Consider the following 115343-nt stretch of genomic DNA (forward strand, 5'->3'; position numbering starts at 1 on the left):
AACCGATCTTCCATATGAACACCAATACCTTCCGTAAACGAATCGCCCAAAGCAACGACACGTTTGGTGGTTGTGTTTTCTTTGCGTTCTACATCACGAAATCCTTTCGAATTGGATTCATACACCACATCAAAGCAATATTTTTTCTGTCGATATTCATCATTGGGCAAGTGTAACGTACCAAAATCTTCATTCAAATCATACCAAAAGCCAAACGTATTTTGAAACGTATACGTTGGTAATTCAATTTTAATTTCCGCAGTTCTGATATAAATTGCCAAAATGACTTCAAGCAAAATAAAGGTAATCCCGAAAATGATAATCAGGTTTTTTAATAGTGTAAAGAGATACTTTTTTAGCAAAATAATTCTTTTGGTCGTTGGTGTGATTTCAACAAATATACAGTCTCTCTGAAAAGATTGTATATGAAATATGAAAAAATAGCCTCTATTTGGACTTACTTTCGCTCCGAATAAAATTTTATACCTAAATTTATGTATATATGTAAAAGATCAGTATCATGAAAGTCACTGCAAAACACAATGAAAGAGTCGCAAACATGAAGTTTAGCTCCGTATATCCACACTACGTTACCAAAGTGGAGAAAAAAGACAGAACCGTTGAGGAATTACACCAAGTAATGACGTGGCTCACAGGTTTTGATGAAGCCAAAATACAAGAGTTTATAGGAAATGAAGCTACGTTTGAAGAATTTTTTCAACAAGCAAAACTACATCCAAATGCACACCTAATAACAGGCGTTATTTGCGGATATCGTATTGAAGAAATTGACAATACATTAACACGACAAGTACGCTACTTGGATAAATTGATAGACGAGTTGGCAAAAGGTCGGAAAATGGAGAAAATTTTACGTAAAAAAAGTTAACTATTGCTATTATATATATTGAATATGCCTATTATTTAGACTTGCTCCAGATAGATATTATATTTTGTCAATTTAAAATGTAAATTTGAACACAAATTTTGCTATTTGATTTGTAGCTTTACAAAATTCTAGAAAAAGAACACATCATGAGTGTTACTACATTAAAAAAAATTAATAAAAAATTGCTCCCAAACAAGTATTTGTTTCCACCTGAGTGGATCATTTTGGGTGTTAATAATGTCTGTAATTTACATTGTAAAATGTGTGATGTGGGTACAAAAAGCTTAGACACAAATTTTGCGCAAAATTTAGTTGGAACACATCCAATTAATATGCCGTTACCGTTAATTGAACAAATTATTGATCAAATGGTGGAACACTATCCTACTTCAAAATTAGGATATGCATTTACAGAACCTTTGGTGTATCCACATTTGGAAGCTTCGTTAACCTATGCCGCTAAAAAAGGTATCCAAACTTCTGTAACAACAAACGCACTTACCTTACGACAAAAGGCTAAAATTGTAGCACATAGCGATATTTACATCTCGTTAGATGGACCGCAAGATATTCACAATGAAATTAGAGGACACAAAAAATCATTTCAGAAAGCGGTAGAAGGTATTGAAGCTGTTCTTGCCATCAATCCAAATGCTACGATTGGTATTTTTTGTGTTATTACAGAGTGGAATATTGGGTATTTGTTAGAGTTTTTAGATTTTTTTAAAGACTATCCGTTGCAACAAATCGGTTTTATGCATTCAAATTTTACGGAACAGCGCATTGCTGACATGCATAATGAAGTTTGGGCAAATTCGTATCCTGCAACAGCTTCTAATGTTGATGAAGTAAATATAAATAACTTTGATTTGGAAGCACTTTGGGATGAAATTGCTGCGATAAAATCTAAGCAGTGTAAATTTCCTGTGAGTTTTTCTCCTGAAATTGCATCAAAAGAAAAGCTTTACGAATTTTATCATCAACCTGAAAAAAAGATTGGTACAATGTGTAATGACGTGTTTACAAATATCATGATTAAATCTGACGGAAGTGTAATTCCCGCACATGGAAGATGTTATAATTTAGAATTAGGGAATATGTACGAAGAAAACCTAAAGCAAATCTGGAATGGGCGCGTATTGGCAAAATTCCGTTCTACACTTTCCAAAAACGGCGGTTTACTACCTGCATGCAGTCGCTGTTGTAGTGCTTTTTAGATTTAAATTGTTATAAGATATTACAAATAATGGAAAATAAAATTATCATATTCAATCCAAGAAGTGCCAATGCAAAACATCGTTTGCCAAACACCATCATTCAAGTTGGTGCGGCTATTCATGGAAAATATGACTATGTTTTTGTAGATGGAAACATGGAAAACGATCCTTGGGAAAAAATTTCTGGTTATTTCGCTACAGGCGAATACAAGTATTTCTGCCTTACAGTAATGCCCGGACCGCAATTGAAACAAGCAATTCCGTACGCGAGAAAAATAAAAGAAATGTATCCCGAAGCAATTAATATTTGGGGCGGATATTTTGCTTCAAACCAGTACAAAGTGTGTTTAAATTCTGGGTATGTTGATTATATTATTAACGGACCTGGCGATACTACTTTTCCTAAGTTATTAGCTGTTTTGGAAGGAAAAAGTGATGAAAAACTTATGTTGATTCGCAACTTAATTTTCAAAAATGAAGAAGGCAAAATTATCCAAACGGTAAAAGAAGCATTGCTCGATCAAGATACATTGCCACCATATCCATACGAATATTTTAATACGTTTTATCCGCTAGAAAATTATTTAGCAAAAACCTTTATGGGACGCAGAACGTTTGCGTATCACTCAAGTATGGGTTGTCCGTTTAGTTGTTCTTTTTGTGCAGTTGTGCCAATTTACAATGCAAAATGGAAAGCAAAAGCTGCTGGCACTATTTATAAAGATTTAAAATACTTTAAAGAGAAGTATCAAATTGATGCCGTAGAGTTTCACGATAATAACTTTTTTACATCCAGAAAACGTGTGATGGAATTTTCCAAACTCGTTATGGATGACAATATTGAATGGTGGGGCGAAGGACGCATTGATACGATAAATAAATATTCGGACGAAGAATTGCATTATATGCGAAAAGCTGGTTGCCGCATGATGTTTTTAGGTGCTGAAACTGGAAATGATGAAGTGTTGAAGCAGATGAACAAAGGTGGAACACAATCGGGTCAAATGATCAAGGATTTTGTGAAACGCATGAAAGATGTTGATATTATTCCTGAATTGTCATTTGTTTTAGGCTTGCCTGGACCTGACGAAAAGAAAGTATACGAGCAGATTTTATGGGATATTAATTTTATTCGCGAAATTAAATCGATCAATGCTGACGCAGAAATTATTATTTACTTATACAGTCCTGTACCAACGGAAGGTTCAGAGTTGTATCAGCAAATTGTAGATGCAGGATTTTCGTTTCCTTCCAAATTAGAAGAATGGATTGAACCAAGTTGGGAAAAATTCGATTTGCGAAGAAATCCGTTGACACCTTGGTTAAAACCGTATATGATTGATAAAATTCAAAATTTTGAAACTGTATTGAATGGATATTATCCAACAGCTTCCGATTTCAGAATTAAAGGATATAAAAAAGCATTATTAAAATTAGTTTCTGGATATCGCTTTAAATATGGTTGGTATAAATTTCCGTATGAAATTAAGGTTTTACACAAAATTTGGAAATACCGTCAGCCAGAAATTGAAGGTTTCTATTCTGAATAATTCATAGAAATATGGTCAAGAAACTTAAAAAACACCTATTTCCAATTGCGAAATTTTTCTTTGATAAGTACTCGCGTAAAGAACGAAAATACACGTATGAAGATATTACTGTAGACATTAGTGCTGAAATTTTTCCACCACATTTTACAATAAGTACCAAGATTTTACTAGACTATATAAAACCTTTACACTTAACAGATAAAACCTTTTTAGAACTCGGTTGTGGCTCCGGAATCATCTCGTTGTTTGCCGCTTCTAAAGGTGCAAACGTAACGGCTTCTGACATTAACCAAATTGCCATTGATACACTAAAAGAAGCTGCTGTTAAAAATGAAATTCTTTTGAATGTTGTCTATTCTGATTTGTTTAAAAATCTTTCCGATCAACAATTTGACTATATTATTATCAATCCGCCATACTATCCAAAAGCACCGCAAAACGATAAAGAACGTGCTTGGTTTTGTGGTGAAGATTTTGAATATTTTAAAAAGCTATTTTCACAACTTCCAAAACACATTGCGCCAAATACATGGATGATTTTATCGGAAGATTGTGAAATTGAACACATCAAACAGTTAGCCGCTAAAAACGGACTTTCGTTTGAATTGATTTTAGAAAAAAGTGTTTTAAAAGAGAAAAACTATATCTTTAGTCTTCAAAAATCATAACCGATTTGCAAACAACTTCGCGAAACATATTGCTCGATATTCTAAAAATTGTAGCTGCTATATTAATCATTTCGGTACATTGTGGGTTTTTATTTGACTACAATAAAATAGCGTATCATGTAACTTGTAATGGTTTATTTCGAATTCCGATTCCGTTCTTTTTTACAATTAATGGTTTCTTTTTATATACCGTTTTTCAAAATGATCGGATAAAAAATTGGATAAAACGTGTTGGAATTTTATATCTTATTTGGATGTTGATTTTTATCTACTTTTGGAGTATTCCTGTATATGAAAATCCTATCAAAATTATACCAATCGTACTTTTTGGGTTCAATCATCTTTGGTACTTGGCAGCACTTTTTCTGGGCGGATTGTTAGTTTATACCTTTCGAAAATTTTCAAATACCACTTTATTAATACTTGCAGTAGGATTATATTTAATAGGCTACACAATTCAAACACTCAGAAATATTTCTTTTTTTGAAGGAACTAGTGTTATTGACAAACTACTTAATTTTCCACCAACACATCGTAATTTTTTATTCTTTGCATTTCCCTTTTTAAGTATAGGCTATGTCATTCGCCGTTCCAATTTTCATTTGAAAACACAAAAGAAACAAGCTATTATATTTTTAGTTGTGAGCTTTTTATTGCTTGTCGCAGAAAGTTTGACAAACTACCATATAAACTCGAAAGCATCTTTTAACATGAGTCTTTCATTTTTACTTTTAGGTCCAATATTATTAATCACTGCGTTTTCATATACCATCAATTCAAGCATAAATAGTAAAGTTTTATCATCCTTTTCAATTGCTCTTTATTTAATACATCCGTTAATTATTATTTTGATTACTAGTTTTTTTAAATTAGAATCAACACCTTTAACCTTTGCAACTATTATATTGTCGGGAATTGCGAGTTATTTCCTAATTCAACTCAACAAGAAATTAAAATACATTATATAAATTATTCCATTCGTGAAAAGTAAACTTAAATACATATATATAATATTCAGAAATATACTCATCATTCTTCTTTTGTGTGAAATTGGTTTGGGCATTTTTTATAATTACGATAAAAGTAATGTTGATGAAAACACTGAACGTATTATTGCTTCTGGCGTATATGAAGGTGACGATATCGATGACGAATCTATCAAAGAAATTTTTAGAGAACTTCGTCTGCAAGATATGATATGGGAACCTTATTTGCATTATCGTTTTAAACCTATGAACGGGAAACACAATACGATTTATGAAAATGGACTCCGAAAAACAGTAAATCCAAGTTTGAAAGATTCGGCTACAGCGTTAAAAATATTCTGCTTTGGCGGTTCTACAATATTCAGTGCGGGCGCACGTGACGAACACTCAATTCCCTCAGAATTATCAAAATTGATTGCTACAAATTTTCCCAATCAAAATGTAGAAGTTACTAATTTTGGTTGCCACGGATACACGCGTGCCTCAGAGAACATTCAGCTACAGCGAGAACTCGTTAAAAATAACATTCCGGATATTGTTATATTTTATGATGGTGTAAATGAAGTGATTTCTGGACATCAAAATAATGAAGCTGGCGCACCAACAAATGCGTTTAACAGACGAAAAGAATTTAAAATTGCACATAGTTATAAGAAGCGCATTGCATTAATGGTGTATTCAAGTAATTTATACCGATTTGTAACAACCATGCAACGAAAACTCTTTACAAAATCTGCATACAAACAACTCAGTTCACGCCCAGATGCATTGGCATATGATATTGCAGAAACGTATATTGGATTGGTTAAAATTTCGAAAAGTTTTGAAAATGATTATGGTTTTAAAGTGTTCAATTTTATGCAACCAAATGTTTATTCAAAGAAAAATTTGACAACAGTAGAACAAGATTATTTTAAAAACAAACAGTATTACGAAAATTTATACAAACTGTCATATGAAACGATTCGAAAAGATTCATTAATGATCAACGATTCAACTTTTGTAGATATTAGTGACGCTTTTGACACTGCAGAAAAAACGATTTATACCGATTTTTGCCATACTGGCGAATTTGGAAATCGATTGATTGCCAACAGAATGTTTGCACATATAAAGCCATTGCTTACACCAAAAGTAACAGAAACTGTAACAATACCAGAAACCGAACAACTAACAGAAATCAATAAATAATTATATTAAAAACATGGAACAACTTTTAACCTTAGATAGTCTTTTTACCTTATTTATGCTTGTACTTTTACAAGCTGTTTTAGGATTTGACAACCTATTATATATTTCGTTAGAATCGCAAAAAGCTCCAAAAGACAAACAATCATTTGTTCGAAAAATGGGTGTTGGCTTGGCGATAATTTTAAGAATTGTATTATTATTTGTTTTAGTAAAATTGATTTCTTATTTCCAATCTCCTTTTTTCTCCATGCATAGCAATTCGTTCCTCGAATTTGATTTTAACGGACATAGCATAATTGTATTGGCTGGTGGCGTTTTTATCATTTACACAGCTATAAAAGAAATCTGGCACATGATGCTCATGAAAGAACATGCCGAAAATGAGGAAGTAAAAAGTAAAAAATCTGTCAATAGTGTTGTTACATGGATTGTAATTATGAATCTTGTATTTTCATTTGATTCTATTTTGAGCGCAATGGCATTGACAAATGAAATGGATGAAACGCCACAATTAATTTTAATGACAATTGCCGTAATATTAGGTGGATTGTTAATGATTGTGATGGCTGATAAAGTATCTAACTTTTTACAAAAGAATAAAATGTATGAAGTGCTCGGATTATTTATTCTTTTCATTGTCGGAATCATGCTGTTATCAGAAGGCGGGCATTTAGCACATCTTGAACTATTTGGAAACAAAGTAGAACCAATGAGTAAAGCAACTTTTTATTTTGTCATCATTACCTTAGTGATTATTGATATTGTACAAGGTCGTTATCAAAAGAATTTATTGGCAAAGAAAGAAATGACGGATAAAGCTACGGAAGATAAAAAGGGTTAGATTTAAATCCGCCAAATCGAGTGATATTCGACAGGAAATTGTATCGAGATTTGCTTTAAAAACTCAAGTTGTTCTCAATACAATTTTTCTTCATTTCATTTCGAAAAACTACTCGAACTGACGTGTATTGAATCTAAAATTGGAACAAGGAATTACTAAAAAGGAATTTCAGACTGTAAAAAATCGCTCAACACTTCATTCCCTTTATTATTAATATGTGGATCGTTGGCAAAATACAAACGATAATCATTTTTATCATTTGCTTGAAAAGTCTTTAAAGGATTTAATTGTGTAACATTTGTATACATTTTTAAATCCTTTTTTGCTTGCGCGAAGAATGGATAATCAGCTTGTTGTATGGTAACTTTCTCATCGAAAGTAGCACCTAAAGCTTTCAAATTGCCCATATAATAATCATTTACTTGTGCACAATGTGGAATCCAAACCAAGTACACAGGAACATCGTTTGGAATCGTTTCGAGGAAAGTCTTCATATATATTAACCAAGCGTCATATCGTTCTTTAAAAGGCTTTTTTAATAGCAATGTATTCGTAAAGTATGCTCGATCAAAGTTTAAAAAGCGTTTCGTTCGCAAATCGTAATAGTCTGGTTTAAAAATATCAGTTGCCATTGTGTACGTTCTGTTATTTACACTCGGACTAAAAACACTTGCTTTATGATTCAGATACGATACACTCATAAAATAATCGGAAGTTTCCCAATACAAATTTCGAACTAACGAAAACTTCTCTAAACTCCACAAATGATCAACATCAGTCAAATCGTTTCCAACATAAATTTGATATATAATTGCTTTTGGTTGGTGTTTTTTAATTTTTGCTTTCGCGAAGGTATTCACTTGCCGAATTCCAATACCTGGCACACTCACATTTACAATGGAAACTGTTGGATGCGCTTGTTTTATTTTTTCTATATAATTAATGTCTTTCGCTGTAGCAGAAAACGAATCGCCAAACACCAAAAAATCTACAGAAGGTTTTCCCAAGTCAGTCTCAGAATTCAAATGAGAAGTTTCTATTTTATAAAAATCAATAATAGAATTTCGATACAAAATTTCAAACAGCACAAAAGTTACCAACATGATAATGATGGTATTGATAAAAAACTTCTTTATTTTTGTCACTAATTTCATATCTAAAATCTGTGCTAAAGATAGTTTTTAAATTATGTTTTTTAATCATTTTTTATTAGTTTGAAATACGCTTCTACAACCTAGTTATCATGCAGTCATTATTTTATTAGCAAAACACAGCTGACATAATTACGGAAATAAAAAGTAAGCAGATGAAAACCAATACATTTAACTATTTTCAGTATTCTTCTCATTGTATTTGTTATCTACAGAATTAATCTTACCTTTGCAGACTCTTTTTAAGAGATAGGAATGTTTAATTATTAAAAAAAATTAGTGTGGACACATTAAGCTACAAAACAATTTCAGCGAACAAAGCGACTGCAGATAAGCAGTGGGTTTTGGTTGATGCTGAAGGACAAACGCTAGGGCGTATGGCTTCTAAGGTAGCAAAAATACTTAGAGGTAAGTACAAGCCTAGCTTTACACCACATGCTGATTGCGGAGATAATGTCGTAATTATCAATGCGGAAAAAATCAACTTAACTGGAAACAAGTGGACGGACAAATCGTATATTCGTCACACAGGATATCCAGGTGGTCAAAGATCACTAACTGCTTCGGAACTTTTTGAAAAAGATCCTGCAAAATTAGTAGAGAAATCAGTGAAAGGAATGTTACCAAAAAACAAATTAGGTAGCGCTTTATTCCGTAACCTAAAAGTTTATGTTGGTACAGAGCACGGACAAGAAGCTCAAAAACCAACAACTATTAACTTAAATGATTTAATGTAACATGGAAGTTATTCACAAAATTGGTCGTAGAAAGACGGCTGTTGCTCGTGTATATGTTACTCCAGGAACTGGAAACATTACCGTAAACAAAAAAGCGTTTGAAACGTATTTCCCAACGCCAACATTACAGTACAAAGTAAAGCAACCATTTGCTTTAACAGAAACTGTTGACACGTATGATGTAAACGTAAATGTATATGGTGGTGGAGCTACAGGACAAGCAGAAGCTGTTCGTTTAGCAATCTCAAGAGTATTATGTGAGATCGATGCTGAAAACAGATTAGCACTTAAACCAGAAGGATTACTAACAAGAGATCCAAGAATGGTTGAACGTAAGAAATTTGGACAGAAGAAAGCTCGTAAGAAATTCCAATTCTCGAAACGTTAATTTTTATTCGTTTTTTAATAAAACGTATAGTTCATTTAATATTGAAATTAAAAACATGTTGTCGTTGTTTCGCACAGCGAAAATTAGTTTAGCATCTAAATAGATAAGACCAATTACAAATTAAAATTGCTACTTACCTATTGCTAATTCAACGGAACGTAAACTATTTACAAAAATGGCAAATAACATAGAAGTAAAAGACTTACTTGATGCAGGTGTACACTTTGGTCACTTGACAAGAAAATGGGATCCAAACATGGCGCCGTATATCTACATGGAGCGTAATGGAATCCACATCATAAACTTATACAAGACTGCAGCTAAAATCAGTGAAGCGAATGAAGCTTTAAAGAAAATTGCAGCATCTGGTAGAAAAATACTATTCGTAGCTACCAAAAAACAAGCAAAAGATATTGTTGCTGAAAAAGCGGGGAATGCTAACATGCCGTACATCACTGAAAGATGGCCAGGTGGAATGTTAACAAACTTTGTAACGATCAGAAAAGCTGTTAAAAAAATGGCTTCTATTGATAGAATGAAAAAAGATGGAACGTTCTTAACGTTGTCTAAGAAAGAGCGTTTACAAGTTGATCGTTTAAGAGCTAAATTAGAGAAAAACTTAGGTTCTATCTCTGACATGACTCGTCTTCCAGGTGCATTATTCGTAGTTGACATCAAGCGTGAACATATCGCGATTAAAGAAGCTCAAAAATTAAACATTCCAATTTTTGCAATGGTTGATACAAATTCTGACCCAAGAGAGGTTGATTATGTAATTCCTGCAAATGATGATGCTTCTAAATCAATCGAGAATATCTTAACACACGTTACAGATGCAGTAATCGACGGATTATCTGAAAGAAAAGCTGAAAAAGAAGCTAAAAAAGCTGAAAAAGAAGCTGTTGTTGCTCCAAAAGCAGCGGCGAAAGCTGAAGTAAAAGCCGAAGCTCCTGCAAAAACTGAAGCTCCAGCAAAAGAAGAAACAAAATAATTATTATTTAACGTTGATACGTTAATTCACCAAAAGGAGATCAATAACTTTGTTGCTGATTTTTAAAAATGTTGCATTAACGTATAAACATTAAACCAAAAATAAAATGGCAAAAATTACAGCCGCAGAAGTAGGTAAATTAAGAAAAGCTACAGGTGCAGGAATGATGGACTGCAAAAAAGCATTAGTAGAAGCTGAAGGTGACTTCGATAAAGCTATTGATATTCTTCGTAAAAAAGGACAAAAGATCGCTGATAAAAGAGCAGATCGTGAATCTTCAGAAGGTGTTGCCGCTGCTAAAGTAAATGCAGACAATACTGCTGGTGTTGCAATTGTTTTAGGATGTGAAACTGATTTCGTTGGTAAAAACGCAAGTTTTGTTGCCTTAGCAAAAGAATTTGCAGACTTGGCTATCGGATTCAATACAAAAGAAGAATTTTTAACTGCTGATTTCGGTGGAATTACAGTTGCTGAAAAATTAATTGAGCAGACTGGTGTAATCGGTGAGAAAATTGACGTAACAGCTTTTGACAAAATAGAAGCTCCTTATGTTGGTTCTTATGTACACATCAATAAGATTGCCGCTGTTGTAGGTTTATCTGCAAAAGTTGAAAACGTTGATGTTTTAGCGAAAGATTTAGCTATGCAAATTGCTTCTATGGGAGCAACAACTTTATCGTACAAAGATTTTGATCCAGCATATGTTGCCTCTGAAACAGAAGCAAGAATTGCCGCTATTGAAAAAGACAACGAAGAATTAGGACGTTTAGGAAAAACATTAAAAAATGTTCCTAAGTACATTTCTATGTCTCAGTTAAGTGAAGAAGTTTTAGCACAAGCAGAAGCAGATGCAAAAGCTGAATTAGCTGCAGAAGGAAAGCCTGAGAAAATTTGGGATCGTATCTTACCAGGAAAAATGGACAGATTTATCTCTGATAATACTACATTAGACAAAGAAAAATGTTTATTAGACCAAGACTTCATTAAAGATGAAAAGTCTACAGTTGCTAAATATGTTTCTTCTTACGGAGACGTTGAAGTAACAGGTTTCAAACGTGTATCTTTAGGATAAATCATCTTATACGAGAAGATAAAAATAAAGAGGTCATTTGAAAAAATGACCTCTTTTTGTTTTAAAAAACTTTACCACACGATTAACATCCAATCCCAACAACTGTAATTGTTAGTGTACAATGTAAAGTTGGTCCATCATCGTCACAACCTGGATGTCTTGAACCTGTGTTTTTTGTTGTTTCACAAACCTCGCCTGTACCAAATACTGGACAACAAACATCAACAAAATTTCTACTTATTGTAGCTACACAGCCATTAGCATCACTTTGATTTGCAATTCCTCCTATTCCGCCTTTAATAGTAGATAAATTTGAAACGTTGATCTTGTTTAAGCCTAATTTTAATTTTTGTTTTTTCATAATTTTAATTTTAAAAGATTAATACCCTGAAAAATTGTGCACCTTTTTCATACACCAAAACTATTGAAAACAGTTTTTAAAAACACTATAGAATTTATAAGCGTCGAACATTCTTCATAGGCGTTGATTTTTTTCTTAATTTTTTAACTTCTGTAAGTTTTATAAACCTAAATAGTGTCAACTGTTCTTATAAAATAAAAAAATAGCTGCATATAATACAGCTATTTCTCCTTTGTACATAAAAGCACTTCTTATTCTGAATTGTCGTTATTAGTAGACTACATATTTCAACTTATTTTCTTTTTCATAGCAATAATTGAATGAAATATGAAAGTATAAACTTATTACAGTACTAATGTTTCACAATAAAAAGTTTTTAGCACACTTTTATTGATTTAGTATAAGATAATTAGTCTGTAAGAAAACAAACACATGTATCTTCGTGTGTCAAACAATTTCCTGTTGGATCACCACCACATCCTGGATGTCCTGAATGACATGTAGTGTCTTGTGTATTAGGACATTCATCTGATCCAAATACTGGACAACAAACGTCAATGAAATTTCTACTCAATGTAGCTCTACATCCAACTGCATTACTTCCATTTCCACCTCTTACTGTAGATAGGTTTGAAATATTAATTTTTCTTAATCCTAATTTTAAATTTTTCTTTTTCATGATAGTTTGTGTTTGGTAATTTTTACAAAACAAAGATATTCACACTTTTTCCCACAAGTTGTTAATATTTTCATAAGAAATTACGTATAAATATTTAAAGATTTAATAGAATCCATAAAAAGAATTTATACTTTAACTTGAAGATCATTTATAAATCATTTCAACATTTGATAAAATATGTCTTCTCTCATAAAAACATTTTCACACACTTCTTTATTTATTATATTTGCACAACTCATCACAACAAGCAATGCAATACAAAAGAATTTTACTAAAATTATCGGGCGAAGCGCTCATGGGCGAAAGACAATATGGAATTGATCCGAAACGCTTAGCTGAATATGCCGAAGAAATTAAAAAAGTAGTCAACCTAGGAATTGAAGTTGCCATCGTTATCGGTGGAGGAAATATTTTTAGAGGTGTTGCCGGCGCTAGTAACGGAATGGACCGCGTACAAGGTGATCATATGGGAATGTTAGCAACTGTTATTAATGGGTTAGCATTACAAAGTGCTTTGGAAGATGCCGATGTTCATACGCGTTTATTAACCGCTTTAGAAATTAAAGAAGTTGCCGAACCTTATATCAAACGAAAAGCAATTCGCCATTTAGAAAAAGGACGTGTTGTTATTTTTGGTGCAGGAACAGGAAATCCATACTTTACTACAGATTCTGCCGCAGTATTGCGTGCCATTGAAGTACAAGCAGATGTAATTTTAAAAGGAACTCGTGTAGATGGAATTTACAATGAAGATCCTGAAAAAAATACTTCCGCTATAAAATTTGATCATATTTCGTTTGATGAAGTTTTAAAACAAGGATTGAAAGTAATGGATACAACTGCTTTTACCTTAAGTCAAGAAAACGAATTGCCTATTATTGTGTTTGATATGAATACACAAGGAAATTTACTCAGAGTAGTTTCAGGTGAAAATATTGGAACAAAAGTGAACTTGTAAGATAAAATCTGGCGTAGTTTTTGATTTTATACAAGCAATAACAAAAAAATATTTTAAATTAGTAATGATATAGAAAGTATTACAACTGCTTTCATTAATAATTTTAACAGTATGAACGAAGACATTAAATTTATTATAGATACCACAAAAGAAGCAATGGAAAACGCTATTGCCCATTTAAGCAAACAATTATTAGCTATTAGAGCTGGAAAAGCTTCTCCTGCAATGCTATCTAGCGTAATGGTTGATTATTATGGTTCACAAACGCCTTTATCACAAGTTGCGAATGTAAACAGTACGGATGCGCGCACAATTACAATTCAACCTTGGGAAAAAAGCATGATTCAAGAAATTGAAAAAGGAATAATGATTGCCAATCTTGGATTTAATCCAATGAATAATGGTGAATCTGTAATTATAAATGTACCAGCACTAACGGAAGAACGTCGTAGAGAATTGGCAAAACAATCAAAAGGTGAAGCCGAAGATGGAAAAGTAGGTATTAGAAATGCGCGTCAAGAAGCAAATAAAGAAATTAAAAATCTTGATATTTCTGATGATGCTAAGAAAAATGCAGAAATTGATGTGCAATCATTAACAGATAGTTACATCAAAAAGATTGATGAAATATATGCACTAAAAGAAAAAGAAATTATGACGGTTTAAAAAACGTTAAACTTATAATAAACTAACTATAAAGCGACCTGTGGTCGCTTTATTTTTTGTAACATTATGCCATATTATTCGTTATACTTAAAAGCTTTGAGGAAATATGTAATAATTAAGAAGTTACAACTACTAACACACTAATTAATATGTTTCCATCCGACATCTAAAATAACTTAACAGATGAAAAAATCTTTACTGATTTTTATTTTATTGTTCGCTTCTATTGGTGCATTTGCACAACAAACAATATCAGGAGTTGTAACTGACAAAAAAACAAAAGAATCACTTCCTTTTGCCAATATACTTCTATCCGAATCTAAAGGTACAATTACCGATGCAGAAGGAAAGTTTGTGCTAAATTTAAAAAAAGAAATTACGTCTATTCGTGTTTCCTATATTGGTTATAAAACGCTTACAGTTCCTATTACCAAAAACACTACATATCTTACCATAGCGCTAGAGCCTTCACAAGAATCTTTGGATGCAGTTGTGTTGTACAACAAAGAAAATCCTGCATTACAAATTATTCGTGATGCCATCAAACGCAAAAAAGAAAACGATCCTGAACGCAAACTTAATTCATTCAAAATCAGCTCATACAATAAGCTTTTAGTAACTGCGAATCCTGATTCCATCAATGGAAAAATAGATTCTATTTTTACAAAAAAAGATGGAAAACTTGTGTTTAAAGAAGTTGATTCATCTAATTATAGCTTCAAAAAAGATATGACACGAAGCCACATTTACTTAACGGAAAAAGTAAGTGAAGTGTCTTTTAGTTCATCCAAAGGAAAACGCGAAAAAATTCTAGCAACACGAATGGCTGGTTTTAAAGAACCAATTTATGAAGTATTAGGATTAAAAATTCAGTCGTTTTCATTCTATAAAAATGAATACGATCTTTTTGGAACTTCGTATGCAGGTCCATTAGCAAACAATGCACTATCAACCTATAATTATAAAATTTTAGATACGGTTACCAATAACAATCGTGATGCATATATGATTTACTATAGCCCAAAAAAGAAAGGGCAAACTTCTGGATTGGAAGGTATTTTATATGTTGATCAAAAATCATTCGCGCTACAAAAAGCGATTGCAGAAATAAAAGGTGTAATTGATATTAAAGCGATTCAAAATTTTGAATACAATCAAACATTTGAAGTGTGGTTTCCAAGTGATAAAGAAATTAATATCCGCAAAGGAAAAACCGACGATTCTGTTTCCCTTTTAGGAACAACTATAAATGTACAACGTGGAACAACACCGCAAGACAGCACAAAAACAGTTCGCACAAACGAGCAAGATGAAAGTGACTATGTATACCTAAGCTCAAAAACGAAAAACTTTGACTTAGCAATTAACAAAGAAGTATCAATTCGTGGTCGTGGTTTGGCAATTGAAATTGATGAACTTGCACACAACAGAAGCGAAGAATTTTGGAATCAATACAGAACGGATAGCATTACAAAACGTGGTAGAGAAACCTATGTCGTTTTAGATAGTGTCGTTGCAGAAGAAGGTGTAGAGAAAGATATTTACTTAGCCAGAAAACTACTTAAAGGATATTATCCAACAAAATACGTCGATTTAGATTTACGCTACTTATTAAAATACAACAACTACGAAGCTTTCCGTTTGGGACTTGGTGGTGTGACCAATGCAAATTTTTCTACCAAATATAGATTGAATGGTTACGGAGTGTATGGAACACGTGATAAAGATTTTAAATTTGGTTTTGGTGGCGCGGCACGATTGGACAAACGAACAAACACTTGGTTTGGCATGTCGTACACAGATGATTTAGTAGAAACTGGAAGCTCTACATTTATTACAGATAGACGCGCATTTTCATTATTTGAACCACGCTTGTTCAACATTGATTTATTTTACGAAACCAAACGTATCACAGCAAATATAGAACATCAAATTACAGCAAAAACGCATGCAAATTTTATGATTTCTAAAAGCAATATAGAATCTACGTATGACTATGGTTTTGTAAATGATGGTGAAATTTTTAACGCGTATGATATTACGGAAGCTATCTTTTCTGTACAATGGAATCCATTTAGCGAATACATGCAAACGCGTCATGGACGTACGGAAATCAAAAAGGCATTTCCACAATTTGCATTTCAAGTAACGCAAAGTGTTGATAATTTTCTTGGTAGTGACTTTGACTATACAAAGTTTGATGCCAGAATTGTTCACGAAATTAGACCAATTAATAAAGGGATCACATCATTTTTAGTAAAAGGTGGACTGGGAATTGGAGACATTCCAATCTCACATTTATATCACACTTCACCAAACAATCCTAACAAAGATGTGTTGTTACAACGTTTTTCTATTGCTGGAAGAAACAGTTTTGAAACTATGTATTTCAATGAGTTTTTCTCTGACAAATATGCTATGTTTCAGGCGAAGCATCAATTTAAACCATTTAAAATTACAAAAGGTTTCCGTCCAGAATTAACCTTAATTACGCGTTTTGCTATTGGTGATGCTGAAAACATAGAACGTCATTTAGGACAAGAATTCAATTCGTTAAAACACGGATACTCCGAATCTGGTTTTGAAATCAACAAACTATTTGCTGGTTTTGGACTTAGTTTTATGTACAGATATGGTGCGTATCATTTACCAGAGTTGCAGGACAACTTATCATTTAAATTCACCTATTATTTTAGTTTAGGATTTTAAGCCTGTCTTCAATCGTTTTTCATAAATTTGCACGAGCAAAGGTGATACAATGATTAAATGGATAAATACGCAGTTTTGGGCAAGTGTAGCTAGAATAATTCTCAGAAACAGAATTATTATTTTAACACTTATAGTTTCCATGACTATCTTTTTAGCAATGCAATGGGAAAACATGCGATTTTCCTATACAGAAGCTAATTTACTTCCTGACAATCATCCTGTTAATGTTGAATACAACAAATTTCTTGATATTTTTGGTGAAGAAGGAAACCTTATTATTCTTGCCGTAAAAGATTCATCTCTTTTCACTCCTAAAAATTTTAATGCTTGGAATCGACTCAGTAAACAATTCAATGCAAAACCTGAAGTTTCAGCAGTTATTTCTACAGAAAATCTTAAAAAACTGATCAAAGATGATGAAAATCAAAGTTTTACATTAAAAGATTTAGTTTCTGGAGAAGTAAAAACACAAGCCGAAGTTGACGAAATTAAAAACGAACTTTTTAACAATCTTCCATTTTACAAAAGTTTATTATTTAATGATGAACAAACCATTCGTACAGCCGTTTATCTTGACAAAGAAATTGTAAATACAATCGTTCGGAAAGATTTTATTTATGACGAAGTACTTCCACTTATTGAAAACTTTGAAAAAGAAACAGGGCTCGATTTGCGCGTTTCAGGAATGCCATACATTCGTACGCTCAATTCGCAAAACATTGTAGACGAAATTGGCTTGTTTATTGGTGCTGCATTGCTAATTACAAGTTTAATATTCTTCTTCTTCTTCCGCTCATTCCGTGCAACATTCATATCTATGATCGTGGTAATTATTGGTGTCATGTGGGCTTTCGGAATCTTAGGATTATTGCATTATGAAATTACCGTGTTAACCGCATTAATTCCTCCGTTAATCATCGTAATAGGAATTCCAAACTGTATATTTTTTATCAATAAATACCAGCAAGAAATAAAAAAACATGGTAATCAGGCAAAATCATTACAACGTGTAATTTCTAAAATTGGAAATGCTACGTTAATGACCAACGTAACAACGGCGGCAGGTTTTGCAACTTTTATTATTACGGAAAGTAAGTTATTAAAGGAATTTGGTATTGTCGCTTCTATCAACATTATCGCCATTTTTATACTATCACTCTTAATCATTCCGATTATCTATAGTTTTATGGCGTTGCCAAAAGAAAAGCACCTAAACCACTTAAACAAACGTTGGATTAGTGGTTTTGTTGGTTGGATGGAAAATACAGTACGTCATCATAGAGTTGCAGTGTATATCACTTCTGTATTCCTATTAGCATTGAGTATTATTGGAATTTATCAAATACGAATTTCTGGTAGTTTAATTGAAGATATGCCGCAACGTGCAGACTTTTTTCAAGACATTCGCTTTTTTGAAAAAGAATTTGACGGAATTATGCCATTAGAAATTATGATTGATACCGATCGTAAAAATGGTGTCACTAAACTTCCGACATTAAAACGCATGGAAAAGCTTGAAGAAATCATCTTAGAAACTCCCGAATTGTCAAAACCGATGTCTATAGTAAGTTTGGCAAAATATTCACGTCAAGCATTTTTTGGAGGTTTGCCTAAAAATTACACCTTACCATCATCTAACGAAAACACGTTGATTTCAGCGTATGCTGTAAAATCAAAATCGAATACAAACTTACTCAACAGTTTTGTAGATTCTACAGGTCAATATGCTCGTATCACCACGTTTATGAAAGACATTGGAACGGATAAAATGGAGCGTATTGAAGAAAATTTACAAACACAAATAGACAAAATATTTAAAGGAAAGTACAAAGTCACCATGACAGGAAAAGCACTTGTTTTTCTAAAAGGGACAAAATATTTAGTCGATAACTTAATCATGTCGTTATCACTGGCAATTTTCTTGATTTCGTTATTTATGGCGTATTTATTCCGTTCATTCCGAATGATTTTAATTTCGTTAGTACCAAACTTACTTCCATTGCTCATTACAGCTGGAATGATGGGTTTTTTGGGCGTTCCTATTAAACCATCAACCATTTTGGTGTTTAGTATTGCATTTGGTATTTCTGTGGATGATACCATACATTTCTTAGCAAAATACAGACAAGAATTACGAAGCAACAATTGGAAAATTCGCAAATCGGTATATGCAGCCTTACGTGAAACTGGCGTAAGTATGTTTTACACATCCATCGTTTTATTCTTTGGATTTTCGGTATTTATGATTTCAAGTTTTGGTGGAACGGTTGCTTTAGGCGGATTGGTTTCTGCAACACTACTCTTTGCTATGTTAGCAAACTTACTACTATTACCTTCTTTATTGCTTTCGCTAGAACGAAGCATTGCAAACAAACGTGTATTAAAAGAACCTAACTTCAGAATTCTTCCTGAAAAAGCAAATCGAAAATTATCAGAGCTTACGCGAAAAAATGATGAAGATGACGATGATGAAGCTACATCTCACAAAGAAAAGTATACAAAAAAATAAAGCCTGAAGCTGTTGTTACAGCATTCAGACTCTATTAGGTTCCCCCAAACCTACCTTAATTTACTTAATCATTGAAGACAAATTAAGATTACAATTGATTAATAGCCATGACAAATATATGTCAAGTTTGAGCGTTCAGACAAGGGGAAAATTCCCCTTTTTGCTGGGTAAATCCCTTTTATTTTCAAGTATTTTTACGCTTCTGCGAATTATTCCACAAAAAGAACATACACTTCTTACAAAACACATCTATATTTTTATCAACTCTCCTTTCATTAGTTTTCACTAATAAACTATATTTGTCGCCTAAATTATTATTGAAATGAAATCATACACAGTAGCTGAGTTATTAAGCTCAGAAACATTAGTACAAGAAGTTATTGTAAAAGGTTGGGTACGAACGTTTAGAGCAAATCGATTTATTGCTTTAAATGATGGTTCAACAATTCATAATATTCAATGTGTTGTTGATTTTGAAAATACCAATGAAGATATTTTAAAACGCATCAGTACAGGTGCCGCAGTTTCTATTAAAGGAGAATTAATAGAAAGTCAAGGTAAAGGACAAAAAGTAGAAGTTGTTGTAACTGACATTACTATTTTGGGAGATGCTGATCCGGAAGAAGTATCAAAAACGATACTGCAACAAAAAAGACACACATTAGAAAAATTAAGAGAACAAGCACATTTACGTACACGTACAAATACATTTAGTGCGGTAATGCGTTTGCGTTCGTCATTATCATTTGCAGTTCATAAATATTTTAATGATAACGGTTTCTATTACATGCACGCACCAATTGTTACCGGAAGTGATGCAGAAGGCGCTGGAGAAATGTTTAGAGTAACCACATTAGACCCTAAAAATCCACCATTGGATGAAGAGGGAAATGTAGATTACACAAAAGATTTCTTTGGAAAGGAAACCAACTTAACAGTTTCTGGACAATTGGAAGCGGAAACGTATGCCATGTCTTTAGGAAAAGTATATACGTTTGGACCAACATTTAGAGCTGAAAACTCCAATACATCACGTCACTTGGCCGAATTTTGGATGATTGAGCCAGAAGTTGCATTTATGGACTTAAGTGGAAATATGGACTTAGCAGAAGATTTTATGAAATCGGTGCTTTCGTATGTATTAGAACACAATGCGGATGATTTAGCCTTTTTAGAACAACGTTTAATTCAAGAAGACAAGTCGAAACCACAAGCTGAACGTAGCGAAATGACGTTGACAGAAAAGTTGCGTTTTGTAATTGACAACAACTTTAAACGTGTAAGCTATACGGAAGCTATTGATATTTTACGTAATTCAAAACCAAATAAGAAGAAGAAATTTAAATATATAATCAACGAATGGGGCGCTGATTTACAAAGTGAACACGAACGTTTCTTGGTAGAAAAGCATTTTAAATGTCCTGTAATTTTATTTGATTATCCAGCAAATATTAAAGCATTTTACATGCGATTGAACGAAGACGAAAAAACAGTTCGTGCCATGGATATTTTATTCCCTGGTATTGGAGAAATTGTTGGTGGATCGCAACGTGAAGAACGTTTGGATGTGTTGAAAGAAAAAATGGCCGCTTTAGGAATTCCTGAAGAAGAACTTTGGTGGTATTTAGACCTTCGCAAATACGGAACGGCTGTACATTCAGGTTTCGGATTAGGTTTTGAACGTTTGGTTATGTTTGCAACAGGAATGGGGAATATTAGAGACGTAATTCCGTATCCAAGAACACCGTTAAATGCAGAGTTTTAAGAAAATTAAACCACATATAAAAGCAGTTAAGAAATCCTTAACTGCTTTTTTTTTAGCCAACAATAATTAAAATTTAAAAAACACCTACTTTACCAAGAATAAAAGAGTGAAAATCTTCTAAAGCGCACCTATTTTATTTGAAGTTGACACGTATTTAGTATTGATTTTCACTTTTTTGAATCATTTTCATGTGAAATACGCTATTATTTTTTCCTTTTGAGATACCAATACCATAGGAGGTTTTTTATATTTGTGTAGAACTAAAGACAATTCATGATAAAAAAAACACTTCTTGCTGTCATTCTGGTATTATTTTTGACAAGTTGTAGTAACAAAAGTACCGATCAAGTTAGTCCATATCTAAATTTTGAAAAAGGCTTCTCGCAAACATTAGTGGTTGAAACCAAAACAAGTGCTACTAAAGACATGTCTTTTCAAGAATCAAGAGAAATTCAATTCCAATTAGATACTGTCACAAAAGACAGTTCTTTTGTATTTACAGGAAAAATAATTCGCATGATTTATAAGTCTGATATGTTTGGTGAAAAAGAAGGTTTTGATACGCAAGTAGTAAAAGCCATTAATAACACAAGCAAAATGAGCGCAAGTGAATTAGAGATTTATAATGAAATAAAGAATACGTTAGATAAGGAATTTACAATTATCTTAGACAAAAGAGGTAATTTACTAAAAACAGCTACTTTTAAAGATGGAACGTATATAGATCCTGAAATTGCAAAATCGTATACAGTTGCTCCAATTATTTTTCCTGATGAAAAATTAGCGGTTGGGTATTCATGGGAATTTAATACAGAAAACCCAATAATTCCAACACAAAAAATAAAACATATTTATACTGTTGACAATATTACAGCCGATAAAATCATACTTGATGTAAAAGTAGAAATTAACGCTTTAAGTACTTTATTAGAGAGTAATGTAGCAACAGGAGTTTATGAAATAGATCGAAAAACCAAACGATTTATAAAAGGGCAACGAGAAATGAAATTACAAATAGGTGGCGGAAAAGCAATTTACAAAATTTACGAACAGTAAAATTTACTGTATTTAAAAAATACCCGCAACGTGTTTTACACAATATAATATGCTAAGACAACAACTAAATTTTAGATTATCCCAAAAATTATCACCACAACAAATTCAGTTAATGAAGTTGATTCAATTGCCTACACAAGCTTTTGAGCAACGTTTGAAACAAGAATTGGAAGAAAATCCTGCGCTAGATAACGGAAAGGAACAACTTGACGAGTATGATGCTGATTTGTCTAACGAATATGATGACGATTACGGAAATGATACTATTGCCGCTGAAGATATTAATGTGGACGATTATTTGAGTGATGATGAAATTCCTAATTACCGCTTACAAGCAAATAATTATAGTGTAGATGATGAAGAAAAAAATGTTCCGTATGCTTCTGGAACATCTTTTAATCAGCATTTAAAAACACAGTTAAACACCTTCAGACTTTCTGAAGAAGATAGAGAAATTGCCGAATTTTTGATTGGTAGTGTGGACGAAAGTGGTTATATCCGAAGACCTTTGGAAGATATTGTTGACGATTTAGCGTTTACACAAAACATATTTACATCGGATGAAAATGTGCAAAAAATTCTAACTATTGTACATGAACTCGATCCCGCTGGAGTTGGCGCGCGGAATTTACAAGAATGTTTATTGATTCAGTTGCGCAGAAAAGAACCAACACCATCTATTGAACTTGCCATTGCAATTTTAGACAAATCGTTTGAGCATTTCACAAAGAAGCATTACAAGAAATTATTACAAAAATTTGATATTGTTGAAGAAGATTTACGCGATGCCATTTTAGAAATTGAACGTTTAAATCCAAAACCTGGCGGATCGTATGCTGGAAACACAAAAATTATTGAGCATATTGTTCCCGATTTTGCCATTCGCATCACAGAAGGTATTTTAGAATTGACTTTAAACGGGCGAAATGCACCAGAATTGCATGTTTCTAGAGAATATAACGATATGCTGAAAGGGTATAAAGATACACGTCAGAAAACAAAATCTCAGAAAGATGCTGTGATGTTTATCAAACAGAAATTAGATGCCGCAAAATGGTTTATAGACGCTATTAAACAACGGCAGCAGACACTTTTGGTAACTATGAACGCAATTCTTCATTATCAAGAGGAATATTTCCTTACGGGAGATGAACGCAAGTTGAAACCAATGATTTTAAAGGACATTGCCGATATGATTAACATGGATGTTTCTACGGTTTCACGTGTGGCAAATAGTAAATATGTAGATACTCCTTACGGAACAAAGTTGATTAAGGAATTTTTCTCTGAATCGATGAAAAATGAACAAGGAGAAGATGTTTCAACACGAGAAATTAAGAAGATTTTAGAAACTGTTATTGAAGATGAAAGCAAGAAAAAACCGTTAACGGACGAAAAATTAGCTTCTATTTTGAAAGAAAAAGGATATCCTATTGCACGTAGAACGGTTGCAAAATATAGAGAACAACTTGATATTCCTGTTGCTCGTTTACGAAAGAAGATATAATAAATGCGCACTTTTTTAAAGGTAATATCATACCTCTTCCACCCTATTTTTATTCCAATTATGGCTACGATTGGCTATTTTTTAGTCACGCCCAGAATGTACGAATTGGTTTTTAAGATTGATGTTTCTATTACAATTACCATTTTCACGATTTGTATTCCAATGTTGATTTTTATTTTGCTGAAACGTTTTAAAATGATTGATTCTATTTTTTTAAAAGCTGTTTCGGAACGTAAAATTCCGTTATATATTTATGTTTTAATTCTGTTTTTAATCATCACGAAAGTGATTACTAAATCAATTTTTGCAGAGTTGTATGACTTCTTTTTAGCTACTTTAATTTCTGCTGTTATCTGTCTTTCACTTGTGTTTTTTCGTGTAAAAGCGAGCATGCACATGATGGGGATTTCAGGTTTGGTGATGTTTTTAGTTGTGTTGAGTATTACATATCAGGTAAATATCACATTTGCCTTGAGCATTTTAATTTTTATAATTGGATTGGTAGCAACTTCGCGCTTGTTCTTAAAAGCACATACATTTCCTGAACTTATTTTTGGTTTTTTTATCGGCTGGATTCCGCAACTATTGGTCGCTGGTTGGTAATTGGGTTTTAGTTGCTAGTTAGTTTATTTATTTTAGAGCTAAACTAATTCGTCAACTTCAAAATTTTCAGCGCTGCATTTTTATTTAAAATAATGAAGTGCGCAACACCACGTATCATAATTTTTTGAATGGCTTTTGCTTCTGAGTGATTTAAATAGCTAATATCTTTCTGATATTGATACGTTCCTTGTTCATTACCTAATAGTACATACCCTCTAGAGGCATCATAACGAATGGTTTCTATTTCCGCATCATAGATATTTCCAACACCGAAGATGTCTGTATAACCATCAGTATTGAAGTCGTGAGTAGCAATACTTAATGTTGGTCCAAATTGTGCTTGATTTGGCAATGTTTGTATGTCAAAACTCCCGTTTCCATTATTTTTTAGACTAAAAGATTTAAAATTTGTGACTTTGAAATGCGTAGCGTTTGCTAAATTTTCTTGTCCGTATATTTCAGGTAGTGTAGATGCTGCAAAATCTTTGTACGTTTTTATTTTACTGTTTAACATTGGGGTTTGCTCAGAAGAACATTGCTTTCCTCGTACAGGAAGTAATTGGCCAGTTTTTGATACTTTACTCAATGCCATATCAAAAGAAGCATTTTGATCTAAATTTCCAGCGTAGATATGCAACGGTTTTTCTTCTGTTGGATGAAATTTATTGTTCGTTCCCCAATTTCCTATGATGTAATCGTTATCACCGTCATTGTCTATATCTGCTTCCCTAATAGATTGATACCAACCTGTTGCGTTAGCAAGCTCAGAAAGGTTCTTTTTGTCAAATTTCCCATTGTTGTTTTCAAAGATGGTAATTGGCATCCATTCACCAACAACTAGTAAATCTAAATCGCCATCAGCATCATAATCAGAAAAAATAGCATCATTTACCAGTTTCAATTCTGAGATTTCAGAAATAACCTCATCCTTTGTATTTGTAAATTTTCCGTTTTCATTTTTTAATAGATATGATGTTTCTGCTAATGGATATTTCCCATGTTTGGTATTTGCTCCAATAAAAATATCAATGTCACCATCGTTGTCATAATCTGCTGCAGCAATCGCTTTTGTATTGATATGTATCTTTGGCAAACGATTGGATTTTGTATAGTTTCCTTTCCCATCATTTATATACAATCGATCTTGTAAAAGCAAGCTGTTTTCTTCATTTTCATAACCTCCAGAAGTTACATATAAGTCTAGATCTTTATCATTGTCTACATCAATAAATTGAGCATTTGTATCTTCGTATTTTTTTTCAGCTTCAAATAGTTTTTGATTGTTTTCAGAGAAAGTTCCATCACTTTTTTGAAGGTATAATTTTGAAATACTTCCTTTTGCATTTCCCACAAAGAAATCATCTAAACCATCATTGTTTACATCAGCTACAGCTAAAGGATTTCCTTTTTCAGATTGCTTTTGCGGTAAGAGCACTTGCAATTCAAAATCGTTAAATTTATTTTCTTTTTGAGTAAATTCAATTCCTAAATCAGTAGGATTTATAGTTTCAAATAAAGCTACTGAGTTTGAACTTTCTACTTTTTCTTGTGTTGCATTTTTATAATTTATTGTAATTGCTTTGTTTATTTTTATATTAGAGAGCAATTGTTTTTTACCATCTTGCCAATAGATTTTAACACTATCAACTTTTGTAATTTCGCCTAAACCAAAATGTAATTTATTCGTTACTGAAGATTGATAGCCTCTACTTAGTTGTACTGTTTTAGCCTGTTGCAATCCGTTGGCATACACATGAATTGTGGTTCCGATTCCATTTTTATTTTGATCAGTTCCGACAAGTGAAAAGGTAATGGAGTTTCCTTCTGAATAGTTTTTGTAAACCTGTGCTTCTTCATCTTGGTTATTTGTCACAAGGTCTAAATCACCATCATTATCAAGATCAACATATACAGCACCACTAGAATTGACCTTCGTTGTAAATCCCCAATCTTTTGTTTTGTTAGAAAAACTTATGTCTTTATTATTTTGAAATATATAATTGCTCAAGGTGTTTGAAGGCATCATATTGATCGCTTCTTGCAAAGATACTTTCTTTCGATTTTGAATGTTGGTCTTCATCTTGTTTCGAAAATCCTGATTGGAAAGATCGTGCTCAATTCCATTGGTCACAAACACATCATTGTACCCGTCATTGTTAAAATCGGCAATTAATGGTGCCCAACTCCAATCGGTTTTGGCAATACCTGACAACTGCGCTATTTCACTATACGTTCCATCACCATTATTGAGTTGCAACATGTTAGACATATACTGATGATGATAGCCTGCATTGACAACAGCATTGAAGTTTTCTGTACTCATGTTTGCCATATTTTCTTTGCTTCGGATATGATCTTCCGCTAGCATATCTAATACTAGTAAATCTGGTAGTAAGTCGTTGTTGATGTCTGCAAAATCTGATCCCATACTGTTTGCAGAAATATGTTTGAAACGTGTTAAGATTTCATCTTTAAACGTTCCGTTACCTTGATTGATGTATAGAAAATCAGGTTCTAAAAAGTCATTTGCTACGTAAATATCAGGAAGACTATCATTATTAAAATCTCCAATAGACGCACTTAATCCCCAAGCTTTGTTTTCAATTCCTGCGGCGCGTGTTACATTGGTAAAATGGTTTCCATCATTTCTAAATAATTGATCAGAGTTATACGGTTCTTTTTGTTGTTGAATTCGCGCATCAATATTGGTATTGTTTTGAAAATCAAAACGATGATTTACCAAGTATACATCTAAATCGCCATCCGTATCATAGTCAAAAAAATAGGCTTGTGTAGAAAACCCAAAATGATCAATGCCATACGTAGCCGCATTTTCTTTAAATGTATTGTCTTTTTGATTGATGTATAATTTGTTTTTTCGAAGTTCATGATTTTTCAACGATCCAGATTTGCATACATAGATATCTAACCAACCATCATTGTTAATATCAATCATACTTACGCCGGTTGTCCAGCCATTTTCATCAGAAACGTTGGCTTTTTTTGTAATATCTTCAAACTTAAAATCTCCTTTGTTTATATACAATGCATTGCTCCCTTGATTGGAGGAAAAATACAAATCGTCCAGTCCATCATTGTTAATATCTCCGACGGCAATTCCGCCACCGTTGTATATGTAAGAGTAGTTTAGGAAATTAAAATAGAGGTTTTCTTGTACTTCATTTTTGAAATGAATGTTTGTATGATCGTTATTGATCACACTAAATAATGTATCACTTTTTTCTGCTGTTTTTTTAGCACAACCAACACCGAAAAAAAGTATAGCGAAGTAAAAGATTTTATGTTGTTTTAAAAATATCATTTCAGAGGATTTATTTAGTATTAATTGCGGTCATTCCAGTCTAAGGTTTTGTGATGCTTAGCTAGGTATTTTTTTACAATAGAAATATCTTCTTTCGCTGTTAAATCAGGAACATGTTCAGAAAATGGAATGCCTTCAACTGTATTAGGATGCTTTTTAATCATGTTTAATAAAGCGGTTGGCAGTTCTTTTTCATTTCTAACAGGATGAATAGGGCAATTTTCGAGGTATTTTAAAAATACTTCTCCTTTAAATTTAAAAATGTTCATGCTTACTCTTAGTGTGCCTGAAGCATCTTTGTAATTTTCTACTTCCTTTAAATCTGGTTTTTCTATAATGTCTACTAATTGGTTTTTAGTATTTAATTTAGCCAAAGCAAAGCGCGCAACTCTTTCCATAGAAAATTCCAAAGCATCTCTATCATATCCTATAAAGGCAGTATCACTCGTTGTCTTCCTCAATGCTAAAAACGCTTCCGCAGTATATAAATTATCACTGTTGCAAACGGTGTAATACTCAGAATTCAATGCTGGATATTGCATCACGGCTTGGTAAACTGCATCTGCAGTACCCAAAGGTTTGATTCTTTCTTTTGGAATATGTTGTGTAGCAAAAGAGATATTGAGTCCATGAAAGTCATTATTTTTTTCTTTAGTTCCATAAAATTCTTTGAACAGTTCACTTTGCGTTCCTACAACAATATAGATGTTTTTATAGCCTGCTGATTTTGCATTGTATAATAAATAATCTAGTATTGGTCTTCCATCAGGATTTACACTGATAAGGCTTTTGCTTCGCTGATTTGCTGCAGTAATTTCTTGTGCACTTAGGTTGTTACCTGTGGTTTGCTTCTTCATTCGTGAAGAAGCGCCTCCTGCCAATATGATTAAGTTTGTATGCATTTTTTGGTTGTATGCTCGTTATATAATTCTAGCTCCAGTATCTATAGATACTAAATACGCATTAACAGCGCCTGCATTTTTGATGCTGTCAATTACTTCTTGTTCTTTTCCTTCAGGAGCTATTGCTACGATGCTTCCACCTTTTCCTGACCCTACAATTTTTGCTCCTAATGCACCAACATTCATAGCTGCATCAATCATGTTGTCAATTCTTGGAACTGTGATATGCAACAAGTCTCTCAATATTTCATGATGCTGATACATTAAACCGCCTATTTTTTTATAATCTAATGCTACTTTTTGAAATTCGAGTAATGCTTCTTGAGTAATCAAATAATTTAAAACAGCTGTACGAAAATACGGTTGTAACTCTGTCGTTAAATAGTTTTCATAGGTTTCTATATCATTCTTTTTGACGTTTCTTATAGTAAAACTTGCTTCAAATTCTTTTACCTTTTCAATAGATAGTATCGCATTTTCTTTTAATTCTTTGAGCGTTCCTAATGTGTCTTTGGGAATACCTGATTCACCAATAATTAGTCCTAGTAATTTTTTGGGAATGGTTTGATATGCTGCACTTTCGTCTGTTTCCAGATATATAATATTACCTAAGCTAATACTGTATTGATCCATTTTTCCACCAGATGATTTTTGCTCTACAACTTCTGCTTCGTACGCGATTTGCGCTATCAATTCTTGCGTCACTTTTTGATCACAACCAAAAGCTTCAAGTAAAAACTGTACCCAAGCGACTACAACAGCAGATGAGCTTGAAAGTCCCGCGTTTATAGGAATTGTTCCTGTGATGGTAATGTCGTATCCTTTTGTTGGAATACAATTGTACTTTTTTAAAACTTTTAAAACCGCCAAAAAATGATCTCCAATAACATTTGTATTTTCATTTACAGCATCAATTTGTATTGTTCTTTGTTTGTCAATATCTGGTTTTGATATGTTGAAATATCTTGAATAGTTTTCTACCGCTACTAATTTTATGAATTTATCAATGGCACAAGCAATAACTGGCAAACCTAAATAGTCTTGATGATCTCCAAAAAGACAGGTTCTACCAGAAGCTAATGATATTATTTTTTTCATTAGTACGTGTTTTTAATCCAATTGTATGGTTTGCGTTTTACCCACATTCCCCTTGTGAAATCTGGAAAATCTTGCGGAGCGCCATTGTTTTCAATCGAAGCTTCAGAAAGTGGTGTAATTGCACTCCAAGCTGCGGCATCATACGCATCTAATGGTGGCGCAATGTTTTCTTTAGCCGATTCTACAAAAGCATTTAACACAAAAAAGTCCATGCCGCCATGACCAGAACCTGCGGCATATTCTCCGTATTTTTGCCATAATGGATGATCATATTTTTTGAGCCATTCGTCAGCAGCATCCCAACGATGCGGATCAGATTTTCCTTCTATGTAAATTCTGTTTCCATCTACTTCCCATAAGCCATTTGCACCTTGCACTCTAAAACCTAATGAATACGGTCTTGGTAAGTTGCAATCGTGCGTTACAATAATAGTTTCTCCTTTTGCAGTTTCTATCGTTGTGGTAATGACATCACCTTGCTTAAATTTTACTTTTGCATTCGGATGCTCTTCTCCTCCATGTTTTACAATATAATTATGAAGTCCAATAGCTTTTGAAGCATTGGATGTTAAGGATATAAAGCGATTTCCTCTATTTACATCACACATGGTTGCAATGGGTCCAACACCGTGCGTAGGATATACATCTCCATTTCTTAGTACAGAATGTTGTGTACGCCATTTTGATTCTGAGATTCCTTTTTCGCCAAATTCAACACCTTTTCCGTACGGCGTTTTTCCATCATTTAGTTTTACAAAACGCAAATCATGTTGGTAACCGCATCTAAAATGCACCAATTCTCCAAACACATTTTGTCGTACCATATTAAGTACAGCCATTACATCTCGGCGATAGTTTACATTTTCCAGAATCATGAGATGAGAACCTGTAGCTTCATGTGTGTTTACTAAATCCCAACATTCTTCTAGTGTGTTTGCTGCAGAGACTTCTAAACCTGTATATTTTCCAGCTTTCATCGCAGCAACAGCCATTTTCGTATGCCATAACCAAGGTGTTGATATGATCACTGCATCTATTTCTTTTAAGTCTAATAGATGTTTATAATCATCATCAGATTTCCCAAATACCTTTGGTTTTTTATAACCAGCTTCTTCTATATTTTTTAAGGCAATTTCTATTCGTTTTGGATCTATATCGCAGATGGCAGTCACTTCAATATCTTTTCGCTGTAAAGAGTTATTTAAATGATTGGTTCCTCTGAGCCCAACTCCAATAAAGGCTAGTTTTAATTTTTGCTTGTTTGTATTTAGTATAGCCCCAAAAGCAATATTAGGAATTATAGAAATACCTACTCCAGCGGTAGCTATTTTTTTTATGAAATTTCTTCTCGATTTCATACTGTTTTTTGGTTTGGTTAAGATATCTATAAAACTAGGAAATAATAAATTGGTATAGAAATGATGTTTTACTATTTGGGCAAATTACAATTCGATATGAAAATTATCTTCACGTAAGTGATGAATTAAGTTTTCCATAGGTCGTCTCACAAAACTAGTTGCTAGCAATCCTTTTTTGCTGAGTTCACTATTTATAACATCTTTTCCGTGATAGGCAATAGAACCTACAAAATGTAATGGTACTGTTTTGAGTTCTTCACGATATTGTAAAACGTGATTTTCTATAAATTTTGCCATGCCTTTAGCGAGCAACTTCGCAATGTATGGATGTTCTTCGTTTTCAAACATGAATTTTGCAAATTCGGCTAGGTACTTATTGGGCGTAGCAGATTTATATAATTTATCAACTACTTTTTTTTCTTTTACGTTAAATGTTGCACCAAATGAAAGACGTAATTCTTTAGGCATTTTTTTATAGAAATAACCTCTTAAAAGCCTTTTTCCAAAGTAATTTCCACTGCCTTCATCCATGACTACATATCCTAATGAAGGTATTTTTGAGTGTGTTTTTTCGCCATCAAAATAGCAACAATTTGAACCTGTACCAAGAATACAAACTACAGCGGGTTCGTTTGTTGTTGCCCAGACTGCTGCCATGATATCTTCCCGTACTATAGATTTAGAGTTTTCAAAGAATGCGTTTAAAATATGCTTGATTTTATCTTGATTTTTTTTAGTACCACAACCAGCGCCAAAGAAGCAAACTGAAGTAATTTTGTCTTTATGTTTAGAGAGTTTTGAGTTCTCAGTGATAATTTTTTGTAGTGCCTTTTTTGATAAAATAGCTGGATTTAATCCTTTCGTTCTAATTCGTAAAGGTTGTTTTTCCTTGTTTTCATATACTATCCAATCACATTTTGTTGAACCACTATCTGCTATTAATACCATTTTTTACGTTTAAATTTTTGCTAATAGATTGTATACAGACATGATTTCATCAATCATATCAATCCCTTTTTGAAGCACTTTACTTTTTAAATGAATTTCGGCAGTAACGGTATTGCCCTTTTCATCTCCGTTTTTAATATGAAACGTTCCTTCTGGAAAAAACACATGCAATCCATTTGATTCATCTTGTAGATACAAATCAAATTCGCCACTTACCCAATTTAGAAACTTGTCATAACGCTTTGAAGATGAAAACGTAGTTTTTCGAATTAATTCATGATAAGGGCTTGTATATGATATGTTGGTTTTGTTATCCACTTTTAGCTGTTTTAAGCACTTAAATTTAATTGCTCATTTTCAATTTTCCTCAATAGTTTCTGTACACAGTTTTGCCCTGTTTTAAATCCATCTTTCTCCGAAAAAGCATTGTTTTTAGGGACTTCATTTGAAGAAAATTTAATATTATTTTTTATGTACACTACTGGCAATCCCTTTTCTGTAATGCTTCTAATATGTGCTCCTTTTTTAGGTGTTGCAGTTTCTTTGATAGGAGAAAAAATCAATCCGTCAATAATATTACTTTCAGATAATAATTTGATATATGCAATTTCTTTTTTGTAATCATTACACGATTGGTATACCATAATTTTATAATCGTTTTTAGATGATTCTTCCGTAATTCCAATCAAAGAGTCTAGAAAGAAAGCATCTTTTAAATCTGGTAAAATCACGCCTAATATCAAACTTTTTCTATTGCGTAACGCAGACGCAATAATATTAGGTTTGTAGTTCAGAGACTTTGCTACTTGATGCACTTTGTCTTTGGTAGCATCACTTATTTCTGGACTATTGTGCAAGGCTTTTGAAACGGTAGAAATTGACAACTCTAAGATTGTTGCCATATCTTTTAGTGTAACACTTGTATGTTTTTTACTTGAGTTGTACATCATTTTTATTGTTTAATAAGATATTTTGCTTCACAATAAAACAATAGCTTTTGTAATGCATCAACAATGACTAACTCTGTATCAGCAAAAGGTTTTGTGAGTTGTTTGATATCATTTTTACATTGATCAACTTCTTCTTGCGTAATTTTTTTAGTTTGAAGTGAAGTATGTAACAACTCAGAAACTGCCGCTAAGTTTTTAGACAATGGTTTTAAAGGTTGTAGTATTGGATTTTTTGAGATTTCCAGGAATGCTTCATGATTCTCAGTCCATCTTACTAAATACGCATTAATTATTGAATAACTTTTAATGTCATTGGTGTCTGTAAATTTTGCTGTGTTTTTATTAAAAATTACAGCATCTTTTGCATCTACTACGCAAGCATCTGCAAATAGCGTAAAAGGAGAAAAAGATTTGTATTCTGTACCACCTTTGTTACGTGAATATACTTTTAACGGTTCGCAAATATTTGATAAGGTAGTTAACGAACTGATGTCTTTACCCTTGGTCATGTTTCGCAAAATGACATCTTTGTTGCGAATGTGTGTGATTCCTAATTCTTCTAAGTATAGGCTTACTTTTTCAAGTCTGCGCAACATATCATCGATATTGTTTACTTCTTTTGCTGACCAGTACCGTTCTGCAATTGCTGCAGTTCTTGGCCAAATTCTTGAATCTATAGTCAACGGAGTTACCAATTCGCTCCACATCGTAGCTTCGGCTCCTAAAATTCGTGTGCGTTCTTCTTTTGTTAATACGGCATCACCAATTGGATCTACCGTATAATGATGTTTTACAGATAGCAATCGGTCAATATAATATCCATTTGAAAGTACTGTGTTATATCCTTTTTTGGCTGCTTCAATTAAGGTACTACTTTGTAAGCCTTCGTTAGTTCCTCTCCAAGAATGAATTACGGCTGTTGTAGGCATGGTTGGTGTCATAATTTCATCCCAACCCATCAACTTTTTACCTAACTTTTTCAAGATTTTTTCAAGTCTGATATTAAAAAAGGTTTGTAAATCATGATTTGTTTTTAGCTGTTGCTGCTTTTTAAATTTTTCAATCTCTTTATTTTCTGTCCAATGTTTTCCCTCGTTTTCATCACCACCTATATGAAAATATGCATCTGGGAATAAAGGTGCAATTTCGGTAAATAGATTTTCCAAGAACACATAGGTTTCTTCTTTAATTGGATTTAAAGTTGGATTAAAAACTCCCGCATATCTTTCAATGCTATATTTGTAATTGTCTTTACTTCCCAATTCAGGATACGCAGTTAATAGTGCAGAAGCGTGACCAGGAACATCAAATTCAGGAATGACTCTTATGCCTAAATCTGATGCATATTTCACTATATCTTTTATTTGTGCTTGTGTATAATACAATCCGTCTGATGCTAATTCTTGTAGTTTTGGATATGTATTAGATTCGACTCTAAATCCCTGATCGTCTGTTAAATGCCAATGAAAAACATTTAGTTTTACGGAAGCCATGGCATCCAAATTTCGTTTTATTACTGCTATGGGTTGAAAATGTCTAGCAACGTCAATCATTAAACCTCTCCAAACAAATCTAGGAGTATCTTGAACGGTAACTCCTGGAAAGTAGTTTTCAGAATTGGTATGCATTGCTAGTTGTAATAAGGTTTCCAAAGCCCTTAAAGCACCAACATCCGTTTTTGCTTGTATCAAAACCTCATCATTTTTAATGTTTAACCTATACGATTCGTCTTGATGTATTGTTAAGTCTGATACTGTTTGAAAGTCAATTTTAATAGCAGCTTTTGGGTTTTTAACAGGAAAACCAGTATCTATAAAAACTCCTGTTCTTTCGGCTAGTCTTCTTAGGAACTTAGTGGCTGCTTTTTGTACTCTTCCTTCCGAATCTTTTCCAAGAATGACTAATGTAAGAGTTTCTTTTATCTTGAATTTAGAATTATTTTCCTGAATTTCTTGTGGCCAAGGCATTAAGTTATACTTCTTTGACAGTGTATGTTGAGAAGTTGCTAATTGACTAAAAAGTCCAATTATTATGATGAAAATAATTCTATTCATTTTTTTAGTTTGATGTATTTTTCTATAATATATCTGTCAATATTAGCATCTTCAACTTTTTCAATTCCAGCTTGGATTAAGGTGTCTCCTTTAAGTTCAATAGTAAAAGAGAATTCCTGTCTTTTAAGTGCTTCAACAGCTGTAAAATTTAATATTTCTGTATAGTTTTTTCCTTTTAAAGTATACGTGCCTGCTCCACCATAAAAGTTTGTATTGCTATTATTTTCTTGATTGAAAAACGCAAAATGACTTTTATTTATAATCTTTACAAACGTTGTATTCGATAGGTCTTTTAGCTTGATAGTATCATTTTCTATAGTTTCTGCATACACCATTTTCCAAGTACCTTCTATATTTGTTGAAGCTTCTTTTTCAACACAACTATAAAGACTGCATAGTAGTAAAAAAAGAAGTGTAATTTTCTTCATTTTTTAAAAATGATATCGTTTAAAAGCTTCTATTGCCGCATAATCAGCCAACCCTAAATCATTGTATTTTTTAGCAGTGAGTCTGTTTCTATCTTCAGCTCTCACCCAAAATTCTCTGGAATCGCCACCTTGAAACATGACTCCATCTTTTTGTGATTGATGATAAAATATGGCATGTCGTTTTTTAAGTATTTGATCAGGACTCATCGGAACAGCCATTTCTATTTCATACGATTCCCATTCGTGCCAAGCACCACGATACAACCAAACCCAACAATCATTCATATAATCATTTGTTTTTAATTGCTCTATGGCTATAAAAAGAGCATCTAAACATATTTTATGCGTTCCGTGCGGATCTGCTAAATCTCCAGCTGCATAAATTTGATGTGGTTTTATTTCGTCAATGATATCTTTCATTATTTGAATATCATTTTCTGTAAGATTACCTTTCTTTATAGTTCCTGTTTCATAAAATGGAAGGTTTAAAAAGTGTACGTTTTTATCTTTTAGCCCTAGATATCTGGTTGCTGCAAGTGATTCACTTTTTCGAATAGCTCCTTTTAACTTGCGGACATCTAATGAATCCATTAGGTCATTGTCTTTTTTGTTCTTTAAAAAGTTAATTATACCATTTACGTTTAAAGAAGTTGGTTCTAAATTTCTAGCGATTTCAGCAAATTTTAGTGCTTCTTCATCAGATACCGCTATATTTCCAGATGTCTGATACGCAACATGAACATCGTGTCCTTGCTCTACCAATCGGTCAAATGTTCCACCCATAGAAATCACATCATCGTCAGGATGTGGACTAAATATGATGATTCTTTTTTTAGCAGGAAATGCACGTTCTGGTCTTTTGGAGTCATCTGCATTTGGTTTTCCTCCAGGCCAACCTGTAATGGTATGTTGTAACTTATTAAACATTTTTATATTCATGTCATAAGCAGAACCTTCTTCTGTTAAAAGGCCTGACATTCCATTGTCGTTGTAATCTTTGTCTGTTAGTTTTAGAAAAGGTTTTTCTAAAAGTTGACTTAACCAAACAACGGCTTTTAGTTTTAAGTTTTCTGTCCAAACACACGAAGTTACCAACCAAGGCGTTTTTACGCGTGTTAATTCGGCAGAAGCTTCTTTGTCTAATATAAATGTTGTGTTTTCGTGTTTTTGTAAGTAGGTAGCAGGCACATTGGCACTTATTTGACCTTCTATTGTTTCTTTAATAATACCACTTTTGTTAATTCCCCAAGCTAGAAGAACGATTCTCTTCGCACTTAAAACAGTTCCAATTCCCATTGTAATGGCTTTTCTCGGCACATTGTCAATTCCTAAAAAAGAAGGCGCAGCATCAACTCGTGTTAAGTGATCTAAGGTAATGATTCGTGTTCCTGAATTTAAGTGTGAACCTGGTTCGTTGAATCCAATATGTCCTGTTCTACCAATTCCAAGCAATTGAAAATCCAATCCGCCAATATCTTTTATTTTGAGTTCATAATCAATACAATATTGGTATAAATCTTCTGTGCTTATTTTGCCATCTGGAATGTTAATATTCTCAGGTAAAATATCTACATGATTAAAAAGATGTTCATGCATAAAGTAATAATAGCTTTGAATATTACTTTTATCCATAGGATAATATTCGTCTAGATTGAATGTAACTACATTTGCAAAACTTAGGTTTTCCTCTTTGTGCATTCGCACTAATTCTTCATATACTTTTATAGGTGAAGAACCTGTAGCTAATCCTAAAACACAGGGTTTGTTTAAGAGTTCTCTTTCTCTTATCAAAGAAGCCATTTCTTGTGCAACAAGAATAGACGCTTCATTTGAGGTTTCAAAAATAACGTTGTGAATTTTTTCAAAACGTGTTTCTTCAAATTTTCCCGCTTTGGTGTACGAAATGTTTTTATAATTTGCGAAATCAACTTCCATTAGTATGGCCTTTCTTTTTTTAAAATTAACTTGTAGGGTTATACAACGAGAACCTAGATTCTCGTTGTATAATACCATATATGGTATAAACTAATTAAACATGAAATATATGAGAGCGTTTTTTTAAAAATTAGGTCCTCCAGTGTCCCACCATAAACGTGTTCCTCCAGTATCAGGACCATTTAAAAGTCCTACTGCAGTTTGCACATTTTCGCTATTGGTGTTTCTTTCATTTTCTACAAAATTAATTCTCCTAATTTGAGTGTTTGTATCTATGGTTCCACCACTGTTATTTACAACCACAGGAAAGATTCTTGGATATCCTGTACGTCTAAATTCGCTCCAAGCTTCTTGCCCGTCAGGAAACATAGCAATCCATTTTTGCGTAATAATTTGTTCTAGTTGTTCTTCATTTGTACCACCAGTATTGTATGCTATTTTAACATCACTTGCGTAAGGAACATTGTTGGTAGCGAATAGAGCATCTACAAAATCGTTAGGTGTACTTGTGTTATCCGTTAAGTAATCTGATATGCCAGAAACACCGTGCTGTGTAAATGATGCTGTAACACCAGCTTCGTAATTTGATTGTGCGCTACCTGCTCCAGCCCAACCTCTTAAAGCTGCTTCTGCTTTTAAGAAGTGTACTTCAGATGCGGTCATCCAAGTGATTGTTTCGCCATCTATAACACTTCCTATAGAAGCATGATCAAGGTATTGTGCTTTTGACTCAATATCGATTCCCATTCGGATTCCTTTGTAATCACCAGTAAGAGTTTCATCTACAGATGGATTGAAATATTTTTCTATTCTCCCATCATTGTATCCTGTTAGTATAGATTCCATTTCTGCTCCCATTCTGATATCTCCCCAAGAACCACTTATCACTGTAATAGGATGTGGAAAACCAGTATTGACAACCATGTCTTCAGTTTCTAATAATCCTGCATTACTAGCTAAGGCTAATTCTCCTTGTGTTTTTGCTAGTGTTGGATTTACTTTTGAAATACGCATTGCTATTCGTAAACGCATACTATTTGCAAACTGTCTCCACTTTGCAATATCACCTGCAAATGTAGATTTATCAAAAGGGATAAACTGAACATCACCAATATAAGGCTCTAAACCGTCAATAGCAGTGCCTAAGTCGTCAAAGAATGCTTGGTATGCTATTTCTTGAGAGTCATATTCTCCTGTTGTTGCAAAATCATCAAATTTGGTATAACGTATTGGACCATATATATCCGACACACGATGCATTGCCGTTACTTTTATGATGTTTGCTAAGTACACAAACTTTATGGCATTAGCATCTCCTGATAATTCTACAGCATTTTTTATGTTTAGTGTTTGTGGCATCACATTTTCATATGCATCAGCCCATGGAAACCCGTTCCATCCATCAACTAACGCATAGGTCATGTTATTTACATTTCCTGCAAATGGTGTTGGAGGCGTCATGTAACCAGAATACACATCTCCTATAAGACCTTGTTGTAGTTGGTAGTTCCAAGCTGGAGTTGCATTAAATACGTTTAAGAACATCGGTTGAAATTCGTTCCCTACGTTATTGTTCATTTGGGTTAAACTTTCTTCAGTAATCCCATTTGGATCAGTATTGATGTCTTGAAAGTCATCAGTACAATTTGACAGGCTCATTGCCGTTAAAATGACAAGTGCGTATTTTATAAATATTTTCTTCATTTTCTTAGAAATTTACATTAATGTTTAAACCGATGCTTCTTGTTGAAGGTTGACCATATATATCAACACCTTGTAATCCTATTCCAGTACTTGAAGCAATATTTGGATCAAATGGAGCATCTTTGTATATAAAGAAAAGGTTGTTTGCAATTACTGACAGGTTCATAGATTCAATGAATTCACTCTTTACAGGAATTTTATAGCTTAAAGACAATTCTCTTAAGTTAACATTTGTAGCATCGTATACATATTCTCCTAATAAACCAGCTCTACCACCTGTTTTTGTGTAATAGTCTTGCGCAGTCATTTGAAGTTGATTTCCGTTGGTATCTACAACATTGATCATACCTCCATTGTTATTTCTAGCATCAGCAGAAGCTTGTGATACTCCGTAAAAATCATTTACAGCTTCCGTAACACTTACTACGTCTCCTCCAAATTTACCATCAATTAAGAAGTTTAAGGTAAAAGCTTTATACGTAAACGTATTGCTCCATCCTAAAGTGAAGTCTGGTTGTGCATGTGCTATAGTTTCAAAGTCAGTAGCTTCAATAGTTAGGTTTCCACTACCGTCATCAGTAACTACGGGTAAACCGTTGGCATCTCTTACAACTGAACGCCCACGGATGCTACCAAAGTCTTCTCCTTCAACTAACGAATATCCATATCCATTTACGCCAGGTCCTGTTAAGATTGCTTCTCCATTATCAAGTGATGGATGTACTGATACAACTTTGTTTTCATTTGAAGCATAGTTTATGGTTGTGTTCCAATTAAAGTTATCACTTACGTATGGTTTTGCATTGATAATTAATTCAATTCCTTTATTGGTAATTTCACCTGCGTTCACGATGTTTTGTGTATATCCTTGTATGTTTGGTTGTGCGGCAATGAAGAATATTTGATTTTCTGTAGTAGAACTATAATATGTGAAATCTACTCCTAATCTGTTTCCAAAAAATCTCCATTCTGTACCGATTTCAAAAGATTTTTGATTTTCAGGTTCCAACGTTTCACCTTCTCTAGGTGCAAATGTTGCTTGATCAGCAGATCCGGTATTACCAATTGTTCGTAAAGGAACTGTTGCATATGCTGGAATGTCTTTACCAACCTCAGCATAAGAAGCTCTAATTTTTGCAAAAGAAATAGATTCTGGCAATTCAAACATTTTTGATAGTATACCTGTTACACCAACTGATGGATAAAAGAATGAATTTGATGCTGTATTTACTAACGTTGAAGACCAGTCAGTTCTACCAGTAACATCTACATATACCATTTCTTTATATCCAAAATTTGCAGCTCCGAATATTGATTGTACTTCTCTATTCGTGACGCTTTGCGATATATTATTCGTCTGTACAAAGTTTGCAATGGTAAATTCGTTTGGAAATCTTAATCCACCATTGGTTCCTGAGTCTAATGTTATTCTGTCACCGATAGAATATTTCGTAAGACTTGTTCCTAAGGTTAATCCGAAATCAAAGTCTTCTGAAAATTGTTTTGTATAGTTCGCTATTAAATCAACATATTGTTGTGTGTTTTCTGTTTTTTCAAGAATGTATCTTCCAGTGTCAGGAACAAAAGTTAAGTCGCTACCAGCATACAATCTTTTATCGAATGTGAAAAATGATTTATCAAAACTCCCTCTAGATTGCAATGAGAAGTTATCATTTACTTGATATTTTACACTAACACTAGCCAACACTCTTTGCGCAATATCTTTACTAGGGTTACGATTTATTAACCAATACGGGTTTTGCTGAATGTTTTCATCAAATGATGTTGCATACTGATCCAGCATATTTGTCGCAGTATTGAAATATTCAAATTGATTTTTGTAGTTATTTAAATCGATCCCTACTGGATTCAAATATAAACCTGTTAAAGGGTTTGAGTATAATCCGTTAGTTGGTCTATTCCAAATTCGCTGATCAGATAAGTTAATGTTGGCTGAAACTTTAATTTTATCATTTAAGAAACTTGCAGTTTCACGTACGTTAATTACGTTTCTGTTAAATCTATTTCCAGGCATTACTCCACCAGCATTTGTATTTGCAAATGAAAAGTACGTTTGTGCTTTTTTATTTCCTGCACTTAAAGAGATTGATTGTATAGAAGTTATTCCTGTATCAAAAAAGTCATCAACAGTATTTGAAAGCCCACCAGTTCTTGCTCCCCAAGATTTAGGGTCAGTAACTCTACCGTTTTCCGCAATTGGTTGTCCTACAGATAATGATTGATATTCAGTTTGTAATTCTGGTAATGAAACCACATTATCAACAGTAAGCGTTGAGCTAAAGTTTACTTTAATCTTACCATCTTTTCCTGTTTTTGTCGTAATAAGAATGACACCATTGGCTCCCTGACTACCATATAATGCAGCGGCAGACGCGCCTTTTAATATCGAAATACTTTCTACGTCATCCGGATTTATTAAAGAAGTAATGTCTCCACCATCTCTATTTCCTGTTTGACTTCCAAAGATATCACCTCCAGGTTGCGCTCCGTTACCATTGTTTAACATTGGCACACCATCTATTACATATAAAGGATCATTATTTGTAGTAGAGGAGTTTCCTCTTAATACAACCTTGGTAGAACCACCAACGCCCGAAGAACTTCTTGTAATTGTTAATCCTGCCGATTTTCCCGATAAACTATTAATAGGGTTTGTTTGTTTAACTGTCGTTAAATCATCTCCTTTGACATCTTGAGCAGCGTACGTAAGTGTTTTTCGTTCCTTTTTGATCCCTAGAGCAGTAACAATAACTGCATCTAATGCTTCTTGGTTATCTTCAAGTTGAACGTTAATGACATTTAAATCGGCTATAGTTACTTGTTTTGTAGTCATTCCTATGAATGAAAATGTCAACACATCTCCGGGAGATGCCAAGATAGAATATTTTCCATCGAAATCTGTTTGTGTTCCTTTTGTGGTTCCTTCTACTGAGATATTTACTCCTGGAATAGGTAGATTATCCGTTTTTGAAGTTACTGTACCTTTAATTTCTGTTTCCTGAGCAAATGAATTTTGCGCTAATAATAGGAAAAAAGAAAACAAAAATAACACTCGTAAATTTTGTTTCATAATGTTGGTTATTTACAATTTTATGATGCCAAAGTATTTCAATCAAAATTTATTAGGAAAAAAAATATATAAACAACATTATTTTACACATAGACGACAATGAACTAAAGACTAACGATTTTTAGAAAATAAAGAATAATCAATTTTATTGTTAATTAATTATTATATCGTTAAAATTGCTGTATAAATTAAAGATTTATTATTAAAAAAACTGACAAACGTGCTTAAATCTATCTTAAAAGAAAGCTCAAACCATACCATACCATACCACGAAAATATCATATTGCTTTTTGGGTAGGATACTTTATGCTTAACTTCATTAGATGGGGAAGTTATTATCAGGATTATTGGTATTCGTTTAAATCAAACTTACTAACCGTTACTATTGGAGCCGTGTTGGTATACGTCAATATTTATTTCTTATTTCCAAAATTCATTTTGAATAAAAAGTACGCGAGTTATATACTATACTTTTTTATAACGCTTAGTATTTTTTATGTGGTACGAACCGAATTAATTTATGCGCTAATTAACGAAAATGTTTGGCCAGAATCTGAAACACCACAAAATGCATACTCTTTTAACCATATCATAGTTGTTTTTATGATAGGGATTTATGATGTGGCACTCGTTACGATGCTAAAATTGACTTCTGATTGGATTTTTGAGCGAAAAAGAACAGAACGATTAAAGGAAGTACAAATGAGAACCGAATTGAACCTTTTAAAATCTCAAATACAACCACACTTTTTCTTTAATACTTTAAATAGTTTGTATGCTTTGGCAATTGATAAATCAGAAGATACTCCTAGAGTTATTTTGAAATTATCAGATATGATGCAGTATGCTTTGTACGAAGTCAAAGGTTCAAAAGTGAGCTTATTAAAAGAAATAAATCATATCAATAATTATATAGATATAGAAAAGATGCGATTTAGTGATCGTATAGAATCTGATATGAATATCACAGGAGATATAGATGATGTCGAAATTCCTCCCTTACTTTTTCTATCATTTGTAGAAAATTGTTTTAAACATGGTTTGAAAGGTGTTGATAAAATACATATTGATATCTGTTTTGAAATTACCAACGACAATTATTTAGAATTTAAACTAGCTAACAATTTTAATTCAAACGATACAGACCAAGAAAAAAATCATGGCATTGGAATTATGAATTCCGAAAGAAGGTTAACATTGTTGTTCGACAATGATTTTGTCCTAAACACTAAAATAGAAGACAACACATACAATTTATTTTTAAAGATTCCAGTACTATGAAAATTAAGTGCGTTATAATAGATGATGAACATTTGGCCATTCAGGTTATAGAAAATCACTTAAAGAGTTTTGACCATATTGAAATCGTAGCCACCTTTAACAATCCGCTAAAGGCCTACCCTGTATTAGAACAGGAAAAAATTGATGTGATATTTTTAGATATCAATATGCCACAAATGACTGGCTTTAAGTTTATAGAAAATCTGAGTTACAAACCGCTAATTGTTATTACAACAGCTTATCGTGAATATGCTGTAAAAAGCTTTGAATTGAATGTATTAGATTATTTAGTAAAGCCAATTCCATTTGACCGATTTTTAAAAACAATCAATAAAATATACCAACAAGTGTATATGAATAATGCAACCACAGATGTAGGATTGCAACAAGAGCCACACATTTTTTTAAAGGTGAATAAAAAGTTAGTGAAAGTAAATTTCAGTGATATTTTATTTATAGAAAGTCTTAAAGATTATATTAAAGTCAATACGACACTTGGCGATTATGTTGTTCATAAATCACTTTCTGCAATTACTGAAGAATTACCACAATCGAGTTTTTTAAGAATTCACCGATCGTATACCATATCTATTAATAAAATAACTGCTTTAGAAGGCAATACCGTTGAAATTTTAAACAAAAAAATTCCAATAGGTAGAAACTATCTTAAAATTACCAAACAGCGTATTTTCAATATTAATGATGATGCCAAAAATTAACTAACTACTAACTTATTATAATGTCTACAACGAACGATACATTAAAAAAATCAACATTAATTCCAATTCTAATCATTGCTGGCTTATTCTTTATTTTTGGCTTTGTAACTTGGATTAATGGAGCTTTAATTCCATATATGAAAACCATTAATGAGTTAACCGATACACAATCATATTTGGTTGCTTCTGCTTCATACATCTCATTTGTTATCATGGCTTTGCCTGCGTCTTATATTATTAAAAAGATAGGATTCAAAAATGGAATGTCACTAGGTTTACTAGTCATGGCAATTGGAGCGTTGATTTTTGTTCCAGCTGCTGGCGCAAGAACCTATTGGATGTTTTTGGTTGCTATTTTTATTCAAGGAATTGGCATGACCTTATTACAAACTGCTTCCAATCCATATATAACTATACTAGGTCCTATAGAAAGTGGTGCCAAACGAATTGCTATTATGGGAATTGCCAATAAAGTAGCTGGAGCGTTGGGTTCGGTTATTTTTGGAGCTATATTATTAACTGGAATTGATGACGTAAAAGAAAAATTAACCACAATTAGTGAGGTCGAAAAAGATCAATTACTAAATACAACTGCAGATAGTGTTGTAATGCCTTATGTAATCATGGCAATTGTATTGGTTATACTTGGCTTGCTAATTAGAAAAGCGCCACTACCTCATGTAGAAGCAGCACCAATAGAAGAATCTAAAGATGGAGAGAAATCAAAAACAAGTATTTTTCAATTTCCTCATTTATGGTTAGGTGTCTTGGCTTTGTTTGTATATGTTGGCGTGGAAGTAATTGCTGGTGATACAATTATTGCGTATGGTATTGCTTTAGACATTCCTACGGAACAAGCTAAATTCTTTACATTATTAACGCTCATGGCTATGGTATTTACATATGCATTAGGAGTTTTCTTAATTCCAAAATATATCAGTCAAGCATTTGCTTTAAAAGCTAGCGCAATACTGGGAATTCTACTATCATTTGCTATTGTTTTTACAAGCGGATTTACCTCAGTTCTTTTTGTCGCCGCCTTAGGTTTTGCCAATGCATTGGTATGGCCAGCAGTTTGGCCTTTAGCCTTAACAGGATTAGGGAAATTTACAAAAACTGCCGCAGCATTATTAATCATGGGAATTTCTGGTGGTGCTATTCTTCCTCTCTTATATGGCGTCTTAGTTGATAACAAAAAAGAACAGCTTATTTCTACTGGCATCAATGAAATATCTGCCACAGCAGCAGCAGCTTCGCACGGATATTGGATATTACTTCCATGTTACATAATCATTTTATACTATGCATTTTTTGGACATACAGTAGGGCTTAAAAAATCTTAATATAGCTGTCTCATGAAGAAAGAAAGAATAGCTTCCGTAGACATTTTAAGAGGAATTACAATTGTAGCAATGATTCTAGTAAATACGCCTGGAACATGGTCTAATGTATATGCGCCACTACTTCATGCGGAATGGCATGGTTTAACACCTACTGACTTAATTTTTCCTTTCTTTTTGTTCATTGTAGGAATCTCTATAGCATTCGCCTACAAGAACAAGACAAAAACATCAAAGACGTATAAAAAGGTTTTTATACGAAGTTTAAAGCTCATTGGTTTAGGCTTATTTCTCAATCTATTTCTACCCTATTTTCCGTTCATTACAGATATGGAAACTTTAAGAATCCCTGGGGTTTTACAACGGATTGGTATTGTATTTTGCATTTCGGCAATATTATATTTGCATTGTAATTGGAAAGTTATATTAGGGCTATCAATAGCTACGTTACTACTCTATTGGGGCTTTTTAGGTTTTTTCCCTTTTCCAGATGGTACATTGCCGACTTTTGACAGAGCACCTAACAATTGGGTTAATTATATCGATCTAAACATTTTAGGAAAACATATGTGGAAACCTGATTATGATCCAGAAGGTATTTTAAGTACAATTCCTTCGGTAATAACATGCTTATTCGGGATATTGATAGGCAAAGTATTGATGAGTTACCAAAATAAAAAAGAAATTATGCTTTTTGTAATAGCAATTGGCTTACTCATTAGTGGATATATTTTTAGTTATTGGTTTCCTATAAACAAAACACTTTGGAGTAGTAGTTTTGTATTAGTGACAAGTGGTTGGGCAGTTTTAATACTCTCAATAGTCTATTTTATTACAGATGTATTAAATATAAAATTTGGCGGAATTTTTAAATACGTTGGCACGAATGCAATTACCATTTATTTCTTGTCTAGCTTTATTTCTAAAGTATTCTATCTAACAAAAGTTGGAGAAAATGAAAATATACATTCATATCTATTTAAAAACATATTTGCACAATCTTTTCTAAGTCCAGAAATGTCTTCCTTGCTGTATGCTTTAGTTGTGGTATTGTTTTACATGTTGCTTGGGTATATCTTATTCAAGAAAAAGATTATTATTAAAGTCTGATAATACCTTGACAAACATTTTCTTGTAAGCAGTTTTTCTCACTCTTTTAAACCAATAAACTTCAAAAAAAGATGCTTTTTTAAGAAGAAATAAAACCCTATTCTAAAACTTAAAACTGTCGCCTAAAGTAATTATTAAAAAATTAACACAACCATTCAAATCTTAAATTCCATATATTTGATTTTAACTGTAACGATAGTATAATTGAAAGCAATTACAAAATACTGGTTTTTGGAAGGTTTCAACCTTTTTAAGAAACTCGGAATGTTCAATATGATGAAGATTTGTGAGATTCTAGAGATGGATACCATTGAAAAAGGAAAATCCATTGAACTCAATGATGAACATAAGAATAGTGTTTTCTTTCTAAAAAAAGGGAGCGTTAAAATTGTAAACACTACAAATGATACCGTAAAATATGTTGTAAAACGTGGTAATATCTTTGGCGAACTTGCGCTTTACAACAAAGAAGCGGCAACCGAAGAAGCGGCTTATGCATTAGAAGACTGCATAATCTGTTACATAGAAGCTGAACAAATGGAACAACTAATGGAAAAGCATCAATCCCTTAAAAATGGAGTGCTTAAAATTTACGGTCTACGGATTCAAAAACTAGAACGACGACTTCACGATTTGTTATATAAAGATAGCTCCACAAGAATTAAAGAGTTTATTACTGATTATTTAGAAGAATTTGGTGAAGTAAACAAAGATGGAAAGTCAATCGCTAAAAACTTACTTTCACATAAAGAAATTGCAAACCTGACCAATACTTCAAGACAAACAGTGAGCAATGTACTAAGTTTAATGAGGAAAGAAGGCATTATAGAGTATAATGGTCAGTTTATTTCAAACACTAAATAGGAGCCTGTAACAGCTTGTAGAATCATACAAATTGATAAAAAATTTTTGATTTAACTAACTCGTTGTTTAGATTTGTTTTTATAAATACATAAATGTCAAGAAAAAAACAATATATTGAAGAAGATGTGGTTGAAAAAGCCATGCATGTATTTTGGATAAAAGGCTATGAACATACTTCAATGCAAATGCTTGAGAAACAAATGGGAATTAATAAATTTTCTATCTATTCAAGCTTTGGAAGTAAAAAAGGTCTTTTTATTGAAAGTTTGAAATTTTATAGAAAAAAAGTAAGTGAAATAACAAAAGAGCTTGAAACATCTACGGCTGGAATTTTAGCTATAAAGCAGTATTTCTATAAGTTTTTAAAACTTTCGGCTGGAAATGGATTTGGTAAAGGTTGTTTAATTACGAATACTTTAAATGAAATGGATATAGAGACTGATACTGAAATAGTAGCACAAGTTGAAGGTTTCCGTAATCAAATAAGGCAATTATTTTATAACAAACTGATGCTTGAAAAGTATAAAGATTCAGCGCTCGTAGAAAATCAAGCAGATTATTTATTAATTTCTATGATTGGTTTATCATCGGCATCAAAAATTTGTGATGCTGCCCAATTAGAAAACTATATAGAGAATACATTTAAGAGTCTATAATTTTTTCGCCTATAACTAAACGCGTAGTTAGAATTATTAGTCTGATTATTAGTGTTTAATAAGAATGTGTTTTTAAATTTATTTAGAACAAATGAAATCTAAACTTGTTAAAATATGGGAGAAATTTAAGGTATTATTTAAACAAGGTTTAACACCTAAACAATTAGCATTGAGTTTAGTAGTTTCAGCATTGGTTTCTATTTACCCGATTTTTGGAATAAGTACCATAGCTTTAACATGTATAGCACTACCATTTAGACTTAATTTACCAATAATGATTGCTTTTAGTTATATAATAGAACCATTAAAAATTATAACACTTATTCCTTTTATAAATATAGGAGCACGTGTTTTTGGTACAAAACATACGTTACTCTCTTTTGAAGCCATAAAAGCAAGTTATGAAATAGGTTTTTGGAGTACAGTAAGAGAATTATCTTATGAATTGCTGTGTGGGACTGTAGGCTGGATATTAACCGCAATTCCTTTAGGTATAGTGTTTTATTTTATTTTGAAAGTAATTTTAACATATTTCGACAAACACAAAACCAACCAATTAATAGCTAAATGAAACTAACTAAAATTTTAGGATATCTAGGTCTTTTCGCATCTATTCTTGTTGGATTAGGTGAGTATTTTCTACACTATTCAAGCTCAATTTTAGAGCATTCTAAGGATTATGAGTTTTTCAAATTTGTATCATTAAACAATTTGACCACAGGACATTTTTTGGCAGTTATTGGCGTACCTTTTTACTATGCTGGATACATACACATATACAGAATGCTCAAATCTGGTAATGAAACTTTAGCCAAGCTAGTTTTGGCAATTGGTTTTATTGCATTTACAGTTGGTGGTATTTGGATTGGCTCACGCGCTTCAATTGGTAATATTGTACATTTAAAAGACACCATGAATGCATCAACGTATCAAAATCTATTGACACATTACACAGATCACATGGAAATATTGGTAAAAGCACTTCGTGTAATAATTGCTTCATTATCCGTTGTATTTGCAATTGCAATTCTAAAAGGTGGTACGTATTATAAAAAATGGATGGCAATTTTTAGCCCAATTGTGATACTCATTTTATTAGTCATTATAGGAAAGCTAATTCCTTCTCTAGGAAAACATATGCTTCCGATTTTAATGAATGTAACCCATTTCATTTTATTTACGCTTTCTCTTATTCAGTTAAAAAACTATACCAAAAACCATCAAAATGCTTAAAAAAATACTTAAAGTAATCGGTGTTATCATTCTTCTGTTAATCATTTTTGTTCTAGGTTTCTTTTGGAGAGATTCAGTTTCGGACAAATACGACATCACAATAGATGATAGTAAAATTCCTTTATTTGAAGAAATTGCACTCGATTTTAAGCATCAATACAACGGAGAAAAATCATTACCATTAGCACCTTCCGCATTAATAGACATTAATAATGACCATGTAGATGAAGTCTTTTTTGGAGGTGGAATGAATCAAGAAGATGCAATTTTTGCCTATCGAAACAATAAATTTGTCAATATTTCTTCGGAAGTCAATTTGCCTAAAAAAGGAAACACAGTAACTACTGTTGGTATAGTTTCTGCCGATTTTGATAACAATGGATTTACGGATATTCTTCTTGGTAGAGAAGATGGATTAACTATTTATTACAATACGGATGGAAAATTTACACCTAAAAAAATTGACACACCCATAAACGAAAACCAACACCTGCAGGACTAACTGTTGGTGATATTGATAAAGATGGTGATTTAGATATTTTCATGGCAACCTATCTTAAAAAGGAGCTTATGGAAGGACAAACCATTTTTGAAGATTATACTTATGGGTCAACAAGTGAATTGCTTTTAAATACAGGAAACGAAAATTTCGTAAGCATCACTAAACAAGCAGGTTTAGACTATGTGCACAATACATTTCAAGGTATTTTTGTAGATATAGATAATGATTCTTGGTTAGATTTGGTGGTGGCGCACGACACAGGAGAAGTTCGTACCTATAAAAACAATGGAGACCTTACCTATACAATGAAACCGAACCCATTAACCAAAAAATTTGCCTATCCAATGGGAATTGCTGTTGGCGATTATAATAATGACGGTTTAGTCGATTTTATGTTCTCAAACACAGGAAGTACCTTACCTCGCTTTTTAGCAAAAGGAGACATAAAAGATGCTTCTCTATTCAATGAAAAATGGATTCTCTTTAGAAATGATGGAGACTTTAAATTTACAGATACTGCCGAAGAAACTAAAATTGCAGACTACGAGTTTTCTTGGGGTTGCACCTTTGCCGATATGAATAATGATGGATTGCAAGACCTTATGGTTGCCGAAAACTATGTGGATTTAGCACCGAATAAACTCTTTAGACTGCCTGGCAGATTCTTAGTTCAAAAAGAAGATGGCACTTTTGCTCCAACCGAAGAAAAAAGTGGAGTTGTTAATCCTTATTTTGGAATCACTTCGTTAGTGAGCGATTTTAATCAAGACGGTTATTTAGACATGATTTGGGTAAACATTGATACACCTTCGTTAGCTTACATAAATAAAGGCGGAAGCAACAACTATCTACAAATAGATTTAGGAGAATCTGTCAATGCACAAGGTGCAAAAGTAACCGTAACTACACCAACAAAAACACTAACTGAATGGCTGGTAACTGGAGAAGGATTGGCGAGTGACCAAACCGCATTGCTTCAATTTGGATTGGGTACAGAAACTACGGTTTCAAGCATTAAAGTATGGTTAGCAAACGATACAGAGATTAGTATTAATAACCCAAAAATCAATAGTATTATTAATTTAAAATCAGCAGTTGAGAAAGACGATACAACTTTAGAGATATCTAAAGAAAATACGCAACAAAATTAAATGACTATAACATAACATCTAAAAATCTAATAAATACGAGCAAAGTGTCGTCTAAAGTAACTATCAAAATTTAAGTATTTTCTAGTTCTTAGAAAAAAGTTTAGCTTGCCTCATACTACTTTAAAAACAGTTTCAAATAGTGTGAATACAATGTTGAAGGTTAACACATTTTTGTTTTTTTAATAAAAAACGAATAGTACAAATTAAAAATAAATGTCAAAAAAAATCACATACTACAGCATTCTTACTATCCTAATTATAGGATTATTTGGTGCTGGCGGATTAGTTTTTGAAGAATTTAAAACAGGTGAAGGTTGTCCTAAAATAATGCACATACCAATATGTTTAGTAGTCCTAATCTGTTTTATCATTCCACTGATAGCACATCTCTTAAACAAATGGAATGTCTTATATTTTCTATTTACAGGAGTAGCAGGAAGCATTGCTTTAATTGCTTCAATCATGCAATTTACGGGAAATGCCGAATGTCCAAAAACAGCTTCTGGCACACCAATGTGTTACTATTCTTTACTGCTTTTTAGCAGTTTAATTATACTTAAAATTATTCTTATCAAAACCTATAAAACCAACCAAAAATGAAAACTCTAGTAATTAACTCAATCCTTTTGCTGTTCTTTGTTTTCACTTGTCATGCCCAACAAGACTCAAACACACTTCCAAACAAGGAAGTCTCGCATACATTTTATGCGACAGGTAATCTTGGAATTAATAATACTAATGAAAACAATACTGTAATCAATGCGCTTAAAAACGGAATGCAAAAAGATGGCAATTCAACATTGCTACTACTAGGAAACAATGCTAGTAAAAATGGCTTTTCAAAAGATGATGCAATTGGCAAACGGACTATTGATTCTTATGCTACGATGCTAAAATCATTTTCTGATAGAATTGTAATAATTCCAGGATATACCGATTGGCAAAACGGATTAAAAAGCTTAAAAGCGCAAGAAGATTATTTAGAAAAAGTTTTTAAAAACAAAAATATATTTCAACCAGAAAAAGGTTGTCCTATTGAAAAAATAGAAATCAATGATGATGTTGATCTATTAATTTTGGACTCTCAATGGGCTTTACAAGATTGGGATAACATTCCTAATATTAACGACCATTGCGACATAAAAAACAAAACAGAATTTTATGTAGAAGTAGAACACGAAATTGTTAAAAGTCAAGGAAAAACAGTTCTAATTGCTGTATATCATCCTATTGCTTCGTATGGAAAATATGGAAATTCGTTTTCTTTTGGTATCAATCCTCAAAAATTAAATAACAAATACTATAAAGAATATAGCGATCGCTTATTAACGATTGCTCAACAATCTAAAAATGTTGTTTTTCTTTCTGGTCATGAGCAAAATATGCAATTTATTGTAGATAAAAATATACCCGTAATTATTAGTGGTGCTGGCGGTGAAATAGAAGATGCAAAAAAAGGCAAAAAGAGTAAAGCCGCAATTAATGAAAACGGATTTACCAAAATAATAGAGTACAAAGATGGTTCCATGTGGATGGCTTTTTATGGTGCATCTAACAATTTTAGTTCGCCTCTATTTGCATCTGAAGTGATTGCTCCTGCGGAAACCGCAACTATTTCAGAATATAACGAAGAAAAAACACCTCAATATGTAAACGCTTCTATTTATAAACCGGAAGAGTTAGATCGTTCAGGTTTCTACAAAATGCTTTGGGGACAACACTTTAGAGAAGATTACAAAACACCTATTCACATAAAAACAGCATTATTAGACACACTGTATGGTGGACTTTCCATCATGAGAAAAGGTGGTGGACACCAAACAAACTCGTTACGTTTGGAAACGAAAGATGGAAGAGAATTTGCCATGCGTTCCGCAAAGAAAAGTGCCCTACGATTTATACAATACTTTATCTTTAAAACCGAATATTTAGAACCTGATGTTGAAGACACTTATTTTATTCAATTGCTTCAAGATTATTGGACAACCGCTAATCCGTATGGTTCGCTTACTATAGGTGATATGGCTGATGCATTAAATATATATCATGCAAATACGGAGCTATATTACATACCAAAACAAAAAGCATTGGGAATACATAACGAAGATTATGGCGATAAAATTTATTTTATTGAAGAACGTATTACAGATGGTCACAAAGATGTAGCAAGCCTTGGTAACACAAATAAAATTGAAAGCACAACAAAACTATTAGAAAAGTTAAGAAAAAAAGATAAAATTGAAATTAATGAAGCTCTTTACATAAGATCGAGATTATTTGACAATATCATTGGTGACTGGGACAGACACGCAGACCAATGGCGTTGGGCAGTTCAAGAACAAAAAAATGGCATAGACCTTTACGAACCAATACCCAGAGATAGAGATCAGGTTTTTTCAGATTTTGATGGTTTCATGCTTGGCGCATTAACAATCTTAAGTCCGCCAATGCGTTTTATGCAACGTTATGATGGCACTTACAATTCTACAAAATGGTTCAATGATGCTGGTGATGATGTAGATTTAGCAGTTTTAACAAACCATACCCAAGAAGATTGGTTGCGGGAAGCTCGTTTTATCAAAGAAAATCTTACCGAAGAAGTTATAAACAAAGCTTTTCGTAATTTCCCAAAAGAAATAGATCAGAAAAAAGTAGAAAGAACTAGAAAGGCATTGTTGGGTCGTTTAGCTAAAGTAGAAGAAAACGCAGTTAATCTCTACGAATATTTACGCTCTTGTGTCTTAATAACAGGAACAGACAAAAAAGATCATTTTGTCATCACACGAAAACCAAATGGTATTACGAATGTATCAGGTTTTAGAATGAAAAAAGGAAAAATGAGCACTAAATTTTGGGATGTAGATTATGACAAATCGGTCACCAATGAATTGTGGATTTACGGATTGGATGATGAAGATATCTTTGAAGTCAATGGTGAAAGTAACAAATACATCAAAATTAAAATAATTGGAGGACAAAATAACGATACTTATATCGTTAACAACAAAAGAAACCTTCGTGTATTTGACCAGAAATCAAAACCAAATACATTTAAAAATGCTGTATCCAAAACACTTACAGATGACTATGACTTAAATACTTATTACTTTAAAAAGAATAGAAGAGACATACAAAATACATTGCCAATCATTGCTTCAAACCCAGATGACGGATTAAAAATTGGAGCCGTTTTCAACTATACAAAAAACTCATTATATCGCAATCCATTTACAGCAAAACATAGTTTAAGCGCTGTTTTTATTACGGAAACTTCTGGTGTTGAAATTGACTATTCTGGTGAGTTCGCAAATATATTCGAAAAAGTAAACTTAGGAATAAATGCTGGCTACACAAGTTCAAGCTATACAAATAACTTCTTTGGTTTTGGAAATGAAACAGTAAACTTGGAAGATGAATTTGACTTAGATTTTAATCGTGTGAGACTACAAACACTCTACTTTTCACCATCATTAATATTTAGAGGCTATTATGGAAGCGAAATAAAAGTAGGAGTAAGCTATGAAAGCATTGAGGCCGAAAACATCGCAGGCAGATTTATAGAAACTGCGGCTGTAAATCCAGAAGTCTTTAACGGACAGGATTTCTTTGGAATTGAAGCATCGTACGAATACAAAAACTTCGATAATGAAGCAATGCCTAAATCGGGAATTGGGTTTAAACTAACCGCTGGTTACAAAGCTAATTTTGATGAAGACAGAAGTTTTCCATATATTATCCCTGAAATTCGTCTTACCAAAAAAATAGACAAGCGTGGTATTTTAGTATTTGCTACAAAAGTTAAGGCACATTTTAATCTAAGCAATGAGTTTGAATTTCATCAAGCAGCATCAATTGGAGATGGTAACGGATTAAGAGGTTTTAGACAAGAACGTTTCAGTGGAAAAAGTTCATTCTATCACAATTCGGATGTAAGACTCTTATGCGGAAAAATACGCAACGCCTTTATTCCAATAGCATATGGCTTCTACGGTGGGTTTGACTATGGTCGCGTTTGGTTAGATACCGATAACTCTAGTAAATGGCACACATCACCAGGTGGTGGAGTATTCTTCAACATTGCTGGCTTTACCACAGCCAACTTCGGATACTTCAGTTCTGATGAAGGCGGTAGATTAAACATACTTTTAAGTCTAGCATTTTAATAATAAAAACAAATAAAAACGAGCATGCTAAAAATATTATCACCCAAGAAAATGATTAATAGCGAACAGCATGTGTCCTTAAAAAAACAATAAGTATAAACACATGAAACAACCAACTAAAATATTCAAAGTAAGTAAACTAGAAAATAAGCAACCAGAACACGCGCTCGTAAACGGATTAGATTTGGTCATTGTAAAATTTGACGAAGATATTTCTGTTCTATACGGCAGATGCCATCATAGAGGAGCATTAATGTCAGACGGTCACGTAGATGGTCAAAATCTAATCTGTGGAGTTCACGGATGGGATTATCGGGTAGATTCAGGCGTTTCTGAATACAATAACTCAGAGGTACTTCATAAATTTTCAACGAAGATCGAAGGTGATGATTTACTTGTAGATGCATTTGAAATAGATGCTTACATAAATAATCATCCACAGCCTTTTAATCGTGATGAATACTTAGGTGCTTATGCAGATACGAATCCAGAAGATACTGAGCCGTACACAGGTCATATAAAAGAACTAGCCAAAAACGGATTAAAAAACCTTGGACATCATGGAGCTTCCGCTTCTATGGGTGTAGATAGAAATACGCTTCCTAAGTGGAATGACATTCAATTTTTGCCAGCGCAATTAGCCACATTACCACTATTAGACGATGTTGATGTTGCCACCAAAGTGATAATTGGTCCAAATGCTAAAAAACCCTTAGCGTTAGACATACCACTTTTTGTAAGTGATATGAGTTTTGGAGCATTATCACGCGAAGCAAAAATAGCGTTGTCAAAAGGAGCAGAACTGGCAGGAACAGGAATTTGCTCTGGAGAAGGCGGAATGTTACCAGAAGAGCAAGCTAATAACTCAAAATATTTTTATGAATTAGCTTCAGCTCAATTTGGTTTCTCTTGGGACAAACTAGACAATGTACAAGCCTTTCATTTCAAAGGTGGACAAGGCGCAAAAACTGGAACAGGCGGTCATTTACCAGGAAACAAAGTAAGTAAAGAAATTGCGGAAGTAAGAGATATTGAAGAAGGTGAAACGGCAATTTCGCCAGCGGCAAATCCAAACTTTCATAACGTGCAAGACTTTAAAGATTTTGCTGAAAAAGTAAGAGAACGCACAGGAGGAATTCCTATCGGATTCAAAATTGCGGCAAGTCATATTGAAAAAGACATTCAATTTGCACTCGATGTAGGTGTAGATTATATCATTCTCGATGGTCGCGGTGGCGGAACAGGTTCTGCACCAACCATTCTAAGAGATCATATCAATGTTCCAACAATTCCAGCATTGGCAAGAGCACGAAAATATATGGACAAAGTTGGCGCAACAAATGTAACTTTAGTAATTACAGGAGGTTTACGTGTTGCCGAAGATTTTTCGAAAGCTTTAATGTTAGGCGCAGATGCAATTGCAGTGTCTAACTCTGCATTGCAAGCAATTGGTTGTTTAGGAATGCGCGCTTGTGGTACGAATAACTGTCCTGTCGGAATTGCGACTCAAAAAGAATCGTTACGCAGTAGAATAATAATTAATTCTTCAGCCAAACAATTGCACAACTTTTTCGATGCCACAAACGATTTAATTAAAGTAGTAGCACGTGCATGTGGTTATGATGATATCTCGAAATTTAATCACGATGACTTGTCAACGTTTAATAAAGAAATGCATCATTTAACAGGAATCAATTACGCAGGAATTGGAGTTAAATAGATAAATAATAAGGGCGTTACCACAACACTTCGACTAAGCTCAGTGCAAGTGGTCAGGCTTTCGGCAGTCGCTCTCTGCGAGGAGCTTCAACAAAGCCTCAATCCTTAACGCAAAAAACAAAACAACCAAAAAGATGAATACAATAGATTTATATGGCGCAGATTGGTGTCCAGATTGCCAAAGAGCAAAAGCCTATTTAAAAGAAAATAATATTGATTTCAATTTCATTGATGTAGATTTAGATAAAGAAGCAACTGCACGAGTAGAAAGCATCAACAATGGGAAACGCATTATCCCAACCATTCTTATCAACGAAAAATCATATACCAATCCAGACAATAGTGTTTTAGCAAACGTATTAGGTATCAATTCGCAAGGGCGCGTTCTTCTATATGGCGCCGACTGGTGTCCAGATTGTCAGCGAGCAAAAAGTTACCTGCAAGATAATAGTATCAATTTTCAATACATAGAAGTTGATAAATACACTTGGGCTACCGAAAAAGTAGAGGAAATTAATAATGGCAAACGTATAATTCCTACCATTTTCATTGGTGATAAAAGTTATACCAATCCAGATAACTCTATCCTAAAAGACGTATTAAACATTGGTGAAGAATCTGAGAAAAAAGTGTACGATAGTATCATTGTTGGTGCTGGAGCAGCAGGATTAACCGCTTCAATTTACATTCAGCGCGATCGTTTCAATTCTTTAATTCTTGAAAAAAAGAATATAGGCGGAAATGCATTTCTAACACAAAAAATTGAAAACTATCCTGGCTTTACAGAAATTTCTGGTCCAAAACTCATGCAACGTATGGCAGAACAAGCCAAAGTATATGGAGCAACAATTGAAACTGGTGTTGAGGTAAAATCCATTTCTAAAAACGGAAACTTATTTCAAATAGATTCTAACATGGGCGAATACCAAAGTAAATCTGTGGTATTGGCATTAGGTTCTACCTATCGAAAATTAGGCATTACCAATGAAGAAGACTTAATAGGAGCTGGCATTCACTTTTGTGCAACCTGTGATGGTGCTTTTTACAGAGACAAAGAAATTCTCGTCATTGGAGGCGGAAACAGTGCTTTAGAAGAAGGCATCTTTTTAGCAGGTTTTTGTAAAAAAGTAACAATTATAAATCGAGGTTCAGCGTTTTCAGCTTCTGAAACCTACATTGAAAAACTACCATCCATAAAAAATATAGAAACACATCTCAACAAAGAATCGTTAGCATTCATCAAAGATGAAAATGATAATTTTAAAGGTTTGGAAGTAAAAGATAAAACCACAGGAGAAACGGAAGAATTAACCGCCGATGGTGCTTTTATCTTTATAGGATTAATTCCTAATACAGATAGTATCAAAGGTTTCATTGAACTTAACAAACAAGGATTTATCACAACAACAGGATTAGGAGAAACAAGTGTTGAAGGCATTTTTGCAGCAGGCGATTGCCGTGAAGGTGCTATTGCACAAGTGGCTGCGGCTACGGGAGAAGGCGTTTTGGCTAGTTATGGAGTAAGACAATATTTTAAATAAAAGTGAAAACAGAGACACTACATACCACATTACATTTTAGCTCTTTTTTCAATATTCTAGAGGATTCTGAAAAGCGTTTGCTGCTATCTATTCTAAAAAGAAGAGAGTTTAAAAAAGGAGACGTAGTATTTTCAGAATCTCAGTGTGCTGCTTCAGTTTATATTTTAGAAAAAGGAAGCGTTACGCTAACCATACCAGGCAGTTACACCATATTTGTTAAACGCGGTGATGTTTTTGGAGAAATTGCGGTTATCAATGATACTGTCAGATTAGGAACAGCAGTATCTAGAACAAATTGTTCCGTTTTAGAATTAAATACAGAGGCACTTTACGATGATAAAATAATTCCTAGTAAAATAGCACTCAAAATAACAAAAGTAATAGCAAAAAAACACAGTTCACTAAAACTCAGACGTTCAGATTTTAGCACGTTAGAGATTATCCAACAAGGTGAATCTGATTTTGTAGAGTTTAAATCTACTCTTCGCTACAATATAATGAGTAAAAAGAAAGACAGTAACATTGAATTAAGTTCATTAAAAACTGTTGCTGCGTTTCTAAATACTTCGGGTGGCACGTTACTTATTGGTGTTGCAGATGATAGTAGTATTCATGGTCTTTCTTTAGACGAATTTGCCAATGATGACAAGCTATTACTGCATTTTACAAATTTATTGAGAGATAAAATAGGTGAAAAAACGTTGGGTCTTGTTCATTATGAAATCGTAACTATCAAAAATGAACAAATCTTACGTGTTGATGTTTCTAAGTCAAATAGTCCTGTGTTTGTTAAATTTCAGAATAACGAATACTTCTATGTGCGTTCAGGACCATCAACCCTAAGTTTAAAGTTTAGTGAGTTCTATAATTATAATTTAAAACACTTTACATAATATGGAGAATTGGTATCTACCTATAACGATTATTCCAGGAATTGGACTCATTATTTTATCGACATCTAATTTAATGGTGGCGTTAACTAATGAACTTGATAAGTTAATTAATACGTGCAAAGACGAAACCATTATAAACCAGAAACTAGCGCAATTAAAATTATTAAATAAAGCTATGGTGTTTTTTTATGTCGCTATTGCTTTATTACTCACTTCAGGAGTAATAGCTGGTATTAATGACATTTACAACGTTTCAACATATTTAGGAATTCTAGCTATCGTTGTATCTACGTTTGGGCTTATTTCATTGATTATATATTCCGTTAGATCTGTGAATATTCATCAAAATCAGTTTAAAAACAGGTCTAATTAAATCAATTAATTTATGAAAAATCAAAAATGGTATAAGGTTTTAGACAATAGAAAAATGCTTCCAGAAGGTCGTGTACAAACGGTAACGGCTGGTCATCAAGGTATTTGTTTAACGCATTATAAAGGAAAATTTTCAGCATTAGATAACAAATGTCCACATCAAGGCGGACCACTTGGAGAAGGTACTATTGAAAACGGAATGTTGCGTTGCCCTTGGCATGGTTGGGATTTTGATCCTTGCAACGGACAATCACCTGGAGGTTTTGATGATGGAATTAAGAATTTTGAAGTAAAGGAAGAAGGCGACGCCATATATGTTGCAATTCCTGAAGAAGCACCACACAAAGAAACGATCTCGGATGTAATGATTGAGACGATGGTTAATTGGGGAATTGATACCGTTTTTGGGATGGTAGGACACAGTAATCTAGCTGTAGCAGATGCTATGAAAAGACAAGAAGAAAAAGGAAAGCTACAATTTTTTGGCATTAGACATGAAGGTGCCGCCGCATTTGCAGCATCAGGTTATGCAAAATTAACGGGGAAACCCGCCGCATGCTTTGGTATTGCTGGTCCAGGTGCGACAAATATGTATACAGGAATGTGGGATGCAAAGGTAGACAGAGCTCCACTTTTAGCACTTTCAGGACAGGTTAATACACAAGTTGTAGGAACAGGCGCTTTTCAAGAAGTAGATTTAGTAAAAGCTTTTGATAGTGTTACCCAATTTAATCATGCAGTACATTTAAACTCTAACCATAGCGAGTTAATGTCTCTAGCAATAAAGACAGCTTTAATAAAAAGAGATGTGGTTCATTTAACCTTTCCAGATGAAGTTGCTTTTACTGAAAAACCAGAAAATGCGAAAGCACAAACGCCAGAAAATAGGCTAACGCCTTTCAATATTTCACCACCAAAAGAAATGGTTGATGAAGCATTGAATTTATTGAATACCGCAAAACGACCAGTTATTATAGTAGGTCATGGCGCGCGTTTTCAAATGGATGCAATTATCGCTTACGCTGAAATATTAAACTGTCCGGTAATTACAACATTTAAAGCAAAAGGATTAATCGCAGATAATCATCCATTAGGTTGTGGCGTGCTAGGAAGAAGTGGCACACCTATAGCTTCTTGGTTTATGAACGAAAGTGATGTATTGTTGGTTTTTGGAGCGTCTTTCTCTAATCATACAGGAATCACACCAAAAAAACCAATCATTCAAGTTGATTTTGATCCAATGGCGTTAAGCAAACATCACAAAGTTGATGTCGCACTTTGGGGAGAAATTTCAGAAACACTCAAACTGATTATTCCACAAACAAAAAATAAGTCAACCAACCAACGAGCTGAAATTGAAAAAAGATGGTCGCTTTGGAAAGAAGAAAAAGAAAGTAGATTAAAAGATTGTGGTGATGGACTCAGCTCAATTTCTGTATTTGATGCAATGAACAAGATTGTACCTGAAGATGCGGTTATCGCTGTTGATGTTGGGAATAACACTTATTCTTTCGGAAGATATTTTGAACCCACAAATCAGTCCGTTTTAATGTCGGGATATTTAGGATCTATTGGTTTTGCTTTACCAGCAGCAATGGGTGCGTGGGCTGCGGAAGGTGATAAAAGACCTATTTGGTCGGTTTCTGGAGATGCTGGTTTGGGTCAGTATTTAGCTGAAATAAATACACTTGTAAAATATAATATGAATATTAAACACATTGTACTTAATAATTCTGAACTAGGGAAAATTTCCAAAGAACAACGTGCTGCGGAAGTTGATGTGTGGCAAACGTCACTAACAAATCCAAGCTTTGCTAAATATGCAGAAAATTGTGGCGCCTTAGGAATTCGAGTTGAAAAACTAGAAGATTTAATTCCAGCTATGAAAAAATTGAATGAATATAACGGACCTGCACTTTTGGAGGTTATAACAGATGTAAACTTAATCTAACACTAAAATAATTAATAACTTAAAAAAACTAAAAATGAAAACATTTAATACAGTAAGTAATTTAATAGCCGCTGGACTTATGCTATTTTTCTCAATTCCAAAATTGATAGGAGTTGAAAAAAGCGTTCAAGGATTTGAACAGTTTCAATCTCTAGTGCCTATAGATCCAACTATTTTTAGAGTATTTACAGGTATTGTGGAACTTACAATAGCAATTCTTCTCATTATTTATACTATCAAAGGCATAAATAATTTAGGGAAATTGGCTTATTTTTTATTATTGGCAACCATGATTGGTGGGTTAACGATGGAATTTTTTGCGAGACCAAAACCAGAAATGATGCTCGTTGTGATCGCAGTACTTCTTTCTGCACTTTCGATATACAAGCTCAAATTATTACTTAAAAAGTAATACAAGTATTCAACGTAAAAGCACAACGCTTTTAAAAATGAAAATATTTTAATTTAAAATTACACATAAAAATGTTACAAAATTTAAAAAACGGAATAGGCGCACAAGGATATGATGTCGTGTCATTTTTTACTGGAAACCCTGAAAAAGGAGACGCGACTTTTGCTTCAAACTATAATGGTGCGAAATATCTTTTTGCTTCATTAAAAAATAAAGAAACATTTGACAAATCTCCTGAATCCTACACTCCAGAATACGGCGGATTTTGTGCTATTGCAATGTCTGAAGGCAAGCAGTTAGATCCTAATCCTAAAAGTTGGGAAGTAAGAGATGGAAAACTATACTTTTTTACTAGAAAACTCTTCGGAATCATTGACGCTAAAAGACAATGGGTTAAAAAACCAGAAGAATTAAGAGCTTTAGCAGATACAGCTTGGGCTAAAATGAATGCATAATGACAAAGCACGATTTTAATCAAGAATCTCTTGAGCTTCACAGAAAACACAAAGGTAAAATTGAAGTAGTTTCAAAAATAGAAGTTACAACAACAGATGACCTTTCCAGAGTATATTCGCCAGGAGTTGCGGCACCATGTTTAGCAATAAAAGAAGATATAAATGAAGCATATAATCTTACCATAAAAGGAAATACCATTGCCGTAGTTTCAGACGGAACAGCGGTACTTGGTCTTGGTAATATTGGTCCAGAAGCAGCAATTCCCGTTATGGAAGGAAAAGCCATGCTTTTTAAGAAATTTGCTAATGTTGATGCATTTCCCATTTGTTTAAATACGACAGTCTCTTCAGAAATTATTGAAACGGTTAAGCGTATTGCGCCAGTTTTTGGAGGCATTAATCTGGAAGATATATCAGCACCTCGAAGTTTTGAAATTGAGTCTGCACTTCAAGATATTGGAATACCTGTATTTCACGATGATCAGCATGGAACAGCAATTGTTGTTCTTGCAGGCATCATAAATAGTTGTAAAGTACTCGGGAAAAATATTTCAGATTTAAAAATCGTCATCAATGGTGCAGGTGCAGCTGGAATAGCTATCTCTCGGTTATTACGATGTATAAGCATTGATCCAGATGTCTGTATGCCTGTTAAGCATGTTTTAGTGTGTGATAGTAAAGGTATTATTCATAAAAACAGAACAAATTTGAATGCTGCTAAAATGGAATTGCTTAACTATTCCAATCCAGAAAATATTGAAGGACATCTAAAAGACGCTGTAAAAGGTGCCGATGTTTTTATTGGTGTAAGCGTTGCAAATATTTTAGCAGCAGAAGATATTGAAGCAATGGCTAAAGATCCTATTATCTTTGCATTGGCAAATCCAAATCCAGAAATAATCCCAGAAGAAGCATTGAAAGGTGGAGCTGCAATAATAGCAACAGGTAGAAGCGACTATCCTAACCAAGTAAATAATGTACTCGTATTTCCTGGTATTTTTCGAGGTGCTCTAGATTGCAGAGCAAAACAAATTACACCAAAAATGAAAATAGCTGCGGCTTACGCTATTGCAGCTTGTGTAAAACATCCAAATAGACAAATGATAATTCCAGAAAGTCTAAATAAAAACATTGCAGCCAAAGTAGCAATTGCAGTACAAAAGGCACATAAAGATTATAAAGAATAAATTATGACTAAAAAAATAAGTTTACGAGATGCTATTTCAATAGGTATTGGTGGTATGGTTGGTGGAGGAATCTTTGCTGTATTGGGACTTGCTGTCTCATTGGCAAAAGGTGGTACTCCAGTTGCGTTTTTATTTGCTGGAATTATTGCTTTACTAACAGCTTATTCGTATGCTAAACTCTCTAAAAAGTATCCAGAAAATGGTGGTACAGTAAAATTTGTACATCACCAATTTGGCAATGGTGTTTTCGCTGGAGGAATCAACAACTTGCTTTGGATAAGTTATATTGTTATGCTGGCACTTTATGCTTCGGCGTTTGGCTCGTATGGCGCAGAACTAATTTCTATTACAGGAGATAAAGGCATTGACGTACACATATTTCAAACGGCAATTCTTATTATTGCTTTACTCATTAATTATTTAAGCGTAAAACTGGTAAGTTCTATTGAATCTGTCTCTGTTATAATTAAACTCACAATTCTTATTGCTTTTATCGGAGTTGGCTTTTATGGGCTTGCTCAGCATCCTGAAAATTTACAACAATTAGCGCCTGAAAATTGGGAAAGCCCTATTTTATTACTTTCAGGAGGTATGGTAATTTTTGTTGCTTATGAAGGTTTTGAGTTGATCGCGAATTCTATTGGCGATTTAAAGGATAAAGAAAAGAATACAGAAAAAGCATATTTTGGTGCTGTAGGTTTTGTTGTAGTTTTATACATTTTGATAGCTATTGTTACCGTTGGAGCATTACCATTTGAACAAATTGCAGATGCTAAGGATTATGTTTTAGCCAAAGCCGCAGAACCTACTTTAGGTCAAATAGGATTTACTATTATTACAATTACTGCGCTTATTTCTACGTTTTCAGCAATAAACGCTACTGTTTTAGGAAGTGGAAGAGTTAACTATGACATTGCAAAAGACAATGAGTTACCACACTATTTTTGTCATAAATTTTGGGGTAAACCTATAGGTTTTTTAGTAACCTCCATCTTTTCTATTGCATTGGTCAATTCATTTAATTTGGAAAGTATTTCAACTGCTGGAAGTGCTGGATTTCTTCTAATTTTTGCTATTGTAAATTATATAGGTTTTAAAAAACATAAAGAATTAAAATCTAAAAAAGTCATTCATTTAATTGCCACCATATTATGTGTTTTAGCATTTGTGACACTAATAGTTCAGCAATCTTCTCAAAATATAGTAGGAGTTAGTGTTGCTTTAGGGATTATAATTGCTTGTTTCTTGCTTGAATTTATATTTCAGAAATTCACTTCTAAGAACGCATAAGCTAATAATTAAGTAGGATATGAAATCAATATTGAATTGGGAGAAAGTTTTAGAGTATAAATATTTAATTGCTCTTTTAAGCGTCTTTAATTTTCTGTTAACACCTATTCATATTGCTCTCAGTGATTTTAATCCTGCGTATGTTGTAGTGATAAACTATACGCTCGTTATTATAAGTAGCTCATTAATCGCTACGATAAAAAGAGCAAAGGTTATTACATATATTCTTGGTTTTCTGATGTTGTTGGTAATATGGTTAGAATTTTCTAATAACTATTCCAAATCAATTTTAATTTGCAGACTGATGTTATCTTTTTTATTATTTGCTTGTTTTTGCATTATACTTATTAGGCAACTTATAGCTATAAAAGAGATTAATCTTCAGTTTATTTTAGGGCCAATTTTAGGCTTTCTCTATTTAGGTATTATTGGAGGTGTATTATTTGAGTTTATTCATTTTTTAGAACCAAGTTCTTTTCAATTAACTAAAGGACATTCTGGCTATAGCTTTTACTATTTTAGTTTCATAAGTATTACCACTGTAGGTTATGGAGATATTACGCCTATAACAGCTCCTGCACAATCTTTAACACTTGTTATGAATGTTATAGGACAATTTTACTTAGCGATAGTTATTGGCGTTTTTGTCGGAAAATATATTAACACAAAATCAAATTAAAATGTTCGAATCTTTCAGTATTATATTTACAATTGCAGCGTTTTTTAATTACATCAATTATAAATGGTTAAAATTGCCAACGACTATTGGTTTAATGATTTTGAGTTTAATCTTAATCATTCCGATTTCCTTTAGTGAAACTGTATTTCCAGAATTATATATATTCTTTTGTGATATCATTGTTAATGCAGATTTCAAAACCCTATTGCTCGATGGTATATTGAGTTTTTTACTCTTCGCAGGTGCATTGCATGTTAACTTGGGTGCACTAGCAAAAGAAAAGAAATCAATTTTTCTATTTGCGACGTTAGGAGTGCTCATTTCTACCTTTATAGTTGGTGGGTTGGTCTTTCTTGGAGCACAATTAATTGGTCTAGATTTACCTTTTCTGCACGCACTTTTGTTTGGTGCTTTAATCTCGCCTACAGATCCAATTGCTGTGATGGCCATTTTAAAACAGGCTAATATTTCTAAAAGTTTGGGTATAAAGATAGAAGGCGAATCTTTATTTAACGATGGTATTGGCGTTGTTGTTTTTTCAGGAATTTTGTTAATTGCTACAGCAACTGGAGAATATAACAATTTAGAAATTGGAGCAGAAATTGGAACACTATTTCTAGAAGAAGCAGTAGGTGGATTACTTTATGGATTAGTGATTGGTTTTATAGGGTTTCAATGCATGCAATCCATAAAAGAGAACCCACAATTGGCAGTAATTATTACTCTTGCTGTAGTTATGGGAGGTACGGCAGGTGCATTTATGCTACATATATCTGCACCATTGGCAATGGTTGTTGCAGGATTACTAATAGGAAACAAAGTGCATGTTGATGAGGATAAAAACCCTTTACAAAAAGCCCTCAATTCATTTTGGGAGATTTTAGATGATGTTTTAAATGGAATTTTATTTGTACTTATTGGGCTTGCAATTCATTTATTAGATTTTAGTACAGGCTATATTTTGTTAGGTATTCTTGCAATTCTAATTGTACTTCTAGCACGATTTATTTCTGTGTTTTTACCATATTCATTATTAAAACACGAAGAAAAAAAACCAATTAAAACAATTGCTATTTTAACTTGGGGAGGATTACGTGGTGGTATTTCTATTGCATTAGCATTAAGCTTAACTCAAGAACTTTCAGGAGATTTAATACTTCATATAACTTACATAACGGTGCTTTTCTCAATAATTGTGCAAGGTTTGAGTATTGGTAAAGTTGTAAAGAAATTATATAAATAAATACAAGAAAAAAAATGAAAAACTTAAAATACGCTTATTTTATAATTGCTGTATTAGTTACAAACTTCTGTTTTGCACAATTGAGCGATTTAGCACGTGTTGACTATACAATTATTCCAAGAAATAATTCAACTATAGAATATAATAGAACAAGAGTTTTATTTAATTACCCCATAAAACTTAAAAAAGAAGGTTCATATTTATTTTTAGGGCTAGATTATAGCAATATTAATTTACAAGCTACAGGAGGTATTGCTGCGGTAGATGATGATATAGATGGATATCAGTTACTCGACCTTAACATAGGCTACACACAACCTTTAAAAAACGATTGGCGATTAGGCGTAAGGCTAACGCCAGGTTTAAGTTCTAATCTAAAAGCCGATGATTTAACTTTGGAAGACATTGTCCTTTCTACTGATATTGTCTTTATTAAAGATAAAACAAAAGATACCTCTGTAAAAACCCCTTGGCGTCTTATTGCAGGTGTATCCTATTCAGGTAATCGAGGATTTCCTTTTCCATTGCCTTTTATAAGTTATTATCGAAGATTTAGTCCAAATTGGTCTTACAATATTGGGGTTCCTAAATCTAATTTACAATATCGTTTTTCTGATAAGCACAGGTTAAAACTATTTGCCCAATTAGATGGCTTTACCTCTAATCTGCAACGTGGCGTACCATTGCTTAACGGAGAAGAAGACGCGCAAAGTATTAATATGTCTCTAATAGTGAGTGGATTGCAATACGAATTTCATATCATAGACCATCTTGAGTTTTATGCAAGAGCCGCTTATATCCTTTCTAGTAATACAGAGTTGAGAAATGAAAATAGAGATACTATATTTGAACTAGATAGCTCCAACACCTTATATATAAGAACAGGTGTAAGGTTCAAAATCTAATAATATGGCATTAAGTACCGAACAATTTTGCAGTAGAGATTTATCTTGCTTATGATTTAATCATTGTGTATTACAAGAGACTGGAGATAGTAGAAATATTTTAAAAAAATAGTTCGTTACTTTCTCAATTCTTAAAAGAGTATTCTATAAAAATTATAAGATGTAAAACATCAGACCAACTTTTATGACACTCATTTCAAACGCTTCACCATCAAGTGTTTTTGTATCATCTTTGAAGAGTTTATTTAAACCATAATACACATGAAAATTCCATGTATTGTAGCCTGCGCTTAAGGTAAGTCCGTATTGCAATCTATTTAAATCGTCGTTGTTAAATTTCAATTTTTCATCATTTCCAACAAATTTAGACGTTCCTGAAAAGATATATCCTACTTTAAATCCACCATAAATACGCCAAAATTCATAGTCTGTTGCCGTTGATGTTCGCCAACGAAATTCAATAGGAAGTTCTATAATATGTGTTCTGAATTTATTTCGCTTGAAACTTTCATCACTGTCAATTGCTTCATAGGTAATTCCGTTATCCGTTTCTGTTGCTTTTAAGTTGTGAAAGTATGAATTGTATGAATATCCGATTCCGATTCCGATAGCTTTGTTTCGCTTTTTATTGATAGGAAAGTCTCTTATGATACCTAAATGCAATCCATTTGACAAGTTATTTTGAGAAATGTCACTAGGTCTATTTTGAAGAATGTTGTATGTAAGACCAATGTAAAACTGATCTTCACGATAGTTGTTATCGGGAAGTGTATCAATTACAACTGCTTTTTCATTTTCTTCTTGTGCAGTAGCATATTGAAATCCCAAAAACGTGAGTAGTATTCCTATGCAGATTTGTTTTGTCATTTCTTTTATGAGTAACGCTAATTTGCGGATATTCTTATCTAAGGTAGTACAAAAAAAGCACTCTTTGCAGAGTGCTTTTTGATATAAAATTTAAGATCTTCTATTATTAATTCTGACTTACATTACCTTTTCTAGTAGTGTAATTGATCTTTAAAGCATTAATTTCACGAAGTTGTTGTTTGATATCTGCTATCAATCCCATATTCGTTTCTTTATCTACTTTTAAAGCAGTAATAGCAACATTTAGATACTCTTGCCCAAGTTCATTATTAATTGTATTGAACCAATAATCTTTGATTTCAGAAACATCAGCAAACTTATCATTTAACTGAATTTTTGCTTGTGTTCCGTATTCTCCTTGGTATCTAGAACTTGGTTTTCCAGCATAAATATAAATTACTTTATCTGTCTTATCAAGCGTTTGTACTTGATTTGCGTATGGTAATTCTTGTTTTACCTTGTAATCGTCTTTCTTAAAGGTTGTTACCGTCATAAAGAAGAACAATAACATAAATACGATATCTGGTAAAGCTGCTGTAGATACTGGTGGCAATTCACCACTTTTTTTCTTTTTAAATTTAGACATAGTAGCTACATTTTTAATTATTAGTTTCTGCTTCAGATATTTTTAAAGGAAACATTTCCTTTATAACTTCCATTTTAGCTTTCAAATCAGATTTTAGCTGTTCGCTAGTTTGTGGATTTGAAGCAATGGAGTCCATAGCTGTATAGTTCATTTTGTACAAGTCTTGCGCTTCTCTATTACGCAAGAAATTGTATGCTCCAACAAGCTCATTTTGTACTGAAATAAACGTACCGTATTCAGTTTCTCTATCATTTCTAACAGAAATAATTGCTTTGTTTGGATGATCCGATGAATCTTCTCTTCTATCTCCTTCACAATAATTACAAGGCTCTCCTTTTTCGTTAGTTCCTCCACCATTATCTAAGAATTTAATAGCGGCTTCACGTAAATCTCCTAAAGCCATTACTTCCTCTTCAACTAGCAAATCATTATTCTTGTTTACTAAAACAGTGAATAAATTTTTCTGCTTAATAATTGGTGGTGTTACTCCTGGAGGTGGCATTGGCGGTAACTTTCTGTTAATACCTGAATCCACTTCAAAAGTTGTAGTTACTAAGAAAAAGATAAGCAGTAAGAATGCGATATCTGCCATAGAACCTGCATTAACTTCTGGTATATTTCTTCTTCCCATAATTATTTATTAAGTGATTTTTTAATTCCAAATCCAACCATTGCTAATATTGCAATTGCGGCTAAAAAGTAAAACATATATATACCCATACCTACAAACTTAGAGGTTTTAGGTGTAATTGAGATGTCTCCCACTTCTAATGGAGTCTCACTAGCTGACACATACGATAGTATTGCAATGATTGCGAATACTGCTAAAGAAATCGCTGACTTCTTTAATGCTTGTGGATTAGTAGCCAAGTTTTTGAGTCCAAAAAATAGTGCTATTGCTGCTGTTACTATAACAAGTATTTCACCAGCTAAGATCATAGTATTTCCTGTATCGCCCGTAAGAATCATGATGTACAGAATAGCACCAATCAACGCTATGACTGCGATTAGGATTGTTAATATTAATTTTAATGATTTCATATTATATAGTATTGTATAAAGTTGACAGTATTATTTCTTGTAACGAACCAATAAATCTATTAAAGAAATAGATGAATCTTCCATATCGTTTACAATACTATCAATCTTAGCAATAATATAGTTGTAGAAAATTTGAAGGATAATACCCACGATAAGACCGAATACAGTCGTTAATAAGGCTACCTGAATAGAACTCGCAATTAACGATGCATCTAATGATCCTACAGCCGCAATTTTATCAAAGGCTTGAATCATACCAATTACCGTTCCCATGAATCCTAACATCGGCGCAATGGCGATGAATAATGAAATCCACGATACGTTTCTTTCTAATTGTCCCATTTGAACACCTCCATAAGCTACAACAGCTTTTTCAGCATTGTCAACTCCTTCATCCATACGGTCTAAACCTTGATAGAAGATAGAGGCAACTGGTCCTTTTGTGTTTCGTGCAACTTCTTTTGCTGCTTCTACACCACCATCTGCTAAAGCGTTCTCAACATTTGCTAATAATTTCTTATTGTTTGTTGATGCCATATTTAAATAAATGATTCTTTCGATACATATTGCCAGTCCTAAAATAAGACATAATAATACAATCCCCATGAATCCTGGTCCACCTTTAATAAAGTAATCCTTTAAAATTTGGTGAAAACCTTGTGAGTCTGCTGCAGTTTGAGATGCATCTTGAGCAGTTGCAACACCTACATTTAAAATCGTTAACATGGCTACAGCCATAATAGAAAATCCTTTTTTCATTTCTCTTGAACTTAAATTTTGTTAGTTAATCGGGTTAAAGATATAAAAAATTTATAATTATTTACGATAAATTTATGCAGAGAGGAAGGGATTCGAACCCTCGATACGGTTATGCCGCATACACACTTTCCAGGCGTGCGCCTTCGACCACTCGGCCACCTCTCTCTATCGTCGAGCAAATAACAAAAAATATTTTAGTTTTTGAAATATATCTTGCTATTTTATGACATTTCGCCTCTTATTGGTGTTTCAAACATAGTTTTAAACACAGAATGGTTTATTTTCCTGCCCAAAAGATACATTAATTTTGTGACTGCGGCTTCAGTTGTGACGTCTTTTCCGCTAATTATTCTCAGTTTTTTTAATGCAACACTCGTTTCGTATTGTCCCATGATCACTTTTCCTCCAGAACATTGTGTTACATTCACAACAATTATGCCTTTTTCTTTGATTTTTCTTAAAAAATCTAAAAACCACGGCTCTGTTGGTGCATTTCCAGCTCCGTAAGTTTCTAAAATGATCGCTTTTAAACTATTTGACGACAGAAATCCTTCCAAACTTGGTAATGTTATGCCTGGAAATAGTTTGATTAATGCAACATTTTCGTCTAGCTTTTTTTGAACTTTAAAGGTTTTTTTCCTCGTTTTTGGCAATAAATTTTCTTTAAAAACTTTTAAATGTACGCCAGATTCTGCTAAAGGAGGATAATTTAAAGAGGCAAATGCTTCAAAATGTTCCGCATTTATTTTAGTAGTTCTGTTTGCTCTGTACAATTTATATTCAAAATAGAGCCCAACTTCAGTAATTTGTGGATTCCCGTTTTTATCTCTCAGAGAAGCAATTTGAATAGACGTAATTAGATTTTCTTTGGCATCTGTTCGCAAATCACCAATTGGCAACTGAGAACCTGTAAAAATTACAGGTTTTGCTAAGTTTTCCAACATAAAACTCAATGCAGAAGCTGTATAACTCATTGTATCACTTCCGTGTAATACCACAAAACCATCAAATGCTTCATAGCGTTCTTCTATTATTTCTGCTAGTTGAATCCAATATCCTGTATTCATATTAGAAGAATCTATCGGATTGTCAAAAGCGACCGTTTCTATGTCACAATCTAAGTGAGAAAGCTCTGGAATACGCTCTAAGAGTTTGTCAAAATCAAAAGCACGCAAAGCTCCCGTTTCGAAATCCTTGATCATTCCGATCGTTCCACCTGTATATATGAGTAAAATAGTTGGTTGTGTCATAGGTTTGGTTAGTTGGTTGTATCAGTTATCAGTTATCAGTTATCAGTTATCAGTTATCAAAAATATTTTAAGTTAGATTCCGAAAACTGCTTTTGAGTTTTCCGTAGTAACACGCGCCACTTCAGTTTTGGTTAGTTGATAGATGGTTGCAACTTTTTCCAGCACATTCATTACATAACTACTTTCGTTTCGTTTGCCTCTGTATGGCGTTGGCGCTAAATATGGCGAATCGGTTTCTAAAACAATATGTTCTAACGGAATTTCGTTTAAAAATTTATCAATTTTACCATTCTTGAAAGTCACGACACCACCAATTCCTAGTTTCATGTTGTAGCCAATTGCTTGTTTTGCCTGTTCTTTTGTGCCAGTAAAGCAATGAAATATTCCGAATAAATCGTCACTTTTTTCTTTTTCTAATACTTCAAAAACCTCATCAAACGCATCTCTACAGTGAATTACAATTGGAAGTTTATATTTTTTAGCTAGTTGAATTTGATATTGAAATGCTTCTTGTTGTTGTGGCAAGAATGTTTTGTCCCAATATAAATCGATTCCAATTTCACCAATTGCATAGAATTTTCGTCTTGCTAATAGTTCGGAAACATGCGCCAATTCTTCTTTGTAATTTTCTTTTACATGTGTTGGATGCAATCCTGACATGAGAAATACTTCATTAGGATAGTCTTTTTCAAGTTGAAACATGCGTTCCGTGTAGGCTGAATCTATTGCTGGTACAAAAAATCGTGTTACACCATTATTGATAGCGCGTTGCATCATATCATTTCTATCTTCATCAAATGCTTCACTATATAAGTGTGTATGTGTATCTGTAATTATCATGCCGTAAAAATAGTATTTCAATGGAAGTATGCATAGCTTCTTTTTAAAAAGTATGACAAATTTTTATCATTTTCATAGCGCTTGTCACTTCTTGCCTGACAATAATAACATTTATAATGTTTAGGCATAGGATTTGATTTGTATTTTAGCACAAATTGATATTACTTTTTATATATGAAAAAGAGTTTGCGAAAGTTTTTACTTGATAAAGGATATCAGCGCATTAAGCTGAATAGAATTAACACAAATCATTATGAAGTGAAAGCAAAGATTAATGGGATTGAAGGAAGTTTTATTTTAGATACTGGTGCTTCTACTTCATGTGTTGGTTTTGAAGCTGTTGAAACATTTAATTTGATTGCGAAAGCTTCAAAAATTAAAGCCGCTGGTGCTGGTGCTATTAATATGGAAACTCAAATTTCTAAAAAGAATACGGTTTCTTTAGGAAAATGGTCTAAACAACGTATTGCGTTGGTGCTTTTTAATTTAGATCATGTAAATACTGCTTTAACACAACATGAAGCGCAACCTGTACACGGAATTATTGGTGCTGATATTTTGAGAAAAGGAAAAGCTGTGATTGATTATGATAAGAATTGTTTGTATTTGAAATAGTGAGTTGTGAGTTGTGAGTTGTGAGTTAAAATGAATTAATTATAGTGAAATACTATCTATTTTGAACTAAAAGCTATCCTTTAATCTTTCAATCTAAAAAATATTGATGTTAGAACATAGAATAGAGAAAATAGAATCTTCTTTGTATTTTACTATTCAAACTGCAAACAAAAAACATCTTTGAGTCTTTGAATTAAGCCACACTGGCTTTGAAAAGTTGAGTTTTTAACTAGAAGATGACATTGAAAAAGACTCCGTTCGGCAACGGAGTTAATTCAACTAACAACTTTACACGCGCCATTCTGGCTTTGAAAAGTTGAGTTTTTAACTAAAAGATGACATTGAAAAAGACTCCGTTCGGCAACGGAGTTAATTCAACTAACAACTTTACACGCACCATTCTGGCTTTGAAAAGTTGAGTTTTTAACTAAAAAGATAACATTGAAAAAGACTCCGTTCGGCAACGGAGTTAATTCAACTAACAACTTTACACGCGCCATTCTGGCTTTGAAAAGTTGAGTTTCATTAAAAAAACAGGTGATTTCACGTATAAATAGCAACTTATTTTTTTGGAATTTTACATCATTCTAATATAAACCCTGTTTTGATATGAATTCCCTAGCTCAAAATAACAGACGAACAATTATTTTATTTATTATCCAAGCTATTTTATTAGTCGCGGGTTTCTGCGTTAACGCGTATGCGCTATTGTAACTGGCTGATATTGAACTTTATCAAGTGTTACTTTTTGTTGTTGCTTATATAGTTTTACAACTTTAACTGAGCACGCTTCATTTGGCTCACCATAATTTCTGTATACAGTATATTTTAAATACGTAGGATTGAATGGTTTTTCATTTTCCAATGTTTTTATGTTCACAACCCATTCGCCTGCATTATTGACGTCGTCTATTATAAATTCTTTCATCTGATAGCCATTTTTCACTTCATCAAGCATTCGTTCTTTGTTTGCGGCTACAGAATGTTCCCATTTGTAAAATTTATTTTTAGGATTTACGAATTGAAATTCAAATTCGGTATCAACTTCATTCCATTCTATTACTATTCGCACATCATATTTAAAGGTTGCTGTAAGCATGTTTGTTGGTATTTCGTCGTACTCAAGATTAACTCGATGTCTGCGTAGCAATTGCTGAATTTCGCTTACAAGCGGCTTATCCAAGCCTGAAAAGTTTATATTTTCATAGGAATTTGTCAACATTTTTACATATAAATTCAACGATTCTTGATAGTTTCCTGTTCGTTTATATATCACTGCTAAGTCACGATACGATTGTGCCGAATTTGGCAAAAGTGTTGCAATTCGCTGATACACATGTTTTGCTTTTTCAAACTGATTCGCTTCTTCCAACTTGTAGGCTAATGTTTTCAACGCTTTCGGATTGTTTCCTGCAATTTTTTCAATGTTTGCGACAATTTCGACTGCTTTTTTAGGATTCCATTTTTTGAAATAATCAGAAACATCTACATAATAAGGTATGTTTTGATGTTTGGCTTTTCGCGATTGTACATTGTAGATTGACAAAGCTTCTTCGTAAGTACTCGCCGTTTGAAGTTCGGCTAAATAATGAGTCGTTTCTTTTTCTGAAATCATAGGAATCGACTCTTTATAATCATTTCCTGTTACTAATACTGAATTGATTGTACTTCCGTTTTCGTCCGTTGAGATGAATCTGTTTTTAGAGGTAATCAACATAGCTGGTCTTCCACCATACAAAACAGTTCTTGACAAAGAGCGTACAACTACAATATTATCAACTGTATTGACATTGATATCATTTATATCGCCATAAAATGGATTTCCGTCATAAAAAACAAGCACTTCTTTTCCTCTTAATCTCATTATTGTTTGTCCTGCACGTAATGGAGTTTTACTTTTTGCTACACCAAAACTATTTCCCGCAAGAACACTCGGGCCAGAATTTCCTTGTATCGAATTAATTTGCAATCCAGCAATGCGTCCACTTAAAACATTTGTAATATTGATACGATGCCAACCAATATCTTCTGATTTTATTACAGATCCTAACCCATAAGAATCAATATCTACCATCCCAAATCCGCTATCAACATAGCGTTTTTTCTTTTTCTCCTTTTTTCCTTCAAGCAAAACTGCATCTAGCAATTCGCCACTTGAAGTTAGTTTTATGTGTATTGGGTTTTCATTTTTTATTACAACCTCATACGGATTCATCCCAATAAAATCTACTTGCAAAATATCACCAATTTCAGCATCAATTATAAACGTTCCATCCACATTAGTTTGTGTTTCCGTAAAGGTGTTTTTTACACGAACTATAGCATTCTGAACCGTTTGTTTTTCTTCATTATAAATGGTTCCTGAAATTGTATTCTGAAATTTTTCTACTTTTTTAGGAGATAGATATATGCTGTTTGTTTTGGAAAGATAGTTACTCAACTTTGACACATCTACCGTAAGGGAATTGTAATTTAATGCTTGAAACTGAAAGGTATCTGCTGAATTTACATACGCATCATCATATATAATTGTAAATTGTCCAAGCGAATTAGTAACACCTTTAATATCCTTGCCAACACAATGAATGTTTGCATGCGGAATAGGTTTTTTGGTTTCGGCATCCAACACAAATGCATCAAGTGTAACGTTGTATTGTGCAAAAATGGTGGTACTGAATAAAAGTGAAATAATAAAGAAGATGTTTTTCATAATCGGTTGGTTTAGTACTTTATTCGCGACAGCTAGAAAGTGGTATTGGTATTACAATTTACGAAAAATCAGTGAGTTTTATGTTAAAGAAAAATCAATATTAACTTCCGAAAAACTGAGTTAAAGAAAAAAGCCGTTACAATAGATGCAACGGCTTTCTGAATATATTTTTTGATTGGATTATAATTCCAATGCTCTTTTTACATTGTTATCCATTAGTAATTCCGTTGGATTTTCTAGTGCTTCTTTTACAGCTACTAAGAATCCTACAGATTCTTTTCCATCAATGATTCTGTGATCATATGACAATGCAACATACATAATTGGAAGAATTACCACTTGTCCATTAACAGCCATTGGTCTTTCTACAATATTGTGCATTCCTAAGATTCCAGATTGTGGCGGATTGATAATTGGTGTTGATAACATACTTCCGAAAACTCCACCATTTGATATGGTAAATGTTCCACCTGTCATTTCATCAACGGTAATTTGTCCGTCACGCGCTCTGATTGCTAATCGCTTTACTTCAGCTTCTACGCCTCTAAACGATAAGTTTTCTGCATTTCTAATTACAGGAACCATGAGTCCTTTTGGTCCAGAAACTGCAATACTAATGTCACAGAAATCATAACTGATCATTTCTTTTCCATCAATCATTGAGTTTACTGCCGGATATAGTTTTAAGGCTCTTACAATAGCTAAAGTAAAGAAAGACATGAATCCTAAACTTACACCATGCTTTGCTTTAAACGTTTCTTTGTATTCTTTACGCAATTCAAAAATTGGCGCCATGTTAACTTCATTGAATGTCGTTAGCATTGCCGTTTCATTTTTAGCAGCTACCAAACGTTCCGCAACTTTTCTACGTAACATTGATAGTTTTTTGCGCTCGCTTCCACGCGTTCCACCAGATGGAGTTCCCATACTTGGTTGTGCGTTTGCGGCGTCATCTTTTGTAACACGTCCGTCTTTTCCTGTTCCTTTTACTTCATTTGCGGCAATTCCTTTTTCAGCTAGTATTTTCTTAGCTGCTGGAGAAGCGCTTCCTGAAGCATATGTTTTTGCAGGTTCGGTAGCTTTTGGCGTTTCTTCCTTTTTAGGCGCTTCTGCTTTTGGTGCTTCCGCTTTCTTTTCTTCTTTTGGAGCGTCTCCACTTGGAGCAGCAGCACTTGTATCAATTAAACAAACTACTTGTCCAACTTCAACGGCATCGCCTTCTTCTGCTTTTAAGGTGATTGTTCCACTAGCTTCTGCTGGCAATTCTAAGGTTGCCTTATCAGAATCAACCTCAGCAATTGCTTGGTCTTTTTCTACGTAATCGCCATCTTGTACTAACCATTCTGCAATTTCTACTTCTGTGATTGATTCTCCTGGCGAAGGAACTTTCATTTCTAAAATCATCGTGTTCTATATTTTAGTTTTTATTTTATTTTTATTGGGGCGTTCACTTCGACTTCGCTCAGTGACCACTGTTATATTACTGGATATTGCTGACTTGCTTTAGTTGAACATTGAGCTAAGTCGAAATGCTATCCTTAACGCATATTATCTTTAGTTTTATCAAAAACGTATGCAATTACTTCTTTATGACGACGGTTTGAACGCACTGCACTTCCAGCCGCTGGCGCGCCATAAAATCTTCTTGAAGCAACTCTGAAAGTTTTAGCTTCGTCTAAATGCATTAATAAATGACTGTACGCGCCCATATTTCTTGGTTCTTCTTGTGCCCAAACAATATCGTCTGCGTTTGTATATTTTGCTATTACTTCTTTTATTTTTGTTTTCGGCAACGGGAATAATTGCTCTAATCGAACTAGCGCCACATCTTCTCTACCTTGATCTTCTCGTTCTTTATGTAAATCGTAATAAAATTTACCTGTACAGAATACGACTGTTTTTACCTTATCAACTTTTACTGCAGCATCATCAATTAACGTTTGGAAACTTCCGTTAGCAAAATCGTCAACAGTTGATACTGCCGCTGGAAGACGTAGTAAACTTTTAGGAGTAAATACAATTAATGGTTTTCTAAAGTTTGCTTTCATCTGACGACGTAACAAGTGATAGAAGTTGGCTGGCGTTGTACAATCGGCAATATACATATTGTCTTTTGCACACATTTGTAAATACCGTTCCATACGCGCTGATGAATGTTCTGCACCTTGTCCTTCGTATCCGTGTGGCAATAGTAATACCAATCCGTTTTGTGTTTTCCATTTATCTTCTGCCGAAGATATGTATTGGTCAATCATAATTTGCGCTCCATTACTGAAATCTCCAAATTGTGCTTCCCAAATTGTTAGTGTATTTGGACTTGCCATGGCGTATCCGTAATCAAATCCTACGACACCATATTCTGACAAGAACGAGTTGTAGATGTAAAAATTGCCTTGATTTTCTCCTACATTGTCTAGCAACTTAATTTCTTCTTCTGACGCTTCAACTTTTACAACTGCATGTCTGTGCGAGAACGTTCCTCTTTCTACATCTTGTCCAGAGATACGTACATCAAAACCTTCTTGTAGTAATGATCCGTATGCTAGCATTTCTCCCATTCCCCAATCGATTGCATTCTTTTCAAAAAACATATCATGTCGGTCAGAAACAATACGATCAATTTTTCGCAAGAACTTTTTATCTTCTGGCAATTTAGAAACAACTTTTGCAATTCCTTCTAGTTTTTCTTTCGGATATGAAGTGTCAATATCTTTTGCCATTTCATGTTCATCAACTCGGTTAAATCCGCTCCAAGTATCTTGCATGAATGGTGTAATGACTGTTTTTTCTTCTTTACGAGAATCTTCAAGTTTTTCTTCTAATTTGTCTTTGTATGCTTTTTCTAATCCTTTTACATAGGAATCATCAATAATCCCTTGCTCAATTAGTTTAGCCGCATAAATATCTCGTGTGTTTTTATGATGCTTGATTGCTTTGTATAACTTCGGTTGTGTAAATCGCGGTTCGTCACCTTCATTGTGTCCGTAACGACGATATCCTAGTAAGTCAATAAATACATCACGCTTAAATGTCATTCTGTATTCTAGTGCAAACAAAGCTGCATGTACAACTGCTTCTGGAGCATCTGCATTTACGTGTAATACTGGCGATAGTGTTACTTTTCCAACATCTGTACAGTATGTTGACGAACGTGCATCTAAGTAGTTTGTAGTAAATCCGACTTGATTGTTTACGACTATATGAATAGTTCCGCCTGTTTTGTAACCATCAAGTTGAGACATTTGTACAATTTCGTATACCAAGCCTTGTCCGGCAATTGCCGCATCACCATGAATTACAATGGGTAATACTTTTGAGAAGTCATCCGCATGAAAACGATCTTGTTTTGCTCTTGCAATTCCTTCTACTACTGCACCAACAGTTTCTAAATGTGAAGGATTTGGCGCAATATTCATGCTTATTTTTTTCCCTGTATCTGTTTCACGATCAGAAGTGAGACCTAAATGATATTTTACATCACCATCAAAGATTGCTTCCGCATAGTCTTTTCCGTCAAACTCACTGAATATATTTTTTGCAGATTTGCCAAAGAGGTTTGTTAATACATTTAAACGACCTCTGTGAGCCATTCCTAAAATGAAATCTTGCACACCTTTTTCTGCTGCTTTTTCAACTACAGCATCCAATGCAGGAATTAGCGATTCGCCACCTTCGAGTGAGAATCGTTTTTGACCTACATATTTTGTGTGTAAGAAACTTTCAAACGAAACAGCTTCGTTTAGCTTTTTGAGAATGTGCTTTTTTTCATCTGCTGAAAAGCTTGGATGATTGTCACTTTCGTTCAGTTTTTGCTGAATCCACTCAATTTGCTCTGGCTTTCTGATATACATATATTCCACACCAATTGATTCGCAATAAATACGAACTAAGTGTGAAACGATGTTTTGCAATGTTGTTTTTCCAAGTCCTAATATTTCGCCAGCTTCAAATGATTTATTCAAATCGGTGTCTGATAAACCAAAGTTTTCCAGTGCTAATGTAGGCTCGTATTTTCTTCGTTCCCGTACTGGGTTTGTTCTTGTAAATAAATGACCACGTGTACGATATGCATCAATAAGTTTTACTACTTGAAACTCTTTTTTTACATTTTCTGGCACCACTATTTGCGGAGCCGCTACAGTTGGAGCGTCTTGCTCTTCTCCATAACTTTCTGTTCCAAAGTCGTATCCTTGAAAGAAAGCACGCCAACTTGGTTCAATGCTATCAGGGTTTTGTAAATATTGATCGTATAATTCAGCAAAGTATGCCGTATGTGCTGCATTTAAAAAGGAAAATCTATCCATGTTTTTTTCTTCCTGTCTTGTTTTGACAAAATTTTATCAAAAATACAACTTTTGTAAAAAACACATCATATCTTTTACATATATTTATATGATAATTATTTAAGATTTTAACAGAAATGAGAGATTCTAATTTTTTCCACCCTAAAAATATTGTATTCGTAATTTTTATGTGTTTGTTTTCATGTTTATGTTTTGGACAATCAAATGTACCATCACAAGGAAGTGATTTTTGGCGCAATGTTCGTTTTGGTGGCGGTGTTGGATTGAGTTTTGGAAATAATATTTTTAGTGCAACTGTAGCTCCGAGTGCTATTTATGATTTTGATGCACAGTTTGCCGCTGGTGTTTCTTTAAGTTACACCTATTTTAAGGATGATGATTTTTTTAAATCGACTATTGTTGGTGGAAGTTTTATAGGCTTGTATAATCCTTTGCGGGAAATTCAACTTTCTACAGAGTTTGAGTATATGAATGTGAGTCGTGATTTTGACGATCCAATTTTTATAGATGATAATTATTGGCAGCCAGCCGTGTTTTTTGGTATTGGATATACTACAAATAATATTACCGTTGGTGTTCGGTATAATGTGCTACACGATGATGATAAGAGCATTTATGCAGATGCGTTGGTACCGTTTTTTAGAGTTTATTTTTAAACCAAACTTTTTGCCATTCGCGTTGCAACAATAGAAAAGCAACTTGTTCTGAAAGTTCTACAACATCCGAACCATCAAGCGCTTTTATTTTAGCTTCCGACACATCCATGATGTATAATAGATTGAGGTATTCCGCAAATTTTTCTTGAATTAACTGATATACAGTTGCATGCAACTCTTTTTTGAGTGTTTCTGGCGAAATTGTAGCTGAGAACGATTCTTCAATGTTAGCTAAAGTAAAGTCTTTGTTTAGTTGTGTAATTAGTTTTTCATACAATTCTTCTTTTGTGGCATCTACTAATAAAGCTTCTATGTGTTCATATTTTTTTAGCATGCAACGAAGGTAACTAATTCTTATATAATTTCGCAATTTGCTTAACTTTACACTCATGAATCATCCAAAGATTTTGATAGCAAAATTTATGCTTCACATACAAGCAAATATAAAAGCTTACATTCGATTCGTTGCTATGCTTTTATTTGTAACCACACTCTTTTCAAAACTTTGGGGCGTATACGATTTAATTGCTTTTAGCATCCTATTTGTTATGCTGATTTTTGATTTGTTACAAAGAAATTATCCAAAAACTCCATTTGAAGCATTTAGCTATTATATATTCTGGATTGTAGCATTTTTTAGTATTATTATTAGTATTTATGTACAGTTTAATTATTTTGAATTTGAGCACGACTTTGCTTTTTTTCATTTTCCAATTAAAGAAGTTTTTGTCATAAAATTGATTGTTTTTATTGTTTCATTCATTAAGTATAAAAGTATTATTGTGACAAATACAATTTTAAGCAAGCTATGGTTGGTTGTTATATTTTTGCATTTTACTTCTATTTTATTGAACTCAACATATGGTTTTGAAACTTGGTTTTACAACTTAGCAATTATTTCCGCTATGGAAACATTAGTGATTATTTTTACTGAAAATAAGTTGTTGATTTACAAATTGACAGTTATTGATTTTCTATGGAAGAAAAAGTGATTGCGCTTAAAAAAACCATCTTTTTATAGTACTGCTTTTCAAATTGTTACTTGCAATCTTTCTTATATTTATGTAAATGAAATTAATTTTCATGATAAAAACTACTGATTATTAGTATCTTTAAAGTACTATCGCGAAAGCAAATATTAACCAATTTTATTACAATGCTCAACCTAAAATACCTTTTTAAACAAGTTAGAGATAGCTTTTGGTTTGTTCCTACATTAATTATAGCCATGAGTGTTTTGGGCGCTGTTTTTTTATTGTATGTTGATAAAACGCATCCTTTTACGCCTGAAGGTATTTTTAAGATTATTTTTTCTGAGAATTCTGAATCGGGTCGAAATGTTTTAACTGTAATTGCAGGTTCTATGGTTGGTATTGCCGGAACTGTGTTTTCTATTACGATTGTAGTATTGCAATTGGCGTCTTCACAATTTGGACCGAGATTGCTTCAGAATTTTATGTATAAACGGCTGAATCAAGTTGTGTTAGGACAATATGTTGGTGTGTTTTTGTACTGTATTATTGTGATTAACGCAATTCGTGATAATGATAGTTATGCTTTTATTCCTAATGTGTCTATCATTTTTGCCATCTTTTTAGCGATATTTAATGTGTTTTTACTTGTAATTTTTATTCATAGTATTAGCATGAGCATTCAGCCAAGTAAGATTATTAATGAATTGCGTGATCGTATTGAGAATAATATTCAAACTATTTATCCGCGACATTTAAAAAAAGATTTGCCTTTTTCCGAAGCAAAAGATGATGCTACAGCCAATTTAACAAAGATTAAAAGTGTTTCCTGCAAGCATAGTGGCTACATACAGTATTTTGATTTGGATGCGTTGGTAGCAATTGCTCGCGATTATGAAGTTGTTATTAAAGCGTTGCACAAACCTGGTGGTTATGTTGTTTCGGAACAATCAATTTTTGAAGTTTTTCAACAGCAATCTTCTGAAAAGAAAGATTTAGATTCTGATTTTTCACTTCAAGAAATGTTTAAAATTGCCACAAAAAAAACATTTTTTCAAGATATTGAATTTGGCATTCATCAGATTGTTGAAATTGCTTCAAAAGCATTGTCGCCAAGTGTTAACAATCCGTATACGGCTGTTGTGTGTATTGATAATTTGACTTCTATTTTGTGTAAACTAGCACAGTCTGAAATTCCAGATTCGACTATTAAAGATGATGATGAGCAAATACGTGTGCTTTTGATTACCGATTCGTTTCAAGGGTTTTTGGAAGCCGCTTTTAATTTGATTCGACAGTATGGAAAAACGAGCCCTTTTATTATTATTAAATTGATGGAAGCACTGACTGTTATTTTAAAATTTGACACTTCCAATTCGCACACAGAAAATCTTAAAGAATATGCCGAAATTGTGATGAAAACTGGGAAAGCTTCTTTTTTGTTAGCAACTGATATTGCTGATTTGGAACAGCGTTATACCCTTTTTAAAACAAGCGCTTGATGCTATTAAATTCCTTGCTTGCCTAACATAGTATTTTGATTATGTTTCATGTGACAAGCAAGAAATTCGTATCTCGTTTTTAAAGATTCGGAACAGTTACATTTCCACCAACCCAACATTTCATTTGTATTTTTTCTCCACCTTTGTATCCTTTTTTAAAGATATCTGTCTTGCTTGGCGCAGCTTGCATGTATGAGTTTATAAGTTCGGTTGCTTCTCCTTTTTTAGAAGCATCAACTTGTCGTGCTTTTTTTGCCATTTCGGCAGCTTTCCAATAGATGGCTCTTTTTGAGAATTCGTCCGTTCCGCATTCATTCGCGCTTGACGCATATAAGCGTGCTATGTTTATGTAAGCAGTTCCTGAAGTAGGATCAAATTTGATGGCTTTTAAAAAATATGTGCGTGCCTTTGATTTTTGCCCTTTTTGAACCGCTTTGTTTCCAAGATTGTTTAGAATTTTTGCTTTTTTGCTTCCGTCAGTTTCATACGCCATGTATTGATCAAAATATTCTTTCGCCTTTTCTTCATCTCCTTTTCGCTTGTATATTGTATGTAAATAATATTTTGAATTTGCAGTTGGTTCTATGTTGTCTATTGCTATGATCAATTCCAAAAACAAAGGACTTTCATTGCATTTTTTTGAATCTAATCGACTCGCCGTTTTGCGCAACCATTGCAGGTCATTTTTATTGATTTCTAACTTTTTTTGATATAGCGGAACCAACGTTTTACAAGTAGCTTCTTTTTCTAACAGTATGACCATGTTTTTTGTAAACTGATCAATTGCCGCTATATTTTTTGTTGCGCCATCTATTTTTTTTTGTTCTTTAGTTGTAAGCGTTTGTTTTTCCTGTTTAGCTAAGAGCTTCGTTTTTATATTTTGCAATCGTTTTTTTTCATAGTCAAATTTCGCATTGACTTCTTCAAATTTCTCTATAAACTTTTCCAGAGAAACACCATCTTCTTTTAAAGTATACATTGTATGGTAGAGTTCAAAATATTTGTAGATGTGTCTTGGGTTTTTGAAGTTTTTTTGATCGGTCGTAAATGCTTCATCAAATACAGTGTATTGCTCTTTTATAGTACCAATTTTATAATCGTGCATGACAGCGCCAATTTTGGATAGCATGAGTCCTTTTTTAGTTTTTGAAGGAACATTTTGGATTCTGTCTTTGTACAACTGAAGTAAAGCTACAGCCGCTTCTTTTTTGTTGCTAGCATTTTTTAACTCATAATTTAGCATAGTTTCTCCATATGCATAGATTGCGGAATTAATTGTTGCACAGTTTTCCCTTAAGTACGCTAGTTGAGGCTTGGCGCTTACAAAGTTTTTAGATTTTACATTTCCTGCGAATAGTGAGAGCGTTTCATTGCACTTTTGTTGAGCATTTGTCTTAAAAACAAAAGCTGCGGTAAAAGTGACAATGAAAACTTTGGTAATTGTTTTCATTTGTTTCAATTTAAATCGGTTTATATGTGGAAAGCATCAAAACATATACCAAAAAAAATGAGCTTAATTTTGGCTTGAAAACATTAAAAAATAATACAAATAACTCAACAAAATGTAAACTTAATACTACTATTCTATTAAGCTATCTTAACCTTAATATTATGCTTTTGTAACCATACCAAAACTAGTCTTTTGCCATACTTCACTTCTTGATTAACTTTCTAGGTTTGGGCAAACACAAAAATCATACTCATGAAAAAAATTAAATTTTTAGTTTGGACATTTATGTCCTTTATTGTTTTCAGTTGTAGCACCGACAATGTAGCTTTTACTGAAGAAGAACAAGCCTCAGAAGTACAAATAGATCAATCTGAACTTGTTATGAAAGAAATTCTAAGTCTTGGGTTTTCTGAGAAAGATATTGTAGACATGGGTTCTTATTATCTTGTGGGAAATGATATTACTTTTTCTAAAACTGGAAGACCACAAATTGCCGATGAAGATATGACAGCTAAGCAACGTAGAACTACGTATTTGGTAGCTGACAATACTATTGGCGTTCGTATTGATCCTTCATTACCATCTAATTGGATTACAGCTACTAGAAATGCTATGGCACATTGGAATGCAAATTCGGGAAGTTCTATCTTTTTGTATGAAACAGATTATTATTGGCCTTATCAAGGTGGATTTTTGTTTAATCCTGAGATTCAGGTAATGAATGATGGTACAGATCCATTACCAAATAATACTATTGCAGCAGCAGAGTTTCCAACTTCTGACGGAATGCCAGGCTATAGAATTCGTATTAATTTGAGTTTTAATGCGTGTTCTGTTTCAAACAATTTGCGATTTTACAATATGATTCATGAAATTGGACATTGTTTAACGTTTGCGCATACAAACTCTTCGTTTGGAACGCATATTGCTGGCACACCAACAAGTGATTCAAATTCTGTGATGAACGGTGGAACCGCGTGTACATTGAGTAGCGGACTTTCTACTGGCGACCGAACTGCCGTTGACACTTTGTATCCGTTAGGAATAACTGCTCCTAGTAACATTCAAGCATATCATGATGGCGATGAAGAGTTAACTATGACATGGAATGCTGTACCAGGCGCAACAAGTTATCGTATTTATAATAATATTAAAGAAACTGGAAAAACAGGTTGGTATCATTATAGAACGCGTACTTCAAACAGTTATAGTAGAGAATTGAAGGTAAAGTACCGAAACGGTTACCGAATGATGGTCAGTGCTATTGATGCCAACGGAAACGAAAGTAAGATGGTGGAAGCAAATTATAATTGGTAATAACACAAACTACTGTAAAATGCAGCAGATTTTTGAAAAGAAAAAAGGTTGTCCTTGTTGGACAACCTTTTTGTGTTTTATGTGAGTTTGATACAAATATTGATTTTTAGCATCATTATAAAAATGATGTCAAATTTTACCAATCTAAATGGTATTGTAACGCTTCTTTTGGAATTTTCTTTTTAACATACTTTGTTATTTTCTCAGCACTCGTTGCGCTTTGAAACGTTTTTATGACTAAAGTATCACGAGATGATTCACGTAATATAATTTGATTTTTTGCAACTTTATAGGTGCCACCAGGAATTTCATATACGTATTCCACAAAAAAACCTTCATCACTGTAATTGTAATATCCCATGGTTGCTTTTTTAGGATTGAATGATGCTGCTTTGTTGAGATCGATTCCTTTGAAATGCCCTACTTTACCTTCTCCATAAAATTTAATTCCACTTTTAAAGTTTTCAAGATTGTATTCTTTAATAAATTCTTCAGAAAACACAGCCATATAAAATACCGTCGTATCAATATGTTTTATGTATTCTTTATTTTGATTCGGTTTTATACTGAATTTAGCTGGCTTAAAACGTGCCATTCCATAATCATTTTTAGTTGTGATACAACTAAAAATGATTACAAAAAAGCTCAGTATAAACATCTTTTTTACCATGATGAAAATGCATTAGGTGTTCTGTATTGTGAATATCCTTTCCAATCCCACGATTGATTTTCAAATCCTCGCTGTCTTTTATCTAATAAAGTTAAGCCAAAAGCTCTAATTCTTAAGTTATGAATTGCGTGGTTTTGAATGGCATGTCTAACTTTTTCAGAATTTACCCCAATTTTATATCCTTTGTATCCAAAAGTTAACGCTCCAAGTCTATGTGGTGTTCCTTCTATAGTTTTTCCGTTTGGCAAGTTTCTTCCAAAAGAATCTGTATAGTTGGTACCAGGAATTCCGTTATATCCACCAGGAAGTGCTTTTTCTCCCTCTAAATCTCTAAATCCTGTGAATAATTGAAAACCTACGGAGTAATCTCCAATAGATAGATTTAGGGAAGCTGTTCTGAAGCTATCTCCTTTATCTCCTGCAGGACCAATTGAACCATCATTTTCATATCGCAATTTAAAATCTCCACTTCTAAATCCTACAACACCTGTTCTTTGTTTAAAATCACTCATGCCGCCTTTACCGCTCCACCAATTTGTTCCATAGGAGAATCCTGTTTTTCCATCGTCATACGCGGCTAAGATAGATTTTCTTATTTCAACTCCATTCCCAAAGCCGTTATAGTTACCATAATTCATATATCCAATACCTGCTGAGAAACTCCAGTTACCATCACTATAGCTAACACTTAAGCTAGCACCTATTCCGGACGCATTCCCAAATGCTACAGACGGGCTTATACTTATGTTCCAATCGCCTATGGGAATATTAAACGACGGTAAAAAAGCACCGACAAAACCTCCTGCCGCAATGGAGAGTAAGGAGCCTGTACTCCAGACCATGGACGGCGCAATTCCGTAGGTTATTCCTCCAATGATAGCTCCTCCTAGTATAGCCATTCCAAAACCGCCCCAACTCCAGTTTCCTGTCTGTATTGCATGACCAATGTACGCCGCAGCACCTGAAATTGCACCAACGATTACACCTACTAAAACTGCTGCCCAAATTATTTCACCACTTGGATCGCTAAATGATAGCGGATTGTTCCATACATAGCCATACCGGTTAAAACTCTGTGTATTGTATGGATCTTGTATAAAATTATCGGGCGATAGGAAACGACCTAGTTTTGCATCGTACATACGACCATTCATATGAATGAGTGATACTTCAAAGAAATGCTCGTGTCCTGTGAAACCTCTACCAAGTAAAGAATCATGATTGAAAACTGTGTCGCCTTGTAGGTTTACAAATTGATTTGTTTCTCCCCATGCTCCAAACTGACGTTTTTCTACAATTTCTGTACTTTCGTTTGAGATTGCTAAAATGCTTCCTAAGTAATCACGGTGTAAGTAATGGTATTCATCTATTGGACTACTTCCTTGTTGTTTTATGTGAACTATTGGCGCGCTGTACGCATTACCTCCAATGTAGTTAAATACTTTTACGGTTCCGGTAGTGTTATCTTTAATAACTTCTACAGGAATGATACTTGAGTATTGTTTATGGTATTGACGCAAGTTTTTGTCTTCTTGCAAACCTCCGTAATACGCATGTGTTCTGTTCATGAACGGTCCGTATTCAAAGTTTACGATTCCATTGTCTTCTTGAAGAATTTTTACAGGTTTTTTGAATGCATTGTACGTTATTTGTTGCAATTCATTTTGCTGATAGTATAAATCTCCTTGCGTGTTTAACTCTACATTTTCTAATCGATACGCATTTGAATTGTTGTAGTTATATTCACCTATGAAAGAGTTTTCAACAATTCTCCCTCGTTGATCATATTCTTGTTGATGGTTGACAGCTCCGCTAATTTGAGTTAATCTATCTAAGTTATCATACGAGAAGTTTTCATTCCAATTTGTGAATGCATAGTTTTTTCTACTGTTAAGAATACCTCGTTGATGATTAAAACTGTAGTCCATTTTTAGCGCTACTATAGGTGTAGGCGGCGGCGTTCCTATTATGTATAGTCCTTGTTTACGATCGTAGATATTTGTTAAAAACCCATATTGATCGTATTGTTTTGTTTTGATGATTCCATTTCCTAAACTTATACTTAAGGATTTTCCTCTGGCAGTTTCGCTATTTATTCGCCATAAACGTAGGTTTGTATTAAAGTCACGTATTTCTCTTAATACACCTGTTGCCGTGTCATATACATTTTTTACAGCAACAGTATTGTTTACTCCTGCGGCATTTGTAATGTATGTTTCTTTATCAATTTGTCCATAACTATCATATGTTAATTGTTTTTCAAAATCGGCCGTTCCATTGTCTTCCGTAATTTTGTTTAATCGCTTATTGCTATCATAGTAATAGTTATAGTCATAGTTTATACTATTTTCATTGTCCGTAGCTAACATTCGCTTTAATAGCTTTGTAGTTGTATCGTACTGATAGTCCGTAACTATGTTTGTTTGATCTCCCACAGTTTCCTTTCGAATTAATTTACCTATTGGACTGTATTGATAACTCGTGGTTCCTTTTGGACTTGTTTCTTGCAACATTTCTCCTATGATGTTGTATTGATACGTAAACGTACCTGCTGAAGGATCTGTTAATGCTGTTTTTCTTCCCCAACCATCAATTGTGATATTTACAATATGACCATCATAGTTGGTAGATTTCATTTTTCCGTTGGCGTAATATGTATAGTTTACAGTTCCACCATCATCTTGAATACTAACTATGTTCCCAAAAGTATCTTTGGTTGATGTTACTGTTTTGGTACCATCATCAACCGTTGCCATTAAACCATTGTACGTTGTAGTTATTACTTTTCCTGTATATAGTTGTTGTGAAATGGGTCTGCCATATTGATCAAAAGCATATTGATTCCATTGTGTAGGAGCTGCTGTACTAAAGTACGGTTCACTTTCTTTTAGTTTTTTCCCTGCTACATCGTATTCAAAGTTTTTAAATATCCATTTGTTATCGAGACTTAATATTCCTTTTTTCATCACCCAACCTACTGGATTGTAATAGATTTTTTCATCTTCACCTTTTTCATGGTTTATGGTTTTTAGCATCCCTCCAGCACCATAGGTTGAACTATTTGCATAGGTAGTGTAAGTATGTTTTCCTAGATAATCCGTTTCTCTAGTTACTCTTCCCCAATCATCATATTGATATAATATTGGCAAGCCATATGCGTTGGTTACACTTGTAGGATTTCCTGTTGCCGCATTGTATTGATAGGTCGTTTCAAGTCCTTCATCATCAATTGATTTTGTCATATACCTACCTGTGGTATCAAACTCAAAGTTTTCTATTCTGTCCGATATACCAACTCCAGTAACTTTCTTTTGCAACACATTCCCAAAGGAATCATATTGATAGTATTCATATAACCAAGCCGTACCATTCCCTTTTCTTCTGACTTGTGTAACTAGATTGTTACTGTAAAAATATTTTTCAGTTGCGCTGAATGAATCTGCCCCTAAAACATTTGTCGTCGTTTTTTCGGATAGTCTTCCAATTGTATATGTTTGATTAAAAGGAGCCGGATTGTTTATATATTGTTGCACAGAAGTTTCTGAACCTCCAGGCACTGTTGTTGTAATTGTTGTTGGATTGTAATACGAATCATAACTAAATGCTTTTGTACTTGTTATACCAGTTAAGGTGTTTTCAGAGACAATTTGAGACTGTACATTGATAAAGATTTTATCCGCTGTTAGTTGTGTTTGATACGTATAATCATTTTTACTTATGAAGCTATTTGGCGTACTGGAAAGGCTTGTAGATACCCAATCTTGTATTGGAGCACCTCTTTTTTGAATATCAAAGTCTGTAATATTCCAAAGTGTTTGAACTCCATTTCCATAGATATTTGATTTTTTAATTTGTTTGAAGCCTAACAGCCCTAATCCTTTTGCATGCGATACAGCTCCAGTATACCTAAAATCTTGGGTTCGCGTTGATCCGCTACCTGTTTCCCGAACTTTACTAACGAGTTTTATAGAAGGTGCAATATTTGCGTTTACATATGGATATACTTCATCATAACTTCCTGTATAAATTTGCTGATAATCATTTCCTTGATTCGTTAAACCTGTATAGTCTATAAGGTGAGAAGTACCATTATTGCTTATTTGTTCTAATGTGACATCTTTTCTATGATCGCCTTCAAATTCATACGCTGCTAAGTGATTTGCACTAACGTAAGCATATTCTATATTATCAGAATTTGTATGAGAATCTAAAAATATAGGCTGACCAAACCGTGTTATACCTGTGTTTGTTTGAAGATAGTTTGACGTGTGTTGAAAAGTAGGTGTTGCATCATTTTCGCCAAGTTTGTTTACATGAATATTCACAACATCTTCAGAATAGTTGTGATTTGTAGAGTATGCACTCGCAATCCAATGTTTTATTAAGTCTGTTTTTCCATCACCATTTACATCTTGCGCAATAAATTTTACTTCTACAAGAGCATTCGTTGTTGGTCCTTGATTGTAGTTGTAGTATTGTACTACTTGACTTTCTACGTACGTGATTAAATCTAAGTATTTAGTATATTTTAAGATGTTACTACCTCTTGATAAAAAGAAGCGCCAGTTTTTACTGTTATTGGCTGTAGGTACTAAAAAGTCAGTTTTCCCATCTCCATTGTAATCTCCTAATAGAATAGGACGACTCATTTTGATATAGCTATCTGTTTCTGTATGAATTAGAGTTAGCTGATTGCTGCTATTTAGCTCATAAACAAAAGCTTTTCCTTCCGTAAAGTGAAATAAATCTGTTTTTCCGTCTCCATTAAAATCTGCACCTAAAACTCTATCATTAGATTTTATTTCTTGCTGCAAGCTTCCTGCCCAATTAGCAAATCCTGATGTTAAATTTCTATCTAAATCAATAAAGTATGCCGATTTGTAGTTGGTTGTATACGTACTACAAGAGCAACAAGTTCCTGAATTGCCACCTCCATCACCTGGATCAATTATATCAATTGGAGCAAGTCGTTCACTCTGTTCAGAGTTTTGCGTTGTTTTTTGCGCTAGTTTTTCTTTTAAGAGTTTCTCTTTTCTGATAGCAAAATCCTCATCATTTTCATCTTTTGGTTGCAGTATATTGTCCCAAGGATCAACGCCACCACCGCCACCAGGACAGTCGTATTCATAACAGTATCTATTTGTATATGGTTTTCCTATGGCTAATACATCTGTTAAACCATCACCATTAAAATCTCCTGAGATATATTCTTTTGGAATTTTCTTTCTTGTAGAGCTATTACACGAACTTTCATATGTATAGGTTGGTGCATTCCATGTTTTTGTGTAGTGATAATATAATCCTACAGCTCCATGATAATAACTTTTGAACTGAACCGAAGATGTGTTTCCACTGATATTTTCTTTTATAAGCGTAATTCCTTGCTGGGCTAGTTTTTTCCCTTGATGATTCAGCATGTTGTTCCCAATGACAGCATCAAAATTTGATACATTGTATGAGCGTCCTATTTCTGTATTGTTATAAGAAGACTCGTAAATATTGTCAAACACATGCAACTCGTTTCTTGTATTTTTGTTGTATAGAATAAAATCTAGTTTTCCGTCTCCATTGAATTCTCCTGATAGGATATTATCGGTTTGATAGTTATAGCCTGGATACAACGTTCCTGCATACGTATCTGGGTTTGGATTTGTAGAAGAGTTATCATAGCTAAAGTTTATCGGCGTTAGACTTTGATTATTTTTATTATGCTCATTTACCGAGGTGAGTCGTTCATAACCCAAAGATGTTTCGTTATGAGTTAATACATATTTTCTATACAATTGATTATCACCTTTTGTTTCGATTCTATCTAAAATTTTACTTCTTCTAAACGTAATTCCTTTTACAAATGATAATTCAGGTCTTTTTCTGTTTTTATAGTAAAATTTGATTTCAACTTTAGGATTTGCACTTCCTCCAAATGTAATTCTATCTATGAGTTTTAATTCTCCATCAGATATGTAATTATAAAAAATTGAATTTCCTTGCGGATCTACTTTTCTTCCTATAGACCATTCTAAACGGCTTCTTGGGTTTGTACTTCCGCTTCCGTACCAAACTCTTGATCCGTCTGGGTAATATACAATAAAATATGATGGTCCGTAAGACGAGCCATATGGTGAACTTCCGAATGCTTTAATTTTTACATTAGAAAATCGTTCTGTTGTATACGTAGAATTAGCGGCTCCGTAGGTTCCTGATTCGAGCAATAGTCGTTGTCCATCTAATGAGAAACGATCACTAGAATCAAAATCAACTCCATCTACAAAACCGTCATGAAATTCTGTAGCGGAAACTCGACTGATAGAAGATAATCCAGAAAATCCCCATCCCCATCCTGCCAAACCATTGGATGCTTGACTGTTAAAATTTAACCCTATATCTGGACTAATGTCTCGTATACCAGGTGGCGTTGCAATAGGAATGTTGTAGGTTGCTCCTCCTGATAAGGATACAGCAAAATCTGCTGGAGTTGTTCCAACTTGTGAGGAAGCTTTGCCTTGTACGCCTGAAACTGTACCTGGCTTAGCATCATTAGATCTATCTTGGATTGTTACTTTTCTATCATCGCTATAAATTGGCTTTGAAGTTATGTTTTTTGAACTTTCTGTTCCTCTGATTAAATTTTCAGGTGTTTTTTGTGCGAAACCAGAAAACCCCATTAAAAGTAATACTAAACTTATATAGTAATTTTTTATATTCATGTCCAACCCTTTTTATTTTTTGATGATTTGTTTTGTGATACTTGTATTGTTACTTAAATGTATATGAACTAAATACATTCCTGAAGATAGATTTGCTAAGTCTATTTCTAATTCATTTTTAGCATTACTTGGTATGGTTTTTACCAATATACCTAGACTGTTATATACGTTGATATCGTGTGCTAGAGACACATCTGAATTGGAATTAAATTTTAACAAAACCAATCCTCTTGTAGGGTTTGGGTAGAGTGAAAGTTCTTTTTCAACTATAATATTATCATCTTCAATTTCTTCTGATTTCTTTATCGCTACAACTTCTTCAGATGCTACTCTTCCTGCTGGAGGAGTAGGCACTGTACAACTAGCAAAAGCGCAGTAGAATCGTTGTTTTTGATTTCCTGCATTATCGTACACAAATAATAATTTAGAATTTGGATTTACCATTAATAATTGCTCTAGCGTAGATTCCGTTCCATCAACTAATTCTAAATGCGGATCGTATAAATATTGTCTGTCCTGCAAGTTGGGATCGTTGTAAAGAAATGATCGTAACATTAAATTTGTAGCTCCCGAAGAGAATTTAAATTCTTTTTGAAGATTTGCAACGACTTCTCCTGTAACTCCATCATATATTTTCCCCAGAATAGGTCCCGAATAGTTATACTTATGCACATATCCTGTAAGCAGATACCAATGATCTAATTTTGGAAGATCTCCATACCAGAAATAAGGATTTGAATTCGCAGTACCATCTAAATTTAAGGTATAATGTGTACTGCCAACTTTACTATGACAACCGAAATATGTTCTTCCATCAGCAGAATTTGTTTTCTTTATCCATATGGATAATCGATACGTTTTTGTTTTATCAATACTCTTATACGCGCCGTATATACCGCCTTCACCATTACTTGATGGATTTGGTATTGCTTTCCACAATACTTCTTCGTCTCCAATATGATTATATCCTAGTTCTCGAATATTGGAACTGGTTGCTCCGTATTGACTGAAGTCCGTAATATTACCCGTACCAACATTCCAGCCAGCTAGAGAGTACATGTTTTGAGCTTCTGATTTATTTACATTTAAGAGAAAACATAAAAGAATTGGTAAAGCTGTAAGTAGTTTTGAATTCATAGAATTTACATTTATGTATTTGTGATAAAACACTTGTTTTCAAATGATTAATAAGATGCAATACAATTACGCTTAAACTATAATTGCAGATATAATTATGATAGAAAAAAAGGTGTATTTTAACTTTTTATTTTGCTCATAATTAGTCACAAAGTAAAGATTAAGCCAATCATACTATTATGGTTAAACCATAAACTAAGTGTAGTTTTTATTACCATTTAATTATGCCATGTCTAAAAACTATACCTCAGAATTACTGATAACAAATATTGACAATAAGAATAGAAAATAAAAGAATTGCTAATCGATATTCATGAATCACGATAATAAAAACAGGAAAATCTGGAAGGTGTTATAGATTTAAAAAAAGCATTACTAACACCTTAAAATATTGTAAATCAAGGAAATTGTATCGAAAGTGTAAAGATGGTGCACAAAAAAAGTAATAAGCTCATTAAACTATAAGATTTTTAACAATACCGTATAGGAATTCATTAAAAAAATAGTGAGAAACGAAAAATTCACACATCTTTCATCTAATAAAGCAAGTGTGCATCATTTCTATTTTTCACTAAAATTGTACTTACCAAAAGAATGTGTTTGAAAACTTTAAAAAAGTCATTTACTAATCTTTGTGAAATGGACTTTTTATTAATTTAGACTAGTCAGCAGGAAAAATACCTAATGAATCAGTAACACTTTTCATTAATTAAATGGTACATCATGTCACTGGTTACATAAACAACTTCACTTCTTTTGAAAACAGTACTACAATTAGCATTGATACTGTCATAACAACAACCTAAAGATTCTCCGTTTGCATCATTTTTAAGAGTATTTAATTGTTCTCTGGAAACTAATATCCATGAATTCTGGTGCCTTATGAAGTTCAACATATAAATTTTATATCCTTTATCGGAAGTTGTATCGTGAAAGCTAATTTTAATTCCAGCAGCAGTTCGATTATTATAGTTTACTGAGCATTCACTTAAATCTATTCTAGTTTCAGGCAAGTTATAGATCAATTTGTTTTTACCACGTAGCTGATCGGGAGATAAAAAAAAGGTTCGCTTCTAACTCAAACTTTATCATATACGTTTTCAGTAGTTTTTATTTTAATAAATGTCTTTAAACTAACATCAAAAGGTTTATTTAATGTGTCTCTCCTTTTTTTTACGCAATTGACTAGCTTCATAAAATGTTTAGGTAAGAATTAAAAAAGGCTTTAACATTTTTGTTAAAGCCTTTGCTGTACATCTTAAAGAATCTAAAATCGTTTTTTTTGTTGAAGATTTCAAATTCTTAGCTATAGCATCATCATAACTGTTTGCAAAAAAGCGAACCTAAATTCGTTCTTAGCATGAAATATTATGAACAATCATTGCATAAATAAATGCCTTTAGTTGTTAACCAACATAAATCAAATTCAGTACACTGGTTTGAGCCTCCTCCGTTAATTGAACTATTATGTAATAGAGAAATAGCTTTCTTGTTAAGCTGTAAGTTCTTTAAATTCTTTTTTTTCATGATAAAATATTTTGATTAAGAATAAAATATATAAAAACAAATTATGAATAACTTACGGTAATACCATCGTTAACATTTAAAACAACAGTTCTTAAAAACAAAAAAATCCCAACATTTCTGCTAGGATTTTGTTTGAAGTACTCGAGGTGGGAATCGAACCCACACTCCCGAAAGAACTGGATTTTGAATCCAGCGCGTCTACCAATTCCGCCACTCGAGCTTTTAAAGGAGTGCAAATTTAGAAAATATTTTTAAATCTCACTTAAAAAAAGAAATAAAAGCTTTTAGAGTTGCAATAAATTTCTAAATTTGCACCTCATTTGACACAACACAACAATTAACTAACTACTAAACAGAATATTAATATGTCCTACACTGTACCAGAACCAAAGATTTTTGCCTGTACACAGAGTGAAGAGCTTGCAGAAAAAATTGCAAATCAGTACGGAACAGAATTAGGAAAAGTAACGTTCTCAACCTATAGTGATGGCGAATTTCAACCTTCTTTTGAAGAATCGGTTCGTGGAGCAAGAGTATTTATCATAGGATCTACGTTTCCAAACTCAGATCATTTGATGCAAATGCTTTTAATGCTTGATGCCGCTAAAAGAGCTTCCGCTCGTCATATTACAGCTGTACTTCCTTACTTCGGTTGGGCAAGACAAGATCGTAAAGACAAGCCAAGAGTTCCAATAGGCGCAAAACTAATAGCAAAAATGCTAGAAGTAGCCGGAGCAACACGCATTATTACTATGGATTTACATGCAGATCAAATTCAAGGTTTCTTTGAAAAACCAGTAGATCATTTATTTGCATCTACCGTGTTTTTGCCATATTTAAGAAAACTTAATTTAGATAAACTAACTGTAGCTTCTCCAGATATGGGAGGATCAAAAAGAGCGTATGCTTATTCTAAATTTTTAGAAAGCGATGTTGTTATTTGTTACAAACAACGTAAAAAAGCCAATGTAATTTCACATATGGAACTCATTGGTGATGTAACAGGAAAAAATGTAGTATTGGTTGATGATATGGTAGACACTGCCGGAACATTAACGAAAGCTGCGGAAGTCATGATGGAAAAAGGAGCATTATCGGTACGAGCAATATGTACACATCCTATTTTATCAGGACAAGCGTATGAACGAATAGAAAACTCAAAATTAGAAGAGTTAATCGTAACAGATTCTATTCCATTACGCCAAGAATCAAGCAAGATAAAAGTAGTAAGTTGTGCACATTTGTTTGCAGATGTAATGCACAGAGTACATAACAATACTTCTATCAGCTCTAAATTTTTAATGTAATTAATTATTAATATAAACACAAAAAATGAAATCAATTACAATTAACGGATCTCAAAGAGAAAGCGTAGGTAAAGTATCAACAAAAGCCTTACGTAATGCTGGAAAGGTTCCTTGCGTATTATACGGAGGAGACAATCCATTACACTTTTCAGCAGAAGAATTATCATTTTCTAAATTAGTGTATACTCCAAATGCGCACACAGTTGTGATTGCATTAGAAGACGGTTCTACACACAATGCAATTTTGCAAGACATTCAATTTCACCCAGTAAGTGATAGAATTTTACACGTAGATTTTTATCGTTCTTATGAAGATAAAGAATTGACAATGGACATTCCTGTAAAAATTATTGGAAAATCTCCAGGTGTTATTGCTGGTGGAGCCTTACGCTTAAACAAACGTAAACTTAGAGTAAAAGCATTGCCAAAGAATTTACCTGATTTTATTGAAGCTGATATTTCTTCATTAGAAATCGGAAACAAAGTATATGTTACTGAGCTAGCAAACGAAAGCTACAAATTGTTACACACAGATAATACTGTAGTGTGTCAAGTAAGAATCTCACGTGCTGCAATGAAAGCTGCTCAAGACGCTGCAAAAGCTGAAAAAGATGCTGAAAAAAGTTAAGAATATGTAATATTCTAATCTAGAAAAAGCATTCCAATATGGAATGCTTTTTTGTTTTAGTAAAATTCGAATTTGAATAATTTTTAAGGTTCAAATTTGCCATAAGACACAATAGGTTTTACTTTTACACAAATTTATACAACATGTTTCAGTTTTTTAGAAAACTACTCCGCACAACAACTCGTGCAAAAACATCATTAATTATAGAAGAAACAGATCCTATGAAAAAATTTCTCGTTGTAGGTTTAGGAAATATTGGAAGTGAATACGAAAACACTCGACACAATATCGGATTTAAAATACTAGATTTTTTTGCTAAAAAAGAAGAAATTAAGTTTGAAACTGATAAATTAGGTGATGTAACTACGTATAAATTTAAAGGAAGAACGTTTATATTGTTAAAACCAAGCACGTACATGAACCTCAGCGGAAAAGCTGTCCGTTATTGGATGACGAAAGAAAAAATTCCTGTTGAAAATGTATTGATTATTACGGATGATTTGAATCTTGAATTTGGAACAATTCGTGTCAAAACAAAAGGAAGTGATGGCGGACACAATGGCTTAAAAAGTATCCAAGCACTTTTAAACACAACAAAATATCCAAGATTCCGATTTGGAATTAGTGCCGAATTTGGAAAAGGTAGACAAGTAAATTATGTATTAGGCGAATGGAATACCGAAGAAAATGATAAACTTCCTGAGCGACTCGAAAAAAGTGTAGAACTCATAAAATCGTTTGGAACTGCCGGAATTTCAAATACGATGAATAATTTTAACGGAAAATAAAAAAAAGAGAGAAGCAAATACACGTCTCTCTTCTCAGTTCACTCAATAAATTGTCGGTTTCCTATTGAATAATTATTTTTTTAACACTTACACGCGCGCCATCATTTACACGAACCTTATACATTCCAGCGGAAGCTGAACTCACATTTAATTTTTGATTGAAGTTTGATGTAAAACTATCATATTGTTTCTCAAAAATTACATTTTTTTTAGGCATTATCATAACTTTTCATTATTTTTTCGATACTTATAAAAGTTGAAGCGGTGAACCATTTATTTTCATCCATGAGAAGATTCTTTTTGTAGATTACAAGATTAAAATAACAATCACTATTTTTTGTGATCGGAATTAAATAGTTTTGTAAAAAAGCAACGAATAGTGAATACCATAGATTTTTTTGAAGCATACAAAGCTGAAAATCCAGCTGCAATAACCATCGGAACGTTTGATGGTGTGCATGTAGGACATAGAAAGATTATTGAAAATCTCATTGAAAAATCTGATGGACTTTCCACAATGCTACTTACTTTTTTTCCGCATCCGCGAATGGTGCTACAACAAGATACAGGCATCAAACTCATAAATACAATTGAAGAACGCATACAACTCCTAAACAAAACAGGGTTAGACAACTTAATTGTATATCCGTTTAGCAAAGAATTTTCAAGATTGACAGCAAAAGATTTTGTGCGCGATTTACTAATCGACAAACTAAATCTAAAGAAAATAATTATTGGATACGACCATCGTTTTGGAAGAAACAGAACCGCTAATATTGATAACTTGCGTGAATTTGGAATTGTATTCGATTTTAAAGTAGAAGAAATTCAAGCAAAAGAAATTGACGACGTTACCATTAGTTCTACCAAAATTAGAAAAGCGCTTAACGAAGGTGATATTGCTACGGCAAACGCCTATCTTGGATATGAATTTATGCTAACAGGAGTTGTTAAATCTGGTAAAGGGTTAGGAAAAACAATCAACTATCCAACAGCAAATATTCACATAAGGGAAAGCTACAAATTAATTCCAAAACAAGGTGTATATGTTGTAAAAAGCATCATTGAAAATAGTACGGTTTTTGGTATGATGAATATTGGCACAAATCCTACCGTTAAAGGAACTGAGCAAACAATTGAAGTTCACTTTTTTGATTTTGATGAAAATATCTACGATAAAAACATTCAAGTATCGTTGATAAGTCGCTTACGCGATGAACGAAAATTTCAGTCCGTAGAAAAACTGCAAGAACAATTGCTAAAAGACAAAACACAATCCTTAGCGTTAATTGAAACTTACAATGCTTACTAAATTTCTTTACAAACAAATAGACAATACCAGCCTCGTTGTATTTCGAGTATTTTTTGGGCTGCTCATTGGTTTGGAAGGATTTGGCGCTATTCTCACAGGCTGGGTAAAACGCACATTTATTCAACCAGATTTTACATTTCCATTTATTGGTTTTGAAGGCGTACTATCGCCAATGCATAAAATTCTAAAACAACCGTTACTAGATTTTCATGTATTCGGACTCAACATGGCTGATTATTCCGCTGGTTTCTACTTTTACTTTGCAATCATGGGAATTTGTGGTTTTATGGTAATGCTAGGCTACAAATATCGTTGGAGCATGGGAGTTTTTACGGTATTATGGACGTGTGTATATCTCATGCAAAAAACATCGTACAACAATCATTACTATCTGTTAATATTATTGTGCGTTTTTATGTGGATTGTTCCTGCGCATCGTTATTTTTCGTTAGATGTGAAACGAAATCCTACGCTTAAAAAGATTTCCATGCCCAATTGGTGCCTGTGGATTTTCATTTTGCAATTATTCATTGTGTATACATATGCTTCTGTTGCCAAAATGTATCCCGATTGGCTCAGTGGCGAAGTTGCTAAAAACTTAATGTCTAGCAAACAAACACTTCCTATTGTTGGTTCATTTTTACAGCAAAACTGGGTTCATTACGTACTAACCTATGTCGGAATTGGCTTTGATTTGCTAGTAATTCCACTGTTACTTTGGAAACGTACACGTGTGTTTATCTTTTTTTGTTCGGTAGTATTTCATTTATTCAACTCGTTTGTATTGCACATAGGAATCTTTCCGTACATGTCATTGGCATTGTGTGTTTTCTTTTTTGAACCTGAAACTGTTCGAAACATTTTTCTCAAAAAGAAAGAAGTGTATAAAGGAAATGAAGTGATTGTATCTTCATACAAAAACATTGTAATTCCAATATTTGCACTATACTTCATTTCACAAATCCTCTTGCCGTTGCGTCATTGGACATTTCAAGATAATGTATTATCAACGGAAGAAGGACATCGGTTAAGTTGGCGTATGATGTTGCGTTCTAAAACTGGCTACCTACAACTCAAAGTTGTCGATAAAGAATCCGGAGTTGTTACGTATGTAAATCCAGCAACGTATACATCACCCAAACAAGCAACAAGAATAGCTGTAAAACCGGATATGTTATGGCAATTTGTGCAATTTCTTAAAAAGAAATATGCCGAAGAAGGAAAAGAAGTTGAAATTTATGCAATTGGTCGCATGCGCGTAAACAATCATCCATATCAGCAACTTTTCGATCCTAAAGTAGATTTAGCCGCTGAAGAATGGTCACACTTTTCTCATCATACGTGGTTATTGCCTTTTAAGAGTAAATACGATAAAAATCCAGAATAAAAATCTAATTATTCGCATTTCATTTTCTTTGCTTCCCCAAAGAATACGGAATCAAGTTCAGCACAGACTTCAAAAATCTTTAACGGAAAACAGAAAACAATTTCTATACTGTGGAAAAAAAGTACTCCACATGAAAAACTTAATTTTCAATGATAACCATTTACGATATCAGTAAAAAAGTTTGAGTTTGACTGGTAAAAAATTCTAAGCTAAAAAATAATACGTCAATTATCTTAATTTGACTATTTTTGCATCTTCAATAATCAGCGCGTTAAGGATTGAAGCGACATCCTTTTTGTTTTAAAAACGTCATTACGAGGAGCAAACGACGAAGTAATCTGTTTCTTTTTAACGGATTGCCACAACAAATTCAAAATTTGTCTCGCAATAACAGTATCAAAAAGATATAGCGGAAAGCCTGACCGAAGGGAACGCCAAAAATAAAACAAAATGTTACAATTACAATTTATTAGAGACAACAAGGCCAACATCATAACGGCTTTGAAAAAAAGAAATTTTGATGCCACTGAAATTGTAAACGAAGTAGTTTCGTTAGACGAAGCACGTAGAAGTTTGCAAGTTGAGTTAGACAACACGTTAGCTTCCTCTAATAAATTATCCAAAGAAATTGGGCAATTATTCAAAAGTGGTGAACCAAAAAAAGCCGCGATTTTACGTGAAAAAAGCACACAATTAAAAGCTACTTCAGAGACGTTGAAAAATGATTTAAAGGAGAAAGAAGAAGCTGTTTCACAACTTTTGTATACAATTCCGAATGTGCCAAACGACTTGGTTCCTGCTGGAAATAGTGAAGATGACAATGAAGAAATTTTCAGTGCTGGTGACATACCAACATTGCATAAAGGCGCGCAACCACACTGGGAATTGGCTAAAAAATACGACATCATCAATTTTGAACTTGGAAATAAAATTACAGGAGCTGGTTTTCCTGTATACAAAGGAAAAGGTGCGCGTTTGCAACGTGCATTAATTCAGTATTTCTTAGATAAAAATACAGATGCAGGGTATACAGAATATCAAGTGCCGCATTTGGTCAATGAAGCATCTGGTTTTGGAACTGGTCAATTGCCAGATAAAGAAGGGCAAATGTATCATGTAACTGAAGATGATTTGTACTTAATTCCGACTGGAGAAGTTCCTATAACGAATATTTTTCGTGGCGATTTGCTTAAAGCAGAAAGCTTACCAATTTGTTGCACAGGATATACACCTTGTTTCCGACGTGAAGCTGGAAGTTATGGCGCGCATGTGCGCGGATTGAATCGTTTGCACCAATTTGACAAAGTAGAAATTGTACGTATTGAACGTCCTGAAAACTCATATGCCGCACTTGACGGAATGGTTGCACATATAAAAGAACTGTTAGAAGAATTAAAACTTCCGTATAGAGTTTTACGCTTATGTGGTGGCGATTTAGGATTTACAGCCGCTTTAACTTATGATTTTGAAGTGTTTTCTACCGCGCAAGATCGTTGGTTGGAAATTAGTTCAGTTTCTAACTTTGAAGCATTTCAAGCAAATCGTTTAAAACTGAGAATCAAAGACAAAGACGGAAACAAGCAATTAGCACATACATTAAATGGAAGTGCATTGGCATTGCCAAGAGTATTAGCGGGAATTTTAGAAAATTATCAAACAGAAAATGGTATTGAAATTCCTGAAGTATTACGTAAATATACAGGTTTTGATATCATATCTTAAGCTAAAAAGTTTATACTAATTTATATTTTTTTAAAGATCGACAATGTATTTTGTCGATCTTTTTTGCTTTTAATCGATAATTAAGGTATGTTTGTCATCCAAATCAGAATCAATATATGTTACGTAATCCATAGATTAATAGCTAGCACGTATCATATTAAGAGCTAAACAGAAAATGCTATACACCCAAACCTAGTTTTAAATAGTTTTTAATCTATGGAATTTATAGCTACTAGAAATGCCTGAGCGATTGCTCAGGCATTTTGTTATTATCATGTTTTATAAATTCACAATATCTAACAGTGCCAGCGGTCTAACCTCTAGCGGCTTTGCTACCTAACTTCTACCAACATTACAATTTATTTAACATACTTTATGTTATCTTTGAACAAAAGCTTTTCTATGCGTTATATTTTATGTTTACTCATCAGTTTGGGAATGTACACAACTACATTTGCACAAAATGATGCGTTGGCGCGCCAATATTATGAAAAAGGAGAATACAAAAAGGCCATTGTTGCTTTTGAAAAACTGTATAAAGAATCGCCGCGTAAAGTCAATTACTTCATTGGAATGATTAATAGTTATCAGCAAATGGAAGATTTTAATACAGCTGAAAAATTATTGCTTGAAGCTATTCAGAAGCCAAAATCGAATCCGATACTATTGGTAGAAACTGGCTTTAATTACGATTTAAAACTAGATTCGCTTAGCGCAAAAAAATACTATGAAACTGCAGTTCAATATACCGAATCTAAAATTTCGGCTTCCTATATTGTTGGACGTGCATTTGAAAAAAAATCATTACTTGATTATGCCTTGCGTGTTTATCAACAAGCACGTGCAGCAAATCCTAATTATAACTTCCTCAATAATATTGCTAGAATTTATGGTGAAAAAGGAGACATTGAAAAAATGTTTGCCAGCTACCTAGATTTAATCAAAAACAGAGTTGAACAAAAAGGATATGCACAACGAATCATTAGTCAATTTTTACGAAATGATCCAAATGACGAAAACAACATTCTATTCCGAAAAATACTGCTCAAACGCAATCAACAAGAGCCTAATTTGTTATGGAATGAACTCTTAAGCTGGTTGTTCATTCAGCAAAAACAATACAAAAGAGCTTTCATACAAGAAAAAGCAATTTACATGCAAGGTGATGCTTCTTTGCAACGTATTTTCGACTTGGCGCGTATGAGTATGGAAGATGATGACAACGAAACTGCACGTGAAGTATTGACGTATATTATTGAAAAATCAAATCAAAACGAAACCATCATTCGTGCATCACAATTGTTAATTCAGCTTGATATTGAAACTGTTACAGACGGAAATTACGATGAAATTCAACAACGATTCGACAACTTATTTATAGCATATCCACGCGATTACCGAACGGTTTTATTACAACGCGATTACGCAAACTTTATGGCTTTTCAGAAAAATAAGCCTGATGCCGCAATAGCATATTTAAAAGAAACCATACAGCAACCGCTAAACAAAAGACAATTGGCAACGGTTAAATTGGCACTTGGTGATATTTTGGTATATCAGGAGCAATTCAATCAAGCATTGATATATTTTTCACAAGTACAAACTACATTAAAAAACGATGTTATTGGACAAGATGCACGGTACCGAGTTGCACGAACAAGTTATTACAAAGGTGATTTTGAATGGGCAGAAACGCAATTGAAAGTATTAAAATCTTCGGTTTCTCAATTAATTGCAAATGATGCTCTAAAGCTCAAATTGATTATTTCGGATAATTCTTTAGAAGATTCTACTCAAACTGCTTTAAAAAAATATGCAAAAGCAGATTTATTAGCGTATCAACTAAAAGAAACAGAAGCTATTGCTAAATTGGAAGAAATTTTGCAAAATCACAAAGGTGAAAAAATTGAAGATGAAGCTTTATTAAAACAAGCTGAACTTTATGAAAAAAGAGGCGAATTTGACAAAGCACGTTTAAACTACAAAAAAATCATTCAATTTTTCAAAGAAGATATCTTAGTAGACGACGCGTATTATGCGATGGCAAAATTATATCTCAATCAATTTGATGATCCTGATACGGCAAAAGATTACTTTGAAGAAATTATATTCAATCATCAAGATAGCATTCATTATGTAGAAGCGCAAAAAGCCTATCGGAAATTGCGTGGCGATACTGTGAATTAAGTAAAGATTACACACATAATTCAGCTTAAAACCGTAATTTTGCACTCTAATTACAAAACAAACGTATGTACATTTATAACGTTACCATCAATGTAGACGATAGCATCCATGCAGCCTTTTTAACTTGGATTGAAACACACATTCCTGAAGTAATAGCTACAGGAAAATTTACAAATGCACGACTCGTTCAAGTATTGGTGAAAGAAGAAATTGGAACTACATATGCCGTTCAATACACAGCAACTTCGCAAGACGCTTTAGAAGCTTATTACAAAGAAGATGCTCCAAAATTACGAGAAGAAGGCTTAAAAAAGTTTGGCGATAAAATGCTCGCTTTCCGTACGGAATTAAAAGTAATCAAGGATTTCTAAGCGTACATATCGAATTTTAGCACATGAAGGAGAAAAAATATTATTCACAGCTTGCATACTTTGTAAAAGCAATTTTAGTAATTGTAGTAATTGGAGTTACATTCTACATTATTACAGCATTTTCAGATGCAATAGCTGAATGGTTCAGTATAAAACTACGTAAAAACTTAGTGGTTATTGAATATGTGATTAATGGCTTTTTCGGATTGATAGCGTTCGTTTCCATAGCGATAATTCTTCTTAGAGGAAAACCACAAATAACGCTTACTAATAAAACACTTCGCACCAATCGTTTCAAAAGAGATTTTTCGAAAATCAAATTGTATCAAAAAGGAAAAGGTGGAAGCGAGCCGTATATTATTACTCATGATAAACAACAATTTGACATTGAACTTTCATGGTTTTCTAAAAGAGATCGGAAAGAAATTGAATCTATAATTCTTCGCCAAATAGAAGTTGCAAACGAATTAAATCCAAAAAATGCATGACAGATAAAGTAAGAGCAAAAAAACACTTAGGACAGCATTTTCTAAAGGATGAAGAAGTTGCAGAACAAATTGCAGATACGCTTACCTTACAAGGATATGAAAATATTTTAGAAATTGGTCCAGGAATGGGCGTATTAACCAAATATTTACTAAAAAAACCTGTTACAACATACGTGTGCGAAATTGATTCTGAATCTGTTACATACTTGCAAGCACACTATTTACAACTCTCAAACAAAATACTAGAAAAAGATTTCCTCAAATATGATGTATCACAAACGTTTAAGCAAGAACCGTTTGCCATTATTGGGAACTTTCCATACAATATTTCAACACAAATAGTATTTAAAACCTTAGAGTTACGCAATCAAATTCCAGAATTTAGTGGTATGTTTCAAAAAGAAGTTGCACAACGTATATGTGCGCCACATGGAAACAAAACCTACGGAATTCTATCTGTGCTAACACAAGCATTTTACAATGCTGAATATCTCTTTACAGTGCCACCAGATGTATTCAATCCGCCACCAAAAGTAGACTCAGGCGTGATGCGACTCATACGAAAAGAAAGTTATACACTTCCATGTGATGAAAAATTATTTTTCAGAGTAGTAAAAACAGCGTTTCAACAGCGTAGAAAAACACTTCGTAATAGTTTAAAAACATTCAATCTTTCCAATAATTTAAAAGAAGATGCTATCTTTGGGCTGCGTCCGGAACAATTACCTGTTCAAGGATTCGTAGATTTAACCATCAAGATAGCAAATGATACCATTTAAACTCAGTGACGAACTCATTGCGCAAGTAACACAGCACATTGAGGAAAAAAAAGACACACTACTTCTAGAGCTTCTAGAAGACGTTCACTATGCGGATGTTGCAGAGATTATTGATGAATTAAATCTGGATGAAGCTACATACATTATCAAACTGCTTGATAGTGAAAAAACATCTGATATTCTTACGGAACTTGATGATGATCTTCGTGAAAAAATTCTTGAAAACCTTTCTGCTAAAGAAATTGCGGAAGAAATTGACGAACTTGATACGGATGATGCAGCAGATATTATTTCTGAACTTCCTGATGAACGAAAACAAGAAGTAATTTCCGAGTTAGAAGACAAGGAACACGCCAAAGAAATTGTTGAATTGCTTCGATATGATGAAGATTCTGCTGGTGGATTAATGGCGAAAGAATTGGTAAAAGTCAACGAAAACTGGAATGTACTTACCTGTGTAAAAGAAATGCGAAAACAAGCAGAAGAAGTAACACGTGTACATTCTATCTATGTTGTGGATGATGACGATATTTTAAAAGGAAGACTGTCATTAAAAGATTTATTAACTACTTCTACACGTACCAATATCAAAGATGTTTACATTCCAAAAGTTGATTATGTAAATGTAGATGACAAAGCGGAAGATGTTGCCAAAGTAATGTCTAAATACGATTTAGAAGCCATTCCGGTTGTTGATGAAATGAAACGATTAGTCGGTCGTATTACCATTGATGATATTGTAGATGTTATTAAAGAAGAAGCTGAAAAAGATTACCAATTAGCAGCAGGTATTACACAAGATGTAGAAGCCGATGATAGCATTTGGGAACTCACACGCGCACGTTTGCCTTGGCTTTTCTTAGGATTAGTTGGTGGTGCTGGTGCGGCGTACATCATGGGGTTTTTTGAAGATTACCTAGAAACTCAAACAACCTTGCTTATGTTTACGCCACTTATTGCGGCAATGGCAGGAAATGTTGGTGTACAATCGAGCGCCATTATCGTGCAAGGTTTAGCTAATGACGATCTTAAAGGAAGTATTTCTAACCGTTTAATTAAAGAAATGCTGTTAGCTATGCTAAACGGAATAATTCTTTCCATACTACTATTTGTATTTGCTTGGGTTTGGAGAGGACAAATGGATGTAGCTATTGCCATCTCTATATCACTTTTTGTAGTAATCATCGTCGCAGGAATTATCGGAACTTTCATTCCGTTATTCTTAGACAAACGCGGCATTGATCCCGCAATTGCAACAGGTCCATTTATCACTACAAGTAATGATATCTTTGGAATTTTACTCTACATTCTTATTGCCAAAATGATTATTGGTGCCTAAAAAAGCGAACCGAAGTTCGCTGATTTTAAAGTTATACTCATATCGAATCTAACAATTAAATACGCTTTCGCAAGAAAAATTTACTGAAGGCTGGCAAATAATGGCGTTAGACGTACACAATGTATCAGCCTGTGTTTTTACGGTCATTCCTCCGTTAATAGCATTTGAATTTTGCACGTTTAATTCTGACACTACTGATTTTTTTAATGATAATGATTTTAAATTTTTTTTCATGATATCTAATTTAATGTACCTACTCTTTTTAATAATTGGCTTTTCGGAATCCGCCTTTACTAGTACGTATTAGTAGTTCAAAAATAGCTTGGAGTTTTGAATTTTCAACAGTATTTTCAGATCAGATTGGTATGATTGTGAACATTCGCACGCCGTTTAACATAAGATTAGGATTAAGGACTACTGAATTCTTTGAAGTTGATCGATGTCAATATTAGGCTTGATTAGATAAAAGGAATAAGCTATAAATTCTTGAACAAGATTGGTGATGAAGTTATCAAAATTTCTACGACTTATATGTTCAATTTGATAAACTCATCATAAGCATTAAAAAAAGTGAACCGAAGTTCACTTTTACAAATTAATTGCTATGCTAGTTGCAATAATTAAATACTAGCAATCAGCTGTACGAGGACAAGCCCATTCAGTTATAGGACATCCCCAACCTGTTAAACATCCTGGCTGATTTGTGTTACAGAATGTTCCAGCTCCAGTTTTTCCTCCTTTTACTTCTCCAGCATTTGAAATACTTAACTCCGATACTACTGATTTGTTTAACTTTAACCCTTTGTTTTGTTTTTTCATAATACTAAATTTATAAATTAATGTGTTATTAATAAACTAGCATACATTTACTGATGGTTCACAAACAACATTTACAGAAATAAACACACAATTGTAGTCATACGGAGTAGTTTTACAAAAAGCTCCTGCTCCTGTTCTTCCTCCAATAATTTCTCCTGCTTTCTCAATGTTTAATTCAGAAATTGTAGATTTTTTTAATTTTAAAACTTTGTTTTGTTTTTTCATAATATTATATTTTTTAAATCGTTAATGATGAAACAAATGAAACACTAAATTTGAAGATAAAAAAGGAAAGCAAACCGTGATTATCGAATTAAAGCCATGAAAATCAAGCTTTTAATTAACAATTAAGTTATACACAACTTTCTGTTTATCAATATTTTAAAATAAAACTAAACCGATAATTATCGAATTTAAGGTTACAAACGAAATGGAAAATCATACAATTAGAAAAGCGGTTCCCGCGGATGCAAAATTTATCTCATTATTAGCAAAAATTACATTTTCTGAAACCTTCGGTAATTTATTTCGTGACAAAAGTGACTTGCGTACTTATTTAGACAAAACATTTTCACTTTCAAAAATGACTTCATCCTTACAAAAAGAAGAAAATGTTTTTTGGATTGCCTATGCTGATGAACTGCCTGTTGGGTATGCAAAACTTAAAAAAGAATCACCTGTACCAAACAGTTCGTATAAAAAAGCCGCTCAATTACAAAAAATCTATGTTTTAAAAGATTACTTAGCACATAAAATTGGCACAAAACTACAAGACGAACTTTTCAAAGAAGTACAAAACCTAGAAGTAGAACGTTTATGGCTTTCCGTATTACACACCAACGAACGCGCCATAGGTTTTTACAACAGACATGATTTTCACAAATACGATTCCTATAGTTTCAGCATTGGAAAAGAAGACTTTGTTTTTAATATTATGATGAAAACAATGTAAATTTTTATAGTTTTCTCATAAAATATACATTTTTAAAAAAGTACTATAAAACCATCAAATTTCAGCAATAATCTATTGATGCAGCTTCAACTAGGAGTCAAACTACGCATTATCAAGTACATATCATATAATTATGTAACAAAAAAAATAATATGTGTAAATTAAAAAAGACATATTTGAGTAATTTTACATTCAACCTTAAACAATAATATATTATGATAAAAATACTAGGATTTATACTAACAATCGGAGCCGCTATTGTATTAGCTTTAGGGGTATTTTCAGTTTTTGGTTCTGTAAATATGGGAAATGCACAATGGCCAATGATTATTCTTGGAATCGTTTTCTTCTTTGCAGGAATTGGACTTTTAAAGTATAGAAAAGATACGGACGTTATAGACGCAGAAACCAATGGAAGTTAATCCATTCAACATATAATCAATAGTTTTACACATATTGATTTGCTGATCAATAAAGTTACACAGTAACAGGCTTAAAAACTCTTCAAGAATTGAGATTTTTTCTTAACATTTTGAAGAGTTACTTGTTTTTATACACCAAATCTTTCATTCTTCCTGTTGATAAACATCTAAAATAGTTTTTTATAAAACGCTAAAATCATACAAAAAAAATCTCGTACTTTAGGGTCATGAAAGCAATCAACATCAAAGAAAAATTTCAACTTGTCAACAAACAATGGCATCCACATCAAGTAGCTGTTGTGGACGACATGCAAGTGATTCTTGCAAAAATTCAAGGCGAATTTGTGTGGCATTCACATGAGAATGAAGACGAATTATTTCAAGTTACTAAAGGAACATTATACATGAAATTTCGCGATAAGACCGTTACAGTAAATGAAGGCGAATTTATTGTCGTACCAAAAGGTGTTGAGCATTGTCCGGCAACAAAAAACGGTGAAGAAGTGCATATTTTACTGTTCGAAAAGCTTTCTACAGCGCATACAGGAACTGTACAGCATGAAAAAACGCAAACTGAATATCCTAAAATTTAATTACTTGTGAAAATATTACATCTCGATGAAAATCATCCATTACTCATTTCGCAATTAGCGGAATTAGGACATACAAATCATGAAGATTACTCATCGTCTAAAACTGAAATTGAAGCAAAAATTCATGAATATGATGGGTTTATCATTCGTAGTCGATTCAAGATTGATGCTGAATTTCTAGCAAAAGCAACCAACCTAAAATTTATTGGTAGAGTTGGTGCAGGTTTAGAAAATATAGATTGTGATTTTGCTACAACACAAGGTATCAAACTCATTTCTGCACCTGAAGGAAACCGAAATGCCGTGGGCGAACATGCACTTGGAATGATTCTCTCATTATTTAATAAATTTAACAAAGCTGCTAAAGAAGTTCGTGAAGGAAAATGGTTGCGAGAAGAAAACAGAGGTTTTGAACTAGACGGACAAACCGTTGGAATTATTGGATATGGAAACATGGGAAAAGCATTCGCAAAAAAACTACGTGGTTTTGATGTAAATGTTCTTTGTTACGATATAAAAAATACTGTTGGCGACGAAAATGCTACACAAGTTTCACTTTCCGAATTACAAGAAAAAAGCACGGTTTTAAGTTTACATACGCCACAAACTTCGCGTACATTACAGATGGTAAATGCAGAATTTATCAACGCATTCAAGCATCCGTTTTGGTTTATAAATACGGCACGAGGAAAAAGTGTTGTTACACAAGATTTGGTAAAAGCATTGGCATCTAGAAAAATATTAGGTGCAGGATTAGATGTATTAGAGTACGAAAAAAGTTCATTTGAAAATTTATTCAATGACGATCAAATGCCAGCCGCTTTTCAATACTTAATTGAAGCAGAAAACGTATTACTTACTCCACATGTGGCAGGTTGGACTAAAGAAAGCAAAGAAAAACTAGCACAAACTATTGTAGATAAATTCAAAATATATTTTCATTAATTGTAGTTTCAGAAAAAAACAGATTTCAATACGATGAAAAAAACCATTTTCATTTTCGCGACTTTAATTATTGCTTTGTTGTTGTTATTTCAACTCAGTAAATTTTCTATCATGCAAGGAAATTCATCGTTAGAATTTATTATAGCCTCGATTGCCATCATTTTTTTATTCATTGGAATCTACATCAATAGAAGAAAAGAAAATCCAAATCAAAAACCGACTGCAGTAGCAATTAATCATGCGCAAATTGAAGCATTAGGCTTAAGCAAACGAGAATATGAAGTTTTATGCAAATTGGCACAAGGACATACAAATAAGGAAATAGCTTCTCTCCTATTTGTTTCAGAAAGCACCATAAAAACACACGTTTCAAATGTCTACACAAAACTCGATGTAAAACGTCGTACACAAGCCATTCAAAAAGCAAAAGAGTTGGAAATACTACCAATTTCCTAAAATTACTACCTTAGTATGATCAAATTGGTACTTTCGTATGAGCCGTAATACATGAGCGAATTATACTTTTGAAGTATTCAACAATAAATTTCTATCACATGAAAAATACTGTACTCAAATATGGATTGTATGGCTTCTTAACAGCTACAATTTTATTCTTTATCGCTTTATACTTTGGACAAGGATTGGCATTCAAAACTCAAGAAATTCTTGGATATTCTACCATGATCGCTTCCTTAAGTTTTGTCTATTTTGGAATTAAACAATATCGAAATCACGAACTTAATGGTGAAATTAGCTTTAAAACAGCTTTCATAATTGGTGCGCTTATCTCTATATTTTCTGCCATTGGTTTTGGATTTATGGATGCAATTTATATCACAAAAATCAATCCTGAATTTGCCGAACAGTACTTGGCATATGAATTTAATTTGTTAGATGCTCGAACTGATTTATCATTAGATGAAATTAAATTTGAAAAACTATCACTTCAAAAACAAAGTGAGGCATTTAGAAATCCATTTACAGTATTTTTTATCATGACCATGATGGTTTTTGTAATTGGCGTCATCATTTCATTACTTTCAGCATTAATTTTACACAAAAAAGAATAACAACAACAATTAAAATAACGAACAGATAAAACGAACATACATTTTCATTATTTCAAATTCACACAAAGAAAATGATCAAAATTTAAGTGTGTTCTTTAACATTTAGAAAACGAAAAAAAAGTAAACAGATGAAAAAAAGAGTAACAGGATTAGGTGGATTTTTCTTTAAAACAGAAGATCCAAAAGGACTCAGAAACTGGTATGGAAAACACTTAGGCTTGCCTGTGGACGATTACGGTTGCACATTTTGGTGGAAAGATAAAGAAGGAAACGATTGCTCAACACAATGGAGTACGTTTGCAAAAGACACAACCTATTTTAAGCCAAGTGAAAAACAATTCATGATGAATTTCAGAGTTGAAAATTTAGTTGAATTGTTAGCCGTTTTAAAAGAAGAAGGTGTCACTGTAGTTGGAGATATTGAAGAGTATGAATATGGTAAATTTGGTTGGATACTTGATCCTGAAGGAAATAAAATAGAATTATGGGAACCAATAGATAAAGCTTTTAAATAATTCTTAGTTAAGGAATAAATATTTTGATTGAACAATGTAACAAATTGCTCCTATTATAAACTAATTATAATAAGACAATGATTACTAACACTCTAGAATCATAAAATTCAAAAAAAAACTTTATTTTTAACTTCAATCAAAAAAAAGCTGAATTATGAGTGATGACAACAAAGAATTAGACAAAAAAATAGAAGGCACTGTAAATGAAGCTTCAAAAAAAGCCGAAAACATCAAAGATACAGTAGAAGAAAAAGCGCATGAAATAAAAGATGAAGCTTCAGAAGCTACTGAAAGTAAAATTGATGAAATAAAAAGCGAAGCGAAAGAAGCATTTTCAGATGCAAAAGAAAAAGCTACTGAATTTGCAAACGAAGCGAAAGAAAAAATTAGTGATTTTTCAGATGTAGCAAAAGAAAAAGCAGCTGACTTTGCAGAAGACGCGAAAGAAGCATTTGGTGATGCAAAAGAAAAAGCTACCGAATTAGCAGGTGAAGCCAAAGAAAAAATTGGTGACTTTTCACATGTGGCAAAAGAAAAAGCGGCTGACTTAGCAGAAGATGCAAAAGAAGCTTATGATGATGCAAAAGAAAAAGCTACTGAATTTGCAGGTGAAGCGAAAGTGAAATTGGGAGAATATGCTGATGTTGCAAAGGAAAAAGCAGGCGAATTTAGCGAAGAAGTAAAAGAAGCATATGAAGATGTCAAAGAAAAAGTAAACGAATTTGCAGAAGAAGCAGGCGAACGTATAGAAGGTTTTACAGAAGAAGCCAAAGAAACCATTGAAGAAACAACCAAAAAGACAAAAAGTTTCTTTCAACGGTTATTCGGAAAATAAAACATTGAAAAGCTGGAAAAATTTC

The 115343-nt window shown here is 33.2% G+C and carries 102 protein-coding genes, 2 tRNA genes and 1 pseudogene (1 of these 105 only partly in view); 67 read left to right on the plus strand and 38 right to left on the minus strand.

The window, feature by feature from the left end:
- Positions 1-362, minus strand: partial view of a hypothetical protein gene (locus ACQ654_RS11130; protein ID WP_430410405.1) — the beginning only. It extends 760 nt beyond the left edge of the window; only the first 362 of its 1122 coding nucleotides appear in the window; the start codon lies at positions 360-362; its stop codon lies beyond the left edge, outside the window.
- A 158-nt stretch (positions 363-520) separates the two neighbouring features.
- Between ACQ654_RS11130 and ACQ654_RS11135 the strand changes: the two genes are divergently transcribed.
- The 7 genes from ACQ654_RS11135 to ACQ654_RS11165 all read left to right on the plus strand — a co-directional run bounded on the left by ACQ654_RS11135 (position 521) and on the right by ACQ654_RS11165 (position 7342).
- Complete coding sequence (locus ACQ654_RS11135; protein WP_430410406.1) at positions 521-889, plus strand: DUF2200 domain-containing protein; 369 nt, start codon at positions 521-523, stop codon at positions 887-889.
- A 146-nt stretch (positions 890-1035) separates the two neighbouring features.
- On the plus strand, positions 1036-2106 hold the full coding sequence (locus ACQ654_RS11140) for a radical SAM protein (protein WP_430410407.1): 1071 nt from the start codon (positions 1036-1038) through the stop codon (positions 2104-2106).
- Positions 2107-2135: 29 nt separating this feature from the next.
- Positions 2136-3656 carry a B12-binding domain-containing radical SAM protein gene (locus tag ACQ654_RS11145; protein WP_430410408.1) on the plus strand — a complete coding sequence of 507 codons (1521 nt, stop codon included), beginning with the start codon at positions 2136-2138 and terminating at the stop codon, positions 3654-3656.
- An 11-nt stretch (positions 3657-3667) separates the two neighbouring features.
- Positions 3668-4324: a methyltransferase gene (locus tag ACQ654_RS11150; RefSeq protein ID WP_430410409.1), complete on the plus strand. Its 657-nt coding sequence runs from the start codon at positions 3668-3670 to the stop codon at positions 4322-4324.
- 5 nt (positions 4325-4329) lie between these two features.
- Positions 4330-5292 carry an acyltransferase family protein gene (locus ACQ654_RS11155; RefSeq protein WP_430410410.1) on the plus strand — a complete coding sequence of 321 codons (963 nt, stop codon included), beginning with the start codon at positions 4330-4332 and terminating at the stop codon, positions 5290-5292.
- Between the two features lie 12 nt (positions 5293-5304).
- Positions 5305-6501, plus strand: coding sequence for a hypothetical protein (locus ACQ654_RS11160; protein WP_430410411.1), 1197 nt, complete (start codon positions 5305-5307; stop codon positions 6499-6501).
- 13 nt (positions 6502-6514) lie between these two features.
- Positions 6515-7342 carry a TerC family protein gene (locus tag ACQ654_RS11165; protein ID WP_430410412.1) on the plus strand — a complete coding sequence of 276 codons (828 nt, stop codon included), beginning with the start codon at positions 6515-6517 and terminating at the stop codon, positions 7340-7342.
- 155 nt (positions 7343-7497) lie between these two features.
- Here the strand turns inward: ACQ654_RS11165 and ACQ654_RS11170 are convergent, their stop codons facing one another.
- Positions 7498-8496, minus strand: coding sequence for a hypothetical protein (locus tag ACQ654_RS11170; protein WP_430410413.1), 999 nt, complete (start codon positions 8494-8496; stop codon positions 7498-7500).
- Positions 8497-8774: 278 nt separating this feature from the next.
- Between ACQ654_RS11170 and rplM the strand changes: the two genes are divergently transcribed.
- The 4 genes from rplM to tsf all read left to right on the plus strand — a co-directional run bounded on the left by rplM (position 8775) and on the right by tsf (position 11681).
- Entirely contained in the window at positions 8775-9230 is a 456-nt protein-coding gene (gene rplM, locus ACQ654_RS11175) for a 50S ribosomal protein L13 (RefSeq protein ID WP_430410414.1), read from the plus strand.
- A gap of 1 nt (position 9231) precedes the next feature.
- Positions 9232-9618 (plus strand): 30S ribosomal protein S9, encoded by a 387-nt coding sequence (gene rpsI, locus ACQ654_RS11180; protein WP_046756417.1) that lies wholly within the window; start codon positions 9232-9234, stop codon positions 9616-9618.
- A gap of 175 nt (positions 9619-9793) precedes the next feature.
- The gene (gene rpsB / locus ACQ654_RS11185; RefSeq protein WP_430410415.1) at positions 9794-10609 is read left to right on the plus strand and encodes a 30S ribosomal protein S2; all 816 of its coding nucleotides are present in this window, start codon (positions 9794-9796) and stop codon (positions 10607-10609) included.
- A 106-nt stretch (positions 10610-10715) separates the two neighbouring features.
- Positions 10716-11681 (plus strand): translation elongation factor Ts, encoded by a 966-nt coding sequence (tsf, locus tag ACQ654_RS11190; RefSeq protein ID WP_430410416.1) that lies wholly within the window; start codon positions 10716-10718, stop codon positions 11679-11681.
- Positions 11682-11763: 82 nt separating this feature from the next.
- Here tsf and ACQ654_RS11195 read toward each other — a convergent pair whose 3' ends face one another.
- A complete protein-coding gene (locus ACQ654_RS11195) occupies positions 11764-12042 on the minus strand; it encodes a hypothetical protein (RefSeq protein WP_430410417.1) in 279 nt (92 codons plus the stop codon).
- A 409-nt stretch (positions 12043-12451) separates the two neighbouring features.
- A complete protein-coding gene (locus ACQ654_RS11200) occupies positions 12452-12721 on the minus strand; it encodes a hypothetical protein (RefSeq protein ID WP_430410418.1) in 270 nt (89 codons plus the stop codon).
- Positions 12722-12971: 250 nt separating this feature from the next.
- Between ACQ654_RS11200 and pyrH the strand changes: the two genes are divergently transcribed.
- From pyrH to ACQ654_RS11240, 8 genes are all read left to right on the plus strand, one after another.
- On the plus strand, positions 12972-13679 hold the full coding sequence (gene pyrH / locus ACQ654_RS11205) for a UMP kinase (protein ID WP_430410419.1): 708 nt from the start codon (positions 12972-12974) through the stop codon (positions 13677-13679).
- 111 nt (positions 13680-13790) lie between these two features.
- Entirely contained in the window at positions 13791-14345 is a 555-nt protein-coding gene (gene frr / locus ACQ654_RS11210; protein WP_430410420.1) for a ribosome recycling factor, read from the plus strand.
- A 183-nt stretch (positions 14346-14528) separates the two neighbouring features.
- Positions 14529-17054 (plus strand): DUF5686 family protein, encoded by a 2526-nt coding sequence (locus ACQ654_RS11215; RefSeq protein ID WP_430410421.1) that lies wholly within the window; start codon positions 14529-14531, stop codon positions 17052-17054.
- A 49-nt stretch (positions 17055-17103) separates the two neighbouring features.
- Positions 17104-19563, plus strand: coding sequence for an efflux RND transporter permease subunit (locus ACQ654_RS11220; protein ID WP_430410422.1), 2460 nt, complete (start codon positions 17104-17106; stop codon positions 19561-19563).
- Positions 19564-19885: 322 nt separating this feature from the next.
- Complete coding sequence (asnS, locus tag ACQ654_RS11225) at positions 19886-21328, plus strand: asparagine--tRNA ligase (protein ID WP_430410423.1); 1443 nt, start codon at positions 19886-19888, stop codon at positions 21326-21328.
- Positions 21329-21601: 273 nt separating this feature from the next.
- Positions 21602-22384 (plus strand): hypothetical protein, encoded by a 783-nt coding sequence (locus ACQ654_RS11230; RefSeq protein WP_430410424.1) that lies wholly within the window; start codon positions 21602-21604, stop codon positions 22382-22384.
- A gap of 49 nt (positions 22385-22433) precedes the next feature.
- Positions 22434-23891 (plus strand): RNA polymerase factor sigma-54, encoded by a 1458-nt coding sequence (gene rpoN, locus ACQ654_RS11235; protein ID WP_430410425.1) that lies wholly within the window; start codon positions 22434-22436, stop codon positions 23889-23891.
- A 195-nt stretch (positions 23892-24086) separates the two neighbouring features.
- Entirely contained in the window at positions 24087-24494 is a 408-nt protein-coding gene (locus tag ACQ654_RS11240) for a hypothetical protein (protein WP_430410426.1), read from the plus strand.
- A gap of 43 nt (positions 24495-24537) precedes the next feature.
- Here the strand turns inward: ACQ654_RS11240 and ACQ654_RS11245 are convergent, their stop codons facing one another.
- The 12 genes from ACQ654_RS11245 to ACQ654_RS11300 form a co-directional block, all read right to left on the minus strand.
- A complete protein-coding gene (locus ACQ654_RS11245) occupies positions 24538-27816 on the minus strand; it encodes a VCBS repeat-containing protein (RefSeq protein ID WP_430410427.1) in 3279 nt (1092 codons plus the stop codon).
- Between the two features lie 20 nt (positions 27817-27836).
- Entirely contained in the window at positions 27837-28718 is an 882-nt protein-coding gene (locus ACQ654_RS11250; RefSeq protein ID WP_430410428.1) for a sugar phosphate nucleotidyltransferase, read from the minus strand.
- Between the two features lie 18 nt (positions 28719-28736).
- Positions 28737-29816, minus strand: coding sequence for a mevalonate kinase family protein (locus ACQ654_RS11255; RefSeq protein WP_430410429.1), 1080 nt, complete (start codon positions 29814-29816; stop codon positions 28737-28739).
- A complete protein-coding gene (locus tag ACQ654_RS11260) occupies positions 29816-31174 on the minus strand; it encodes a Gfo/Idh/MocA family protein (protein ID WP_430410430.1) in 1359 nt (452 codons plus the stop codon). Before ACQ654_RS11260 ends, ACQ654_RS11255 begins: the two co-directional genes overlap by 1 nt.
- A gap of 84 nt (positions 31175-31258) precedes the next feature.
- A complete protein-coding gene (locus ACQ654_RS11265) occupies positions 31259-32122 on the minus strand; it encodes a BadF/BadG/BcrA/BcrD ATPase family protein (protein WP_430410431.1) in 864 nt (287 codons plus the stop codon).
- A 9-nt stretch (positions 32123-32131) separates the two neighbouring features.
- Positions 32132-32440 carry a hypothetical protein gene (locus ACQ654_RS11270; protein ID WP_430410432.1) on the minus strand — a complete coding sequence of 103 codons (309 nt, stop codon included), beginning with the start codon at positions 32438-32440 and terminating at the stop codon, positions 32132-32134.
- An 11-nt stretch (positions 32441-32451) separates the two neighbouring features.
- The gene (locus ACQ654_RS11275; RefSeq protein ID WP_430410433.1) at positions 32452-33072 is read right to left on the minus strand and encodes a LacI family DNA-binding transcriptional regulator; all 621 of its coding nucleotides are present in this window, start codon (positions 33070-33072) and stop codon (positions 32452-32454) included.
- Positions 33073-33074: 2 nt separating this feature from the next.
- Positions 33075-35126: a beta-N-acetylhexosaminidase gene (locus tag ACQ654_RS11280; RefSeq protein WP_430410434.1), complete on the minus strand. Its 2052-nt coding sequence runs from the start codon at positions 35124-35126 to the stop codon at positions 33075-33077.
- On the minus strand, positions 35123-35554 hold the full coding sequence (locus ACQ654_RS11285) for a hypothetical protein (protein ID WP_430410435.1): 432 nt from the start codon (positions 35552-35554) through the stop codon (positions 35123-35125). The genes ACQ654_RS11280 and ACQ654_RS11285 overlap by 4 nt, the downstream gene beginning before the upstream one ends.
- 3 nt (positions 35555-35557) lie before the next feature.
- A complete protein-coding gene (gene nagB / locus ACQ654_RS11290) occupies positions 35558-37489 on the minus strand; it encodes a glucosamine-6-phosphate deaminase (protein ID WP_430410436.1) in 1932 nt (643 codons plus the stop codon).
- Between the two features lie 123 nt (positions 37490-37612).
- The gene (locus ACQ654_RS11295; protein ID WP_430410437.1) at positions 37613-39193 is read right to left on the minus strand and encodes a RagB/SusD family nutrient uptake outer membrane protein; all 1581 of its coding nucleotides are present in this window, start codon (positions 39191-39193) and stop codon (positions 37613-37615) included.
- A gap of 4 nt (positions 39194-39197) precedes the next feature.
- A complete protein-coding gene (locus ACQ654_RS11300; protein WP_430410438.1) occupies positions 39198-42284 on the minus strand; it encodes a SusC/RagA family TonB-linked outer membrane protein in 3087 nt (1028 codons plus the stop codon).
- A 306-nt stretch (positions 42285-42590) separates the two neighbouring features.
- Between ACQ654_RS11300 and ACQ654_RS11305 the strand changes: the two genes are divergently transcribed.
- From ACQ654_RS11305 to ACQ654_RS11420, 24 genes are all read left to right on the plus strand, one after another.
- Entirely contained in the window at positions 42591-43565 is a 975-nt protein-coding gene (locus ACQ654_RS11305; protein WP_430410439.1) for a sensor histidine kinase, read from the plus strand.
- On the plus strand, positions 43562-44284 hold the full coding sequence (locus ACQ654_RS11310) for a LytR/AlgR family response regulator transcription factor (RefSeq protein ID WP_430410440.1): 723 nt from the start codon (positions 43562-43564) through the stop codon (positions 44282-44284). The genes ACQ654_RS11305 and ACQ654_RS11310 overlap by 4 nt, the downstream gene beginning before the upstream one ends.
- Before the next feature lie 20 nt (positions 44285-44304).
- Positions 44305-45627 carry a sugar MFS transporter gene (locus ACQ654_RS11315; protein ID WP_430410441.1) on the plus strand — a complete coding sequence of 441 codons (1323 nt, stop codon included), beginning with the start codon at positions 44305-44307 and terminating at the stop codon, positions 45625-45627.
- A gap of 12 nt (positions 45628-45639) precedes the next feature.
- Complete coding sequence (locus ACQ654_RS11320; RefSeq protein ID WP_430410442.1) at positions 45640-46734, plus strand: acyltransferase family protein; 1095 nt, start codon at positions 45640-45642, stop codon at positions 46732-46734.
- A 204-nt stretch (positions 46735-46938) separates the two neighbouring features.
- Positions 46939-47598 (plus strand): Crp/Fnr family transcriptional regulator, encoded by a 660-nt coding sequence (locus tag ACQ654_RS11325; RefSeq protein ID WP_430410443.1) that lies wholly within the window; start codon positions 46939-46941, stop codon positions 47596-47598.
- A 92-nt stretch (positions 47599-47690) separates the two neighbouring features.
- Positions 47691-48254 (plus strand): TetR/AcrR family transcriptional regulator, encoded by a 564-nt coding sequence (locus ACQ654_RS11330; RefSeq protein WP_430410444.1) that lies wholly within the window; start codon positions 47691-47693, stop codon positions 48252-48254.
- A gap of 91 nt (positions 48255-48345) precedes the next feature.
- A complete protein-coding gene (locus ACQ654_RS11335; RefSeq protein WP_430410445.1) occupies positions 48346-48825 on the plus strand; it encodes a DUF2062 domain-containing protein in 480 nt (159 codons plus the stop codon).
- The gene (locus ACQ654_RS11340; RefSeq protein ID WP_430410446.1) at positions 48822-49487 is read left to right on the plus strand and encodes a DUF6796 family protein; all 666 of its coding nucleotides are present in this window, start codon (positions 48822-48824) and stop codon (positions 49485-49487) included. Before ACQ654_RS11335 ends, ACQ654_RS11340 begins: the two co-directional genes overlap by 4 nt.
- Positions 49480-49989 (plus strand): FG-GAP repeat domain-containing protein, encoded by a 510-nt coding sequence (locus tag ACQ654_RS11345; RefSeq protein WP_430410447.1) that lies wholly within the window; start codon positions 49480-49482, stop codon positions 49987-49989. Before ACQ654_RS11340 ends, ACQ654_RS11345 begins: the two co-directional genes overlap by 8 nt.
- A 68-nt stretch (positions 49990-50057) precedes the next feature.
- Entirely contained in the window at positions 50058-51140 is a 1083-nt protein-coding gene (locus ACQ654_RS11350) for a CRTAC1 family protein (RefSeq protein ID WP_430410448.1), read from the plus strand.
- A gap of 213 nt (positions 51141-51353) precedes the next feature.
- On the plus strand, positions 51354-51740 hold the full coding sequence (locus ACQ654_RS11355; protein WP_430410449.1) for a hypothetical protein: 387 nt from the start codon (positions 51354-51356) through the stop codon (positions 51738-51740).
- Complete coding sequence (locus tag ACQ654_RS11360; protein WP_430410450.1) at positions 51737-55303, plus strand: metallophosphoesterase; 3567 nt, start codon at positions 51737-51739, stop codon at positions 55301-55303. The genes ACQ654_RS11355 and ACQ654_RS11360 overlap by 4 nt, the downstream gene beginning before the upstream one ends.
- A 103-nt stretch (positions 55304-55406) precedes the next feature.
- Entirely contained in the window at positions 55407-57023 is a 1617-nt protein-coding gene (locus ACQ654_RS11365) for a glutamate synthase-related protein (RefSeq protein ID WP_430410451.1), read from the plus strand.
- Positions 57024-57123: 100 nt separating this feature from the next.
- Complete coding sequence (locus tag ACQ654_RS11370; protein WP_430413023.1) at positions 57124-58563, plus strand: FAD-dependent oxidoreductase; 1440 nt, start codon at positions 57124-57126, stop codon at positions 58561-58563.
- Between the two features lie 2 nt (positions 58564-58565).
- Positions 58566-59456, plus strand: a complete 891-nt coding sequence (locus ACQ654_RS11375; RefSeq protein ID WP_430410452.1) for an RNA-binding domain-containing protein — start codon at positions 58566-58568, stop codon at positions 59454-59456.
- Position 59457: 1 nt separating this feature from the next.
- Complete coding sequence (locus ACQ654_RS11380) at positions 59458-59829, plus strand: hypothetical protein (protein ID WP_430410453.1); 372 nt, start codon at positions 59458-59460, stop codon at positions 59827-59829.
- A 12-nt stretch (positions 59830-59841) separates the two neighbouring features.
- Positions 59842-61779: a thiamine pyrophosphate-binding protein gene (locus tag ACQ654_RS11385; protein WP_430410454.1), complete on the plus strand. Its 1938-nt coding sequence runs from the start codon at positions 59842-59844 to the stop codon at positions 61777-61779.
- 34 nt (positions 61780-61813) lie between these two features.
- Positions 61814-62191 carry a DoxX family protein gene (locus ACQ654_RS11390; RefSeq protein ID WP_430410455.1) on the plus strand — a complete coding sequence of 126 codons (378 nt, stop codon included), beginning with the start codon at positions 61814-61816 and terminating at the stop codon, positions 62189-62191.
- Positions 62192-62262: 71 nt separating this feature from the next.
- Positions 62263-62646: a YHS domain-containing (seleno)protein gene (locus ACQ654_RS11395; protein ID WP_430410456.1), complete on the plus strand. Its 384-nt coding sequence runs from the start codon at positions 62263-62265 to the stop codon at positions 62644-62646.
- Positions 62646-63833, plus strand: a complete 1188-nt coding sequence (locus tag ACQ654_RS11400; RefSeq protein ID WP_430410457.1) for an NAD(P)-dependent malic enzyme — start codon at positions 62646-62648, stop codon at positions 63831-63833. The genes ACQ654_RS11395 and ACQ654_RS11400 overlap by 1 nt, the downstream gene beginning before the upstream one ends.
- A 3-nt stretch (positions 63834-63836) precedes the next feature.
- Positions 63837-65123, plus strand: coding sequence for an APC family permease (locus tag ACQ654_RS11405; protein ID WP_430410458.1), 1287 nt, complete (start codon positions 63837-63839; stop codon positions 65121-65123).
- A gap of 19 nt (positions 65124-65142) precedes the next feature.
- A complete protein-coding gene (locus ACQ654_RS11410) occupies positions 65143-65802 on the plus strand; it encodes an ion channel (RefSeq protein ID WP_430410459.1) in 660 nt (219 codons plus the stop codon).
- 1 nt (position 65803) lies between these two features.
- Positions 65804-67045, plus strand: a complete 1242-nt coding sequence (locus ACQ654_RS11415) for a cation:proton antiporter (RefSeq protein ID WP_430410460.1) — start codon at positions 65804-65806, stop codon at positions 67043-67045.
- 14 nt (positions 67046-67059) lie between these two features.
- Complete coding sequence (locus ACQ654_RS11420) at positions 67060-67950, plus strand: DUF6268 family outer membrane beta-barrel protein (RefSeq protein ID WP_430410461.1); 891 nt, start codon at positions 67060-67062, stop codon at positions 67948-67950.
- 153 nt (positions 67951-68103) lie between these two features.
- Here the strand turns inward: ACQ654_RS11420 and ACQ654_RS11425 are convergent, their stop codons facing one another.
- From ACQ654_RS11425 to ACQ654_RS11460, 8 genes are all read right to left on the minus strand, one after another.
- A complete protein-coding gene (locus tag ACQ654_RS11425) occupies positions 68104-68817 on the minus strand; it encodes a porin family protein (RefSeq protein WP_430410462.1) in 714 nt (237 codons plus the stop codon).
- Positions 68818-68923: 106 nt separating this feature from the next.
- Positions 68924-69403: an ExbD/TolR family protein gene (locus ACQ654_RS11430; protein WP_430410463.1), complete on the minus strand. Its 480-nt coding sequence runs from the start codon at positions 69401-69403 to the stop codon at positions 68924-68926.
- Between the two features lie 13 nt (positions 69404-69416).
- Entirely contained in the window at positions 69417-70034 is a 618-nt protein-coding gene (locus ACQ654_RS11435) for an ExbD/TolR family protein (RefSeq protein WP_430410464.1), read from the minus strand.
- 2 nt (positions 70035-70036) lie between these two features.
- Positions 70037-70444: a hypothetical protein gene (locus tag ACQ654_RS11440; RefSeq protein ID WP_430410465.1), complete on the minus strand. Its 408-nt coding sequence runs from the start codon at positions 70442-70444 to the stop codon at positions 70037-70039.
- Positions 70445-70474: 30 nt separating this feature from the next.
- Positions 70475-71203: a MotA/TolQ/ExbB proton channel family protein gene (locus tag ACQ654_RS11445; protein ID WP_430410466.1), complete on the minus strand. Its 729-nt coding sequence runs from the start codon at positions 71201-71203 to the stop codon at positions 70475-70477.
- A 77-nt stretch (positions 71204-71280) separates the two neighbouring features.
- Positions 71281-71368 (minus strand) — tRNA-Ser (locus ACQ654_RS11450).
- Between the two features lie 56 nt (positions 71369-71424).
- Complete coding sequence (locus tag ACQ654_RS11455) at positions 71425-72453, minus strand: asparaginase (protein ID WP_430410467.1); 1029 nt, start codon at positions 72451-72453, stop codon at positions 71425-71427.
- 72 nt (positions 72454-72525) lie between these two features.
- A complete protein-coding gene (locus tag ACQ654_RS11460) occupies positions 72526-73293 on the minus strand; it encodes a TatD family hydrolase (RefSeq protein WP_430410468.1) in 768 nt (255 codons plus the stop codon).
- 174 nt (positions 73294-73467) lie between these two features.
- On the opposite strand from ACQ654_RS11460, the gene ACQ654_RS11465 reads away from it, so the two are divergent.
- Positions 73468-73908: a retropepsin-like aspartic protease gene (locus tag ACQ654_RS11465; protein WP_430410469.1), complete on the plus strand. Its 441-nt coding sequence runs from the start codon at positions 73468-73470 to the stop codon at positions 73906-73908.
- Between the two features lie 691 nt (positions 73909-74599).
- Here ACQ654_RS11465 and ACQ654_RS11470 read toward each other — a convergent pair.
- The 3 genes from ACQ654_RS11470 to ACQ654_RS11480 all read right to left on the minus strand — a co-directional run bounded on the left by ACQ654_RS11470 (position 74600) and on the right by ACQ654_RS11480 (position 80922).
- Positions 74600-76618: a carboxypeptidase-like regulatory domain-containing protein gene (locus tag ACQ654_RS11470; protein ID WP_430410470.1), complete on the minus strand. Its 2019-nt coding sequence runs from the start codon at positions 76616-76618 to the stop codon at positions 74600-74602.
- 180 nt (positions 76619-76798) lie between these two features.
- Entirely contained in the window at positions 76799-78022 is a 1224-nt protein-coding gene (gene odhB, locus ACQ654_RS11475; protein ID WP_430410471.1) for a 2-oxoglutarate dehydrogenase complex dihydrolipoyllysine-residue succinyltransferase, read from the minus strand.
- A 134-nt stretch (positions 78023-78156) separates the two neighbouring features.
- Positions 78157-80922 (minus strand): 2-oxoglutarate dehydrogenase E1 component, encoded by a 2766-nt coding sequence (locus ACQ654_RS11480; protein WP_430410472.1) that lies wholly within the window; start codon positions 80920-80922, stop codon positions 78157-78159.
- A gap of 116 nt (positions 80923-81038) precedes the next feature.
- Between ACQ654_RS11480 and ACQ654_RS11485 the strand changes: the two genes are divergently transcribed.
- Positions 81039-81578: an alpha-ketoglutarate decarboxylase gene (locus tag ACQ654_RS11485; RefSeq protein WP_430410473.1), complete on the plus strand. Its 540-nt coding sequence runs from the start codon at positions 81039-81041 to the stop codon at positions 81576-81578.
- Here the strand turns inward: ACQ654_RS11485 and ACQ654_RS11490 are convergent.
- On the minus strand, positions 81562-81912 hold the full coding sequence (locus tag ACQ654_RS11490) for a hypothetical protein (protein WP_430410474.1): 351 nt from the start codon (positions 81910-81912) through the stop codon (positions 81562-81564). The genes ACQ654_RS11485 and ACQ654_RS11490 overlap by 17 nt on opposite strands.
- A gap of 55 nt (positions 81913-81967) precedes the next feature.
- Between ACQ654_RS11490 and ACQ654_RS11495 the strand changes: the two genes are divergently transcribed.
- Both ACQ654_RS11495 and ACQ654_RS11500 read left to right on the plus strand, forming a co-directional pair.
- A complete protein-coding gene (locus ACQ654_RS11495; protein ID WP_430410475.1) occupies positions 81968-82570 on the plus strand; it encodes a hypothetical protein in 603 nt (200 codons plus the stop codon).
- Positions 82571-82734: 164 nt separating this feature from the next.
- On the plus strand, positions 82735-84051 hold the full coding sequence (locus tag ACQ654_RS11500; RefSeq protein ID WP_430410476.1) for a DUF2254 domain-containing protein: 1317 nt from the start codon (positions 82735-82737) through the stop codon (positions 84049-84051).
- A gap of 79 nt (positions 84052-84130) precedes the next feature.
- Here ACQ654_RS11500 and ACQ654_RS11505 read toward each other — a convergent pair whose 3' ends face one another.
- Positions 84131-85501 (minus strand): tetratricopeptide repeat protein, encoded by a 1371-nt coding sequence (locus ACQ654_RS11505; RefSeq protein WP_430410477.1) that lies wholly within the window; start codon positions 85499-85501, stop codon positions 84131-84133.
- Between the two features lie 252 nt (positions 85502-85753).
- Between ACQ654_RS11505 and ACQ654_RS11510 the strand changes: the two genes are divergently transcribed.
- Positions 85754-86818, plus strand: coding sequence for a M57 family metalloprotease (locus ACQ654_RS11510; protein WP_430410478.1), 1065 nt, complete (start codon positions 85754-85756; stop codon positions 86816-86818).
- Between the two features lie 136 nt (positions 86819-86954).
- Here the strand turns inward: ACQ654_RS11510 and ACQ654_RS11515 are convergent, their stop codons facing one another.
- The 4 genes from ACQ654_RS11515 to ACQ654_RS11530 all read right to left on the minus strand — a co-directional run bounded on the left by ACQ654_RS11515 (position 86955) and on the right by ACQ654_RS11530 (position 97079).
- Positions 86955-87413: a hypothetical protein gene (locus ACQ654_RS11515; RefSeq protein ID WP_430410479.1), complete on the minus strand. Its 459-nt coding sequence runs from the start codon at positions 87411-87413 to the stop codon at positions 86955-86957.
- 68 nt (positions 87414-87481) lie between these two features.
- Positions 87482-94195 (minus strand): polymorphic toxin type 23 domain-containing protein, encoded by a 6714-nt coding sequence (locus ACQ654_RS11520; RefSeq protein ID WP_430410480.1) that lies wholly within the window; start codon positions 94193-94195, stop codon positions 87482-87484.
- 12 nt (positions 94196-94207) lie between these two features.
- Positions 94208-95332 carry a T9SS type A sorting domain-containing protein gene (locus tag ACQ654_RS11525; RefSeq protein WP_430410481.1) on the minus strand — a complete coding sequence of 375 codons (1125 nt, stop codon included), beginning with the start codon at positions 95330-95332 and terminating at the stop codon, positions 94208-94210.
- Positions 95333-96997: 1665 nt separating this feature from the next.
- Positions 96998-97079, minus strand: a tRNA-Leu gene (locus ACQ654_RS11530).
- 145 nt (positions 97080-97224) lie between these two features.
- Between ACQ654_RS11530 and ACQ654_RS11535 the strand changes: the two genes are divergently transcribed.
- The 3 genes from ACQ654_RS11535 (at position 97225) to pth (ending at position 99582) form a co-directional block, all read left to right on the plus strand.
- Complete coding sequence (locus ACQ654_RS11535; protein ID WP_430410482.1) at positions 97225-98166, plus strand: ribose-phosphate pyrophosphokinase; 942 nt, start codon at positions 97225-97227, stop codon at positions 98164-98166.
- Between the two features lie 25 nt (positions 98167-98191).
- Positions 98192-98794, plus strand: a complete 603-nt coding sequence (locus ACQ654_RS11540; RefSeq protein WP_430410483.1) for a 50S ribosomal protein L25/general stress protein Ctc — start codon at positions 98192-98194, stop codon at positions 98792-98794.
- Positions 98795-99015: 221 nt separating this feature from the next.
- Positions 99016-99582 (plus strand): aminoacyl-tRNA hydrolase, encoded by a 567-nt coding sequence (pth, locus tag ACQ654_RS11545; protein WP_430410484.1) that lies wholly within the window; start codon positions 99016-99018, stop codon positions 99580-99582.
- Positions 99583-99643: 61 nt separating this feature from the next.
- Here the strand turns inward: pth and ACQ654_RS11550 are convergent, their stop codons facing one another.
- Positions 99644-99799, minus strand: a complete 156-nt coding sequence (locus ACQ654_RS11550) for a T9SS type A sorting domain-containing protein (protein ID WP_430410485.1) — start codon at positions 99797-99799, stop codon at positions 99644-99646.
- Between the two features lie 162 nt (positions 99800-99961).
- On the opposite strand from ACQ654_RS11550, the gene ACQ654_RS11555 reads away from it, so the two are divergent.
- From ACQ654_RS11555 to mgtE, 8 genes are all read left to right on the plus strand, one after another.
- The gene (locus ACQ654_RS11555) at positions 99962-100894 is read left to right on the plus strand and encodes a bifunctional riboflavin kinase/FAD synthetase (protein WP_430410486.1); all 933 of its coding nucleotides are present in this window, start codon (positions 99962-99964) and stop codon (positions 100892-100894) included.
- Entirely contained in the window at positions 100884-102281 is a 1398-nt protein-coding gene (locus ACQ654_RS11560; protein WP_430410487.1) for an HTTM domain-containing protein, read from the plus strand. The genes ACQ654_RS11555 and ACQ654_RS11560 overlap by 11 nt, the downstream gene beginning before the upstream one ends.
- A gap of 450 nt (positions 102282-102731) precedes the next feature.
- Entirely contained in the window at positions 102732-104003 is a 1272-nt protein-coding gene (gene serS / locus ACQ654_RS11565; protein WP_430410488.1) for a serine--tRNA ligase, read from the plus strand.
- 402 nt (positions 104004-104405) lie between these two features.
- Positions 104406-106190 (plus strand): tetratricopeptide repeat protein, encoded by a 1785-nt coding sequence (locus tag ACQ654_RS11570; protein ID WP_430410489.1) that lies wholly within the window; start codon positions 104406-104408, stop codon positions 106188-106190.
- Between the two features lie 65 nt (positions 106191-106255).
- Positions 106256-106561, plus strand: a complete 306-nt coding sequence (locus tag ACQ654_RS11575) for a DUF4286 family protein (protein ID WP_430410490.1) — start codon at positions 106256-106258, stop codon at positions 106559-106561.
- Positions 106562-106584: 23 nt separating this feature from the next.
- Entirely contained in the window at positions 106585-107049 is a 465-nt protein-coding gene (locus ACQ654_RS11580) for a hypothetical protein (RefSeq protein ID WP_430410491.1), read from the plus strand.
- The gene (gene rsmA, locus ACQ654_RS11585) at positions 107046-107828 is read left to right on the plus strand and encodes a 16S rRNA (adenine(1518)-N(6)/adenine(1519)-N(6))-dimethyltransferase RsmA (protein ID WP_430410492.1); all 783 of its coding nucleotides are present in this window, start codon (positions 107046-107048) and stop codon (positions 107826-107828) included. The genes ACQ654_RS11580 and rsmA overlap by 4 nt, the downstream gene beginning before the upstream one ends.
- Positions 107815-109167, plus strand: coding sequence for a magnesium transporter (gene mgtE, locus ACQ654_RS11590; RefSeq protein ID WP_430410493.1), 1353 nt, complete (start codon positions 107815-107817; stop codon positions 109165-109167). The genes rsmA and mgtE overlap by 14 nt, the downstream gene beginning before the upstream one ends.
- 48 nt (positions 109168-109215) lie before the next feature.
- On the opposite strand, the gene ACQ654_RS11595 is transcribed toward mgtE, so the two are convergent.
- From ACQ654_RS11595 to ACQ654_RS11610, 4 genes and pseudogenes are all read right to left on the minus strand, one after another.
- Positions 109216-109401: a class I lanthipeptide gene (locus tag ACQ654_RS11595; protein WP_430410494.1), complete on the minus strand. Its 186-nt coding sequence runs from the start codon at positions 109399-109401 to the stop codon at positions 109216-109218.
- A 180-nt stretch (positions 109402-109581) separates the two neighbouring features.
- A pseudogene (locus tag ACQ654_RS11600) lies at positions 109582-109710 on the minus strand (IS982 family transposase); the annotation flags it as partial.
- Positions 109711-109794: 84 nt separating this feature from the next.
- On the minus strand, positions 109795-109986 hold the full coding sequence (locus ACQ654_RS11605) for a class I lanthipeptide (protein ID WP_430410495.1): 192 nt from the start codon (positions 109984-109986) through the stop codon (positions 109795-109797).
- A 36-nt stretch (positions 109987-110022) separates the two neighbouring features.
- Positions 110023-110211 (minus strand): hypothetical protein, encoded by a 189-nt coding sequence (locus ACQ654_RS11610; RefSeq protein ID WP_430410496.1) that lies wholly within the window; start codon positions 110209-110211, stop codon positions 110023-110025.
- A 205-nt stretch (positions 110212-110416) separates the two neighbouring features.
- On the opposite strand from ACQ654_RS11610, the gene ACQ654_RS11615 reads away from it, so the two are divergent.
- The 8 genes from ACQ654_RS11615 (at position 110417) to ACQ654_RS11650 (ending at position 115318) form a co-directional block, all read left to right on the plus strand.
- Positions 110417-110938 (plus strand): N-acetyltransferase family protein, encoded by a 522-nt coding sequence (locus ACQ654_RS11615; protein ID WP_430410497.1) that lies wholly within the window; start codon positions 110417-110419, stop codon positions 110936-110938.
- A gap of 215 nt (positions 110939-111153) precedes the next feature.
- Positions 111154-111360: a hypothetical protein gene (locus ACQ654_RS11620; RefSeq protein WP_430410498.1), complete on the plus strand. Its 207-nt coding sequence runs from the start codon at positions 111154-111156 to the stop codon at positions 111358-111360.
- A 227-nt stretch (positions 111361-111587) separates the two neighbouring features.
- Positions 111588-111953 carry a cupin domain-containing protein gene (locus tag ACQ654_RS11625; protein WP_430410499.1) on the plus strand — a complete coding sequence of 122 codons (366 nt, stop codon included), beginning with the start codon at positions 111588-111590 and terminating at the stop codon, positions 111951-111953.
- A 6-nt stretch (positions 111954-111959) separates the two neighbouring features.
- Positions 111960-112898 carry a 2-hydroxyacid dehydrogenase gene (locus ACQ654_RS11630; RefSeq protein ID WP_430410500.1) on the plus strand — a complete coding sequence of 313 codons (939 nt, stop codon included), beginning with the start codon at positions 111960-111962 and terminating at the stop codon, positions 112896-112898.
- Positions 112899-112931: 33 nt separating this feature from the next.
- A complete protein-coding gene (locus ACQ654_RS11635) occupies positions 112932-113354 on the plus strand; it encodes a response regulator transcription factor (protein WP_430410501.1) in 423 nt (140 codons plus the stop codon).
- A gap of 98 nt (positions 113355-113452) precedes the next feature.
- Positions 113453-113968, plus strand: coding sequence for a DUF4199 domain-containing protein (locus ACQ654_RS11640; RefSeq protein ID WP_430410502.1), 516 nt, complete (start codon positions 113453-113455; stop codon positions 113966-113968).
- Positions 113969-114096: 128 nt separating this feature from the next.
- Positions 114097-114483, plus strand: coding sequence for a VOC family protein (locus ACQ654_RS11645; protein ID WP_430410503.1), 387 nt, complete (start codon positions 114097-114099; stop codon positions 114481-114483).
- A gap of 154 nt (positions 114484-114637) precedes the next feature.
- Positions 114638-115318 carry a hypothetical protein gene (locus ACQ654_RS11650; RefSeq protein ID WP_430410504.1) on the plus strand — a complete coding sequence of 227 codons (681 nt, stop codon included), beginning with the start codon at positions 114638-114640 and terminating at the stop codon, positions 115316-115318.
- The last annotated feature ends 25 nt before the right edge of the window (positions 115319-115343 follow it).

The sequence above is a fragment of the Kordia sp. genome, from assembly GCF_965283645.1.
GTDB lineage: Bacteria > Bacteroidota > Bacteroidia > Flavobacteriales > Flavobacteriaceae > Kordia.

What these genes read in the sequence shown, in the direction of transcription:
- ACQ654_RS11410 (WP_430410459.1), top strand. Translation starts at nt 65,143, where the DNA reads ATGAAATCAATATTGAATTGGGAGAAAGTTTTAGAGTATAAATATTTA.
- ACQ654_RS11445 (WP_430410466.1), bottom strand. Translation starts at nt 71,203, where the DNA reads ATGAAAAAAGGATTTTCTATTATGGCTGTAGCCATGTTAACGATTTTA.
- ACQ654_RS11465 (WP_430410469.1), top strand. Translation starts at nt 73,468, where the DNA reads ATGAAAAAGAGTTTGCGAAAGTTTTTACTTGATAAAGGATATCAGCGC.
- ACQ654_RS11265 (WP_430410431.1), bottom strand. Translation starts at nt 32,122, where the DNA reads ATGGTATTAATAGCAGATAGTGGTTCAACAAAATGTGATTGGATAGTA.
- ACQ654_RS11245 (WP_430410427.1), bottom strand. Translation starts at nt 27,816, where the DNA reads ATGATATTTTTAAAACAACATAAAATCTTTTACTTCGCTATACTTTTT.
- ACQ654_RS11605 (WP_430410495.1), bottom strand. Translation starts at nt 109,986, where the DNA reads ATGAAAAAACAAAACAAAGGGTTAAAGTTAAACAAATCAGTAGTATCG.
- ACQ654_RS11640 (WP_430410502.1), top strand. Translation starts at nt 113,453, where the DNA reads ATGAAAAATACTGTACTCAAATATGGATTGTATGGCTTCTTAACAGCT.
- ACQ654_RS11520 (WP_430410480.1), bottom strand. Translation starts at nt 94,195, where the DNA reads ATGAATATAAAAAATTACTATATAAGTTTAGTATTACTTTTAATGGGG.
- ACQ654_RS11540 (WP_430410483.1), top strand. Translation starts at nt 98,192, where the DNA reads ATGAAATCAATTACAATTAACGGATCTCAAAGAGAAAGCGTAGGTAAA.
- ACQ654_RS11620 (WP_430410498.1), top strand. Translation starts at nt 111,154, where the DNA reads ATGATAAAAATACTAGGATTTATACTAACAATCGGAGCCGCTATTGTA.
- ACQ654_RS11480 (WP_430410472.1), bottom strand. Translation starts at nt 80,922, where the DNA reads ATGGATAGATTTTCCTTTTTAAATGCAGCACATACGGCATACTTTGCT.
- ACQ654_RS11385 (WP_430410454.1), top strand. Translation starts at nt 59,842, where the DNA reads ATGAAAAATCAAAAATGGTATAAGGTTTTAGACAATAGAAAAATGCTT.
- ACQ654_RS11625 (WP_430410499.1), top strand. Translation starts at nt 111,588, where the DNA reads ATGAAAGCAATCAACATCAAAGAAAAATTTCAACTTGTCAACAAACAA.
- serS (WP_430410488.1), top strand. Translation starts at nt 102,732, where the DNA reads ATGTTACAATTACAATTTATTAGAGACAACAAGGCCAACATCATAACG.
- ACQ654_RS11470 (WP_430410470.1), bottom strand. Translation starts at nt 76,618, where the DNA reads ATGAAAAACATCTTCTTTATTATTTCACTTTTATTCAGTACCACCATT.
- ACQ654_RS11615 (WP_430410497.1), top strand. Translation starts at nt 110,417, where the DNA reads ATGGAAAATCATACAATTAGAAAAGCGGTTCCCGCGGATGCAAAATTT.
- ACQ654_RS11580 (WP_430410491.1), top strand. Translation starts at nt 106,585, where the DNA reads ATGAAGGAGAAAAAATATTATTCACAGCTTGCATACTTTGTAAAAGCA.
- ACQ654_RS11575 (WP_430410490.1), top strand. Translation starts at nt 106,256, where the DNA reads ATGTACATTTATAACGTTACCATCAATGTAGACGATAGCATCCATGCA.
- tsf (WP_430410416.1), top strand. Translation starts at nt 10,716, where the DNA reads ATGGCAAAAATTACAGCCGCAGAAGTAGGTAAATTAAGAAAAGCTACA.
- ACQ654_RS11505 (WP_430410477.1), bottom strand. Translation starts at nt 85,501, where the DNA reads ATGAAAACAATTACCAAAGTTTTCATTGTCACTTTTACCGCAGCTTTT.
- ACQ654_RS11460 (WP_430410468.1), bottom strand. Translation starts at nt 73,293, where the DNA reads ATGATAATTACAGATACACATACACACTTATATAGTGAAGCATTTGAT.
- ACQ654_RS11330 (WP_430410444.1), top strand. Translation starts at nt 47,691, where the DNA reads ATGTCAAGAAAAAAACAATATATTGAAGAAGATGTGGTTGAAAAAGCC.
- ACQ654_RS11170 (WP_430410413.1), bottom strand. Translation starts at nt 8,496, where the DNA reads ATGAAATTAGTGACAAAAATAAAGAAGTTTTTTATCAATACCATCATT.
- ACQ654_RS11250 (WP_430410428.1), bottom strand. Translation starts at nt 28,718, where the DNA reads ATGCATACAAACTTAATCATATTGGCAGGAGGCGCTTCTTCACGAATG.
- ACQ654_RS11455 (WP_430410467.1), bottom strand. Translation starts at nt 72,453, where the DNA reads ATGACACAACCAACTATTTTACTCATATATACAGGTGGAACGATCGGA.
- odhB (WP_430410471.1), bottom strand. Translation starts at nt 78,022, where the DNA reads ATGATTTTAGAAATGAAAGTTCCTTCGCCAGGAGAATCAATCACAGAA.
- pyrH (WP_430410419.1), top strand. Translation starts at nt 12,972, where the DNA reads ATGCAATACAAAAGAATTTTACTAAAATTATCGGGCGAAGCGCTCATG.
- ACQ654_RS11380 (WP_430410453.1), top strand. Translation starts at nt 59,458, where the DNA reads ATGGAGAATTGGTATCTACCTATAACGATTATTCCAGGAATTGGACTC.
- ACQ654_RS11435 (WP_430410464.1), bottom strand. Translation starts at nt 70,034, where the DNA reads ATGGGAAGAAGAAATATACCAGAAGTTAATGCAGGTTCTATGGCAGAT.
- ACQ654_RS11425 (WP_430410462.1), bottom strand. Translation starts at nt 68,817, where the DNA reads ATGACAAAACAAATCTGCATAGGAATACTACTCACGTTTTTGGGATTT.
- ACQ654_RS11340 (WP_430410446.1), top strand. Translation starts at nt 48,822, where the DNA reads ATGAAACTAACTAAAATTTTAGGATATCTAGGTCTTTTCGCATCTATT.
- ACQ654_RS11280 (WP_430410434.1), bottom strand. Translation starts at nt 35,126, where the DNA reads ATGAATAGAATTATTTTCATCATAATAATTGGACTTTTTAGTCAATTA.
- ACQ654_RS11315 (WP_430410441.1), top strand. Translation starts at nt 44,305, where the DNA reads ATGTCTACAACGAACGATACATTAAAAAAATCAACATTAATTCCAATT.
- ACQ654_RS11145 (WP_430410408.1), top strand. Translation starts at nt 2,136, where the DNA reads ATGGAAAATAAAATTATCATATTCAATCCAAGAAGTGCCAATGCAAAA.
- ACQ654_RS11570 (WP_430410489.1), top strand. Translation starts at nt 104,406, where the DNA reads ATGCGTTATATTTTATGTTTACTCATCAGTTTGGGAATGTACACAACT.
- ACQ654_RS11230 (WP_430410424.1), top strand. Translation starts at nt 21,602, where the DNA reads ATGATAAAAAAAACACTTCTTGCTGTCATTCTGGTATTATTTTTGACA.
- ACQ654_RS11395 (WP_430410456.1), top strand. Translation starts at nt 62,263, where the DNA reads ATGTTACAAAATTTAAAAAACGGAATAGGCGCACAAGGATATGATGTC.
- ACQ654_RS11260 (WP_430410430.1), bottom strand. Translation starts at nt 31,174, where the DNA reads ATGAAATCGAGAAGAAATTTCATAAAAAAAATAGCTACCGCTGGAGTA.
- pth (WP_430410484.1), top strand. Translation starts at nt 99,016, where the DNA reads ATGAAAAAATTTCTCGTTGTAGGTTTAGGAAATATTGGAAGTGAATAC.
- ACQ654_RS11430 (WP_430410463.1), bottom strand. Translation starts at nt 69,403, where the DNA reads ATGTCTAAATTTAAAAAGAAAAAAAGTGGTGAATTGCCACCAGTATCT.
- ACQ654_RS11305 (WP_430410439.1), top strand. Translation starts at nt 42,591, where the DNA reads ATGCTTAACTTCATTAGATGGGGAAGTTATTATCAGGATTATTGGTAT.
- rpsB (WP_430410415.1), top strand. Translation starts at nt 9,794, where the DNA reads ATGGCAAATAACATAGAAGTAAAAGACTTACTTGATGCAGGTGTACAC.
- ACQ654_RS11610 (WP_430410496.1), bottom strand. Translation starts at nt 110,211, where the DNA reads ATGAAAAAACAAAACAAAGTTTTAAAATTAAAAAAATCTACAATTTCT.
- ACQ654_RS11645 (WP_430410503.1), top strand. Translation starts at nt 114,097, where the DNA reads ATGAAAAAAAGAGTAACAGGATTAGGTGGATTTTTCTTTAAAACAGAA.
- ACQ654_RS11510 (WP_430410478.1), top strand. Translation starts at nt 85,754, where the DNA reads ATGAAAAAAATTAAATTTTTAGTTTGGACATTTATGTCCTTTATTGTT.
- ACQ654_RS11165 (WP_430410412.1), top strand. Translation starts at nt 6,515, where the DNA reads ATGGAACAACTTTTAACCTTAGATAGTCTTTTTACCTTATTTATGCTT.
- ACQ654_RS11135 (WP_430410406.1), top strand. Translation starts at nt 521, where the DNA reads ATGAAAGTCACTGCAAAACACAATGAAAGAGTCGCAAACATGAAGTTT.
- ACQ654_RS11400 (WP_430410457.1), top strand. Translation starts at nt 62,646, where the DNA reads ATGACAAAGCACGATTTTAATCAAGAATCTCTTGAGCTTCACAGAAAA.
- ACQ654_RS11350 (WP_430410448.1), top strand. Translation starts at nt 50,058, where the DNA reads ATGGAAGGACAAACCATTTTTGAAGATTATACTTATGGGTCAACAAGT.
- ACQ654_RS11220 (WP_430410422.1), top strand. Translation starts at nt 17,104, where the DNA reads ATGATTAAATGGATAAATACGCAGTTTTGGGCAAGTGTAGCTAGAATA.
- ACQ654_RS11285 (WP_430410435.1), bottom strand. Translation starts at nt 35,554, where the DNA reads ATGAAGAAAATTACACTTCTTTTTTTACTACTATGCAGTCTTTATAGT.
- rsmA (WP_430410492.1), top strand. Translation starts at nt 107,046, where the DNA reads ATGACAGATAAAGTAAGAGCAAAAAAACACTTAGGACAGCATTTTCTA.
- ACQ654_RS11560 (WP_430410487.1), top strand. Translation starts at nt 100,884, where the DNA reads ATGCTTACTAAATTTCTTTACAAACAAATAGACAATACCAGCCTCGTT.
- ACQ654_RS11255 (WP_430410429.1), bottom strand. Translation starts at nt 29,816, where the DNA reads ATGAAAAAAATAATATCATTAGCTTCTGGTAGAACCTGTCTTTTTGGA.
- ACQ654_RS11490 (WP_430410474.1), bottom strand. Translation starts at nt 81,912, where the DNA reads ATGCTAAAAAAATATGAACACATAGAAGCTTTATTAGTAGATGCCACA.
- ACQ654_RS11440 (WP_430410465.1), bottom strand. Translation starts at nt 70,444, where the DNA reads ATGAAATCATTAAAATTAATATTAACAATCCTAATCGCAGTCATAGCG.
- ACQ654_RS11420 (WP_430410461.1), top strand. Translation starts at nt 67,060, where the DNA reads ATGAAAAACTTAAAATACGCTTATTTTATAATTGCTGTATTAGTTACA.
- ACQ654_RS11310 (WP_430410440.1), top strand. Translation starts at nt 43,562, where the DNA reads ATGAAAATTAAGTGCGTTATAATAGATGATGAACATTTGGCCATTCAG.
- ACQ654_RS11525 (WP_430410481.1), bottom strand. Translation starts at nt 95,332, where the DNA reads ATGAATTCAAAACTACTTACAGCTTTACCAATTCTTTTATGTTTTCTC.
- ACQ654_RS11140 (WP_430410407.1), top strand. Translation starts at nt 1,036, where the DNA reads ATGAGTGTTACTACATTAAAAAAAATTAATAAAAAATTGCTCCCAAAC.
- ACQ654_RS11275 (WP_430410433.1), bottom strand. Translation starts at nt 33,072, where the DNA reads ATGATGTACAACTCAAGTAAAAAACATACAAGTGTTACACTAAAAGAT.
- ACQ654_RS11215 (WP_430410421.1), top strand. Translation starts at nt 14,529, where the DNA reads ATGAAAAAATCTTTACTGATTTTTATTTTATTGTTCGCTTCTATTGGT.
- nagB (WP_430410436.1), bottom strand. Translation starts at nt 37,489, where the DNA reads ATGGAAGTTGATTTCGCAAATTATAAAAACATTTCGTACACCAAAGCG.
- ACQ654_RS11650 (WP_430410504.1), top strand. Translation starts at nt 114,638, where the DNA reads ATGAGTGATGACAACAAAGAATTAGACAAAAAAATAGAAGGCACTGTA.
- ACQ654_RS11635 (WP_430410501.1), top strand. Translation starts at nt 112,932, where the DNA reads ATGAAAAAAACCATTTTCATTTTCGCGACTTTAATTATTGCTTTGTTG.
- ACQ654_RS11240 (WP_430410426.1), top strand. Translation starts at nt 24,087, where the DNA reads ATGATTGATTCTATTTTTTTAAAAGCTGTTTCGGAACGTAAAATTCCG.
- ACQ654_RS11150 (WP_430410409.1), top strand. Translation starts at nt 3,668, where the DNA reads ATGGTCAAGAAACTTAAAAAACACCTATTTCCAATTGCGAAATTTTTC.
- ACQ654_RS11335 (WP_430410445.1), top strand. Translation starts at nt 48,346, where the DNA reads ATGAAATCTAAACTTGTTAAAATATGGGAGAAATTTAAGGTATTATTT.
- ACQ654_RS11365 (WP_430410451.1), top strand. Translation starts at nt 55,407, where the DNA reads ATGAAACAACCAACTAAAATATTCAAAGTAAGTAAACTAGAAAATAAG.
- ACQ654_RS11300 (WP_430410438.1), bottom strand. Translation starts at nt 42,284, where the DNA reads ATGAAACAAAATTTACGAGTGTTATTTTTGTTTTCTTTTTTCCTATTA.
- ACQ654_RS11495 (WP_430410475.1), top strand. Translation starts at nt 81,968, where the DNA reads ATGAATCATCCAAAGATTTTGATAGCAAAATTTATGCTTCACATACAA.
- frr (WP_430410420.1), top strand. Translation starts at nt 13,791, where the DNA reads ATGAACGAAGACATTAAATTTATTATAGATACCACAAAAGAAGCAATG.
- ACQ654_RS11195 (WP_430410417.1), bottom strand. Translation starts at nt 12,042, where the DNA reads ATGAAAAAACAAAAATTAAAATTAGGCTTAAACAAGATCAACGTTTCA.
- ACQ654_RS11595 (WP_430410494.1), bottom strand. Translation starts at nt 109,401, where the DNA reads ATGAAAAAAAATTTAAAATCATTATCATTAAAAAAATCAGTAGTGTCA.
- ACQ654_RS11405 (WP_430410458.1), top strand. Translation starts at nt 63,837, where the DNA reads ATGACTAAAAAAATAAGTTTACGAGATGCTATTTCAATAGGTATTGGT.
- ACQ654_RS11360 (WP_430410450.1), top strand. Translation starts at nt 51,737, where the DNA reads ATGAAAACTCTAGTAATTAACTCAATCCTTTTGCTGTTCTTTGTTTTC.
- ACQ654_RS11320 (WP_430410442.1), top strand. Translation starts at nt 45,640, where the DNA reads ATGAAGAAAGAAAGAATAGCTTCCGTAGACATTTTAAGAGGAATTACA.
- ACQ654_RS11355 (WP_430410449.1), top strand. Translation starts at nt 51,354, where the DNA reads ATGTCAAAAAAAATCACATACTACAGCATTCTTACTATCCTAATTATA.
- ACQ654_RS11390 (WP_430410455.1), top strand. Translation starts at nt 61,814, where the DNA reads ATGAAAACATTTAATACAGTAAGTAATTTAATAGCCGCTGGACTTATG.
- rpoN (WP_430410425.1), top strand. Translation starts at nt 22,434, where the DNA reads ATGCTAAGACAACAACTAAATTTTAGATTATCCCAAAAATTATCACCA.
- ACQ654_RS11415 (WP_430410460.1), top strand. Translation starts at nt 65,804, where the DNA reads ATGTTCGAATCTTTCAGTATTATATTTACAATTGCAGCGTTTTTTAAT.
- ACQ654_RS11295 (WP_430410437.1), bottom strand. Translation starts at nt 39,193, where the DNA reads ATGAAGAAAATATTTATAAAATACGCACTTGTCATTTTAACGGCAATG.
- ACQ654_RS11515 (WP_430410479.1), bottom strand. Translation starts at nt 87,413, where the DNA reads ATGGCACGTTTTAAGCCAGCTAAATTCAGTATAAAACCGAATCAAAAT.
- mgtE (WP_430410493.1), top strand. Translation starts at nt 107,815, where the DNA reads ATGATACCATTTAAACTCAGTGACGAACTCATTGCGCAAGTAACACAG.
- ACQ654_RS11200 (WP_430410418.1), bottom strand. Translation starts at nt 12,721, where the DNA reads ATGAAAAAGAAAAATTTAAAATTAGGATTAAGAAAAATTAATATTTCA.
- ACQ654_RS11535 (WP_430410482.1), top strand. Translation starts at nt 97,225, where the DNA reads ATGTCCTACACTGTACCAGAACCAAAGATTTTTGCCTGTACACAGAGT.
- ACQ654_RS11500 (WP_430410476.1), top strand. Translation starts at nt 82,735, where the DNA reads ATGCTCAACCTAAAATACCTTTTTAAACAAGTTAGAGATAGCTTTTGG.
- asnS (WP_430410423.1), top strand. Translation starts at nt 19,886, where the DNA reads ATGAAATCATACACAGTAGCTGAGTTATTAAGCTCAGAAACATTAGTA.
- ACQ654_RS11550 (WP_430410485.1), bottom strand. Translation starts at nt 99,799, where the DNA reads ATGCCTAAAAAAAATGTAATTTTTGAGAAACAATATGATAGTTTTACA.
- ACQ654_RS11345 (WP_430410447.1), top strand. Translation starts at nt 49,480, where the DNA reads ATGCTTAAAAAAATACTTAAAGTAATCGGTGTTATCATTCTTCTGTTA.
- ACQ654_RS11485 (WP_430410473.1), top strand. Translation starts at nt 81,039, where the DNA reads ATGAGAGATTCTAATTTTTTCCACCCTAAAAATATTGTATTCGTAATT.
- rpsI (WP_046756417.1), top strand. Translation starts at nt 9,232, where the DNA reads ATGGAAGTTATTCACAAAATTGGTCGTAGAAAGACGGCTGTTGCTCGT.